Consider the following 108,543-nt stretch of genomic DNA (forward strand, 5'->3'; position numbering starts at 1 on the left):
GCTACTTCGATTGGGCGTACGTCTGTCCGACCCATCCAGGCTATCGCGAGGGCCTGCTCGAAACGATCGCGGACGCCGCCGCGGTCAGCGGGGACATCCGCCTCGACGACGTGGGCTTTCCCCGTCCGGAGTACTGTTTCTGCGATCGGTGCATGGAGCAGTTCGCCGAAAGCTCGTTCGACGACCGGCTCGAATGGCGTCGCCAGCTCATCACCGATTTCGTCGCCGATGCCGCCGAGCGCGTGCCAGGGCGACTGTATCTCACGCTCCATCCCGACCCGTATCCCGGCCATCTCGTCGAGCGTTCGGGTATCGACTTCGACGAGCTCTCCGAGTACGTCGACGAGTTCGTCGTCCCGCTGTACGACATGGCCTACTCGACGACTTACTGGATCGAGATCATCGCCAAGGGCTTTCTCGATGCGCTCAGCACACCGTTCTCGATCGAGCTCTACGCGCCCGATATCGATCTCGACGAGCTGATCCACGCCGCCGAGGTCGCCGACGCCTACGCCAAGGACGTCCTGTTCGGCTACGACGCGAGCACGGCCTGTGGGGCGATCCGGCGGATGAACGCCGAGCGCAACGAGGGCCACTCCTACGGCTGAATCGACTGTCGTCGGTCGTTTGCGCGATGGACTTTTATTTTTGGCCCACTATGTGTGCGTATGTCACGGTCCGATTCGGTCATCGCGGCGATCGCGGGCGAGTCACAGAGCGAGGCCGAAAACGACGTCGTCGCCGTGGTCAAGGGCGGCGTCATCGGTGCGATCGCCGGCGGGGTCGGCCTGCTCGCGATGGCACCGATCCTCTGGGCCGGGATCGCCCTCGGCGTCATCGACAGCGCGGCCTTCTCGGAACTCGCCTATCTCGGCCTCGGACGGCCGGACAACGCGCTGCTCGGCTACGTCATCTTCGCCGGCGGCGGCATGACGACGTGGCCGCTGCTGTTCGCCGTGCTCAACGACTATCTCCCCGGTCGGACGATGGTTCAGAGCGGGTTCGTCTTCGCCACCATCATGTGGACCGGCTTCCTCGTCGCCTTCTACAGCTCACAGGCCGGACTGGCGCTCGTGCTCTACCTCCTGTTGACGCTGCTGGCCCACTGGGCCTACGGGGTCCTGCTCGGACTCGTGTTCTCGGTCGTCGCCCAGCGGACGGAGCTGCTGTTCGTCACGACGGACACGATGAGCGTGAGCAAGGAAACCTGATCGGGCGCGGCGCACGGCCGTTCACGGCGAAACACGGCGCTTTTATCCGCCCGTCCGATAACGCGATCCATGAGCTTCGAGGAAGACGACGAGGTCGTCCTGCACGACGAGCACAGCGAGTACGACGGCGAGACGGGCACCGTGACCCAGGTGATGGAGACGATGTTCGGCGACGCGACCTACACCGTCACCTTCGAGGACGGTCAGGAGGCGGGCGTCCCCGAGGACTCGCTCGAAGCCGAGGAGTAAGGCGTTTGTCGCCCGAGAACGGAGCGAGGGTATGAGCGGCGTTCCGTTCCACTACATCGACCTGCGGACCTTCTGCTATGCGACCGAGGACGAGGCGCGCGTCCAGGGCGCGCTCCGTCAGTTCCTCCCCGACGAGGTCGCGATCGACCGTATCGAAAACGAGGGGTTCAACGGCGATCGCATCATCGTGCTGTCGGCTCGCGTCGAGAACGCCGACGAGATCCGCCACGTGCTCGACGAACTCGCCGCGATCGACCTCGACGCGATCCGCACCGAACTCGAAGAGCGCGTCGATGAGAACTGCTCGCTGTTCCTGCGGCTCGACAAACAGGCGGCCTACGGCGGACGAGTCGAGCGCGGTCCAGGGATCGAACTCCGCGCGAAGGTCGAGGCCTACCCCGCGAAGAAGGCGGCGGCCGTCGAGAACGCCGCCGACGCGCTCGAATCGCGGGCGTAAGATGGACGTATACGAGGCCGTCCGTGCGTATCCCGACGGCGAGAGCACCGCCGCACGGTTCGCGCTGACGGCCGCAGAGTACGATTTCTCGGGTATCGTCGTTCGCAACAGTCCTGCTGCGTTCGACGATGGCCCGGAGAGGGGTGAGATCGCCGACGAGTACGACATCGACGTGGTGGATGCGGTCGAGATCGGCGGCGAGAGTCGATCGGCGGCGAGTGCGCGAGTCAAGGAGCATCGCGAGGAGCACACGCTGGTCGTAGTCGAGGGCTCCGACGCGCTGAACCGCTTCGCCTGCGAGGAGCCCCGCGTCGACGTTCTCGCCCGGCCGATGGCCGACGGCGACGTCAACCACGTGCTCGCACGAGCGGCAAAGCGAAACGGCGTGCGCTTCGAGTTCGACTTCGGGCGTGTTCTCCGGACGAGCGGCGGCCGGCGCGTCCAGGCGCTTGGCGATCTCCGCAAGCTCCGCGAGATCGTCGCCTACTACGACGCACCGTACGTGGTGAGCGCAAGTCCGGAGAGCCATCTCGAACTGCGCGCGCCACGGGAGCTGCTCGCGCTCGGCGACGTCATCGGCTTCGATCGCGAGGCGGTCGCGCGCGGGCTCGCCGAGTGGGGTCGTCTCGCTGCTCGCAATCGCGAGCGCCTAAGCGAGTCGTTCATTGGGCCGGGCGTCCGCAGAGGGAGATATGAAGAAGACGATTGAGGAACACGCCGCACGCTTCGACGAGCATTCCGGGAGCTACGACGAGGACCAGGACAGCGCCGAATACCGCGCCTGTGCGTCGCTGGTCGTCGAACACGCTGCACCCGAGCCCGACGACACCGTGCTCGACCTCGGCACCGGAACGGGGGCCATCGCGCTCGCGCTCGCGGGCGACGCCACGCGGGTCGTCGGCCGGGACATCTCGGACGGGATGATGGACGAAGCCCGGTCGAAGGCGACGGAGGCGGGCATCGAGAACGTCGCGTTCGGCGAGGGGAGCTTTCGCGAACCGGGTGTCGACGAATCGGTCGACGTCGTGGTCTCGAACTTCGCGATGCACCACCTGGACGACGGGGAAAAGCACGAGGCGATCGAGGCGATCGCCGCCCTCGGTCCCCGGAAATTCGTGCTCGGCGACGTGATGTTCTTCGGCGAGCCCGACCCCGACGAACCCTTCTACTCGCCCGACGTCGACGATCCCGCCACGGTCGGCACGCTCGCGGATGCGCTGACGGACGCGGGCTTCTCGCTCACGGCGGTCGAGCGCGTTCACGACCAGGTCGGCGTGCTCGTCGCCGAGCGCGCCGACGGGAGCGCAGCGGCGGACGAGTAAGCGTGAAACACCTGCCGAAACACCTCCGCCCGCGCCGGCGCTATCTCGCGGTCGGGGTCGAGTCGTGGCCCGACGGCGATTTCGGCACACGCGACTTCCAGCGCGAGTGCTGGTACGCCGCCCAGAACCTCCTCGGCGATCCGGGCAGCGCCGATGCCGACCTCAGCGTCATCGATTTCGACGTGGACGATGGATCAGGGCTGGCGGTCGTCCGGGTGCGCCACGGTGAGGTCGAACGGGCACGGGCCGCGATCGCCTGTGTCGACACCGTCGGCGACGCGCCGGTCGGCATCCGAGTGCTCGGCGTGAGCGGAACGATACGCGCCTGTGAGGAAAGGTATAAAGGTCGCGCGGCCCGAGAATCCGCCGAGAGAAACGTCGCGTTCGCGGATGCACGACGGCCCGCGACCGTGCGGGGCGATCGGGTCGAGATCGACTCGGAGAGTGGGTTCGTGGGGGCGACAACACTCGATACCTCGGACTAACCACTAACTATGCAGGGACAATCCCAACAGCAGGCCTACGACCGCGGGATAACGATCTTCTCGCCGGACGGGCGACTCTATCAGGTCGAGTACGCCCGCGAGGCCGTCAAGCGTGGCACCGCGAGCATCGGCGTCAAGACCGACGACGGCGTCGTCTTCGCCGTCGACAAGCGCTTCCGCTCGCCGCTGATGGAGCGCGAGAGCGTCGAGAAGATGCACAAAGCCGACGATCACATCGGCATCGCCAGCGCGGGCCACGTCGCCGACGCCCGCCAGCTCATCGACTTCGCGCGCCGCCAGGCCCAGGTCGAGCAGCTCCGCTACGGCGAGCCGATCGGCGTCGAGACGATCACCAAGGAGGTCACCGACCACATCCAGCAGTACACGCAGGTCGGCGGCGCACGCCCGTTCGGCGTGGCGCTCATCATCGGCGGCATCGAGGACGGCGAGCCGCGGCTGTTCGAGACGGATCCGTCGGGCACGTCGTCGGAGTGGCAGGCGCTCGCGATCGGCTCCGGCCGCAGCGAGATGATCGAGTATCTCGAAGAGAACCATCAGGAGTCGATGGATCTCCAGGGCGGCATCGGCCTCGCCCTCGAAACGCTCGCCGAATCCGTCGACGGCGGCCTCACGCCGGAGGGTATCGGCGTCGCCACGATCGACGTCGAGACCGAGCGCTTCGCGGAGCTCCCCGACGACGAGGTCGACTCCTATCTCGACGAGTACGAACTCTTCGAGAGCGACGACGAGGACACCGACGAGTAACCTCGACGCCGACGGGCCGCGCTTTTTCGCGATGGGAAACGACTTGTAGCTTCGCCCCCCAGAGGGTGGCATGATATCGCTCGACGAGGCGGTGACGGCACGCCTCGAATCGCACGGGGCACGCTTCGAGGTGCTCGTCGATCCCGATGCGGCGCTCTCCATCGACCGCGGCGAGTTCGAGGGCGATCTCGAGGACGTGATCGCCGCCGAAGACGTCTTCGAGGACGCCTCCCACGGGGATCGCCCCGCCGAGGCCGACGTCGAGGAGGTGTTCGGGACGACCGAGCCGCTGGAGATCATCCCCGAAGTGATCCGTGAGGGCGAGATCCAGATCACCGCCGAGCAGCGCCGCGAGATGCAGGCCCAAAAGCGCAAACAGCTCATCAACACCATCGCACGCAACGCCGTCAACCCGCAGATGGACGGCGCACCCCACCCACCCGATCGGATCGAGTCGGCGCTCGAAGAGACCGACTTCCGGATCGACGCGATGGACCCTGTCGAAAGCCAGATCGACGACGCGCTCGACGCGCTGCGCCCCGTGATCCCCATCCGGTTCGAGGAGGTAACGATGGCCGCCCAGATCCCCGCCGAACACGCCGGCAGCGCGCAGGCACAGATCCGCCAGTTCGGCGATCTCGTCAGGGAGGAGTGGCAGAACGACGGCTCCTGGATCGGCGTCGTCGAGTTCCCCGCCGGCCTGCAGAACGACTTCTACGAACTCGTCAGCGAACAGTCGGCGGGCGAAGGCGAGACCAAGAAAGTGCGTGACGAGGAGGACATTCGCACCCGGTGAGCCGGCCACCGAAGGCAGTACGCTCATACCGATGCCGCGTGAGGGAAGTTCATGACGAACGAATCGGGAGCAACGGACAGCGCTGAACCGCCGGTCTACGGCCGACATACTGAGTGATGCGGGGTTCGCGAGTGCGGCTGTTGGCCGTCGTCGCCCTCGGCGCACTTCTCGTGACCAGCGGCTGTCTCACGACCGATCCGGCCGTCGAGCTGAACACGACTGAATCGGCGGTGTTCGCGGAGGCGTCCGCGAGCGGGTCGGTGGCGATCGGGCAGGTGAACGCAAAGCTGAGTCTCGTTCCGAACGCGACGACCGACGAGGGCGTCGATCGACTTCTCGTCGTCGCTCCGAACGGCGAGACGTTCCACCGGACCACGCTCGACAGCGGCCAGTCGAGTGCCGCCGTCCTCCTGCCGCCCGACGGGTCCGCAACCGTCGTCGCCGCCAACACCGTCAACGGTACCGTGGTGGAGACGCGCAACGCGACGATTACCGGCGATTCGCTGCGCTGACTGGAGACGCTCATCATGAACAAACTCTCGAAGTGGATCCTCATCGACGGTAATCGACTGCTCGTTTCCGTTCTGCTCGCCGCCATGGCCTTCCTGATCACGTTCGGAGCGACGCAGCTCGGACTCATCACGTTCCAGCCGGCGAGTGCCGTCTCGTCGATGTTCAGCAGCGGCGTCGTCTCCGGACTGTTCTCGGTCATCACGATCACGCTCACCGTGAACCAGCTGGTGCTCTCGCGGGTGTTCGGGACGGTCGAAGATCTCACCGATCGCCTCGACGGTACGCGCGAGTTCCGGCGATCGGTCGCGGAGCTCACGGGTCGCGCCACGAGTCCGAACGACCCGGCGGCGTTCCTCGCGCTCATCGGCGAGACGCTCGGCGAGCGGGTGGAAGCGTTCGCCGCGAACTACGACGGCGAGACGACCGACGAGATCGAGGAATACCGCTCGGCCATCGACTCCTACGCCGAACGCCTCGAAGGGGTCGCTGGCACCGAGGACACGATGGCGATCGTCTCGACGCTGGTCGGGCCGGCCTACGCACAGCGCCTGACCGAGACGGAGGCCATCCGCCGGACGCACGACGACCGCTCGACCGAGGAGCTCGACGCGGTGACGGAGCTGTTGGAAGCGGTCGCGGTCGCCCGGCAGTTCTTCAAGACGATCGCCATCCAGCAGGACCTCGCGGGGCTTTCTCGACGGCTGGCCACCCTCGGTATCCCCATCCTGCTCGTCGCGTTTTACGCCACGACTATCTATACGACCGTCCCGAGCGCGACGGTCGCACAGCCGCTGTTGCCCGTCGTCGTCAGCGCTGCCATCGCGATCGTGTTGTTGCCGCTCGCGATCCTCCTCAGCTACATGCTCAGGCTCGCCACGATCGCGCGCTATACGGTCTCGGTCGGTCCGTTCGTTCCGCCCGAGGAACAAACCTGACGACGCATCGATCGGCTCGGTCGATGGCGGGCGACGGACGCGACGGATCGGACCCGGGATTGAAAGGGGATGGAGCCATATTTCCGACCGACCGACGCCACGCGTCGAGCCACCACATGAAGGTCATCATCGCAAAGCGGGTCGATTCGGGTAGCGCCGACACGGGTGAGATCGCTGATCTCGCGGCGGCGGCCGGCCACGAGGTCGTCGGCACGCTCACCCAGACCAGGACCGAAGACGCCGCGCTCCATCTCGGCGAGGGGAAGGCCGACGAGCTCGCGGCGCTCGTCCGCGATCGGGACGCGGCGGCGGTGATCTTCGACAACCGGCTCGGCCCGTACCAGATCTACAACCTCGGCCAGCGTCTGCCGGGCGACACCGAAGTGCTGGATCGGTTCCGGCTGATCCTCGAGATCTTCGGCCAGCGCGCGGAGACGAAGAAGGCCCAGCTCCAGGTCGAACTCGCCGAACTCAGATACGAACTCCCGCGCGCGGAGGCGAAGACGAGCCTCGCCAAGCGCGACGAGCGCCCGGGGTTCATGGGGCTCGGCGAGTACGACGAATCGCGCGAGCAGGACATCAAGGCGCAGATCAGCGCGATCCGCGAGGAGCTCGACGGGATCGAGGAGACCGAAGCCCATCGACGCGAACAGCGCCGCGAGTCCGGCTTCGATCTCGTGGCGCTGGCTGGCTACACGAACGCCGGCAAGTCGACGCTGCTGCGCCGGCTCGCTGCCGACGTCGATATCGACGAGAACGAGGGGCTCCATCCGGATCTCGATTCGACCGCCGAATCCGAGAATCGGCTGTTCACGACGCTCGGGACGACCACGCGCCGGGCGGCGATGGATCGCCTGGTGCTCGTGACCGACACGGTGGGGTTCATCTCCGATCTCCCGCACTGGCTGGTCGAATCGTTCAAGTCGACGCTCGATTCGGTCTACCGCGCCGATCTCGTGCTCCTGGTCGTGGACGCGAGCGAGCCGACCGAGACGATGCGCGAGAAGCTCGTCACCGCCCACGACACGCTCTACGAGCGCAACGAGGCCCCGATCGTCACCGTTCTGAACAAGACCGACCGCGTCGACGCCGACGAGCTGGCCGAAAAGCGCGAGGCGCTGTCGGCGCTCGCGCCCAATCCCGTGCCGATCAGCGCCGCCGAGGGCGACGACGTCGGGGCGCTGCTCGAACGCGTCGAAGGCGAACTTCCCGATTACGAACGCGAGCGGCTCGTGTTGCCGATGGGCGACGGAACGATGAGCCTCGTGTCCTGGATCCACGATCACGCCCGCGTCGAGGACGTCTCCTACGGCGAGCAGGTCACGGTCACGTTCGCCGCGCGCCCGGCGGTCGTCGAGCAGAGTCGGGATCGCGCCGCAAACCTCACCGTGCCGGCCGAGTCGGCCTGAGCGCTCGGTCGGTGTCGGGGTCGTCGACCGTCACTGGTCCGAAGGGGTCGTGTGTCCGGTTCGAATCCGGAGACAGCGAGCAGCCGAACGGACGATGATCCCGGTAGCTTCTTGTCACGGACGAAACGTTCGCCGAACGTCACAGATCATGGCGACGGAGACGAGCTACAACCCCGCGTACGACGACTACACGAGCAACGAGTATCCGCCGGATTGGGACGGCCGACGGAAGGCGGTGCTCACCCGCGACGGCTACACGTGTCAGGGCTGTGGTGTCAAGAGCACGCGCGTCGACGACGTCTTCTTCGACATCGACCACATCGTGGCGAAATCCAACGGCGGCGGCCACGAGCTGTCGAACCTCCAGACGCTCTGTCCGACCTGTCACGCCGACAAACACGCCGGCAACGGGAAACTCGAACGACGAGCACGCGACTGGGAGCGCCGGAACACGCGGTCGTTGACGTGGCGCGTGCTCCGCGTGTTGCTCGTCGTTCCCGTATTGTTCAACCTGCTCACCAGCAGTCCCGAGAGCGTCACCGACAAGTACGGCCGGGAGATCGAGCTCACCCCGGTCGGTTCGCTGCCCGCTCTCCCGACCGATCGCGGCGTCAGCACCGACGCACGGGTCGCGACGCTGTGGAACAGTTCCTCGTCGTCGGTCCAGCAGGTCGGGCTGCTCGCGCCGGTCGACAGTAGTCGTGACGACGACGTGACGCTGATCCGGTTCGTCATCTGGGCGGACAACGGGCTCCGCAGAATGCACGAAAACGAACGCTACCGCCTGATCGGCGGGCGCACGAACGAGTACGACGGCGACACACAGCTCGTGCTCGACGGCCAGAGCGAGATCCGGCCGCTCGGCGGAAACTGATCGAGAACGAACTCAGTTTTCGTCGAGCGTCTTCTCCTTTTCGAGCACCCGCACGCCCTCGATTGCCGTCGCGGGATACTGGCCATCCTCGTCCTTCTCGGCGGCTTTCGTCATATCCCAGACGGTGTTGAGTCCCGTCGTCACACCCTGAAGGGCCTCCATCTCGCAGCCCGTCTTCCCAGTGGTCTCGACTGTGACGGTGAGCGTCACGTGGTCGTCATCAAGGGTGAACTCGGTCTCGACGTTCGTGATGGGGATCTGGTGACAGAGCGGGATCGTCTCCCACGTGTGTTTGACGGCGCGGATCGCGCCGATGCGCGCGGTCGCGAGGACGTTCCCCTTCTCGATCCCGTCGTCGGCGACTGCTGCGACCGTCGACTCCCGGAGGTGGATCGTGCCGCGGGCGACCGCCCGGCGTGCGCTGTCGGGTTTCGCGCCCACGTCGACCATCTGTGCGTCGCCTTCGGTCGTGGTGTGGGTCAGGTCGCTCGCATCGCCCGGGTCGTCGCTCATCGGTCCGCCTCCATCGCGTGCGGGATCCCGTCGAGCAGTTCGGAGGCGAGCAGCCCGCTCTCGGAGAACTGCTCGGCCGCCCGGCCGTTGACGTATGGTGCGACGCTGGCCGCCTCGAACGGCTCCCGCGTCGCGAGCAGCGCGGCCGTGATCCCGGCGAGCACGTCGCCGGTCCCGCCGACGGTCATCCCGGGCGTTCCGGTCCGTGAGATCCGCGTCCGCTCGCCGTCGGTGATCACGTCGTCCTTCGCCTTCGCCAGCACGACGTGGCCGAGATCGGCGGCGAAGGACTCGATCTCGTCGACGTGCTCGCTGAGGTCGTCGACGTTGGGGCCGCCCATCGCGGCGAGTTCCTTCCGGTTCGGCGTGCAGACGAGCGTCGCGTCCGTTTCGATCTCGGGGACGACGGCGAGTGCATCGGCATCGACGACCGCCCGGCCGTCGAACTGTCGGAGGAACTCCTCGACGGCCGTGTGGGTCTCGTCGGCGCTGCCGAGTCCCGGCCCGAGCACCACGACGTCGTCGTGATCGGTCGCCGTCTCGACCAACCCATCGACGTGGTCGGGACCGAGCCGATTGGCCTCATAGGGCTGGACGATGAGGTCCTCGGCGTAGCCCGCGATCGGCTCGAACACCCGCTCGGGGGCGGCGACGAAGGCAAGGTCGGCACCCGCCCGGAGCGCGGCCTGCCCCGCGAGTGCCGGCGCGCCGGTGTAGGGACCGCCGCCGACGACGAAGACGCGCCCGGCATCGCCCTTCTCGCCGTGTGGATCGCGCTCGACGGCGAGATCGCCCGGCCCAACGAATCGCTCGGCAGCCCGTGGGATCCCGATGTCGGCGACCCGTATATCCGCGTCGAGCGCGCCGAGTCCGGGTTTCGTGTCGTGGAACGTGACGACGTGGTCGGCATCGACGGCTCCCGCACCTCCCTTGCCGGTGTCGGCATCGACGCCGGAGGGGACGTCGACCGAGAGAACGGTCGCGTCGGAGTCGTTCATCGCGCGCGCGGCCGTGGCCTCGGGCTCGCGGAGTTCGCCGGTGATGCCCGTGCCGAGCATCGCGTCCACGACGACGTCCGGACTTCCGAGATCGAGGCTTCGCGAATCGCGCACTTCGTCGATCTCGTAGCCAGCCTGTTCGAGCGCTGCCCAGTTCTCGCGGGCGGTCTCGGTCGTGACCGTTTCGGCGCGACCGAGCAGCAGCGTTCGCACGTCGTACGTGTCGAGAAAGCGCGCGGCGACGAACGCGTCACCGCCGTTGTTGCCCCGGCCGGCGACGATCGTCACGCGCGCGTCCGGCTCGGCGATGTCCCGGACCGCACTGGCGACGGCGTTACCGCTCGATTCCATCAGCTGTTTCCTGGAGACGCCGAGTGCCGCCGCGTTCTCGTCGACGGCGGCCATCCGGTCGGTGTCGATCATGAGACCAGCATCGACCGCCGGCGAATTAAGCGTGCGGACTACCGCCGAATCTCGAACCCGGACAGTCCTTCCGGGTCGCCATATTCGACGTCGACGCTCTCGACCGCGGCGGCCGGACTGCCGTTGTGGCACCACTCGACCATCCGCTCGACGTCTCCTTCCTTGCCCTCGAAAACCGCCTCGACGCGGCCGTCGTTCAGATTTTGCACCCAGCCATCGACGCCGATCTCGCGGGCGGTGTCGCGGGTGTTCGCGCGATAGGCGACGCCTTGGACGCGACCAGAAACGAACACGTGGGCACGGATCTCGCTCATGGATCGGATCTCTCGGCGACGAGCAAAAGCGGTCCGGCTCCCGGGATGGGGCCCGACGATCACTCGACCCCGCCGCGCAGGTAGTGGAACACGTACGTCTGGACGTAGCCCGCGTAGTCGCCGCCGAAGCGCTCGCGGATCGCCCGCGAGGTCTCGACGTAAGAGCCGCGATCGCAATCGGGGTAATGCTCGGAAATCGCCTGCCGGATCCAGGTGTCGAGCGGGACGGCTTCGAGGTAGTCGAGCGCGAAGAGGAGCACGCAGTCGGCGACCTTGTCCCCGACACCGACGAACTGCTTGAGATACTCGCGAGCCTCCTCGAAGGCCATCCCGCTGGCCGATTCGGGGTGTGCCTCGCCGCTCGCGACGAGTTCGGCCGTCCGCTCGACGTAGGGCGCTCGATAGCCGAGCGAACACTCGCGCAGTTCCGCCTCGCTGGCGTCGGCCAACTGCACGGGCGTCGGGAAGGCGTGGTAGGTTTCACCGTTGAACTCGATCGCCGATCCGAACTCGCGGGCGAGCGTGCGCTGCATCCCGTGGATGCGGGACACGCGCATCTGTGCCGAGCAGATGAACGAGACGAGCGAGACGAACGGCGGATCGCGGACCACTCGCAGCCCCTCGTAGGCGTCGAACGCACGCTCGATCAGCGGTTCGGCCGGCGTCGCCTCGCGGATGGCGTCGAGATCGTCGTCGAGTCGCAGTCGGTGAGTGAGCAGCTCCGTCGCGTCGGTCGTCGCCTCCCAGTCGAGCCGACCGTCGATCTGCCGGGTGCGGATCACCTCGTGCTCGCCGGTGACGGTCGCCGGGAGCACCGTCTCGTACCACGCCGACCCGCCGACGGCCGACGGGCGATCGTACATCCGGCCGTCCGCACGCTGCCACGCGTAGCTCTGGCCGCTTTCGAGCGTGGCCTGCAGATCGAAGTCGCCCGCCACTTCGTCGAGGTCGAGGCTGCCGGTCTCCATCACGATGGTGGACGAACGGGTGGTCGTTGGCCCTTTCGACTTCGGCGACCCAACGTTGATACTATCAGCCGATGAACGGCCGACATGGACTGTCGAGTCGTCGTCGAGGCCGCCGTGCCCGTCTACGATGTCGAGACGCCCGACGAGGCCGTCCGCATCGCCATCTCGAAGACCGGCGGAATGCTCAACCCCGATCTGAGCTACGTCGAGATCGAGATGGGTTCGCGCAGCTCGCCCGCCGGCGAGGAGTTGGAACCGGCCTTCATCGTCGCCGACGAAGCGCTCGTCGCACTCGAACTCGAAATGACCGTCTTCAGCGTCGAACGCGAGGAACACGCCGCCCGCATCGCGCGCAAGGAGATCGGCCAACGCCTCGAAAACATCCCGCTCGACGTCCTCGAAATCGAGGTCCTCGAAAGCGACGACGAAGCCGAGGATGACGACGACATCGCCACTGACGAGGATGACACCAGCGATGAGGACGATGCCAGTGACGAAGACGACGGCGACGAAGATCTACTGCCGGAGTTCGACGAGCTGCTCGAAGAGTGAACCGCGGCGCTACGGAACGTTGCTGACCGGAGAACGCGGTTGTCTGCCGTTCGCTCGTCTCAGTCGGCGGCCGCCGGAACCGTCTCCTCGCTTTCGGTTCGTCGCATATCGGTTGTAATACCGTCAGCGAGCGCGAAAACGGCGGCTTTGTGGTCTGTCTTCGACTGGTGAATCGATGTCGGCCGGACGCCGAGCGATTCGTACGAGTCGTAGTCGGCCGATTTCCCCGTCCGTGCTTCGTGATGCTTACGTACCTCTGCAAGCAGGCCGTGGAGGTGGATAAGCTCCTGCTTTTTCATGGGCACATGTCCCTAGTGACTGGAGGATATTAGTAGTATCCTGACTCTCGTTAACATACGGAGGCGAAAAACGCCGTGAACGGCCGTTTCACGGCGGTGATTGTCATCGATGATAATGCAGTTCCTCACACGGTTCGTCCGACTACTGGAACTGTTTGAACGCGTTGAGATCGCGATCGGTTCGCATGAACTCGCTGATACGATAGCTCGCGTGACAGTTCGGACAGTGGAACGTCGACCCGCCCGCCGGAAGCTCGCGCGGCGTCTCGCGCCAATGTTTCGCACATTCCGGACACAACAGTTGGACGGCTGCTTCGTCCATGTCACCGTTCAACACGCGACGAGTACAAAAAGGTTCGCGTCGATCAGGCGGCCATCACGTCGCCTTCGGCTTCGAGCAGCTCCTTGTACCGGTTTCGGATGGTGACCTCGGAGATGTCGGCGACCTCGCTGACCGCGCCCTGCGTGACCTTCTCGTTGGTGAGCAGCGCGGCGGCGTAGACCGCGGCGGCGGCGAGCCCGACGGGGCTCTTGCCGCTGATGATCCCCTCGTCCTTGGCGGTTTCGAGGAGCTGTCGCGCGCGCCGCTCGGCCTCCTCCGAGAGTTCGAGATCGGAGGCAAACCGCGGCACGTAGCTCGCGGGGTCGGCCGGCTGGATCTCCAGGCCCAGCTCGCGGACCACGTAGCGGTAGGTCCGGGTGAGCTCCATCTTCCCCACTCTGGAGACGGTGGCGATCTCGTCGAGGCTCCGGGGCGTGCCAGCCTGGCGGGCCGCCGCGTAGAGCGCCGAGGTCGAGACACCCTCGATCGAACGCCCGGGCAGGAGGTCCTCGTCGAGCGCACGGCGGTAGATGACCGACGCCGTCTCGCGGACGCTGTCGGGAAGCCCCAGGGCGCTCGCCATGCGGTCGATCTCGCCGAGCGCCTGTTTCAGATTGCGCTCCTTCGAGTCGCGCGTGCGGAAGCGCTCGTTCCAGGTGCGCAGGCGCTGCATCTTCTGGCGCTGGCGCGAGGAGAGCGCGTTGCCGTAGGCGTCCTTGTTCTGCCAGCCGATGTTCGTCGACAGCCCCTTGTCGTGCATCATGTTCGTCGTCGGGGCACCGACCCGCGACTTCTGGTCGCGCTCGGCGGAGTCAAATGCTCGCCACTCGGGACCGCGGTCGATCTCGTCGGCCTCGACGACGAGCCCACAGTTCGTACAGACGGTCTCGCCGTGCTCGCTGTCGGCGGCCAGCCGGCCGCCACACTCGGGACAGACGAGCTCGTCTTCGTCGACTTCCTCTTCCTCGACCTCGCTCTCGTCGGTTCGTTCTCGCTCGTTGACTCGTGTTGTTGAATCGCTCATGGGTTTGTGATTCGGATGCGGTTGGCTGCTGGGGATCGGTCGCGCCCACTCCCAGAACTCGGTATCTGACAATACGTTAGCTCGTAAACTACTTAAAGCTACCGGTTACACACCGTCGAAATCGGTCGCCTCACGCCCTCTCGACGCCGTCTGTGTGGAGGGGGTTAAACTACCGCTTATCGCGGCGCTTTTCCGGGTAGACGTACCGACGACGCTGCTCACGGCAGGGGGTCGTGCGCGAGCAATGATAGCGATGGGCTTGCAGTTCCTTGCGCGTTTTCCGATCGAACACCTTCGACGGCACCGTGCCACATTCAGTCCCACGTGACCCACGTGAGGAAGGCGACGCCGCCGAACTCGAACAGCCGGAGCGCGAGCATCGCTTCCTGGGCGATCAGCGGGACAAGCTCGGGGTTCGTCACCCAGAGGGTGAGCGTGTTGTGGAAGACGAAGAAGTAGATCGCCAGTGCGTTCTCCGCGAGCAGCAAGACTGCGAAGACCAGCAGGCCGAGGGTGTGCTTCGAGCGGAACTGGAGGAAGTTCCGCCCCCAGACGTAGCCCAGTCCGAGGAGCAGCAGCACGTTCAGCGCGCTGAACACGCGCATCGCGTCGATCAGAGCCGCCATCTATCCCAACATACCTCGTTTGCGTGCATATACTCTTTCCCAAATCGGACCATATTCAGTTCACCTCGTCGATGATTTCCTCAATCGTCTCCCAGTGATGGCGCGCCTGCTCGGTCGGGAGATAGATCGCGCCGTAGTCGTCACCGCTGTTTTCGAGGACGTTGTTCTCCTCCAGCACGTCGAGATGATGACGGACGGTTTTGTAGTCGAGATCGAGCTCCTCGGCGAGACGGTTGGCGTTACGTGGCCGTTCGTCGAGCGCTTGGAGAATACGCACGCGGTTCGTGCCACCGCGTGTCCCGGTCAGCACGTACCACAGAACGGCCTCCATCGAAGGAAACTGACACACCCACCCCTTGTAAGCGCACCGACCGCATCTGTTCTCAAACCGTGAAAAGATCACCTTCGTTCGGCACCGAGAACAACCCGATGCGCGCACCGGCGTCGAGCCACGCGTGACCGTAGGAAAACGCCGCGAGCGCGTTCACGGGGTCGTCGCTGGCGCGAAAGTGTCGTCCGTCCTCCAGATACGAGCGCGCCATCTCCTCGTAATCGGCCGCGGACTCGGCCAGCGGCGTCCCCGACGGCGGCGCGATCGTCGCCGCGTCGAGTGCGTCGGCGAGCAGCCGTTCGTATCGGTCGGTCTTCTCCGCGAGATCTGCAGGCATGGCTCGACCGAGGGGGACAGCCCCCTAAACTCCCGCGACAGCACAAGGTAGTTATTCGCGGACCGTCAACCAAATGTATGAACGAGGACGCGGAGCCGGTCCATCGTCGGCTCGTCATCACGGGGTCGGGCATCGCAGGACTGACGGCGGCCATCTACGCTGCACGCGCGAACAACGACCCGCTGGTCCTGGAGGGCGACGAACCGGGCGGTCAGCTCACGCTCACGACCGACGTCGCCAACTACCCTGGATTCCCCGAGGGGATCGGCGGGACGGAGCTCATCAACGAGATGAAAGAACAGGCGAAGCGCTTCGGCACCGAGATCGAACACGGCGTCATCGAATCCATCGACGATGCCGAACGTCCATACGAGCTCACGCTCGCGAGCGGCAAGCGCTACACGGCCGACGCCGTCATCGTCGCCAGCGGCGCGAGCGCGCGCACGCTCGGCGTCCCCGGCGAGGACGAACTCATGGGCTACGGCGTCTCGACCTGTGCCACGTGTGACGGCGCGTTCTTCCGCGGCGAGGAGATGCTCGTCGTCGGCGGCGGCGACGCCGCGATGGAGGAAGCGACCTTCCTCACGAAGTTCGCCTCGAAGGTCCACCTCGTCCACCGGCGCGAGGAATTCCGCGCCGAGGACTACTGGATCGAGCGCCTCGAAGAACACGTCGAGGAGGGCGATATCGAAGTGATGCGGAACACCGAGCTCGCCGAGATCCGTGGCTCGCCCGAGGAGGGTGTCGAGGACGTCTCGCTACTCACCAATCCCGAGGGTCATCCGAGCGAGAAGCGCGACGATCCACAGACCGAGGAGTTCGATTTCGACGTCGGGGCCGTCTTCCTCGCCATCGGTCACACCCCGAACACCGACTACCTCCGCGACACGAGCGTCGAGATGGACGACGCCGGCTATCTCACCACCGCGGGCGGTACGGGCGGCGGCCAGACCCACACTGACGTCCCCGGTATCTTCGGCGCTGGCGACGTGGTCGATCACCACTACCAGCAGGCCGTGACCGCCGCCGGGATGGGGAGCAAGGCCGCCCTCGACGCCGACACGTATCTCGAAACCCATGCGGACGAAGCGCAGACGGCACCGCTGGCCGAATCCGACGACTGATCACTCGACGGCGTAGCGACAGAGCACGCCGTCGTCGACGCGCTCGACGTCTTTGAGGTCGAGAGCCGGAAATTCATCGACGAACCCCATACCATCGGCGAGCGTCGGCGCATCGCGACCACCGATCAGGAGCGAGCCGACGAAGAGCGACAGTTCGTCGACGAGTCCCGCCTCGAACGCCGAAAAGAGGATCTCGCCGCCACCCTCGACGAGCAGTCGGTCGATCCCCTCGGCTTCGAGCGCGGCGAACCCCACCGCAAGATCGACCCGCTCGTCGCCGGCGACGAGGAGTTCCGTACCAGCGTCTCGAAGCACAGTGCGTCGATCTTCGGGTGCCGATTCGCCGACCAGCACGTAGCTCACGGCGGCGTCGTCGAGCACGCGGCCGTCCGGCGGTGTACGAGCACGCGTGTCGACGACCACGCGAGCGGGGTGGGGTGGTTTGCCGGCCTCACGACGCTCCGCGCGCAGGTCGGGATCCTCGACGGTGAGATGGGGATCGTCGGCGCGTACCGTCCCGCCGCCGACGAGCACCGCGTCGCAGGACGCCCGAAGCGCGTCGACGCGCGCGAAATCGTCGGGGCCACTGATGACGACCTGCTCGCGCCGGCGCGAGGAGAGTTTGCCGTCGGCACTCATCGCTGCGTTGGCCACGACGTGCATGGAGACGGTAGCCGACGACCCCGAAAGCCGCTTTCGATGCCATGGGATGTGGACGGGATCGAATCGTGAGCCGTCAGAAGCGTCGAAATCGGCGTCTGCAGCGCGGATGGACGAACGGGAGGAGATAAGTGCGCGCGTGGCGTTCGACTCTACCGAACAGCATGGCAGGGACGACTCGTCGAGCGGTGCTCAAGGCTCTCGGGGTGGTCGGTATCGGTTCCGGTGCGGCATACGGTGCGCTCCAGATGGAACCGAGCGAGAGCGCCGTCAACGGCTCGAACGAAACTCAAGCGACCACGACCGCCGAGCGAACACGGACGAACGCAGCCGCGACGCCGACACCATCGACCTGGCGGCTCGGAGAGGTGGGCCGGTCACAGCTCTCCTCGTCGGTCGGCGGGTTCGCCGAAGGCTCCGTTCGCCCCGACGGGCGCTACGCGGCCGTCGGGACCCGGTTTTCGGGTACCGGAAGCTATCTCGTCGATCTGGAGGACCCGAGCGCGCCCGAGCTCGTTCATCACTTCCCGGCCGACGACGGCGTGCGCTGTCTCGACGTCAAGTTCGGACCTAAGAAGGGGCTATACTGTCGGAGCAACCACCCGGCCGGCGACTCCGGCGTCCAGATCGTCGACTACGGGTTCGCCGAGGGAACGCCGGAATCGCCACAGGTCATCGGCGAACTCAACGCCAGCGGGACGCACAACCTGTTCGTTCGCTCGAACGAATCGGTCGTCTACGCGGTCAACTACGGCGACGATCCGAACATCGGCGGCATCGACGTCTGGGACGTCTCCGATCCACGCTCGCCACAACAGCACGGCACCGCCGGCCCGCCCGGCCTGGCACACGACGTCGTCTACGACGCGAAACGCGAACTGCTCCACTGTGCGTACATGGGCGAGATGGCCGACGGCTACGTGCTGCTCGACGCGAGCGACCCGTTGAAGCCGAACCAGGTGGGTCACTTCGACTACGACAAGCATCCCTCCTACGCCAACAGCGAGGTCGGCGAGGAGGCGTTCGGGAACTGCCACTACGCGCTGCCCGACCCGCACCGCGATCTCGTGGTCGTCGGCGACGAACGTTCCTACGGGACGCCGGGCGGTAAACACGTCTTCGACATCGGCTGGCGCGACGGCTCGATCGAGAACCCGATCCCCATCGGGTTCACCGTCTCGCCGAACGCCGAGCGCATGGAATCGGGCGACGACGGGACGGACGATCAGACAGAACGCTTCGACTGGACCGGCCACCAGTTCGATATCGTTCCGCTGGCGGACGCCACGCTGGTGGTGAGCGGCGACTGGCACGAGGGCACGGTTCTCTACGACATCACCGATCCGACGGACCCGCATCCGATCGACAGCCAGCGCACCGACGCGCCCGCGGTGCCGAATCCGGCAGAGGATCTCCAGGTGTTCGGCGAGCCGCCGATGGCTTACAGCGCCACGTACAACCAAAAGCGCGGGTTCGCGCTGACGAGCGATCTCTTCACCGGGATCTACACCTACCGCATCGACGGCGTCGCCGGCACCGAGACGGCGGCGAGCACGACCGAGAACGACTGACTGCGGGCGCGAACGCTTTAGTTCGTTCCGCTCCGAAGACAGGTGATGACACTCGACGATCATGCCGAGGAGCTCGCCTCCGCCCTCGGTGTCGACAAAGAGGAGGTCAAAGCGGATCTGCAGAACCTGGTGGAGTACAGCGTACCGATGGAGGAGGCCAAGAACAGTCTCCGGCGGAAGTACGGCGACGACACGGATGGTGGAGCCCCTGCGAGCAAGGCCATCGCCGACGTCTCGACGGGCGACGGCTCGGTGACGGTTCGCGGGCGAGTGCTCACGGTCGGCAAGCGCTCGATCCGCTACCAGGGCGACGAGCTCGTGATCTTCGAGGGTGAGCTCGCCGACGAATCAGGAAAGATCTCCTACACGGCCTGGGAAGACTTCGAGCTCGCGCCGGGCGATACGATCGAGGCACACGGGGCCGGCGTCCGCGAGTGGGAGGGTAATCCCGAACTCAACCTCGGCTCGGAGACGACCGTCGCGTTCGCCGACGATCACCTGGATGTTCCCTACGAGATCGGTGGCGAAAGCACGCTCGCGGAGCTCGTGCCGGGCGATCGCGGGCGCACGCTCGCGGTTCGCGTCGCCGAGGTCGAGGAGAAGGTCATCGACGGACGCGACGGCGAGACGGAGATCCTGAGCGGCGTCGTCGCCGACGAGTCGGGACGATTGCCGTTCACCGACTGGAACCCCCACGAAGGAATCGACGAGGGGGCCTCGGTCCGCATCGAGAACGCCTACGTCCGCGAATTTCGTGGCGTTCCCTCGGTGAACGTCGCCGAGTTCTCGACGATCGAGCCGCTCGACGAGACGATCGAGGGCGGCGAGAACGCACCGCGGATGAGCGTCCACGAGGCGATCGCCACCGGCGGGCTGTTCGACGTGACGATCACCGGCAGCCTGCTCGCGGTCCGGGACGGCTCCGGACTCATCCAGCGCTGCCCGGAGTGCGGGCGCGTCATCCAGCGGGGTGAGTGCCGCGCACACGGCGATGTCGACGGCGAGGACGACCTGCGCGTGAAGGCCATCGTCGACGACGGGACGGCGTCGCTCACGGCCGTGCTCGACGCCGACCTCACTGAAGAGGTCTACGGCGGCGATGTCGAGGACGCGCGCGAGGCCGCCCGGGACGCGATGGATCAGGAGGTGGTGGCCGACGAGATACGCGAGTCGATCGTCGGTCACGAGTTCCGCGTGCGGGGCACGCTCTCGATCGACGACTACGGCGCGAACCTGGAAGCGACGGAGTTCGCGCCCCGCGACGACGACCCCGCCGAGCATGCGCGAACGCTGCTCGCCGAGGTCGACGAGGCGGGCGGGGCGGAGGTGGCCGAATGAGCAGCCGGCCGAACCGCGAGACCGCCTATCGGGTCTTCGCGGCCGAGTTCGACGATGCGACCCTCTCGTACGCCGAGAGCGACGAGGAGCGCGCACCGAACTACGTCGTGACGCCGACCGGCGCGCGACTCAACCGCCTGTTCGCCGTGGGTGTCCTCACCGAGATCGAGGCAGTCAACGACGAGCAGCTGCGCGCCCGGGTCGTCGACCCCACGGGTGCGTTCGTCGTCTACGCCGGCCAGTACCAGCCCGAGGCGCTCTCCTTCCTCGAACGCGCCGAGACCCCTGCGTTCGTCGCCGTCGCGGGCAAGGCGCGGACGTTCCAGCCCGAGGACTCCGATCGGGTGTTCACCTCGATCCGACCGGAAAGCCTGAACGAGGTCGACGCCGCCACGCGCGACCGCTTCGCCGTCGATGCCGCCGAACTGACCCTCGAACGCGTCCGGACGATGCGCGCGGCGCGCGACCGCGACGAGCGCGGCGATGCGCTCCGCGATGCGCTCGAAGACGAGGGTATCGAACGAGGGCTGGCCGCCGGGGTCCCGCGCGCGCTCGCTCACTACGACACGACGCCGGCGTATCTCGACGCCGCCCAGGAACTCGCACTCGACGCGGCGCGAGTGGTCGCTGGCGAGCGCGAGGAAGTCGGCCCGCTCGACGTCGCACCGGAAGGCCGATCGACCGGGGGCGATGCAGCGGTCGAACGTTCCGAACCAGCTGATTCGGAAAACGGTAGCGACCCCGACGCGGCGATCGCGACCGGTGATGAAGCCGACGCGGAGCCAGCGATCGGGACGGACGACGAGATTGCGGCCGAGAGCACGGATACGGACGACGGGATCACATCCGGAACGGATTCGACGGGTGATACGGAGCGCGAAACGGGCATCGAAGCCGAACCGGATGCCGAGGGCGAATTCGACGAACCCGAACCCGCCGAAACGACGGAGCAAGCACGATCCGAAGACGAACACGGAGACGAGAGCGGGGACGAAGCCGACGAGCCGTTCGGCGAGATCGGCGGAACCGACGAGGAAATCGCTCCAGAGGCGGATGATGAGGGGGTCATCGAGACGGACGACGAGGAAGCGATCGAGGCCGACGTCGACGATCCGGAGGAGTTCGAGATCGATCCCGACGAGCGCGAGCGGATCGAGGAGGAGTTCGGCACCGACTTCGAGAGCGCCGCCGAGGTGGGTGGGCCGGGCGAAGCCGATATCGAGACGCCGGGACCCGAGGAGATGGACGAAGCGGGTCCCGAATCGACCGATTCCGTTCCCGATACCGAACCTGCGTCAGAGCGCGAGAATGAAGGCGAAAGCGCCGGAGCCGCCGCTGACGACGGAACCGATGGAACCGACGATGTCGGTGAGAACGATGAGTCGGAAGCGGCCGAGGACGATCCCGATCCCGAAGAGGCGGTCGTCGCGGCGATGGCGGCGCTGAACGAGGGCGACGGCGTCGATCGGGAGGCGGTCGTCGAGCATGCCGTCGCGGAGTACGGTCTCACGCCCGAAGCGGCCGACGACGGGATCCAAGAAGCGCTGATGAGCGGCGAGTGCTACGAGCCCGACGACGACAGGCTCAAACCGATCTGATGGGCGGGAAGGGTCGCGTCGAGCCGATTCCGGGCGAACCGGCCGCCGTCGTCGAGTGCGGCGAGCGCGTGCTCTGCATCGCGGACTACCACGCCGGGCTCGAAGCCGCACTCCGGTGGGAGGGTGTCTCGCTACCGAGCCAGGCCGACGAACGCCGCGGGCACGTGCTCTCGCTCGTCGAGACGACGGCACCCGAACGGGTCGTGTTCCTCGGCGATCTCGCCCACTCGATTGGCGGTTCGCGCGGCGATGAGCGCGAGGAGCTCGAAACGCTGCTGTCCGCGCTCGCCGAGCGCGTTCCAGTCACGCTCGTCAAGGGCAACCACGACGGCGAGATCGAGTCGCTCGCCGAGGAGTTCGGCGTGACCGTGACGCCCACCGACGGCATCCGTGTCGGCGGCGTGGGATTCGCCCACGGACACACCTGGCCGAGCGAGCGAGTGCTCGAAGCGGATGTGGTCTGTATCGGCCACGAACACCCGACCGTCCGGCTCGAAGACGAGGGGGGCGGGAGTCGGGCCGAGCGTGCGTGGCTCCGTGGGTCGCTCGCGCCGGAGCAATTCGAGGACCACCACGACACCGAGTTGGCGATCGACGGCGAGCTCGTGGTGTTCCCGTCGTTCAACGATCTCTCCGGTGGGACGTGGGTGAACGTCGAGGGCCAGGAGTTCCTCGCGCCGTTTCTGCCCGACGGGCTCGCGAACGGCGAGGCGTATCTGCTCGACGGGACGCGTCTCGGCGATTACGCGCGACTGTAATCGACGAATCGTCCCACAGTCCCACCCAGGACGAGCACGAATGCGATGGTGACGAGCACGACGCTCGCCGGTTCCACCGTTCCGGTATCGCTGCCGAGCCCCAGTGCGTCGATTCCCACACCGAGCAGAAGCGAGAGACTCCCGACGAGCAGTCCCATACCGAGCCATAGACGACGCCGGACGAGGAGCTCAGCGAGCGACTGGATGAAAATGAGGCTCCCGACACCGAAGAGACAAGCCGGATAGAGGAGTTCGACCTCCATGTTCCCAATACACAGGATGATGTGAAAAATGGTGGGTACGGAGGAATCAGTGTATCGGTGTGTACGGCGTGGAACGGAGTTCTTAATCGGCTCGCACCCATAGAAAATCCAATGGCAGATAGCGAGGCCGCCGCCGATCTGGCGGCCTTCACACATCTCGGCGAGCAGGTCAGGGCAGCGCTCTCCGAGCGCGGGTTCACGACCCCGACCGAGCCACAGCGCAAGGCGATCCCGCCGCTCGCCGACGGGCAGGACGGGCTCGTGATCGCACCGACGGGCACAGGGAAGACCGAGACCGCGATGCTCCCGGTGTTCGACGCGCTCGCGGGCGAGGACCGGTTCGGGATGCAGGCGCTCTACATCACCCCGCTCAGGGCGCTCAACCGCGACATGCGCGACCGGCTCGACTGGTGGGGCGAACAGTTGGAGCTCGACATCGACGTGCGCCACGGCGATACGACCCAGTACCACCGCCAGAAGCAGGCCGAGGACCCGCCGGACGTGCTCGTGACCACGCCCGAGACGCTCCAGGCGATGCTCACGGGGAAGAAGCTCCGCAAAGCGCTCGGGGACGTCTCGCACGTCGTGATCGACGAGGTTCACGAGCTCGCGGCGTCGAAACGCGGCGCGCAGCTCACGATCGGGCTCGAACGCCTCCGCGAGCTCGCGGGGGAGTTCCAGCGCATCGGCCTGTCGGCGACCGTCGGCGATCCCGGCGAGGTCGGGAAGTTCCTCACCGGCGGGCGAGAGTGCGCGCTCATCGAGGTCGACGTCGGCAGCCGGCTCGATGTCCGAGTGCGCAAGCCACGGGTCACCGACGAGGACGAAACGCTGGCGGCGGAGCTCGCGAGCGATCCCGACCTCGCGAGCCACGTTCGGGCGATCCGTGATCTCGTCGCCGACAACGAATCCACACTGATCTTCGTCAACACGCGCCAGACGGCCGAAGCGCTCGGCTCGCGCTGCAACGCGCTCGATCTTCCTATCGGTGTCCATCACGGCTCGCTCTCGAAGGAGGCCCGGATCGAGGTCGAGGACGGCTTCAAAGCCGGCGAACTGGATGGGTTGTTGTGTACCTCGTCAATGGAGCTCGGTATCGACGTGGGCCGCGTCGATCACGTGATCCAGTACCAGAGCCCGCGCGAGGTCGCACGCCTCCTCCAGCGGGTGGGCCGGGCAGGCCATCGCTCGGACCGACTCTCGTCTGGCACCGTGCTGACCACCCGACCAGACGACACGCTCGAAGCGCTCGCCATCTGCCGGCGCGCCCACGAAGGGCTGGTCGAGCCAGCGGAGATCCACCACGGCAGCCTGGATACGGTCGCCAACCAGATCGTCGGGTTCGTCATGGATTTCGGCGAAATCGGCGCACGCCAGGCCTACGAGATCGTCACGCGTGCCTACCCGTTCCGCGATCTCGGCGAGGAGACGTTCCGCGAGATCGTCCGCGAGCTGTCGGGCAACCGGATCCTCTGGCTCGACGAGGAGCAGGATCAGCTCGAAAAGTCCGGCGGGTCGTGGCAGTATTTCTACGCCAACCTCTCGATGATCCCCGACGAGGAGACGTACACGGTCTCGGACGTCGCCTCCGGGCGGACGATCGGCACGCTCGACGAACGGTTCGTCGTCAACTTCGCGGGCCCGGGCGAGACGTTCATCCAGCGCGGCGAGATGTGGCGCATCGCGGAGGTCGACGACGAGGAGAGCGAGGTGAAGGTCAGCCCGATCGAGGACCCCGCCGGCGAGATCCCCTCGTGGACCGGCCAAGAGATCCCGGTACCGCGAGCGGTCGCCGGCGAGGTCGGCGAGATCCGGGGAACGGTCGGCGAGTCGTTCGCCGACGGCGCGTCGCGGGCTGCGGTGGCCGACGATCTCGCTGACCGCTATCCGACCGACGAGTTCACTGCGAGCGAGGCGCTTGACCCGCTCGAAAAGCAGATCGAGGCGGATGGTCCGATGCCCACGGGCGATCGGATCGTCGTCGAATCCGAACCCCGGTCGATCGTCGTGAATGCCTGTTTCGGCCACACGACCAACGAGACCCTCGGGAGGGTTCTGTCGGCGCTGCTCGGCCAGCGAACCGGCTCCTCCGTGGGCATGGAGATCGACCCCTATCGCATCGAACTCGACGTGCCGCGCGCGGTGCGCGGGAGCGATGTCGTCGAGATCCTGAACGAGACAGCACCGGAGCACGTCGCGGGGCTCATCGAACTCAGCCTCAAGAACTCCGACGCGCTGAAGTTCAAACTCGCACAGGTCGCGGCGACGTTCGGCGCGCTCAAATCCTGGCAGAGCGACAGTCGATTCGGCCGCGGACGGCTGCTCGCGGCGCTCCAGGACACGCCGGTCTACGACGAGGCCGTCCGCGAGGTCTTTCACGACGATCTCTCGATCGACGACGCCGGCGACGTGCTCGCGGGTGTTCAGTCCGAGGAGATCGACCTCGTGACCCACAGCGGACACACCCCCGTGGGAATCGACGGGCGCTCGTCGGGCAAGGAGCTGCTCGCGCCCGAGAACGCCGACGCGAGCGTCATCGACACGGTGCGAGAGCGGATCCAGGAGGATCGAATGCGACTGTTCTGTCTGCACTGCCAGGAGTGGGAGCGCACGCAGGAGGTGCGGCGGATCCCCGATCAGCCCGAATGCCCGCTCTGTGGCTCGACGCGCATCGCGGCGCTCAACCCGTGGGCCGAGGAGGTCGTCGAGGCGATCAAAACCGGCGAGAAGGACGACGAACAGGAAAAGCAGACCGAGCGGGCGTACCAGGCCGCGACGCTCGTCCAGAGCCACGGCAAGCAGGCGGTCATCGCGCTCGCCGCCCGCGGCGTCGGTCCGCACAACGCCGCCCGCATCATCGCCAAACTCCGCGAGAACGAGGACGACTTCTACCGGGATATCCTCTCTCAGGAGCGCCAGTATGCACGCACACAGTCTTTTTGGGGGTAGGCCGTCGCTGGGCGGTCTCGTGGGATGGCTCGTCGTGCGGTCGCCGGCAGGCGACCGTTCGCAAGCTCCTACAGCTTCCAGTAGGAGCGACGACTTCTACCGGGGTATCCTCTCGCAGGGGCGTCAGTACGCTCGCACGCAGTCCTGTTGGGGCTGATCTGTGCTTTTGGACCGGTCTATGGCGAAAGATGTACCCCGTGACCGGATTTCCGTAATCGCTATGTGACGGTCCGAACAGGTCCTCTCATGGTCGGGTTGCCGTCCCGTCGCTGGCTCGTCCGGGGGCTGCTCGGGGTTGTCGTGCTCTCGTTGGTGCTCCTCAGCGGCGTGTTGACGCTCTCGTACGACGAACCGACGTTCAAACGCGGCGTCACGAGCACCACGCCCGACAGCGAAACGGTCATTTCGAGTCAGGGCTGGCACGCCCAGGGGATGTCGCTCCAGAGTCGTCCCGCACGGCTCGTCTCGGTCGACGAGAACGGATCGGTGAACTGGACCCACGACGGTCCCGACGACCGGACGAACTGGTTCTACGATGTCGATCCGTTACCGAACGGCAACCTGCTCGTCGTCAACCCCGTCCGGGGGACGACCATCGTCTACGAGTTCGACCCCGATAGTCGGGAACGGGTCTGGACCGAGCGGTTCGACAGTCCGGACATCCACGACGTCGATTTGATCAACGGTGACGAACTGCTCGTCGCAGGCATCAACTACGACACCGGCTCGACGAGCAACGACAGCGTGTTCGTCTACAACCGGACGACCGAGAACGTGACCTGGGAGTGGCAGTTCAAGAACCACTACCCGGCGACCGCCGACGACGGGATCGGGACGAAGGACTGGACGCACGTCAACGATGTCGACGAGTTCCGGGAGGGCGAGTTCCTCGTCTCGGTGCGCAACATGGACCAGGTCATCGCCGTGAATCGCTCGACGAAAGAGATCGATCTGCGCCTCGGCAGCGACGACGATCATGCGGTGATGTTCGAACAGCACAACCCCACCTATCTCGATGGTACGAACGGTACACCGACGATACTGGTGGCCGATTCCGAGAACGATCGGATCGTCGAGTACGTGCGCACGGGCGGCCCACCGGGCAACGGAAGCTGGAAGCGCACGTGGACGCTTTCGGGTGGGCTGAACTGGCCGCGCGACGCCGATCGCCTCCCGAACGGCAACACGCTCGTCGTCGATTCGATGAACCATCGGGTGATCGAGGTCACGCCGGCGGGCGAGATCGTCTGGGAGATGCACGCGCCCTGGGCGACCTACGACGCCGAACGAGTGGCCCACGGCGACGAGCCGAACGGGCCGACGATCCGCGAGCAGAACGCCACCGGGGCCGTGACTCTCCACGGCGGGAGCCGCGAGACGGCCCTCCCCTCAATCCCACGCGTGGTCGACGGCGTGGTGTCCACGACACCGCTCCCGGGCGAACTCACCGAGCTCGCCGTGCGCTGGAAACACGTCGCGCCGTGGCTCAAACCGACGTGGCTGCCGACCTGGGCCTTCACGGTTCTCGGCGTAGGGCTACTTGTTTCGCTCGTCTGGGCCGTCGGCGAGGGCGTCTATCAGCGCCGACGCATCCATCGACGGCTCGCGCGGACGGTCGGCGGCGTTCGTGACGGTCTGAAACGCCAGTGAGCGGAGTGGTCGAGCCGTCCCGGGTATCGAAAAAACACTTATCGTTCCGGTCGCGGTAGGACAGCCATGAGCACACCGGACATCCAGGAGTGCGTCGACTGCGTCGCGCCGGCCGACGCGTTCGCGCTCATCGGGAACGAGACCCGATTGAGCATCCTCGAAGCGCTCTGGCGGGCCGAGGAGGAGCCCGTCCGCTTCTCGACGCTCAACGAGATGGTCGGCATGCGCGACAGCGCGCAGTTCAACTACCATCTCGGAAAACTCACCGATCAGAGCCCGTCTAAGAATTCCGCACTACCCGTCACCCGATATCGCCTGAAGTCACTGCTGTACGATTCGGCAGACCGATCCGTCAGCGTCGACAAAAAGGGAACCGGGCNGAGCCCGTCTAAGAATTCCGCACTACCCGTCACCCGATATCGCCTGAAGTCACTGCTGTACGATTCGGCAGACCGATCCGTCAGCGTCGACAAAAAGGGAACCGGGCTCAGTTACCCGGCGATCGCGTCCGCCACTTCGTGGCCGTCCGGCCCCCGGCCGGACCGCCACAGTTTCAGCAGGTTGTGTGTTGCCGAAAACAACGACCCCTCCGCTTGTGCCCCTGTCTCCCCGCGTAACAGGAATCGGTCGCAGCCGCGGGTGACATGCTGACCGAACACTGCTTCGACGCTTTGGCTGCGCTTGCGGTAGATGCCTCTGCCTCGTTTCGTCCGAAGCTTCCGCTCCATGCGTTCTTTCAGCCCGTACCACTTGGGGATCCGCCCTCGCGGCGGATCCGCCTCCCGAAGCTCNCGTTTCGTCCGAAGCTTCCGCTCCATGCGTTCTTTCAGCCCGTACCACTTGGGGATCCGCCCTCGCGGCGGATCCGCCTCCCGAAGCTCCTTCCGTCGCTTCCAGTCTTTGGTCGTGGCGATGAACAGTTCCGTCTGCTCATCCGCTAACTGCGCGTTCGCTTTGCTCCAGTAGCCAGCGTCGGCAAGCGCCTTCTCCGGGCGCTTGCCGTTCACCTCCTCGCAGTTCTCCAGCATCGGTTCGAGTTGCTGGACGTCGTTTGCGTCAGTAGTGATGTCCTGAGTGACGATGACCTGGGTGTCGCAGTCCACTATTGCTTGGCCGTTGTAGCCCTGTTTCCAGCCGTTGCTGGTTTTGAGNGTGGGCTTCCGGCCTCGTTTCTTTCGACCCATTTCGTCCTCCTCGCGTTCTCTCTGGCGGATTTTCTCGGCTTGTTCCTCCTTGCGTTGCTGTTCTTTGGCGTCGAGTCGGTGCTTGGCTTCCCGCAGTCGATTCAATCGGTCCTCTTGCTCCCGGAGTTCCTCCGGGAGCTCGTCTCCACGCTGGTGCGGGCCGTATTCCTCGTCTTCGACCGCGTCAATCTCGGCGGCTTCGTCGAGGATGTCGTGGATTTCGTCGGTTATCTGCTCACGAGTGCGATTTTGGTCGAGTGCGGCGTCGCCTTGGACGCGACGGCCGTCCAAGGCGACTTCACCCATCTCGGCCATGCCGGCTTCCCGGCAGAGGCGAAGAATCTCAACGAAGAGGTGCTCGAACTCCTCGCGGTGGTTCTTGCGGAAGAGGCTGATCGTGCGGAAGTCAGGGTGTTGATTCGCGGCAAGGTAACGAAAAGCGACGTCGCGTTCGAGGAGGCGGTCGAGTTTGCGGGAGCTGCGGATACCGATACAGTAGCCGAAGACGAGGATTTTGAGCATCATCACGGGATGGAAGGGCGGCCGGCCACGGCCGTCCGCCCGATCGTCGGGATAGAACGGATCGAGTCGGCCCTCGTTGTCGAGATGATCGATGACGTCGGAGACGTAGCGTTCGAGGCTATCCTCTTCGACCCACTCCGCGACGTTCTTCGGCAGGAGGTGTTGCTGATCTTGGTCGTATCGGATGAAATTAGACGTCACGGATGAATCCTTACGCTATACAGGAGTTTCCGCTAGATAAAATCTACGTCATGTGAACTCGGAACCCGCAGAATCTGATTTCCCTGTCGATGTTTCTTGGACANACAGGAGTTTCCGCTAGATAAAATCTACGTCATGTGAACTCGGAACCCGCAGAATCTGATTTCCCTGTCGATGTTTCTTGGACAGGCTCATCAGTACGTGCGAAAGGTCGAGGAGGGGTACGAGCTCCGCACCGCCGGCGCGAAGGTCGTCCGCGCGGTGCTCGCGGGGTCGTTCACCGAACACCCACGGGTCGAGCCGTTCGTGATCGCGGACGGCTGCACCCGGTGTGGCGAACCGCTCGTCGCGAGCTACGAGGAGGAGATGCTCGCGCTCGACTGTCCCGACTGCGGCCGTGCTCACGGCGAGTACTCCTTCCCGCCGGGCGGGCTCAACGACCGCACGAACGAGGAAGTCCTCGAAGCGTTCGACCAGCGGGTGCGCCATCTCCACTGTCTCGCCAAGGACGGCGTCTGTCCCGAGTGTAGCGGACGGATGACCACCACGATATCGGACGAGGGCGAGTGCTGTCTCGGGGTTGGCCTCCGCGCCGATCACGTCTGCGAACAGTGTGATCACAGCCTCTGCTCGGCGATCGGGCTGAGTCTGCTCGATCGCTCGCCGGTCGTCGCCTTCCACCGCGATCACGACGTCGACCTTGGCGCGACGCCCTATTGGAAACTCGACTGGTGCGTGAGCGACGACCTCACTACTGTGCGCTCGACCGATCCCTGGGAGCTCGAACTCGCCATCGACCTCGACGACGAACGACTCCACGCGACCCTCGACGGCGACCTCTCGCTCGTCGAGACCCGCCGCAGCGCGATCTGAACGGCCTCCTCCTGAAATCGATTTCAGTAACGCGCGTTACAAAATGTATTTCAAATTATATTTTTTGCGGGGCGGCCCCTCTCACTACACGTATGAGGGGACGAACGACGCGACACGGCCGGACCGAGCGGAACCGACGACTGAACGCACGAGTTAGTTCCCAAGATGTGGCACTCGTCTACGCGGCGATGGCGCTCGTTCTCGTTCTCCTCTGGCTGCTCACCAACCCGGCGCTCGCTGCGGGTCTCGCACTGCTCGTTGGATCGATGGCCCTGCTGATGCGGCGCGGACGGCGGATCGTTCGGAGCTTCCTGCGGGCGCGACGAGCGGCCTGAACGCGGATTCTCTTACTCGGCTTTTCGATCGGTCACTCGAACGTCGGCGTGATCGACTCGCCAGCATCCTCGAAGTGCTCCGCCGTGATGCGCACCTCGTCGGCGTGTGCGGTGGCGTCTTCTGGACTGTGCTCGCCGGCGACCTCGCGGATGGCGGCCATCGAGGCCGCCCGGCAGAGCGCTTCGATGTCGGCCCCGGAGTATCCCTCTGCGTCGGCGGCCAGTCGATCGATATCGACGTCCTCGGCGACGGGTTTGTCGTCGGTGTGGACGGCGAAGATCGCCCTACGGGCGGCCTCGTCGGGAGCCGGCACCTCGATGTGGGTTTCGATGCGGCCCGGCCGGAGCAGTGCGGGATCGATGGCGTCCATTCGGTTGGTCGCGGCGAGCACCATCAGGTTCGGATTCTCGGCCAGTCCGTCGATCTCGGTCAGGAGTTGTGAGACGACCCGTTCCGTCACCTCGTGATTTTCGCCGCGCCCGCCCGCGACGGCGTCGATCTCGTCGAAGAAGACGATCGCCGGGGCGGCCTGCCGGGCGCGAGCGAACACCTCCCTGACGGCCTTCTCCGACTCGCCGACGTACCGATCGAGCAGTTCCGGCCCGGCCACCGAGATGAAGTTCACGTCGCTCTCGCCGGCGAGCGCGCGGGCGAGCAGCGTCTTCCCCGTTCCGGGCGGCCCGTGGAGGAGCACGCCCGCCGGCGGGTCGGTCGCGGTCGCCTCGAACAGCGCGCTATACGAGAGCGGCCACTCGACGGCCTCGGTGAGCGTGGCTTTCGCGTCATCCAGTCCGCCGACATCGTCGAAGCCCGCATTCGGGCTCTCGGCGACGTACTCGCGCATCGCCGAGGGATCGACGGCCGCCATCGCCGTCTCGAAGTCCGCACGGGTGACGGCGAGCGAATCGCGTTCGGTGCGATGTCTGAGCGCCGCCATCGCCGCCTCGACGGCGAGCGATTCGAGGTCGGCACCGACGAACCCGTGTGTGCGAGCGGCCAGCCGATCGAGATCGACGTCCTCGGCCAGCGGCATCGAGCGGGTGTGCACGTCAAGGACCTCCCGCCGGCCCGCCTCGCCGGGCGCGCCGATCTCGATCTCGCGATCGAACCGTCCGCCCCGGCGGAGTGCCGGGTCGATCGCGTCCACCCGGTTGGTCGCACCGATGACGACGACCTGCCCGCGGCTTTCGAGCCCGTCCATGAGGGTGAGTAGCTGGGCGACGACGCGCGTCTCCATGTCGGCGTCGTCGCCGCGCGCGCTCGCGATCGAGTCGATCTCGTCGATGAACACGACCGAGGGCGCGTTCTCCTCGGCCCGATCGAACGCCTCGCGGAGCTTCTCCTCGGATTCGCCCTTGTATTTCGAGACGATCTCCGGGCCCGAGATCGTCGTGAAGAACGCGTCGACCTCGCCGGCGACCGCCCGCGCGATCAGCGTCTTGCCCGTCCCCGGTGGCCCGTAGAGCAACACGCCGGAGGGCGGCTCGATACCGAGCTCCTGGAACAGTTCGGGTTCGGAAAGTGGGAGTTCGATCATCTCTCTCACCTGGTCGAGTTCATCGTCGAGCCCGCCGATGTCCTCGTAGGTGACCCGAGCCGAGCCATCGCTTGCGTCGGTCGTCCCCGTCGTCGGCGTTGCGTCCGTCGTGGTCGTCGTGTCCGTTTCGAGATCGGCCCCGCCACGGAGCGCGATCATCGTCTCCTGCGTGACGCGGACGGTGCCCTCGGGCGTGGTCGATTCGATCGCGAGCGGTGCCGGCCCGAGCCGTTCGATGCGCAGCTGCTCGCCGGCCTTGATCGGGCGATCGAGCAGCGCACGCGTGACGAGCGCGGTGAGATCGTCGTCCGCATCGAGGGTTTCGGGGACGTCGACGGTCACGCGCGTCGCCTCGGCGACCGTGACGGGCGACACGGTCACGGAGTCGCCGACGGTCACGCCCGCGTTCGTCCGTGTATCGGCGTCGATACGGACTCGATCGCCGGCGAGGTCGCCGCTCGCGGGCCAGACCTTCGCCACCGTGGCGCGCTCGCCGTCGATGACGACCGTGTCGCCGCTCAGCACCCCCAGTGTATGCCGGGCTGCCTCTGGCAGGCGTGCGACGCCCCGGCCCGCATCCCGCTTCTGTGCACCTTCGACAGTAAGTTCGACGCCGTCGACGTCCCCACCGGCCATACACCGACTGACGGACCGACAGCCTTCAGCGTTCCCACTGGGGACAACACCTTTGGTCGTAGATGGTCCACGTCAAGTATGGTGGTCGAAACCGAGCGTGATGGAACCACGTGGCACGAGTGCGAACACTGCGGGCTCATGTTCGACGACGACCAGGAGGCCGAACAGCACGAGGAGGCCTGTGACGCCGAGGAACCGAGCTATCTCCAGTGATCGCTAGTCGCTAATCGCCACCGATATCCGGTGTGTCCTCACCACCGGACGTCTCCGCCGTCGACGCCCCGTCGGCCCACTCGACATCAACGGCAACTTCGTTGGTTCGGAGGAAGGGCGGGGTGGACGGGTCGTTGTACCCGAGATTGAACGGTTCGCCGACGGGTTCGACATCGCTGTCGCCGAGCGAATCCAGGAGCTTCGACGCCTGTCGGCGCGTCCGCCAGTCCGGTCGCCACCACGAGAAGCGCCGTGTCGCAACCGACCGCGGCGACTCGACCGCGAGCGATACTTCCGAACCCGTCGGCCGCGGCGCGGTGTTCGGCGTGTATTTCGCGGGCAAATAGAATCCCATCTGGACGCCGTCGTCGTCCGTGTCAGTACGGACGGGAGCCGTCATCGACACCGATTCGGAATCGGCACCGTTCTCCGTGCGGACGGGCGCGGTCATCTCGATCGATTCGCCTGCCCCCTCGTCCTCACCAGTGTTGTCGGTCCGTACGGGAGCCGTCATCGAGACGTCCGAGCGCGACTCGTTCGCGCCCTGGATGTAATCGAACAGCCGTCCGAACGCCTCGCGCGTCGAGTCGCCGGTGGTCTCGACGCGGACGAGTTCCGGATAGCGCCTGATCTCGGTCCGGTCGTCGATCGTCCGTTCGACGGTGTAGTCGACCCGTTCGGCCGATCGCGAGCGCAGCACTCCGAAGGCGCTCCAGACCGCGAGTGCGCCCCCGGCCGTCGCCACGCCGATGGCCCCGAGTCGTGCTCGATTCATGCACAGACGAAACGGCGACGACTGAAGGCTGTGTCGCTCGTTCCGGCTCGACGATTCCTCCTCCTTCCCCGCTACGGACGGAACGGAAAGCTACGGCCGTTCGTAGTCGGGATCGAACAGTTGTGCCGAGAGCGGAGTCGGATCGCCCTCGGTGCAGTTGTAGCGCTCGAAATCGGTGACGCCAGCCTCGCGGAGCACGTCCTCGTCGTAGACGGCATTGCCGGTGAACTCCTCGTCGCGGTCGAGCAGTTCGAGCACGGTGTCGGCGACGATGACCGGCGAGCGCCAGTCGTCCTCCGTCCCCATGCCGAAGTAACGCGTCGCGCGCGTGTCGATGGCCGTCACGGGCCAGAAACTGTTGGCCGAGATTCCCGTACCCCGGAGTTCGCTCGCGAGCGAGAGCGTCACGAACGTCATCCCCATCTTCGACCACGCGTAGGCCGCCTCGCCGGGCGCGCGATCCATCTTCACCGGGGGTGCGTTCGTCAGGATCTGCCCGCCGCCGATCTCCTTGAGATGTGGGATGAACGCCCGACAGGTGAGATACGTCCCTCGGATGTTCACGTCGGTCAGCAGGTCGAACCGGTTGGCCGGCAGCTCCTCGACGGAGGCCATCTGGATGGCGCTCGCGTTGTTGATCACGATGTCGACCTCGCCGAAGACGTCGATCGCCTCGGCGGCGGCCGCCTCGACCTGCTCCTCGTCGCGCAGATTCAGCTGGATGGCGTGTGCGTCGACGCCGCGCTCCTCGCATTCGGCGGCAGTCTCGTGGATCGTCCCGTCGAGATCACTATCGCTGTCGTCGACGGTCTTGCCCGTCGAGACGACGTTACAACCGGCTTCGGCGAGCGCGAGCGCGATCCGCTTGCCGATGCCCCGCGTCGTGCCGGTGATGAACGCCGTGTGACCGCTCAAGTCCGGAGTCGCCAGTGCCATGCGCTGGCTCTGTGGGGGTCTCCCATAACATTGGCTATGGCCGATCGTTCGTGACAGTTCTCAAAGCCAGCTCGACGCTTATGGTCCCCGCTGGCGGAGGAGGAGCATGGAACTCGAACGGTTCTCGCTCGAAGGGAAGACCGCGCTCGTGACGGGTGCCAGCCGCGGCATCGGCGAGGAGATCGCCGTCGCGATGGCCGATGCCGGGGCAGCAGTAGTCGCGCTCGCACGCTCCGAAGACGATCTCGAAGCGACCGTCGAACGTATCGAGGCGAGCGGGGGCGAGGCCGTCGCCTGCACCGCGGACGTGACCGAGACCGCCCACGTCGAGGCGGCGTTCGATCGAGCCGAGGAGGGGTTCGGTCCGGTCGACGTGCTCGTGAACAACGCCGGTACGAACCCGTATTTCGGCGATGCGCGGGAGCTCGCGATCGAGACATGGGAGGGGATCATGGACGTGAACGCGACCGGGGCCTTCCGCTGTGTGCGTGAGTTCGCTCGTCGCATCGACGAGCGCGATGACGAGGGAAGCGTCGTGAACGTCGCCAGCGTCGGCGGGGTCGTCGGGCTCCCCCATCAGGTCCCCTACACGGCCTCGAAGCACGCGCTGGTCGGCATGACGCGAACCCTCGCCGTCGAGTGGGCACCCGCCATCCGTGTCAACGCGATCGCTCCGGGCTACGTGAAGACCGAATTCACGGCGGGTGTCAGGGGGAACGAATCCATCCACGAGGAGCTCCTCACCGAGATCCCGCAGGATCGGTTCGCCGACCCCGAGGAGATCGCCGGCGCGGCGGTCTATCTCGCGGGCCCGGCGGCCTCGTACGCAACCGGGGAGATCCACGTCGTCGACGGCGGCTACGCGGCCCACTGACCGACTGCTCTCCGGTCGAATGGCGGACCAGTAGTTACAGGACATAATTATATGTGAACTGCTATCGTATGTCTAACATGCGCGGACTCACGTTCGGTCACGTGGCGGAGGCGAACGCGAAACGACACGCCGACGAGGACTGTCTCGTGATGGAGGGCGAGACGGGTTCCGAGTCGCTCACGTTCGCCGATTTCAACGAGCGCGTCGATCGGGTTGCCCATCTGCTCCGCGAGCGCGGCGTCGAGGCGGGCGACCAGATCGCGGTGTACATGCAGAACAACGTCGAAACGCTGGAGGCGTACTACGGCGCGATGAAACTCGGCGCGCTGCCGGTCCCGATCAACCATCGGTTCAAAGACGAGGAGGTCGGCTACGTTCTCCGCGACAGCGGGGCATGCCTCTGTGTGTTCGATAGCGACGCTGCATCGACCATCCACGCCGTTCGGGAGAGCGAGACACCAGTCGAAGAGTATCTCTACGTCGGTGCGGATACACCATCGTTCGCGGACGACTTCCGGGCCGCCCGCGACGCCGCAGCGGACGAGCGAATCGACGTGGTTCCGGATCGCTTGGACGATGCAGCGCTGCTGTACACCAGCGGAACGACGGGGCAGCCGAAAGGCTGTATCCTCACCCACGACAACCTACTCCAGAACTCGGTGAACACGGTGTACAGCGCTGGATTCGAGGAAAGCGCCGACAGATTTCTCATCGTCACGCCGCTGTTCCACATCGCGGCGTTCGGAGTGTTCAACAACACCTTCTATGCCGGCTCCACGACCCATCTCGTCGAGAAGTTCGACCCCGTTCGCACCCTCGAAATCATCGACGAGGCGAACATCACCGGCTCGTTTTTCGTTCCGACGATGAGCCGCGCGATGCTCGCCGTTGATGATTTCGAGAAGTACGACCTCTCGTCGTTCGAGTCGTACATGACCGGTGCGGCCCCCTCAAGCGAGGAGCTCAAACGGACCGTAATGAACGCCTTCGACGCGGATCTCTACGAGGTGTTCGGCCAGACGGAGCTGTCACCGGTGACGACCATTCTCCATCCCGAGGACGCGCTCGAAAAACCCGACAGCATCGGCAAGCCCATCATCAACGTCACGCTCAAAATCGTCGACGACGACGACGGCGCGGAGGTCGAACAGGGAGCGATCGGCCGCGCGGCCTACAAAGGTGCGACCGCGTTCCGCGAGTATCTCGGGATGCCCGAAAAGACCGACGACGTGTTCGATGACGAGGGATATTTCGTCTCCTCGGACCTCGTGCGACGCGACGAGGAGGGGTTCGTCTATTTCGTCGATAGACACGACGACATGATACTTACGGGCGGCGAGAACGTCTACCCCACCGAAATCGAGGCCGCCCTCGAAGACCACGAAGACATCGCCGCGGCGGGCGTCGTCGGTGTTCCCGACGAGACGTGGGGCGAGCGCGTCAAAGCCGTGGTGATTCTCCGTGAGGGGATCTCGATGACCACCGATGAGGTTCGATCGGTCGTCGGGGACCGTCTCGCGGAGTTCAAACTCCCGCGCGAGGTGGAGTTCCGCGAGAGCCTCCCGCGCAATCCCACCGGGAAAGTCATCAAGAGTCAGCTGTCGTAGTTCGATCTCGATCGTCGTCGATTCGTCAGACGGAAAGCCAAGTGCAGCGCGGTCGCGCTGCACTCCACCTCGGTAGGTCTTTGTACGACCATTCCAAACCATTGTTGATGACACGAGCAAGCGTCGTGGGTGCCGACATGACGACGTTCGGCGTCCACGAGAGCACGCTGTCGGAGCTGTTCGCCGAGGCGGCGCTCGGCGCGTACGACGACGCCGGTGTCGGTCCGGACGAGATCGACGCGCTCTACTTCGGCAACGCGATGGGTGGCCAGACCGAAAACGACACGCACCTCGCCCCGGCGGTCGCCTCCCAAGTCGGTCTCGCGGGCGTGCCCTGCCAGCGCTACGAGGACGCGTGTGCGACCTCCGCGAACGCGTTCAAGAACGCCGTCGAGGCCGTCGAGGCGGGGATCCACGACACCGTGCTGGTGGGTGGCGTCGAGCGCTGTACGCCCGAAACGGGCCTCGGCACCGGCGAGATGACGCGCATCTTCGCCTCCGCCTCGGATCGCCACTACGAGCAGCCGACAGGATTGACCTTCCCCGGCGTGTTCGCACTGCTCACCAAACGCCACATGCACGAACACGGCACGACCGAGGAACAGCTCGCCCACGTCGCCGTGAAAAACCACGCAAACGGCACTCGCAACCCGAACGCCCACTTCGGCAAAGAAACGACCGTCGAGGAAGTGCTCGACTCGCCGATCGTCGCCGACCCGTTCCATCTGATGGACTGCTGTCCGTTTTCGGACGGCGCGAGCGCCGTGATCGTCACGAGCGACGACCGCGCCGACTCGTTCGATGATCCCGTCGACGTGAGCGGTGTCGGCCACGCGACGGACGTCGTCCCGTTGAGCGCAAAACCCGTCCCGCACGCGACGCAGGCCGCCCGCGACGCCGCCGCGCAGGCCTACGAGCAGGCCGGAACGAGCGCCGATGAAATGGCCTTCGCCGAAGTCCACGACTGCTTCACCGGGGCCGAGGTGATGGCGAGCGAAGCCATCGGCTTCTTCGAGGACGGCGAGGGTGGCCCCGCAGCCGCGGAGGGTCGGAGTAGCATGGATGGCGATCGACCGATCAACCCCTCGGGCGGGCTGAAGGCGAAGGGCCACCCGATCGGCGCGACCGGGACTGCGCAGATCGTCGAACTCGCAGAACAGCTCCGGGGCGACACTGGCGAACGTCAGATCGATGGCGCGGAGAAGGCCGTGGCGCACAACCTGGGTGGCGACGCCGCGACGACAGTCGTCTCCGTCATGGAGGTGCGCGGATGAGCCTCACGCACGACGACTGGACCACGGCGCTCGAAAACGGCGACCTGCTGGGGGTGCGCTGTTCCGACTGTGGCGCGACCTACGGCACGCCGTTCGCCGTCTGTAACGACTGTGGCGGTCGCGATCTGGAGACGACCGAACTGCCCGAAGAGGGCGAGATCTACACCGAAACGACGGTGCAGGTACCGCCGACGGGCTTCGAAGGTCCCTATCAGGTCGGCACCGTCCAGCTCGATGGCGCGCGCGTGACCGCCCGACTGGAGGGCGATGTCGAGATCGGCGATCGCGTGGTCTTCGACGGCGCTATCGACGAATCAGGGGATATCGCACCGGTCTTTCGCGCCGAGTAGTCTTGGCGAAAAGTCGAGTTGGGGGCGCTCGGCGCTACAGGTTCATGTTGATCGTCTTGGTCTGTGAGTAGTGATCGAGGGTCTCCTCGGCCTGCTCGCGGCCGATGCCCGACTGTTTGAACCCGCCGAAGGGCTGGCCGGCCGGGAAGTCGTTGTACTGGTTGACCCAGATGTTGCCCGCCTTGATGTCACGGGCCGCACGATTGGCCTTCGAGAGGTCGTTCGTGATGATTCCCGCGGCGAGCCCGTACTCGACGTCGTTGGCCCATTCGATCATCTCGTCGTAGTCCGACCACGCGAAGACCTCCTCCACAGGTCCGAAGATCTCCTCTTGCACGGGTTTTGAATCGTGGTCGATATCGTCGATCACCGTGGGGACGACGAAACAGCCGTCCGCGAGTGCGTCGTCTTCCGGTTGGCCGCCACCGGTGACGATCCGCGCGCCGTCCTCCCTGGCCTGCTCGACGTACGAGAGCGTGCGCTCGACCTGCTCCTCGGAGACCTTGGGCCCCAATCGGGTATCCTTCGAGAGTGGATCACCCATCCGAAGCCCCTCGGCGCTCTCGACGAACGCGTCCATGAACTCCTCGTAGATCTCCTCGTGGACGAATAGGCGTGTGCCGGCGGTGCAGCACTCGCCGGTGTTGTAGAACATGGCGAGCATCATCACCCGCACCGCCTGCTGGACGTCGGCGTCAGGAAAGACGACGACGGGGCTCTTCCCGCCGAGTTCGAGCGTCACGTCCGCGACGTTCTCCGCGGCGGCCTTCATGACCTCCTTGCCGACCGCGGTCGATCCCGTAAAGGAGACCTTCCGCACGTCGGAGTGACCCGTCAGCGGCGCGCCCGCCTCCTCGCCGTAGCCCGTCACGATATTGATGACGCCATCGGGCAGCACGTCGTCGATCTCCTCCATGACCCTCAATATCGACAGCGGGGTCTGTTCGGCGGGTTTGAGCACGACGCAGTTGCCGGCGGCGAGCGCCGGCGCGAGCTTCCACGAGGCGATGAGCAACGGGAAATTCCAGGGCACGACCGCGCCGATCACGCCGTATGGCTCGCGAAGCGTCCGGATCGACTTCCCGCTCCCGGAGGGGACGGTCTCGCCGCCGTGGGTGCGGGCCGCGCCCGCGAAGTAACGGAACTGGTCGGCGACGAGCGCGACGTCGGCGCGCGCCTCGCGAATTGGTTTGCCGTTGTCGAGCGTCTCGATCCGCGCGATCTCGCTTCGCTTGTCCTCGATTCGTTCGGCGATCTCGGTGAGCAGGCGCTGTCGTTTCGTCCCGTCGGTGTCGGCCCACTCGCTCTCGTAGGCGTCCCACGCAGCCTCGACCGCGCGATCTATATCGTCGCTGTTGCCGGCCTGTGCTTCCGCGAGCACCTCGCCCGTCGTGGGATCGTGCGTCTCGAAGGTCTCGCCTGAGGCGCTCTCGACCCACTCGCCGCCGATGTAGTGGTCGTACGAGTCGGCGAGCAGTTCGTCACGCGCCTCGCGGTGTCGGTCCTTGATCTCGTCGCGGCTATCGTCGATCTGCTGTGTTTCTGAAGACATCGTAGTGAGTGATTATTCGAACTTCTCGAACGGTTGGTTGCAGTTGTGACAGTAGTGCATCGATCGACAGAGCGATGGTCCTTTCGGATGCTCGCGCTCGGTGTTCGTCGACTCGCAGTACGGGCATTCGGCCCGCTCGTCGTTTCCAGTGGTCTCGACGCTCGGATCGGTGAGTCGACGCATCAGATGCTCAGCCCGAACTCGCGGAGGTCCTCTTTGCCCCGTTCGGTGACCATCTCGACGGTCCACTCGGGCGACCAGACGAGCCGGAGTTCGGCCTCGTCGATGCTCTCGATCGCGGCGACACGCTTGCGAACGGTCTCCTGGAGCATGTCGCGGGCCGGACAGCCGGTGTAGGTGAGTGTCATGTCGACCCGCGCGTGGCCGTCGTCGACCGTGATGCCGTAGATCAGCCCCAGATCGACGATGCTGATCGGCATCTCGGGATCGTCGATCCCATAGAGCGCGTCCCAGACCGCGCGCTCGGTCCCGGTACTTTCCTCGCCGGTCGCGGGCAGCGCTTCGACGGTCTCGCCCGATTCGTAGTCGGTGTACGCGCAGTAGTTCGCGTCCGGATCGAACTCGGGATCGATGCCTGACTCGCTACTCATCGTCGGGATCCTCCATCAGCCGTGCCGCGTGGTCGCGGCCGAGCTCGCGGTAGGTGTTCGTGATCTCGTCGTAGTGGGTCGCCCAGTGATCGGTATGGTCGCCGTCCCGCCCGACGTGATCGGGCAGTTCGCCGGTCAACACCTGTCCGTCTTCGTCGGTTTCGGGCGCACGTGCGTCGATCCCGATCTCGGTCAGCGTCCCGGTGACGGTCTCGATCCATTCTTCGCGCATCGCCGAAAGCGTGCGAGTCCGTAGTCCGAGGTCGTCGATCGCTTCGTCGTCTTCCGTTTCCTCGAACAGCGTCAGCGCGTAGGGGAACAGTTCGTCGACGGCCTCCTGTACGCGTTCACGGCCTTCCTCGCCGCTGACGAGCCGACGCAGCCAGTTCTCGGCGTGCTCGCGGTGGTAGCCCTCCTCGCCCACGATCTTGCCGACGCGGTCGCGGATGCGCGGATACGACGACTCTTCGAGCGCCTCCAGTCTGAGGTGCTCGGCCTCGTCGTAGAAATAACTCCGTACGATGGCGTCGGCCCAGTCACCCTCCGCGAACGGGAGTTCACAGAGCGTGCTGTGCCGGAATGTTTCGGGGTCTCGCTCCCAGATGAGGTCCGGCTCGGAGTGACCGAAGTCCTCCAGCAGATCGTACCAGAGCCGTGCGTGGCCGAGTTCGTCCTGAGCGATGTTGGCGATCGCGATATCTGATTCGACCGTGGGCGCGCGCACCTGCCAGTCGGTGTAGCGGTCGGCGATGACGAACTCGTCGTCGGCCAGTCGGTAGAGCAGGCTTTCGACGGCCGCACGCTCGCGCTCGTCGAGATCGTTCGGGCCGGAGAGGCTCTCGGTGGCCGCCATCAGCGCCGCCCCCGTTCCTTCTCGGCGTCGGCCTGCTCGCTCTCGGAGTCGGCGACCTCCTCGGCGGCGGCCGTGATGTTGTACTGGGTCGCCCAGCGGTAGCCCTTGTCCGTGGTGCCGCCGAAGGTCGTGTCCCCCTCGTCGATCTCGCCGATCTCCTGCTGTGGCGTGACCCAGATGCTGTGGGTCGGCTTGCGCCGGCCGTGCTGGATCTGGGCGAACATCAGCGCCATCTCGCGGTCCGGCGCGTGGACGTTCCCGCAGTGGGTGTGATACTTGCCGGCTCCCTCCTGTCGGAACACTTCCCAGATCATCATTTAGTACTCATCTCAGTCGGCCGCCTGCGGCGCGTGGCCGCTCGTCGTCGTTTCGTACTCGTCGAGCGTGTCGCGGACCCACTCGACCGCGTCGTGGGCGCGCTTGCGCGAGTCGATCTGGCCCCGACCGGGATCGTACTCGTTTTTGGCGATCTGGAAGAACTCCTCCCAGTCGAGTTCGTCCTCGGCGACCCGATAGTTGCCGTCCTCGTCCTGCTCGATCGTCGGCGTGTCCGGGATCTCGAGCCCGTATTTCTCGGCCTTCGGGAGATACTGGTTGAGGAACGACTGCCGGAGCTCGTCGTTGGTCATCTGCTTCAGCCCGACCTCGGCGGAGAAATCGTGATGGGTCGAGTCGTCGTCGGTCGGCCCGAAGAACTGGATAATGCGCGGCCACCAGAGTTCGAAGGCGTCCTGGACCATCTCCTGTTCTTTTTTCGAGCCCGTGGCGAGCTCCTTCAGGATTGACTCGCCGTGTTTGATGTGGAACCCCTCCTCGAAGACGACCTTGTCCATCGCGTGGGCGTACGGCTCCCAACTCGTCCGCTTGAGGGTGGCCTGCCGGCGCATCGCCGCACCGTCGACGAAGAAGGCGATCATCGGCGTCTCGACCCACGACTCCATCGGGTAGTGAAAACAGTTGAGGAACTTGCCCTCCCCGTTGGCGAGCTCGTCGAGCATCTGCTCGCGCGTCTTGATCCCCAGCGACTCGGCCGCCCGATACAACAGCTGGCCGTGGCCGAGCTCGTCCTGCGTCTTCGCCGAGTAGGCCAGTTTGCGATCGAGGCTCGGGGCTTCGCGGATGAACGGGCGCTCCAGATACGCGCCCATGATCTCCGAGTTCGCGTGGAACTGGATCATCCGCGTCGCCGCCTCGCGGTACTTCCGCGGCATGTCGTCGTCCGGGCTGAACTGACGCGGCCCGGCGCGCTCTTTCACTGTGTCGAGATCCATTGGTACACACCCACATTGTCGTCCTACCATCATAGACCTTCACACGTCCATGGACGGGGTTTATACGTGCGCGGCGGCGACGACGGTCGTGATAGACGAGTGTCTCGTCGTCGAGTTCCGCGTGCGCGACGACGACTGCCCGCTGGCCGACGCCACGCGGGCGGCGGGCATCGAGATCGACGCCCAGCCGCCACAGCTGCGCGCCGACGGCAACGCTCTCCTGAGCTTCACCGCCCCCGAATCCGAGCGGTTCGCGACGGCGCTCGACGCGGACGACCGCATCCGCTATCTCCACCTCGCCAGAGTCGACGGCCGACAGAACGGTCGCTGTCTCTCGAAACAGCCCTGCGTGGTCCACGATCTCGTGAGCGCGGGCCTCATCGTCGAATCGCTGCGCTATCGCGAGGGCAGCGCGACCGTCACCGGTGCGGTCGTCGGCCACGACGTGCTCAGGGGCGTGCTGAACACCGCCGGCGAGACCGTCGGCGTCGCGCTCGAACGCGCCTATCCGCTCCAGGCCGACGACGAGGAGGCGATCGCGACGCGCTGGAACGTGACCCCCCGACAGGAAGAAGCGCTCAGGGCGGCCGTCGAGCGTGGCTACTTCACCGTTCCGCGGGGCGCGACCGCCGCGGAGGTCGCCGACGATCTCGGGATCAGCAAGTCGGCGTTCATCGAGCGCCTCCATCGCGGCCAGCACGCGCTGTTCTCGCAGCTGTTCGCCTGATCAGCGGTGATCGAACACCCGCTTCACCTTCCCGACCTCGGTGCGCTCGATCGTCCCGGGCTCGACCACGTCGATGCCGTCGGGCGAGACATCGAGCTCCTCGCCGAGTCGCTCCTCGATCGTCGCACGGAGCTCCGCCGGGGTGGTCGCCGAGCGCTCGTGTGGTTCGACGGTGATCTCCATCGTGTCGAGGCTGTCCTCACGACGGAGATCGATCCGGTAGTGGGGTGCGACGTCGTCGATCCCGACCATGACTGCCTCGATCTGACTCGCGTAGACGTTGACGCCGCGAACGATGAGCAGGTCGTCGGTTCGGCCGGTGACGTTGCCCATCCGCCGTTCGACGCGGCCGCAGTCGCACTCCTCCTCGTAGAGGCGGGTGATGTCACCCGTGCGATAGCGGAGTATCGGCTGGGCCTCCTTCGTGAGCGTCGTCAACACCAGTTCGCCCGTCTCGCCCGGCGGGAGGGTCTCGCCGGTGTCGGGATCGACGATCTCGGGGTAGAACTGGCCCTCCCAGACGTGGAGGCCGTCCTGTGCTTCGGCACACTCGATCGCCACGCCCGGACCGACGATCTCCGAGAGCCCGTAGATGTCGATGGCGGTGACGTCGAGCGCCGCCTCGATCTCATCGCGCATCGGATCGGTGAACGGTTCCGCGCCGATGACCACGGTCTCGAAGGGGAGATCATGCGGGTCGAGACCGCGTTCTTCGGCGCAGTCGGCGAGATAGAGACAGTACGAGGGCGTGCACGCGAGCGCGTCGCTGCCGAGATCCTGGGCCATCGTGAGCTGACGGGCCGTGTCCCCACCACCCATCGGGACGACCGTCGCGCCGAGGCGCTCGGTGCCGTCGTGGAGGCCGAGACCGCCGGTGAAGAGACCGTAGCCGTAGGCGTTCTGCACCGTATCGCCCGGTTCGACCCCGGCGGCGGCGAGCGAGCGCGCCACGACCGCCGCCCAGCGCTCCAGATCCGCGTCGGTGTAACCGACGATCTTCGACTTGCCGGTCGTTCCCGACGAGGCGTGGATCCGGGCGATCTCGTCGTCGCTGACTGCGAACAGTCCGTCTGGATACTCCTCGCGAAAGGCCGTCTTGGTCGTCATCGGTAGTGTTCCGATGTCGTCGATACCGTCGATGTCGTCCGGCGAGACTCCGTGTTCGTCGAGCCGATCGCGGTAGAAGGGAACGTTCTCGTAAGCGTTCGTGACGGTCTCGACGAGGCGTTCGTCCTGTCGATCGGCGAGTTCCGCACGGCTCAACTCCGGTTCGATGGGTACCGTCATCGCCGATCGTCCATCCATCGCCACGCTTGCCCGTTGTGTGCGGTCATTCCATCCTCCGTGCCGGGCGGTAACATACCATTTGATATCGGTGTGAGCGGATATAGATTTCCCCGCACATGGGGCGGGTTTATGACTGCCGACCGCGGTGCGCAAGTTTCAAACGCGGCGTGGGCGAACGCCACGCAACGCGCGACGCACGCAGCGATCCGTCGAACTCCACGATCCGTGGTGAGTCCGTTTGCTATGGCTGAGCGCCGCGCGAGTGACCACCATGAGAGAGCTGCTATCGACGCGACTCGGAACCGATCGTTCGCCGACGGTGCTCGTCATCTTCGCAAGCACGCTCGTCAGCGTAATGGGTGTCTCGCTCATCAGTCCGGCGCTCCCGACGATCCAGGCGGCGTGGAACGTCTCGACCAGCCAGGCGAGCCTGCTTATCTCGGCGTTCACCTTCCCCGGTATCGTTCTCACACCCTTCATCGGACTCGTCTCCGACCGAATCGGGCGCAAGCGCGTGCTCGTCCCCTCGCTGTTCCTGTTCGGCATCAGCGGGTTCGCGGTCGCCTTCGTCGGGGACTTCACGACCGTCCTCGCCCTCCGGGTCGTCCAGGGCACCGCCGGCAGCGCCATCATGAGCCTCACCGTCACCCTGCTCGGCGACATCTTCACCGGCGAGCAGCGAAGCCGGTTCATCGGGCTGAACGCCGCGATCCTCGCGATCGGCGCGGCCGGCTACCCCCTGATCGGCGGTGGGCTCGCGCTCATCTCCTGGACGGTGCCGTTCATCTGCTTCGCGCTGGCCGTCTTCGTCGCGATCGCCGGCTCGGCGATTCTGCCCGATCCCGAGGGTGAGTCGGAATCCGGCGGGCTCTCCTACTTCGTCAAGGCGGCACGGGCGATCCCGACACGAACGGCACTCGTGCTCTATACGGCGATTTTCGGCATCTTCGTCATTCTCTACGGCGCACAGCTCACGGTCATCCCGTTCGTGCTCGACGACTCCTACGGGCTCTCCTCGGGCGCGATCGGCCTCCTGCTCGGACTGCCGGCGGTGGCGATGGGGGTGACCTCCTCGCAGTCCTCGCGTCTGCTCGGCTATTTCTCGCCGCTGCGGCTCATCGCGCTCGGCTTTCTCACGTATGGGGTCGGCCTCAGCGTCGCCGCACTCACCGACTCCATCCTCGTGCTCGCCGGCGCACTCTTCCTGTTCGGCTTCGGTCAGGGTTTCGCCGAACCGATCACCGACACGGCGCTGAACGCGCTCACGCCGGACGCCTTCCGCGGCGGCATCATGAGCATCCGGACGAGCATCCTCCAGCTGGGCACGACCGTCGGCCCGCCGCTGTTCGTCTCCGCCGCCTCGATCGTCGGCTACAGCGAGACGCTGCTCATCGCGGGCGTGGCTGCCTCCGTCGTCGGCGTCGCCGGCATCGGCTATCTCGCGCTGTTCGGCGGCGAACGGGCGACGAACATCTAGAGCATCCAAAAACGACTGTCCTTCCGCAAACGTCCGTAAAACGAATCCGACGGGGCGAGTTACTCGTAGACCCAGGTCGACGCGTCGCGATCCCAATCGAGGAGCTCCTCATCGTCGAAGAAGAGGTCGATCTCGCGCTCGTTCGCGCCCTCGTCCTCGTGATCCGAGCCGTGGATCAGGTTGTGACCGAGATCGTTGCCGAGATCGCCCCGGATCGTTCCTGGCTGTGCGTCGCGCGCGTCGGTCGCGCCCATCAGCCGACGGACCTGCCGGGTGGCGTCGTCGCCCTCCCAGACCATCGCGAAGACGGGGCCGGACGTGATGAACTCGACGAGCCCGTCGAAGAACGGCTTGCCCTCGTGTTCGCCGTAATGTTCGTGGGCGAGTTCCTCGTCGATCCGCATGAACTTGCCCGCGACCAGCTTCAGCCCCTTGCCCTCGATCCGGGAGACGATCTCGCCGATCAGCCCCCGCTGGACGGCGTCGGGTTTGGCCATCACGAAGGTTCGTTCGTCGTGGCTCACGCGAGACACTCCATGTCGAGCGTGAGGTTGTCAGTCGCAGCCGGCGAGTGGAACGAGCCGGAACGTCTGACTGAACTCACTGGTCGTCCTCGCCATCGTCGTCGGTGTCGCGGACCGTCTCCTCGCCGACGTTCGCCTCGGCCTCGCTCTCGTCGACATCGGCCGTGTCCTGGTCCTCTTCGATGTCGGGGTCCGAGCCGCCAGCGCTCCGGCCCTCGACTTCGTCGAGTTCGTCGGTGTCGGCCGTGGCGTCGTCATCGACGCGCTCGTCGGTTGCGGCTGCGGGCTCGCCCGAACGCGAACCGGCGTCGCCGGCCGCTGCCGCGACCGCTTCGGCCTCGCTCTCGCCCGGAACGGTATCCATCTCGTCGGCGACGGTTTCGTCGCCCTCGCTCGACGGTTCGGCGGCGACCTGTTCGACCTCGTCGGGCGTCCCCGCCTGACTATCGGTGCTGCGCCGGCCGTCGGCGGTCCATTCGAGATCGCGGGCGGCACGACCGAGATCGGCGTTGTTCTCGCACTTCGACGAGCAGTAGTGGATGACCTCGCCGTCGACGCGGACGAACATCGTCCCCGTGCCGGGTTCGATCTCCGACCCGCAGTAGTCGCACGGCCGCGTGTCGACCATCAGCGACCCCCTATCGAGTCGGCCTCGCGGGCGGTCTCCCTGAGCTGGAGCACGTCGCCCTCGCGGACCGGACCGAGGCAGTTGCGCGTAATGATCCGTCCTCTGTTCTCGCCTTCCTGGATCCGACAGTTGACCTGCATCGCCTCGCCGTGCATCCCGGTCTTGCCGACGACCTCGATGACCTCGGCGGGCGTGGAGTCAGTTCCTTCGGCGCTCATCGTCCTATCGGAGGTCCTCGACGGTGGTGGTGATGTCCTCGACGTCCTCGTCGGCGTCGCCGGCGTCGACGATGGCCGCGGCGGCCGAGCCGACTTCGAGGCCTGCCGCGTGGCCGACGTCGTCCTGGGTCTCGACGAAGACGAAGGGAATCTCCTTCTCGTCGGCGAGCTCGGGCAGATGCATCACGATCTCTTCCGGGCTGACGTCCTCGGCGATGTAGACGAGCGATGCGTTGCCTCGCTCGACGGCCTTGGTCGTCTCGTTGGTACCTTTCTTTACCGTGCCGGTGTCCCGGGCGACCTCGAGCGCCTCGATGGCGTCGTCTTCGAGGTCCGCCGGAACGTCATAGGTGACATAAACTGACATTGTGTAGTCCTCCTGTGCGCGAGTTCTGTCTCCCCCGCCGTTGTCAAAAGCGAGGCTTTTGACTGCTCGCCGAGGGTTCCTCGGCGGCGACCGAATCCCTGAGGCTGGGAGCTTCACAACCCCGCACAGGCTGTAGCCAGCGGTAGCGTAGCCCTGCATAAAAGCGCTTTCAAAGCATGCACGCCGTGCGAGGCGAGCGCACGGACGAGTTCACACAACGTTTTTGCCGAAACGGATTCGAATGATAATATAGCAATGGCAACCCGATCCAGCGGATCGTCCACGTTCGGGAGCGGTGCCGTCCGACACAGTTTCTTTGTCGTCCTGTGGGCGGTCTGGGCAGTGCTGACCGCCAATGAATTCGTCGGGGATGCGTTCGGATTGTCGTTCTACCTGCTCCTACTGGTCGGTGGCTTCCTGCTCGGCGGTGCGTTTGTCGCATGGACGACGCAAACCGAGCGCGGTCGGATGGCGAAACGGCTCTACGGCGACGCACCGCTCGGCCAACAGTTCGCAATCGGTATCGTGCTGTTGGTCCCGTTGGCTGCTCTGGCCTACGGTCTATCCGTCATAAACGTATCACTCGTAGTGTTGCTCGTGCTCTGGATCAGCGCGATCGTCGGCTACCAGCAGTTGACGTTCGTCACGAATCACGCCGGACCGGAGTGAGATACACGACCGATCGGCATGGATTTTTATCACTCCCCAATATAGCGTATCTATGACTACTCGAACGAACGATCTCCCCGATCATCTCTTCGAACAGGGACCGATACTGGTCGTCGGATTTATCCTCCTCTGGGCGTTCTGGGCGATCTTCTTCGTGTACGAGTACGTCGGAGACGACATCCGACTGTCGGCCTTTTTGCTCGCACTCGTCGTGGGAATGCTCGTCGGCGTCGGTTACGGGCACTGGCATCGACGAACCGAAACGGGGCGGCGTGCGGATCGGTGGTATCGAAACGCATCGCTCGGTCGGAAAGTCGCGTTCGTCCTCGTCACTGCGATAGCGGTGGTCGGCGTGATCTATCTCACAGTGACCGCTGGAATCTCATCGCTGCTGCTTGAGGCAGGTCTCTTCGGCGCAACTCTGACCAACCATCTCGTCGATATCGGCGTGGTCCATTCACACGCGAGAGCACACGGGTCGGTGTAGTCATCGTCGAACGCATCGGCACCGGCAGCGAGCGAGAACGATCGCGAATGGATCTCGAAAAAGGATCGACTCAGACGTTCCGCACCGAGAGGCCGACGACAACCAGACAGATCACTACCGCGAGCGCCGTGATCCCGAGCAGGATCGGCCAGAGGGTTTCGGCCAGCGCGGGGCCGCTCGCGCGGGCGATGGTCGTGGTCCGGTCGATGGCCGACGAGGCGACACTTACGATGGTGCCGCCAAAGGCCGCGCCGACGACGAGTGCGATCTGGAGCAGCGACGTGTACCGTTTCCACGCCGGTTCGTCGGAATCGTCCGCCGATGCCGACTCCGATTCGTCACCGAAACGCTCGCGGAGCTGCTCGAACGCCGACGTGGAATCACCGCGCTCGTCCATCCACTCGGCATTCGTGACGCACGGACTAAGTTTTGTGGGTCGGGGTGAGGCAGCGAACCGACGCACCCATGCCGCCCGATATCCGTCCATCGGTATGATCGCCGACCTCGCGGCCGCGCTCGGCGACGAGGCCCGCCGGGCGAACGAGCGCCGCGCGCTGGTGCTCACAGGCGAGCGCGAGGACTGCTATGCCGGGGCGCGCGAAGCGCTCGACGCGGCCGGGATTTCGAGAACGGCGACGACGCTCGTCGCCGACGAGAACAGCGACGGACTCGACTGCGAGCGAATCACGCCGAAACACGCCGACGAACTCCTCGGTCGAACCCGCGGCGCGGTCGTGCTCGACTGCCACGACGAGTGTCGGCCGAACGTGATCGGGCGCACGGTGGGAGCCGTCGACGGCGGCGGCCTTCTCGTTCTACTTGTGCCGCCGCTCGATTCGTGGCCCGATCGCCGTGACGGCTTCGACGCGACGCTCGCCGTGCCACCCTACGAACCCGCATCGGTGGCCGGCAACTTCCGGCGGCGACTGGTCGACACGCTCCGGGCGCATCGGGGAATCGCCATCGCGAACGTCGATTCGGGAACCGTCGAGTGCGACGGTCTGACCGATCCACCACCACGCGAGCAGCGGTCCGAACCCGCTCCGCCGGACGAACACGGGTTTCCGCGAGCGGCCTACGAGGTCTGTCTGACCCCCGATCAGACGGCTGCCGTCCACGCCTTCGAAAGTCTTCGCGAGCCGGGTGAGGTACTCGTCGTCGAGGCCGATCGTGGGCGGGGAAAATCGAGTGCCGCCGGGTTGGCCGCCGGTGCGCTGGCGGCCGACGGAAAGGACGTCCTCGTGACCGCCCCCGCCTACCGCAGCGCCGCACCGATCTTCGAGCGCGCGCGTGAGCTCCTCTCGACACTCGGCGGGCTCGCCGGCGTGGACCAGGACGAAACCCCCCTCTGTCTCGACGCAGTAGGGGGAGGGGAGGTACGGTTCGCGAAGCCCGCGGTGGCGACCGAGCAGGCCGAACGGGCGGACCTGCTCGTGGTCGACGAGGCTGCCGCACTCCCGGTCGACCGACTTTCGGAGTTCCTCGCCGCACCGGCGGTCGCGTTCGTCACGACCGTCCACGGCTACGAGGGGGCCGGCCGCGGGTTCTCGGTGCGCTTCCGTGATCGCCTCGACGATAGCGAGTTCGCCGTGCACGAGCAGCGCCTCGACGATCCCATCCGATACGCCGCCGGCGATCCGGTCGAGGTCTGGGCCTTCCGCGCGCTCCTGCTCGACGCACGCCCGCCCGTCGTGCCGTTAGTCGAGGGGGCAACACCCGAAACCGTCGATTACGCACGACTGAACTCCGAGGAGTTGCTCGACGACGAACACCGCCTGCGCGAGGCGTTCGGACTGCTCGTCGCCGCCCACTACCGCACGGAGCCGAACGACCTTGCGCGCCTGCTCGACGCGCCGAACGTCTCCGTTCACGCGCTACTCTCCGAGGATCACGTCGTCTCGGTCGCGCTGCTCGCTCGCGAGGGCGGCCTCTCCGAAGATCTGCGTCGCGAAGTGTACGAAGGGAGCCGTCTCAAGGGCCACCTCCTTCCAGACGTGCTCACGAGCCAGCTCCGCGACGAGCGAGCGGGCGTGCCGACCGGCCAGCGCGTGCTCCGCATCGCCACCCATCCGGCCGCCCGCTCGCGCGGGCTCGGCTCGCGACTGCTCGACGAGATACGGGCGACCGCGACGACCGACTGGCTCGGCGTCGGCTACGGCGCGACGCCCGAACTCGTCGAATTCTGGCGACGCAACGGCTTTTCGACCGTCTATCTCGCGACGACGCGCAACGAGCGCAGCGGCGAACACTCCGCGCTGATGCTCACACCGCTGTCGGATGCCGGTCGAGAGCTCCGCGATCGCCACGCACGGCGATTCGTCGAGCGCGTCGGTGCGACGCTGTCCGGCGCGCTCGCCGCTCTCGATCCAGACGTGGTCCGGGCCGCGCTCGGGGCGACCCACGTCACTGCCGAAGTCGATCTCTCCGACCACGAGTGGCGCGTCGCCGCCAGCGCCGCCTACGGTCCCGGACTCGCCGAGATCCATCCGCACGTCTTCCGCGCGCTCGCGCTGTGCCATCTCACGGACGCGGACAGCGACCTCTCGGCACGGGAGGAACGCCTGCTCGTCATGCGCGTGTTGCAGACTCGCCCGACAGAAGCGGTGGCCGACGCGCTCGACTACGTCTCGGCCGGTGCATGCATGCGCGCGCTCGGTGACGCCTACAAGCCGCTCGTCGATCGCTACGGGAATCGCGCGGCCCACGACGAACGTAACCGATACGTCGATGGTGGCGAGTGAACCGACCGGGAGTCAGGCGTTCTTTCGGATGATACCCTCGGTCTCGGTCGTCAACACGGTCTCGCCGTCGCCGTTCTCGCAGACGACATCCGAGACGAACTCGTAGTGGTCGTCACGTTCGACGACAGTTTTGTACGTCGAACGACAGGTTATCGGGTCGCCGGTGTAGACCGGCCGCCGGAAATCGATCTCCATCGTACTGGCCAGCACCTCGCTGTCGCTGCCCATCTTCGTGGGCATCGTCGCCGTCAGCAGTCCCTGTACCATCACGCGCCCGTCCTCGTCCGGTTCGGTGTGGCGAGCCTGATCGTCGCCGGAGAGCTCCCCGAACCGCCGAACGTCCTCGACGGTGAACGTGCGCTCGAAGGTACGTGTCTCGCCCTCGACTGGCTGGTGCATTGCGTACCCGGAGAACCACCTCACGGTCGAAAAACCTGTCGCGAACCGACGTAGTGACGACCGATCCGTTGCACACGGGGAACGGCGACGGAGCCTGTGACGGTCATCCGACCGCGCGAACGGCGAGCCAGGCGATCCCGATCGCCGCGAGCGATCCGGCGAGGTTCGCGAGCGCGTTGGCCGCGGCCCGGCCGATCTCGTCCTCCTCGATCAGGCGCACCGTCTCGAACGAGAACGAGGAGAAGGTCGTGAAGGAGCCACACGCGCCAGTACCGACCATGAGAACGACGGTCTCGCCCGCACCGGCGAACGTCACCAGCCCGAGCGCGAGGCTGCCGAGGACGTTGACCACGAGCGTGCCGACCGGGTACTCGCCCTCGAAGCGCTGGCTCACGTACACTCGGGCAAGCGCACCGAGCGCGCCGCCCGTGCCGACGAGGTGGGCCGGGTCGATCGCGGTCATCGATCGCCTCCACCGACCCGGCGGGCGAGCGTCCGCCCCGCGAGCACGCCACTGAACCCGAGCGCGTAGGTCGCAAGCACGTTCGCGACCATCCACAGCGGGCGGGCGAGCAGCGTCGTCTGGAGCGCGAAGGTACTGTACGTCGTCAACGAGGAGAGGAAGCCGGTGGCGAGGACCAGCCGTGCCCGCTCGGTGAGGATTCCCGTATAGCGCGCCTCGTAGAGAACGAACCCAAGCACGAAACTCCCGACGACGTTGACGAGGAGCGTCCCGCCCGCTCCAGGAAGGAGTCGTGCGACGAGAAAGCGGAGGTTCGCACCGGCGAACCCGCCGATGGCAATCAGGGCGATCGATTCGAGCGTGCGGAGTGGATGGGGTCCCGACATGGCAGTCTCCGGGAGGAGTCATCAGCTGGCTGCCCAGCGGTTGTGAAAGGCGGACCCCATCGCCCGATGGGCGCGGTTCGGTCCGTCCGTATATAACCGCCGGGATCACACGTGGCGCATGGTCGACTGGTTCGTCGTCGGTTCGCTCGCGCTGCTCGTCGTCGGCGTCGTCGGCAGCGTCGTGCCGCTGGTGCCGGGCACGCTGAGTTCGCTCGTCGGCGTCTATCTCTACTGGTGGACGAGCGGCTACACCGATCCCGGGCCGCTGTTGCTCGCCGCGCTGACCGTCGTCGGCGTGCTCGCGCTCGTCGCGGACTACTTCGGCGGAGCGGTGTCGGCGCGCGCCGGCGGTGCGTCGATGGTCACGACGACGCTTGCGGCGATCGTCGGCATCGCTCTCTTCTTCGTCGTCGGGCCGCTCGGTATCGTCCTCGGCGTCGCCGGCACCGTGTTCGTCGTCGAGTTCTACCGCCACCGCGATCCCGAACGCAGCCTGCGCGCGGCGCTCTATGCCGCCGTCGGGGTGCTCGCCTCGACGGTCGTCCAGCTGCTCGTGACGGTGACGATGCTCGTCGCGCTCGTCGCGGTCATCCTTCTCTGAGGACAACCGTTGTATGCACCCGTATCGAACGACAGGTATGGCCGCGTGTGCCGAGGAAGGTTGCGACCGGCCAGCCGCAGTACGACTGTACGTTCCGTGGGCCGCGAACCGCGAGGTCTGTACGGCGCACGGTCGCGCGCTCGTCCAGCAGGACGGTGTCGTCGCCGAACCGCTGGAGGGCGCAAGCGAGAACTGGCAGTGATCAGGGTTCGAGCGCCAGCATCACCTCGTCGATGTACTCGCCGTCGTACGTGTAGTGGTTCTCGCGGACGGCCTCGACCTCTCCGCCGTGTGCCTCGAAGAACTCGACTGCCTCCTCGTTGGTCGAGGGGATCGAGTTGTAGAGCTTTTCGTACCCCTTCTCGTCGGCCCAGTCGAGCCCACGATCGAGCAGGTGGCCGCCGATGCCGTGGCCCTGATACTCCTCCAGGACGCCGAGAGTGAGCTCGGCCGTGTGCGAGAGTTTCTCCAGTTCGGGAGTTTCGAGATGGATCCAGCCCACCACCTCGTCGTTGACGGTGGCGACGAAGAACATCCGCGAGTGGACAGGGGAGTTCTGGACGACCGTCTCCTCGTGATCGATGATGTCGGCGACGCTCTCGGCGACTGTGTAGGTCTTGCCGCCGGCGACCTGTCGGATGACTCCAACCAGCCCGGAGCGGTCGGTCTCGATCGCCGGCCGGATGGTGAACGTCAACCCCTCGGCGTCGAACTGCTCCTCGTCGGTCTCGTCGCTGCCCTCGAACGTCGCCCGGAGCTCGCTCCCCTCCTCGGTGACGAGCCCGTCACGCTTCAGGATGGCGACGTGGTGACGAAAGCCGCTCGGATCGAGGCGGAGCGATTCGCGGACGTCGCCGGCGGCGACGGGATCGTCGCTGTCCTCGATATATTTGTAGATGCTCTTCCTGTCTTCGTGGCTGAAATCAACTGTTTCCGACACTTGCATGGTCGTAGTTAGCACATCACGTCACTTAACTGTTGACCGAGATTTCGCACGAGTGCCATGACCGCCGAATCACAAACGTTCGAAGGGACGCATGCCGAACTCGGCGGCCGCTGGCGAGCACGGACTACCCCGTCGGCCGTGGCGGCACCTGTGTGAGCAACTGCGCCGTCGCCTGAATGTCGTCCGTCTGGATGAGCACCTCGGCGGCCTTTCTGATGGTCGCGTCCGGCTCCATCGCAACGCCGTAACAGCGCGCGTACAGCGCGAGCCAATCGTTGGTCGCCCGATGGAACTGTGCCAGTTCGTCGCCCGAGAACGCAACTCCCTGATCGGCGGTCCGCGCATCGAGATAGAGCACCACGAGCGGGCCGAGCCCTTCGCGGAGGAACGCCATTGCGCGCTCCTCGTCCGGCGGGTTTTCGGGCGGCTCGAACGTCGCACGATCACGGGCGGCCCGCGCAGCAAGCTCGTCGATCCGCTCGCGATACTCCGGTTCCGGGCGAGCCATCAGCCCTCCCGGAACTCGACGCCCTTGCCGCCGCGCGGGTGTTCCCACTGGGTGTCGGCGACGATGGCACAGGTGCCACACTCGACGCAGGGCTGGGTGTCGAGGCTCACGACGCGCTCCTCGTCGCCGTTCGATTGTACTGTCTCCTCACGATAGCAGCCACCGCCGAACCCCTCGGCACTCACCGGACAGGCCGTCACGGCCGCGCCGCTGGCTTCAACGGAGTCGTCTTCCAGAACGATGTGTGGGTTGCCGACGTCGGTGTCGTAGGTCAGCTCGCCGATGCGCTCGCCGAGACTCGGCGGCTCGATGGTGGTGTCGTCCGCGACACGCGTTCCGAGCTCCTCGGCGATGATCGTCGGCAGTGTCACGTAGGGCGTCTTCGTGTCGGGCATCATCGTCGCCAGATACGGCGAGCCGTAGGCCTGCCCGAGCAGCCCGGCCGTGTCGGCGGCGCGCACGCCGGCGCGCCCGAGGGGCGAATCGAGCAGTCGTTCGGCGAGATTAGTGGTAATATCGTTCTCGCCGGCCGCGCTCGCGATCTCGTAGCGCATCGGTCGGAGCTTCGCCATCACGCCCTCGTCGTGGAGGCGCTGCTCGTAGCGCTCGCCGGCAGTATTGGGTTTTCCTCTGGAACGAGCCTCGACGAACGCCTCCGCTGCCAGCGCGCCGGCCGTCACCGCGTGGTTCATCCCCTTGATGATCGGTCCCTGGGCCTGCATCTGGCCGCCCGCATCGCCGACGAGTACGAGCCGTCCCTCGTGGGGCGAGGGATTGGCGGCCTTCTTCGAATCGGGGACGAGTTTGGCCGAATACTCCCGTTCGTTGTACTCCTCGCCGAGCCACTGGGCGAGCAGCGGGTGGGTGAGCAGCGCATCGAGCAGATCCTGGACCTCGGCTTCCTCCGCGACGATGCTGTCGAGATGGAAGACGTTCCCGATACACAGCGAGCTCTCGTTGGTGTAGAGGAAGCCACCGCCGCGGACACCGTCGTAGAGATCGCCCGAGAACAGATGGGCCTCGCCCTCGTCGTCGTCGATCCCGAACCGCTCGTTGATCGCATCGCCGGGCATGTCGACGACGGCCTTCACACCCTGGAACCACTCCTCGGGCTCCTCCCAGTCCATCAGCCCTGCCGCGCGCGCGAGTTCGGAGTTCACGCCGTCGGCGGCGACGATGAAGTCGGCCTCGATCGGGTCGAGCTCCTCGCAGGTGACGCCGACGATCTCGCCGTCTCGCGGGTCGCTTTGCTCCCCGCTCGATGCATCCGAGGGGCGAACGCGCCCCTCGCTATCCTCCCTGAGCAGACCGTTCACCTTCACGCCCGTCAGCAGCCCGCCACCGGTCTCGCGGGTAAGTTCGTGGACTCGCTCGGCCATCCACGAGTCCATCTTTCGGCGGAGGACCGCGTCGGCCCATTCGGTGTCGCGCTCGTGACCCCGGGTGATGTCGAACGTCTTCACCCTCTCGCCGGCGATGTTGTGGATGTAGTAGTCGGTGACGGGCCGTTCGGACGCGTGCTCGCGAAATCCCGGCAGGAGCCCGTCGATCGTGTAGGGGGCGGATTCCTCGGCGTAGATGAGGCCCCCGGTGACGTTTTTCGATCCGGCATCGACGCCGCGTTCGAGAACGACCGTTTCGACACCGTTGCGCGCGAGCGTCGCGGCCGCCGCCGCGCCGCCCGGTCCCGCCCCGACCACCACCGCCTCGTAGTGTTCGTGTTCGTCAGTCATCGTTGTTGCCTCCATCGGCCGCGAGCTCCTGTGGTTCGAGTTCGCCCGATTCGAGCGCCGCCGTGAGCGTCGGCAGTACATCGAAGAGATCGCCCTCGATGAAGTAGTCGGAGAAGTCGCGGATGCGCGCGTCGGGATCGGTGTTCACAGCAATGATGGTCTCGGATTCGTCCATGCCGACCTTGTGCTGGACGGCCCCCGAGATCCCGGCGGCGATGTAGAGATCGGGTTCCACCACCTGCCCGGTCTCGCCAATCTGGCGTTCCTCGGCCGTGTACTCCGTGACGTGGCCCGCAAACTCGTAGGCACCGGTGACGATGCCCCGGGAGACGCCGAGCGCGGCGTCGTCGAAGGCGTCGCGGAGATCGAGCCCGAGCTCCATCCCCTCGGTTGGGCTGTCGCCGATCCCCCGCCCCATCGCCACCACCACGTCGTGACCGGTGAGATCGACACCCTCGTCCAGTCGGTCGTGATTGGTGACCGAAACCCGGAGCCACTCCTCGTCGAGCTCGTCGGCGTGTTCGACGATCTCTCCCTCCCTGTCGTGATCGGGTTCGGGCAGGTCGAAACTCCCCGGGATCACCGACGCGCCCTGTGGGTGGAACTCCCGGGTCGGGTTGTCGAGACAGAGGATGGTCGAATACTCGAACCCCGAGAAATCCGGGCGCTTCATGTGGAGCACGCGCTCGAACTCCTTTTTCGCGCCCGGTCGCCCGGTCTTGGCCGGGTTCGAGATCATCGATTCCTCGATGTAGAGATCCGAACAGTCGGAAGCCAGTCCGGAATCGAGTTCGCCCTGGACGAGCGCCGAGAGATCGCGTCCGTTGTTCGTCGCCGGGAACACCGTATAGCGCGGTTCGTCGTAGTCGCGCCAGCCAGCACCCGTCTCGCGCCCGCGGCTCTCGCCGGGTGTCGCGCCCGCCCGCGCCATATCGCAGAACAGTTCGGTGTAGGGCTTGTGCTGGAACCGCTCCAGCTGATCGTCCTCGTGGTACACGACCACGTCCGCACCGTAGGCGATGACGTCTTCGGCGTGTTTTTCCACATCGCTGCCGACGAGCACCGCCACGACGCGCTCGTCCTCGTCGTACGCGTCGTTGTAGCCGTCCATCAGTTCGCGGGCCTTGCCGAGCATCTCCTTCGAGACGTCGACGAGCTCGCCCGCCTGCGTCTCGCAGTAGACCCACATGTCCCGATAGACACCGTCGTCGAGCGCCTTGACGTACTGTTTGTCCGCCGTCGGATGGTCGAGATCCGGGTGTTTCTCTTCTGGAGGAATGACCTCGATCTCGTCTGGCTCGTCCTCCTCCTGAACCGACGCGATGCGCTTTTCGATGAGATTCGTCGCCGCATCCCGATCCTCGCCGGCCCGTTCGGCGTCGAGGACCGCCTGCAGCCGCTCGACGTCGTCGATCCCCTGGAGGGCGTTGCCGAGCCCGGCCGTCGAGAGTTCGGTGGGATCGATCTCGCCGTCCTCGTCTGCCTCGCTCTCACCCACTTTCTCGATCCGGCTCTCGATCAGCGTCACGACGTTCTCTCGGTCCTCGCCCGCTCGTTCCGCATCGAGGATCGCGTCGAGTTCGTCGATGTCCTCGACGTCCTTGATCGCCGGACCGAACTCGGCGATGTCGTACTCGCCCGGATCGAGCGCGAGGTTCTCGGACTTGTCCACGTCGCCTGCCTCGCTTTCGTCGTCCTCGATCTCGTCGGCCGACTCGCGATACTCGCCCTCGGTTTCGGTATCCTCATCGACCGCTTCGTCCTCGTCGGTGCTCACCGCGCGCATCCGTGCGCGGATCGCCTCCTGGGCCGTCTTTCGCTGTTTGCCGTCTTTTTCGGCGTCGAGCAGCCCTTCGAGCTCGCGCGGGCTGTCGATTTCGTCCAGTTCGTCCTGGAGCTGTTCGACGGTGTGCTCGCCGGGGTCGATCTCGCTCATCGCTCGCCTCCCGCGTGGGCCGCCATCGCGTCGAAGACCTCGTTCATCCCGTCCTCGTCGCCCGGGTTGACCATCGTCGCCTCGCGCTCAGCGGGCGCTTTCGGGATCGGGTCAACTGATGAAACGATCGTCGGCGAGCCGTCCAACCCGATGTAGTCGGGATCGAGATTCAGGTCCGCGTGATCCCAGGTCGTCAGGTGCTCCTCGTGGTTCTTCGCCCGTTCTCTCGTCTCCGCACGGAGGTCCTTCAGCGTGAGTCGATCGCCGGCGGTTCTGTAGGTGGGTTCGAACTCCGGATCGGCGACGACGAACGCCGGCATCGGTGCCTTGACGGTCTCGATCTCCTCGATGTCGCCTTCGACGAGGCGTTTCGCTCGCACCGTTCCCTCATCTTCGTTGACGTCGAGCGCGATCACGTGGGTGATGATCGGCCAGTCGAGACACCAGCAGGCCTGCGGGCCGGTGTGGCCGGTCTCGCCGTCGGCGGTCTTGAACCCCGCGAACACGAGGTCCGGCGTCTCGTCGAGTTTCTGCAACCCGGTGGCGATCGTGATCGCCGTCGCCCACGTGTCGGAGGCCGCAAGCTCGCGATCCGAGAGGAGATAGAGCTCGTCGGCATAGACCGACTCCATCGCCTCGCCGAGCACGTCGCCGTAGCCCGGCGGCCCCATGCTCATCACGCTCAGCCGCCCCCCATGACGGACCTTCGTCTGGAGCGCCGTCCGGAGCGCGTGCTTGTCGTTGGGGTTCATCACCGTCGGGGTGTTGCCCCGTTCGAGATGGCCGTCCTCGTCGAACGATACCTGTCCCTCGCGGAAGTCGGGAACGCCCTTCGTCAGCGTGACTGTGTGCATTGCTAGTCGGTCTCCCGTGTGACTATTCCTAACATACTCACCCGACAACTATTACCGTCCCGGTATTCCGTATAATCTTGCCGCTATCGGGTCAGGTTCGGCCGGCACGGCCCGCGTCGACGTCGATCGCGTCCACGGGACAGACGTCGACACAGAGCATGCAGTCGATACACTGGGCCTCGTGGGTCGGGTCGGCCTTGATCTCGCTCTCGGGGTGATCGGGTGAGTCGACCCACTCGAAGACGTCGACGGGACAGTCCTCCAAGCACGCGCCGTCGGCGATGCAGATGTCGAAGTCGACCGCGACATGCGTACCGTGGATCCCCAACTCCTCGGGCTCGTCGACCGGCCCCCAGACGTCGTGACCCTCGTGTTCGTCCACCGTCTCGCGGTTCTGTTCGAATTCAGGGTCGATAGCCATAACAGACGACACTCACGACAGCCGACTATTTAACTCTTCGACCGAACGGGATCGGTCACGGCGGGGCGAGCAGCGTCGAGATCCGCGCGTTCTCCTTCAGATGGATCCCGCCGGACGGAACCGACAGCGGGACGCGCTCGATCTCGCGGACGAACAGCGTTGGATGGAACGCGCCGCGCTCGCGCAGTTCGTCCCGTGTCTGGAGGACGAGCGGTTCGTCGGCATCGACTTGTTCGTTGAATTCGACGAGATACTGGCCCGCTTCGAGCCGCCACCAGCCGTAGTCGTCCTCGGCGTTTCGCTTCTCCGTTCCACGGGGTGTCGTGCTCGCAGCGTCGAGTTCTCCACCGCCGAAATCCACGCGCCCCGGCGTCTCGATCTCGTGGACGGCCGCGAGCGTCAGATCGAGTCCCACGTCATTGACCTGTGTCTCCTCGTGGACGATCCCCGCGACGTACTCGGTGAGTTCCGCGCCCGTCATGGCGGCGATAGCACGTCCGGGGACGAAAACGTACGGGTCAGAAAGAAAGCCGATGGCTCAGAGAAAGGGAAGCCAACGACTCAGGAGTGGGCGTAGTACGCGACGGTCTCGCCCTCGTTCTGGGCGTCGATGCGCGCGAACCCGATGCGCTCGAACTGGACCATCTCGTCGGGGTCTCGACTGGCGATCCCGGGTTCGGCACGACCCTCGACGTCGCCCTCCATCGTTCGCAAGAGGACCGTGCGGTTGTCGTCGGCCGGCACCCAGTGTACCACGGGGACGTCCTCCTCGCGAACGACGTCGATGTCGGTGCCGACGAACTCGAAGGCGTCGCGCGTGTGGCGCACACAGCCGTAGCCCTTGAGCCAGACGCGCTCGCCGTTAGCTGGGACGTCGTCGGGTTCGATCAACACCGCCCCCTCGACGGGGATCTCACGAACGCCGCGATCCTCGTGATTGGGATGGACCGGCGGTTCACCCGTTTCCGGGCCGCCGACGACAGTCTTCTCGACGCCGTCGCGAACGAGGAAGGCACGGTCGGTCTCCTCGTCGATGCGCTCGCGGTTGGCGGCGTAGATCGCGCTCATCGCCAGATCGACGTTGCTCGTCGAGGTGCCGAGCGAGACCATCGCCTCGGTGATGGCGTCGCCACGGATGCCACGCCGGCGGAGGCTCGCGACCGTGGGCGCGCGCGGGTCGTCCCAGCCGTCGAGGTCGCCCGCCTCGACGAGTCCCTTGATCGTCGAGGTGCTCATCTTCACGTCGTAGGCGTCGATCTGGACGTGGCCCCAGTGGGTCACGTCGGGATACTCCCAGCCGAAGTAGTCGTAGAGGAACCGCTGGCGCTTGGCGGAGTCCTGAAGATCGATGCCCCGGATGATGTGCGTGACCCCGAACAGGTGGTCGTCGATGCCGGATTGGAAATCGAGCAGGGGCCAGCAGCGATGCTCACTGGCTGCCTCGCGGGGGTGTGGCGTGTCGATCATCCGAAAGGCGACCCAGTCGCGGAGCGCCGGGTTCTTGTGCTCGATGTTGGTGCACACCCGGAGGACCATCTCGCCGGCGTCGTACTCGCCAGCGACCATCGCGTCGAACTCCTCGCGCGTCGTCTCTGGCGCTTTTTCCCGATGCGGGCAGGCCTCGCCCGAGTTCTTCAGTTCGGAGAACTCCGCGGCGGGACACGAACAGGTGTACGCGCCGCCGAGATCGATGAGTTCGCGCGCGTGCTCGTAGTAGGTCTCCATCCGGTCGGAGGCCCTGGCCACTTCGTCGGGCTCGAAGCCCAGGTAATCGATCGCGTCGAGAATGGCGTCGTAGGCCGCGAGGTCAGGACGTTTGGTCTCGGGATCGGTATCGTCGAACCGGCAGAGCATCCAGCCGTCGTAGCGATCCTTGTAGGTGCCGATGACGGCGGGCATGCGGGCGCTACCGAGATGCCAGGGTCCGTTCGGGTTGGGTGCCAGCCGCATTCGGACCGCACCCTCCTCGGCGTTCGGCAGGTCGGGCAGCGGATGGTCGTCGCCCTCGTCATCGGCTTCGAGATCGGCGAGCAGGTCGGGCGCGAGCGCTTCGAGGCGCTTCTGTCGGCCCTCCTCGTCGAGTTCGTTCACCCGCGAGACGACGGGAGCGACGACACCCGGTACCTCGTCGCCGTGCTCCTGAAACTCGGGGTTCTCGCCCATCAGCGGGCCGATCACCGCGCCGACGTCGGCCTCCTCACCGTGTTTGACCGCGTTGAGCAGGGCGTGGCGCTCGGCCTCGTGCTCGACGCGCTCGCGAAGATCGTCGTCCATTGGGGATGGCTCAGACGCGGGCGATGAAAACCCGTCGGGTTTCGGTGGCCCGTGGCGGGTGCGGTTGCGGTGCCTGGCGGATGAAGGGCGAGCGACCGAACGAATGTGAGGGAGCGAGGGCTTCTGCGGTGCGGTCGGTGGTTGCGGCGCTGTGCGGTTTGCGGGAAGCGTAGTGTCCGCGCGAATGAAATGAGCGCGGTTCACCGCGAGTGAGCGCGCAGCGCGAACGAGCGGGACCTTTTTAGCGTAGCTTTTTGCAAGGAGTGGTGCGCGAGCCGCAGGCGAGCGCACCCGACGCAGTAAAAAGGTACCTAGGCGACGTTGTAGCCCTTGTCGCGGAGGAAGTCCTCGATGCGGCCGGTGTGATTGCCCTGGAGTTCGATGGCGTCGTCCTCGATGGTGCCGCCACAGGCGAACTTGGATTTCAGGTCCGAGGACAGACTCGACATGTCGACGTCCTGTGGATCGAACCCTTCGACGATCGTTACCTCCTTTCCGTATCTACGCTCGTCGATGCGGATGGTGATCTGCTGGGACTCTCTGGCGACGTCTTCGCAGACGCAGAGTTCCTCGGGCAGGCCGCACGTCGAGCAGACTTCCGACATTACACTGGGAGATATGAGACGGCCATATTAAATACTGTCGGGACCTCGCTCGCGCGAACGCCGAAACCGACCGAGTACGGGGGTGCGCTCGCCGCGGAGCTCCTTGACCAACGCTCGCGCCTCGGTGGCGTCGGCGTCACTCACTGCCTCGCCGTAGTGAGCACGCTCGAAAATTGCGCCGACCCGGCGGGCGCGGTCGTCGGCGTCGATCGCTGCGAGATATTCTCGCGGCGTCTCGCCGTCGCGACGCGAGCGGTGCTCGTCGGCAAGCAGGTATTCGAGGCGCTCGAAGGCCGCCTCGACCGTCGCCGTCGGCGACCCGCTCGGCCAGTAGCGCAGCCAGAGCGCGCGGTAGAGCCGCTCGGCCAGCCCGGTACGATGTGCACCCGCCGCGAGACCGACGAGCGCGACGAGCGCGAACGCCACCTGCTCGCGCGACGGCGAAGGGAGTTCGGGTAGTGGCGACGAGTCCGCGACGAATGTCGTACCACCCGCCGCACCCCCGCCGGCCGGCGTCGCCGAGCCGTTGGCTGCGTCCGCCTGATCCTGTTCGGCGGCGCGCTGGAGGCCGGCCGGGTTGGCCGCGTCGTTGGCAGCCGAATCCTCCGCATCGGCGCTTCCGCCGGCGGGCGTCGCTTCGGGCGTCGGCGTCCATTCACCGTCCTCCGATCGGTTGGTGTCGACGTTCGACTCGTTGCCCGCGCGCGCATTTTCGAGATTGCTACCTTCGACGGCCGAGCGCGGCCCGGCCGGCGTCGGATCGAAGCGCACCCAGCCGGTCTCGGGGAAGTAGACCTCGACCCAGGCGTGGCTGTCGAGCCCGCGGACGACCCACTCGTCGCGCGCGACGCGCTGGCCCGGCGTGTAGCCCGTCACGAACCGTGCTGGGATGTCCTGGGTTCGCAGCATCGTCGCCATCGTCGTCGCGTAGTAGGTGCAGTAGCCGGCGTTCATCTCGAAGAGGTACGAATCGGCGATGGAGCCGTCCGGCCGATCCACGTCAAGCGAGTAGTTCTTCGACCCTTCAAGCCAGCGCTCGATGGTACGGGCGGTGTCGTAGGGGTTGTCGGCGTTGCTCGTGAGGCGGTCGGTCCGGTTGGCGACGCGCTCGGGCGTACTCTCTGGTAGCTGTGTGTATCGGCCCCGGATTCCATCGGGATAGTCATCGCCGGCCGAGCGCAGCTCGTCGGCCGTCCAGTTCGGTCGCTGACTCGTGACCGTGTAGCTCGTGCCGTTCGCCAGCGTCCCGTCGGGCTGGATGCCGGCGAGCGACGTCACACGTGCGTTGTCGGCCGACGCGCCCGAGAGCTCGCTCGGTTTCCACGCCGCCGGCATGATCGAGAGCGACGTCTCGGCCGTGTAGTTCTGCGTGAGCCGTGTCGCGTCGCCCGGCGGACCGGCGAGCGAGCCGTTGTAGGGGCGGTCGTCGCCGGTTCTGACCCATCCCTGGCCCGTGTAGCGGTCGTAGCTCGCTACGCGCCAATACTCTTGACTACTGCTCTCGACGGTGAACCGGACCTTCGGCGAGAGCGAGATCGAGCCCTGGACGTTCACCTCGTCGCCACCCGTGAGCAGGCCGGCTTCGACCGTCTCCAGACCGCCACCACCGGAGGACACCATCGGATCGGCAGCACCGCCGGGAACGACGCTCACGAGCGGCGCAAGCACGATCATCGCCGCGAGCACGGCCACGAGCGTTTCGACCTGGCCGACGCTCCCCCGGTGGCGTTCGAGCTCTCCGAAACCGACGACGCCGGCGGCACCGACGATGCCGACGAGGGCGACGGTCGGTCCCGCATCACCGGTGAGGACGAAGAAACCGAGCGCCACGCCACCGCTGATCGCACTGGCGACGTAGTGTCGCCGCAACGCGAGATACCACGTCAGAAACGTCGGCGCGGGCGCGAAACCGATCGCCCAGACGCCCGCCTCCGCAATGCGAAGGATCGAGAGGCCCGTCAGCAGCGCGATCACGTCCGCGCGCACCGCGTCGAACGACCGGAGAAGCAGCTCGCCGTTCGGCACCGCCTGAACGTAGCCCCAGAGTCCGACAGCGAACAGTCCAGCGGCGAGGATGGGTGCGAACGCCGCCGGCAGGAAGCGCGCCAGCACCGTCGCCGCGAGCAGACTACCGGCGACGAACAGCACCAGCCGGTCGGTACCGCCGGCGACGTCGGTGACGTGCGAGAGAACGGCGAGAAAGGAGCCCATCAGCAGCGCCGTCGCGCCGAGGGCGAGCGCGCGCCGCGCGCCGTCGCCGATCCACGAACGCTCGGTCGCGACACTCACGACTCCGCCCTCCCGGTAGCCACGGCGTTCGCTGCTGTGCCGATCGACTCGAAGGGGAACTCGCGACCATCGACCGTGAGCCGCGTGCCACGATCGTCGGTGAGTACGCGGAGATCGGCCTCGTGCTCGACACGGCCCGTGCCCGCCCTCGCGAGCGCGCCCAGCACCCGCTCGCGCTGTTGCTCGCCACCGGTCCGTTCGACCTCGCCGTCCGGATACTGGAGCGCGACGGCGAAGCCGGCATCGAGCAGCGAGACGGCGACGCTCGCGGCCGCGCTCGCCATCTCGTCGGCGTGGCCGGCGGTCGCCTCGGCGGCGACCGTGAGGGCGGTCAGCTCGCGCGTCCCGTCGAACTCCATCACGACGAGATCGTCGCGTTTCGCGCTCGATTTCCAGTGGACGTCGCGGAGGCTGTCGCCGCGGACGTACTCGCGAAGCCCGTCGAACCGCTCGCGCTTGTCGGCGCGTTCGGCGAACCCGCCGACGACGCCCATATCACCGATGTCGTGAAGTTCGGGATAGACGAGAACGGGCGTGCGCCGCGGATACTCGAAGGTACGGGAGAGCAGGCCGAACGCGTCGGTGACAGTGAGTGTGAGCGGCCCGAGTCGGTGGTCACCGCGCTCTCGAAGCTCGATTTCGTACTCGATCGTCGTCGGTACGCTCAGGGTCGCCCCGTCGAACGTCGATTCCAGCCCGTCGCCGACCTGCTCGGAGAGCCGTGCGGCGAGCGGGTCGTCGGTCTCGATGGCGAGTTCGATACGGCGCGTCTCACCCGGAAAGCCGGCGGCGGGCGGGCGACGCCGGATGGTTGGGCGGTCGGCGAGCAAGAGCTGGACGGCGGCCGCGACGAGCGCGACGAGCGCCGGGACGACGAGCGCGTTCAGCGAGCGCGCGCCGAACGTGATGGCGAGCCAGACGGCCAGTCCAACCAGCGCGACCAGCCCGAGCGCCCGGCGCGTCGGTCTCATTCGACCCGAACCGACGACAGCGCCGCCCGGATCACGTCACGGCCCGTCTCGTCGCTCTCGCCGACCGGCCGGACCCGGTGGGCGAGGGTGACGACCGCCTCGTGCTGGATGTCGTCGGGAACGACGTACTCGCGCCCGTCGAGGGCAGCCCGTGCCTGTGCGGCACGCAGCAGCGATAGCGATCCGCGCGGGCTCACGCCGAGCTGGGCGCGCTCGCGGGTGTGGTTGGCAAGTCGGGTGACGTACTCACGAACGGGCTCGGCGACAGTGATCGCCGCGACCCGCTCGCGGGCGGCCCGGAGCTGATCGAGGCTGGCGATCGGTTCGAGGGTCTCGATCGGATGGGTGCCGACCACGTTCTCCAGCATCGCCGATTCGTCGTCCGGGGTCGGATAGCCGAGTTCGAGCCGTTTCATGAACCGATCGACCTCGGCCAGCGGGAGTTCGTACGTCCGATTGCGCTCGACGGCGTTCTGCGTCGCGATCACCGTGAAGGGATCGGCGAGCGCGTGCGTCGCGCCGTCGACGGTGACCTGCTGTTCTTCCATCGCTTCGAGCAGCGCGCTCTGGGTCTTCGGCGGCGCGCGATTGATCTCGTCGCCGAGGACGACGTTGGCGAAGATGGGGCCGCTACGGAACTCGAACTCCCGCGTCTTCTGGTTGAAGACGTTCACGCCCGTCACGTCGGAGGGGAGCAGATCGGGCGTGAACTGGACGCGGTTGAACGAACTCTCGAACGAGCGCGCGATCGCCCGGGCGAGCATGGTCTTGCCTACACCGGGCACGTCTTCGAGCAGGACGTGGCCGCGCGCGAGCATCGCCGTCACGATATGCTCGATGGCGTCGTGGCTGCCGACGATCACCTCCTCGGTGTTCTCGATGACGGAAGTGGCGAGCTCGCCGGTTTCGGCGATCGAGAGACGGGGTTGGCGGTCGGTCGCGGCGGTCGCGGGCCGCCCGCCATCGGTGTCGGCGTCCGCATCCGTCATGGCTGCGGCGACGTTGGGGCGCTCGGACGGGGGCTGAAACACTCGTACCGACGCATATAGCCGTCTCTGGGACCGGGCGCATGTAACGTTGCTGATTCACAGGAATTGTCACGCACACCAGACCGGCGATGGATCGAAGCCAGCGACGGGATTCCAGAAAGAAGTTATAGCCGCTTTCCATACCGCCGGCCGATGGCCCTCTCCGAGGAGGCACAGGAGCGTCTCGCCGACGTGGTGGCCCTCCAGCCGACGAAGAACGGCGAACTCGAGGAGCACTGGGGGATGGACAGCGGCAGCGAAGTCCACCAGTATCTCGAAGGTGAGCTCAAAGCGTACTACTACCGCGACGAAGACAGCCTGATCCGTGCGACCGCCGACGCCGCCGATCTCGTGGGGGCCGAGACCGAAAACGACGGCCCACGAACGGTGACAGTACCCGCACTCCAGGCACAGGTGTTCGCCGTCGTCGCCGACGAGGACGACCGCGCCGAGAGCGTCGTCTCGGTCCTGCACAGCCTCCGCGACGCCCACGACATCGACCCCGCGCCCGAGGACGTGCGCTCGGCGCTGCGCGGGCTGGCCCGCCGCGGCGTCGTCGACGTCGTCCAGAAGACAGTGCCGACCTTCCGGCTGGCCGTCGAGCGCGAAGACGTGGTCGTTGAATCGCTTGACGAGTGATTATAAGCGAGAGTGGACTTGCGACCAAAACAGATATTTGCGTGCTATAAGATGAACAGGTATGAAAAGTGACCAAACACCAACTGGGTTTGGACTTTACGACCTTTTAACTAAGGTTATCCCAGGCGCATTTCTATTCATCTTTGCAACTTTTAATTCAGGTGATGTATTAGATATTTCTATTGCTATAGACCCAACCATTATATTAATAATATTCTCAACTATTTCGATTATTATTGGGATTGCTATTCAATTGAGCAGAGAACAATTTCGATTGATTCCCCGAGATATAAGGTATATTTGTTACGAACTGTCTGACAACAATGATTTCCTAGGCAAGGGTGACACAATCCGTCGGTATCTACCTCTTGTCCCAAACGAAGGAGTGAGAATAATAACAAACAACAAATATTCTTTTTATTCTATTTTGAATGGTTATGGTTTAAACAATGATCCAGACAATCTCAGAGAGTTATATTTGATGTTACTTAGTGATATAGAATCGGACCTCAGTAGTCGAGCGTATCGAGATAAGATGACGATGGAATTTTGTGCCAATATGGTGTTTTCATCTATTGGTGCGCTTATATTTGCTACGATTGGAGCAATGAATGGGACTGCACCCGACTATTCACTATTTATCTCAGTTATTTTTGCTATACCTAGTTTATTTCTATTCACACCATTCACATTCTCTCTGGAGCGAAGATGGGCGAGTGCGCTGATTAGGGAATCAATGCTAGCTACAGACACGCCAGTAGAATACGGCACCGATAGCGACATTCGTCCTTGTGACGAATGAATGGGGCTGAAGAATCCTCCAACAAATGAGTTAGTTCATCTTGCTACGCAGCCGTTGGCGTTCCCGCCGGTCATCCAACAACCGCCGAATCGCCTTCCCTGGCCCACCTTCTATCGGCCAACCGCGCGAGCGCCACGTGGGTGGTTCGGGCTCGAATTTCGGACAGGAGCCCGCACACTCGGCGGCGCTCTGGTGTTTTCCTTTCGCCGCACACCACGGCAGGGCAGTCCGGCCGGACTCGCGCAGTTCGAAATGCCGACAGTCGGGGCGCATCGTGTCGGCGTACGACCGCCAGCCGCGCTCGTAGGCTCGCTCGGCGATGGCGAGTCGTTTCTCGGCCTTCCAGTCCGAATCAGCGAATTCGACGGTCGCCGCGCTCTCGTCGCCGCTGGCCCGGTCGGTGATCCGCGTGCCCGCTTCGCCGGCGGCGAGCGATCGGGGATGCCAGGCGACGCTTGTGGTGTCTTCGTCGTCCGTGTCGACAACCAGGACGCCCGCTTCGACGGGGAAATCTTCCAGGAGAACGGGTTCGATCGAGTGCTCGGTGCTGGCGGTGGCGACCCAGACCTCGTCACAGAGCGCGAGCGCCACGTCGCGTTCGATCTGTCCGGCGAGGGCGCGCGCGGCGCTCGCGTCGAGATCGGGTTTGTTCTCGATGGCAACGATCCGCTCGACCCAGTTCGGATAAGCCCACTTCCGCCGGAGTTCGATGCGATTGTTCTGCCGGCGAGTTTCGATGATGCCGCGGCCAGCGGCTCGATGGATCGCTTCACGGACGTATCGCCAGGGAAAATCGGGCTCGGGAAGCGCGTCCCGATACCACGTCCACGATTCGGGGGCGTTTCTGACGACACGGAGCAGGTCGCTATCGAGCGCACGGGTGCCGAAGTGAGCGCGCCGGGCGAGTGCATCCCTGTCGGCTTCGATTATCACCGTGTCCCAGCGCCGGTGTTTGGTGCCGAGCTGGCGCGCGACGATCGCCACCGTGTCGGGATCAAGCTCGCCGTCGGGTGGCCAGTTGCGCTCGGCCCAGCCACACACCCCGAGTTCGAAGACGAACTCGCTGTCGGGGCTCACATCCCGTCGGCCGCCGGCCCGTCAGTAGTCCACATCGTCGATGTAGTCGTGGGCCTCCCGGAAGATGTCGCGCGGGCCGTCCTGGGTGATCGTGTTGAGCGCCTGCTCGTAATCGCGCCACTGGTGGTCGCGATGTTCGTGGGAGAGCTCGGCGCTGGCCTCGGCGGACTCGGCGATGAACAGGTGCACCGTCTTGTGGATGGTTTCGCCGCCGGCCTGAAACACGTAGTCGTACTCGCGGCGGAACCCGTCGAGGAGCCTGAAATCGCTGATCCCCGATTCCTCCGTTACCTCTCGAATCGCCGTCTGCTGGAGTTCTTCCTCGCCCTCGACGCCGCCTTTGGGGAACTCCCAGTCCCCGGGGCGGCTCTTGAGCAAGAGATACTCGCGGCGGCCTCTCGTGTCGCGAAAGAGGATAGCCCCCGCGCTCGTCGCTTCGACTGCCATTGAAGTGACTATTCGGGCAGCGTTTAATTGGTTGTTGTTTCACCGGGCGACGCGGCCAACCGGGGCCGTTTTGAGCGGTCGGGGACTCACTACCGAGTATGCCTTTCGTCACGAAGCTCGCCCTCACGAGCGGCGACCGGGGCGCGCTCGATCGCACGGTTACGGAGATCAAAGAGAGCGCCGCCCGCAAGGGCGTCGAGTTCGGCGGCCCGCACGCGAGTCAACCCCGCCAGCAACGCGCCCCGCAGTCGAAACGACTCTCGACATCCGGCGGGCGGTTCACCGACTGGACCTACACGATCTACTCGCGTACGATCGAGATCGTCGGCCACGACGAGTTCGCCCGCAGCGTCGCCGATGGTGGGTTCCCCGCCGGCGTCCACGTCGAGATCGACGTCGAACAGGTCCGCTGAGCATCCAGATTTAAGATTCGGGGCCACGCAGCCGGCGTATGCAGGACGCCCGCCACGCCGATCTCGTCGAACTGCGCCGCGACCTCCACCGCCACCCGGAACCCGCATGGCGGGAGTTCTACACCACGAGCCGCATCGTCGAGGAATGCGAGCGCATCGGCGTCGACGAACTCCACGTCGGCCCGGACGCCCTCGCCGACGGCGATCGCACGGCCGTACCCGACGACGCCGAACTCCAGCAATGGTACGATCGCGCCCGCGAGGCCGGCGCACGTGAGGACCTGCTCGACCAACTGAAGGGTGGCTACACCGGCGCGGTGGCGGTGCTCGAACGTGGCGAGGGTCCCACCGTCGCACTCCGGGTCGACATCGACGGCTTGCCGCGCGAGGAATCGGAAAGCGAGGAACACACACCGGTCAGGGAAGGGTTTCGCTCCGAGACGGGCGCGATGCACGCCTGTGGGCACGACGCGCACGCAACCATCGGCATCGGGGTGCTCGAAACAATTGCCGAAAGTGACTTCCAGGGCACGTTCAAGCTGCTGTTCCAGCCCGGCGAGGAGATGGTCGCCGGCGGGAAGCCGATGGCCGACAGCGGCCATCTCGACGACGTGGACTACCTTTTAGCTGTGCACGTCGGCCTCGACCACCCGACGGGCGAGGTCGTTGCGGGCATCGACGATTTTCTCGCGGTCCATCACTTTCGTGCCGATTTCTCGGGTGCACCCGCTCACGCCGGCAACGAGCCGAATGCGGGCGACAACGCGGTCCAGGCGATGGCGACCGCGGTTCAAAATCTCTACGCGATCCCGCGCCACGGCGACGGCCCCACGAGAGTGAACGCAGGGATGGTCGGCGGCGGCAGCGCGACGAACATCGTCCCCGAAGAGGCGTTCATCGAGGGCGAAGTCAGGGGCCAGAGCACGGAGCTGATGGAGTACACCCGCGAGCACGCCGAACGAATCCTCGACAACGCCGCCGCGATGCACGGCTGTTCGCTCTCGCTCTCGACCGTGGGTGGCGCACCGAGCGCCGAAAGCGACGGCGCGCTCGTCGATATCATTCACGAGATCACTACGGGAATGGCGAGCGTCGAGACGGCGACCGAACGCGACGCGCTCGGTGGCAGCGAGGACGCGACCTATCTCATGCGCGAAGTCCAAGAGAACGGCGGGCTGGCGGCCTACGTCTGCGTCGGCACCGATCATCCAGGTGGCCATCACACCGCGACCTTCGACGTCGACGAGAAATCGATCGCTATCGGTGTCAACACACTTACTGATTCGATCCACGAGATCGCCGAGCGACGACCGTAGCTCCGCGATTTCTGACGATGGCCGGTGTGAACGCCAGCAGTCAGTTCGACTGCGGTCGGGGCTGTACCTGCGGGCGCTCGCTGGACGGTATCGATCGTTCGGCATCGTCCAGAAGCCGACGTTTGGAGTTGTAGACGACGATGAGGCTGCTGACGGCCATCATGAGGGCGGCAAGCAGCGGCGTGATGACGCCCGCGATCGCGAGCGGGATCGCCACCGCGTTGTACGCGCCCGCCCAGAGCAGGTTCTGTTTGATGCGCCCGCGCGTCGCCATCGCCAGCGAGAACAGTTCGGGCACGGCTTCGAGGCGGTCGTCCATCACGACGGCGTCGGCCGCCTCGATGGCGATCTCGGTGCCGCTCGCGACGGCGATGCCGAGATCCGCGCTCGCGAGCGCCGGCGCGTCGTTCGTCCCGTCGCCGACCATCGTCGTCGTCCCGCGCTCGCGCAGGCCGCGGACGATCGCACCCTTCGACTCGGGGCGCACGCCCGAAAACACCTGGTCGACATCGGGATGGCTCGCGAAGGTGCCGGTCATCCGCTCGTCGTCACCGGTCAGCACGACGATCTCGCGGTCGGCCGCCGCGAGGTCCGAAACGACGTCGGCCCAGCCCTCGCGGGGGGTGTCGCGGACCGTCACGAGCCCACGTATCTCTCCATCCCACGCGATCGCGGTCGGATGGGTTCCCGACTCGTAGGCTTCGGTGACGGCCTCCTCGATTTCCTCGGGCATCGTCCACTCGTCGCCGAACGAATCGGGATGGCCGACGACCACACGGGTATCGTCGACGAGTGCTGAGACGGTGCGATCGTCACGCTCGAAGGCGGAGACCGAGCGGGTGGTCGGCGGTGCGGCCGCGTCGATGGCGGCGGCGATCGGATGGCTCGACCGGCGCTCGACGGCGGCGGCCATCGCGAGCACCTCGTCCTCATTTTCGCCAACGACGTCGGCGAGTTCCATCTCTCCCGTGGTGAGCGTGCCAGTTTTATCGAAGACGACGATATCCGAGTCGTCGACGCGTTCGAGCACGGTCTCGTTGAGCACGAGCACGCGGTCGTCGGCGGCGTCGCGGGTGGCCGCCGCGAGCGCGAGCGGCGTGGCGATGCCGAGCGAGCACGGACAGGAGATCACAAGTACCGAAACGCCGGCCAACATGGCCGTGCTCACGTCGTTGCCGAGTGCGAGCCAGCCGACGGCCGTGAGCGCGGCGATCGAGACCACGAGCGGGACGAACACGACCGCGAAACGGTTGACGAGGCGCTGAACGCCCGAATCCGAACTCTTGACGCTCCAGAGCAGTTCGACGAGCCGGTCGATCGTGCTCGTGGCGTCCGGCCCGACTTCGACGACGATCGCGCTGTCGGTGAGCACCGATCCGCCCAGCACGTCGTCGCCGTCGGATTTGCGCTGCGGGACCGACTCGCCGGTGACGAGCGCCTCGTCGATGGCTGCAGTTCCTTCGACGATGGTTCCGTCGACCGGGATGCGCTCGCCGGGCTTGACGAGCAGGTGATCGCCCGGCTCGCAGGCGTCGATGTCGATCGTTTCGGTGGTGTCGCCGACCATTCGGCGTGCCTCGCTCGCGCGCGAATCGGTGAGTTCGGTCCGGTTGCCGAGCGCGGCGCGCTTGACGCGTGATTCGATGTGGTTGCCGATCGTGACGACGACGAGCACCATCACCGCGACGTCGAAGTACGGGTCGCGCCCGCCGGCGAGCAAGGTCACCAGCGAGTAGCCGTAGGCCGCAAGCACGGCGATGGCGATGAGCACGTCCATGTTCGGTCGGCCGACGCGCAGGCTCACGTAGGCCCCGCGGAAGATCGGATAGCCGAGTCCGATCAGGATCAGCGTGCTCCAGACCGCGAGCGGGCCGAACACCATCGTCTCGATGGTTCCTCCGTAGAGGAAGCTCTCGGGGTAGATGCCGAGATAGACGGGATAGATGAACAGGATGTACGGGACCAGCACGGGCATCATCACCACTGCGGCGAGAATGGCTCGATATTTTCCGAATTCGACGCGCGAACGCAGCGAGTCGTCCTCCTCGTCGGGCCCGCTCGCACGATAGCCGAGGCGACTCACCGCCTCCGCGAGCGCGTCGCGGTCGGTTTCGTCGGGATCGTAGACGATCCGCAGCATCTCGGTCGCGTAGCTCGCGCGCGCCTCGTGGACGCCCGACTCCTCCTCGGCGAGCAGTTCGATGAACCCCTCGCAGGTCTGGCAGTGCATCCCGTCGACTGAGAGATAGGCCGTCTCCGCGCCATCGGGAACCGAGAGTTCGGGGTCCTCGTCGGTGGCGCGCTCGCGGATGGCCGTGATCGAGAGCTCGGTCTCCTCGTCTTCGTCGACGAGACGGGCGACTTCGAGACAGCCACGACAGCAAAAGTCGCCGTCAACGTCCGGATCGGTGATCGGCTCCTCGACGGGGAGTTCACAGAGCGTACACGCCGCCATTCAGGCGCTCCCACCCGGTCCGAGCGGCTGGTAATAGGGGATCTCCGGCAGCGGGAGGGTGATGCCGAAACGCATGAAACCCATCGCCAGCAGTACGTAACCGAGCCCGATAAACAGTACGCCGAGCCCGTAGTGGACGACCTGTCGCTGGCGCGCGCTCACCGACTGGATGACCGTCCCGTAAAGAAAGACGCTCGGAATCGTCCCGAGACCGAGCGCGCCGAGCGAGAGGAGTCCGTGAAGGGGCGAGCCCTGTGCGAACGCGTAGAGGAAGGCGGGATAGAGCAGCATGCACGGGAGGAGGCCGTGGAGCGCGCCCAGACCCATGATCCCGACGCCGTTGACCCAGCGGTCGATGCGCGTCGAGATGGCCGTGTAGCTCCGAGCGAACAGCGAACCGATCCCCGTGCCGGCGACGATCCCCTCGACCGTGCCCTGTTGATAGCCCACGAGCCGTGTCGCACCCATCACGACGATCGCACCACCCATCACGATACCGATCGCACCCTGAATCGGGCCGAGAACGCCCGCGAGTTCTACCGTGCCGTAGAGAAGCGCGCCGGCGAGTCCGAAGATCCCGCCGATGAGCGCGTAGCTGATCGTGCGCCCGAGGTTGAACAGTGCGTGCTGGCGCACTTCGTAGAGCGTGAGCGCGCCCGACCAGCGGTCGTCGGTCTCCATGCGCTCGGCGTAGGTCGCGACCAGCGGTCCGCACATCCCGATACAGTGTGCGCCGCCGAACAGTCCGATGAGGAAGAACACCGCCAGCCCGTAACCACCCGTCGCAGTTCCCGAGAGCTGACCGGAAATCCCCGTCCCGACGGCTGCGAGCGGGCTGGCAACCATTGCAGTCGCTACGGCACGGTCGACGTAATGGGTTCTGGTTCGATGCTCGAACCGCAACCGCGAACGTGAGTTTCGGCGACTCCAGCCGCCCGGCAGTGGCCGCGGTGCGGTGGCGGTGCCTGGCGGATGAAGGGCGAGGCGCATGGTGTGAGCGAAGCGAACACCGCGACCGTAGGGAGCGCGTCGAGGGCTTCGGCGGTGCTGTGCGGTACGGTTTGCGGAGGACAAAGTGTCCGCACGAGCGTAGCGAGTGCGGTTCACCGCTCGCGCGGTTTGCGAGCGGGAGTTTTTAGCGTAGCTTTTTGCAAGCGGGGGTCAAGCGAGCGAAGCGAGCGCGACCCCCCGCAGTAAAAAGGTACTACTGGAAGGTGCGACCGACCTCGCGCTCCTCGGTGGCGGGTTCGCCGGTGTCGAAGCGGTCCTCGATCTCCTCGTAGCGCTCCTTGGTTTCGGCGGTGACGCTCGGGGTGACGTCGTCGAGCGCCTGATCGAAGTGCTCGTCCTCGATGCGGACGTTGCCGACGCTGCCGTCGAGATCCTCGGGATCCACAGTCTGGATGAGCTCGCGGGTCGCGGCCATCGCGGCCTCGCGGGTGACGGCTTCGATGTCCGCGCCGACGTAGCCCTCCGTCCGCCGGGCGAGGTCGGCGAGATCAACGTCGTCGGCGAGCGGTTTGTCGCGCGTGTGGACCTCGAAGATCGCCTCGCGGGCGTCCTCGTCGGGCACCGGAACGTGGACGTGTCTGTCGAGCCGACCCGGGCGCAGCAGTGCGCTGTCGATCAGGTCCGGTCGGTTCGAGGTGGCGATCACCACGACGTCCTCCAGTTCTTCGAGCCCGTCGAGCTCCGTGAGGAGCTGGGAGACGACGCGTTCGCCGACGCCGGAGTCGCCCATGTTGCGGCCGCGCTCGCCGGCGATCGCGTCGATTTCGTCGAAGAAGATCACCGTGGGAGCGTTCTCGCGCGCCTTGGAGAACACTTCACGGACGCCCTTCTCCGACTCACCGACGAATTTGTTGAGCAGCTCGGGCCCCTTGATCGAGATGAAGTTCGACTGGGCCTCGTTGGCGATGGCTTTGGCGAGCAGGGTCTTGCCGGTGCCCGGCGGGCCGTACATCATCACGCCCTTGGCGGCGTTCATGTCCATCGCCTCGAACACCTCGGGGTAGTCGAGCGGCCACTGGACGGTTTCGCGGAGGCGCTCTTTGGTATCGTCGAGACCGCCGACGCTCTCCCAGGTGACGTCCGGCACCTCGACGAAGACCTCGCGGAGCGCGCTCGGCTCGATGCCCTTGAGTGCGCTCTTGAGGTCGTCGCGAGTGACCTGCAGCGATTCGAGCACTTCGGCGTCGATCTCCTCTTCGTCCAGATCGAGTTCGGGCCGGATCCGCCGCAGTGCGTTCATCGCCGACTCCTTGGCGAGGCTTTCGATGTCCGAGCCGACGAACCCGTGGGTACTCTCGGCGTAGGTGTCGAGATCGATACCGTCGGCCAGCGGCATCCCGCGCGTGTGAACCTGCAGGATTTCTTTCCTGCCCTCCTTGTCGGGCACGCCGATCTCGATCTCGCGGTCGAAGCGGCCGCCACGGCGCAGCGCGGGGTCGATCGCGTCGACACGGTTGGTCGCGGCGATCACCGTCACCTGGCCGCGCTCTTCGAGCCCGTCCATCAGGCTGAGGAGCTGGGCCACGACGCGGCGCTCGACGTCGCCGGAGGTCTCGTCGCGTTTGGGCGCGATCGAGTCGATCTCGTCGATGAAGACGATCGCCGGCTCGTTCTCCTCGGCGTTGTCGAACATCTCGCGGAGCTGTTCCTCGCTTTCACCGTAGTATTTCGACATGATCTCGGGGCCCGAGATCGTCTCGAAGTGGGCGTCGATCTCGTTGGCGACCGCTTTGGCGATCAGCGTCTTGCCGGTGCCGGGCGGGCCGTGGAGCAGCACGCCCTTCGGCGGTTCGATGCCCAACTGCTGGAACAGCTCGGGGTGGCGCATCGGCAGCTCGATCATCTCGCGGACCTGTTCGAGCTCGCGGTCCAGTCCGCCGATGTCCTCGTAGGTCACCGATGGGGTGGTGGCGCTGTCGCCGCCATCGCCAGCGTCGGAGACGATCTCCTCGGCTGGTTTCTCGCTGATCTCGATGTCGGTGTTCTCGGCGACGATCACCGTGCCGTCGGGGTTCGTTTCGGCGATCCTGAGGGGGATGCGCTGGCCCGAACCACCAGAGAACGGCCCGAAGCCGAGCGAGAACGGGATCGTCTGACCCTGCGTGAGGGCCTGTCCCGAGAGCTTGTCTTGGACGTAGGGACCGATGTTCCCACGGATGCGGAGGTTCTGAGGCAGTGCCACCGTGACCGACTGAGCGGGCTTGACTTCGGCCTTCTCGACGCTCACGCGGTCGTCGATACCGACCTGAGCCTCGCTGCGGAGCTGGCCGTCGATGCGGATCACGCCCTGTCCCTGGTCGTCGGGGTAGCCGGGCCAGACGCGTGCGATGGCGCGACCCTCGCCGCCCTCGATCAGGATGTAGTCGCCGTTTTCGAGGTCGAGTTCGTCCATCGCCGCGCGGTCGACCGCCGCCAGTCCGCGCCCGGCGTCCTTCTGTTTGAGCGGTTTGATCGTGAGGTTCATTGCGTCACCTCGACGGTAAGCACGCCGTTGTTGATGGTTGCTTCGGCCGTTCCTGTCTCCGGGATCTCGAAGTCGGCCTGTTCGTCGCCGCTGACGACCATCACGGTGCCGTCGACGACGTCGACCGTCGCCTCGTCGGAGTCGGAGCCGGAGCCGGAGCCGATGTCGGCCGCGTAGACGACCGACGCGTCGTACTCGTACCGGCTCAACGCATCGCCGTCTCGGTCGTCGAACTGCTGGAGAGTTGGTGTCATCCTAACGCTGAGTTAGGGCTACTACTATATAAGTGTTTCTCGAAGTCGGCACCCCCGTACCGAGAAGGGAGACTGAACGATGGGGTTGCGGTTCAGGGTCGTTTGGGGTTCGGAACGAAAGAGGATATCGGTAGGTGGGATCCTGAAGTGGATCGGTCAGTAGAGAAGTGGCCTCGGTCGTTTTCCTACTGCGGAGCCGCGATACTGTCTCGCAGCCGGTCGCTACGAGATGAACTCGTTGTTGCGCCAGTCGACACCCTTGCTCGCGGCCGGCCCCTCGGTGGGGTCCTCGACGACTTCGAGGGAGGCCGGTCGTTCCTCGCCGTCGACGATGCGGGTGGCGGTGAGATCGCCTTCGCAGGCGGTGATCGCCGTCAGGGTGCCCTTCTCGGCGATCCGGGCGATGTCCCGAAGCACCTCGAACATGGCGTACTGGACGGCGGTGTTCTGGAGGACGGTCTCCCGATCGCCCTTGAAACAGGCGTATTCGACGAGTTCGGAGGGCGGCATCTCGTCTTCCTCGCCGGGACCGCCGCCCCAGCGCGGGCCGCCGGCGGGCGGTTTCTGTTCCTCTGGTGGTTCCTCGTAGACCCGGTTTTCGGACACGCTGGCTTTCAGCTGGGCCGTCGGCGTGTATTTACTGAGTGAGTCGTCCTCGGCGACGGCGCTGACGATGAGCGTGTTGTTCCGACGGGTGAGATCGATCGACTCGAGTTCGTCGGGGAGGGGTGGATCGTCCAGAAACTCGTGCAGGTCTTCGAGGGGCAGTTCGAGCGTCGAGTGGAGTTTGAATACACAGTCCTTCATGGTATCACCGGCAGTCGGGCGTGCTGCCGACGCTGCCCGTTCGTCGGTATATCGGTGGTCCGGACGTATATTCCCTGTCTTTCGTCCATCGCCATCACTCGCCGGCCAGCGCCGGTTCGAGATCGCCCTGCTCGTCGAGTTCGGCCAGCACGTCGCTGCCACCGATGAACTCGCCGTCGACGTAGGTCTGGGGCGTCGTCGTCCAGCCGCTGTGGGCTTCGAGCGCCGTCCGATACTCGTCGATCGATTCGAGCACGTCCACCGTCTCGAACTCGTCGCGATACTGCGAGATCAGTCCGAGCGCGCGATCGGAGTAGCCACATTGGGGCATCAGCTCGTTGCCCTTCATGAACAAGACTACCTCGTTCTCGTCGATCGCCGCATCGACGCGCTCGGTGACGGTCTCCTGCTCCAGTCCGCTGTCGGGTTGGAACGACATGCGCTGTTTAGGGACCATTCAGTCAAATGCATTGTGCCACCGATGTTCCCCCATCCCTCCCCGATCATCCCCATCTATTGACATCTCTGGCAGTCGGGTCAGGGAATCGGTCGGGCTACTCGGCGGCCTCGGTCGCCGGCTCGGTGCGCTCACGCAACGCCTTCTTGTCGGTCTTGCCGATATCCGTCAGCGGAACCTGCTCGACGATTTCGACCGCGGCGGGCACGGCATGCTTTGCGACACGACCCTCTAGAAAGTCGACGATCTCGTCTTCGGTGAGATCACCGTCGTAGTCGGGATCGGGCTCGATATAGACCTTCACGCGCTCACTACCCGGACGCTCCGGATCGGGAACCCCGACCGTCGCCGGACGCTTGACGCCCGGATGGCCGAACAGCTCCTCGTCGACCTCCTCGGAGTAGACCTTCAGTCCGGAGACGTTGATCATGTCCTTCACGCGATCGACGACGTAGAACCGGCCGCTCTCGTCGATCTTGGCCACGTCGCCGGTGCTCACGAACCCCTCGTCGTCGAAGGGCTGTTTGTCGGCATCGAGATAGCCTTGCATGCGCTGTGGACCGTTGAGATACAGCTCGCCCTCGCGCTCGTCATCGATGGCCTCGTCGAGCGGGATCGGTTCGCCGGAGTCAACGTCGACGAGCTTGACCTCGGTGTCGGGCACCGGCACGCCGATCGTCGGCTGGTCGAACCCGCCATCGTCGGAGCTACCGCCGGTCATCATGTCGAGCAAGCCACGCGTGTTAAAATGTGTGATCGGCGACATTTCGGAGAGACCGTAGCCCTGTGAAACGCCCGTGCTCTGCTCGGCGAAGGCGTCCTTCGTCTCGCTCGCGAGCGGTGCCGATCCAGAGATGCCGATGATATCCTGGCCCAGCTCCTCGTCGACGATCTCCATGAACTGGGTGGGCACCCCCATCATGATCACCGGGTCGTGCGTCTCGATGAGATCGCGCATCGTCCCCGTATCGCGCGCATCGGGGACCGTGAGCACGTCGAGCCCGAGTTCGATCAGCGAGTGCAGTACTGAATACCCGTAGGCGTGATAGAGCGGCAGCGCCATCAGCGCCGTCTCGCCGCCGCGCATCAGCTGTGCCATCCGACTCATGTTCGCCGTCGCCTGGAGGGCGTTCGCGGTGACGTTGCGATGGGTGAGCAGACAGCCCTTCGGTCGGCCGGTGGTACCGCCGGTGAACAGCAACGTGTGGACGTCCTCCTCGGGATCGAAGTCGATGGCGGGCGGCGCATCGTCGGCATCTTCGATCACGTCGGGAAGCCACTCGGCGTCCGGGACATCGTCGTGATCGCTCGGCGGATCGTCGGAGTAGTCGGCGATATCGGTAAGAATCAGATGCTCGATGGCGAGGTCGTCACGGAGCGAACACAGCAGCTCGCGGTGGTCGTCCAGCCCGATGAGCACTTCCGGATCGCCCTGTTCGAGACGATAACGCAGGTCGTCGTCGGCGTCGAGAACGTCGTTCGGGATGTGGACGCCGCCGGCCCGCGAGATCGCGTAGTCGGCGAGCACGAACTGGATCGAGGTCGGCAGGATGGTCGCCACGCGATCACCCTTCCCGACGCCGTGATCCGCGAGTGCGCTCGCCAACCCGTCGACCATCTCGGTGAGTTCGGGATAGGTGACTTTCTCGCCGAGCTGGACCAGCCCCTGCTCGGGATGGGCGTCGGCGCTCTCGTACAGAAACGAGTGTGCTGGTTCGTCGGGATACGGTGCGAGGGTCTCTGGGATACCGAACTGTTCGTACTCGTCGAACCACGGCGCGGCGTCGGACATGGTTCGTGACGTCTCCCCGTATGTCTAAACCCGTCTGCGGCTATGCCCGGTGGTTCAAGTCGCCGTCCCGTTCATCGTTGTCGTCGAAGACGGTGTGGAATCATTCTCCGTGGCCGTCGATGTGTCGCTCTGGGCAACCATTTGAGTCGGCGTGTCGGTTGCTGCCTCCGCCGTCGTGGTCGGTTCCTCGGTTCCGGTCGTCTCCTCGATTGTCTCGGTCGCTGTCGGAGTGGTCGAGTCAGTCGTCAGTTCCGCCTCGGTGGTCGACTCGACAGTCGTGCCGGTGGGTGTCACCGTCGGTGTCGCGGTCGAGTCGTTCACATCGATTTCGGTTGACGTGGTTTCAACGGATTGTACACCGAGACTTCCGGCCGACTGATTCTGGGTTGTGGTAGTACCCGCCTCTGCGGTCGTGTTCCACGTTCCAGCCCCGACCGAGACTTCGGCTGTCTCCGTGTCGCTGAATTCGGCGTACGTGGCCCCACCGGTAAAGCCCGCGACGGCGAGGAACACCACCGCGACGATCGCTGTGAGTCGTGTCGTTTGCATCAGTCGTCCTCCGCATCGTTCTTGCCAGTTGGTTCGTCGCCCGTGGCCGTCTCGTCAGGGATCGATCCACCGTCGGGTTCGGCGTCCGCATCGGGTTCGGTCGGTCCATCGTTCGCGTCGCGACTGGTCCGCGCCGCGCGTGCGAGATCGTAGAGTTCGCCGAGAACGAGCAGCCCGAGCGGGAGCGCGACCAGCGCGAGAAATCCCATTTGCGTGCCCGCGAACGCGATGACGTGCCCGATGTACGGTATCGTGAACGCCACGCGGCCGACGAGATCATCAGCCGGAACGAGCTTCCGATCGGCCTCCTCGTTCGCGTCACCCTTCGTCTCGAACTGTAGACCGTCCTCGTTCTGGACGACGTTCACGACGCGATGGGTGACGAGGTTTGCCCCGGCCTGTCCCTGCCGTATCTCGGCCGTCTTTCCCTGCCGGAAGGTGATGATGTCGCCCTCGCTGACCGCAGCGGCCGAAATCCCGTTCACGATGACCGCATCGCCGGCGCTGATCGTCGGACTCATGCTGGAGGAAAGGACGGCGTAGCTGTGTTCCGCGCCGACAACCTGTGGAACGATGAAGACGGCGAACGGGACGAGAACAGCGATCAACACCACTATCCCAACCACTTCGAGCGTTCTGCGTCGGTTCGGTGTATGTTGGTTCATCGTATGAAAAGCGAGTAGTCAGATGTCCTGACTACTGGTCTGGTGGAGCGCGAACGTGATCGTCACCGTGAGCTCGTCTCCTTGGTAGTCGTTGTTCGCTGGATCGTCGGCAAACCGGAACCCCACAGAGAGACTCTTCGTCCCGCCATTTGCGGAGCATGCTGGTGCTAAGTTATCCAGCGCGTCCGCATTTTTAGGGCTACTGAGGTCATCGACGTCGGTTCTTCCGTTTCCGTTTGCGTCGCTGAGGTCATACAGCAGGTCCTCATCGTAGAACAACGTCGTCACCTCGAACTGCTTTGCCATCCCTGTTGCCGAACCCGGTTTCGTGTCACCCTCGTCGCTTCCGCTCGGTCCGTCCGACTCGGTCTCGTCATAGGAGAAGTCCAGTTCTATGTGGTCGGCTTCGACCGACCCTGCGTTCTGGAGTTGAATACTGCCCGAAAACGTCTCGCCGGGCTTCGCGTTCGACAGCGTTAGTTCGCCGGAAACGCTGTCGCCATCCTCGCCGAATCCTTCGTCGCTATCGGAGAGTTGCAGGTCGAAGGTTCCTGACTGCACCGAGACGGTACTCGACTCTTCGTCACGAAAGCGAGCCATCGTGCTCACTCCACCGAGCGCGCCAGCGACACCGATGGTGGTCACTCCACCGAGGAGGCGACGCCGCGTCAGCCGGGTGCCGTCGTGGTCGTCGCTCATCGCTGATTCTCGTTACGGTGAATTGGTCTGCTGTCCGTTCTGGCTCAGAGTGAACACGACATCGAAAGTCACCTCATCGTCCTGAATTTCGTTCCCGACATCACCGGGAATACTCCACTCGACTTTGGCCGTACCCGATTCAGTACCTTTCATCTTCGAATCCAGTTCGTAGGGAGTATGATCTACGGCCTCTTGGAGCGTGAAAGTGGCAGTGGCATAGTCGCCGCCGACCGTGATTTCTATGTTGTCGGCGAGGTCACCGCTGTTATCCCCATCTGCCTCCTGCTCCGGTTCGGGATTGTCGCCTCCCTTCTGGGAGAGGTTGTTGAAATCCACTTCGAGAACGCCAGCGATGCTCCCTGCGTTTTTCAACTTGAGCGATTGAGAACCGGAATCGCCGGGAGCGGCATCGCTGACATCGAGCGAAGCCCCTTGTGGAATATTACCGCCGTTGACTGTGAGGTCAAGCGTGCCTGCGATCACTGAGTTGCCGCTGGCTTCCTCAGTGTCGTTGAACTGTGCCCACGTGCCCGCGCCCACTGCACCAGCCGCACCGATCGTTGCCATGCCGCCGAGCACCCGTCGCCGGGTCAGCGGTGATTTGTCGTTGTCGTCTGCCATTGTCTTGGGTCTNCCAGCCGCACCGATCGTTGCCATGCCGCCGAGCACCCGTCGCCGGGTCAGCGGTGATTTGTCGTTGTCGTCTGCCATTGTCTTGGGTCTCCGTGTTCCGTTCCCCATCAGCGGGGACCATCGTCCGCCGTCGCCGCACGCCCCGCGAACATCGACATCGATGCAGCGTGGCGCGCTACCTGAGGCCATGACTCCCACCTCCATTGTATCACGCCGCCTGAACGAATCGCAGGCACCGTTTGAAGCGACGGTAAAGACGGCCTGAATCGGCATACCGACAGCCATACTGGATCGACACCGCGCACGGAGCGCTGGCGAATGCGGTCGATGGAATCTAGTCAGCTAGAGTGTACATCTAAGTAAAATCGTGTCCCGGATTAGCATATGAGCGCAATCGAGACCATCGAGCTTCTCGCGCGGTCAGAGCATCGCGTGCGAATCCTCGATCTGCTGTGCGAAAACGGGTCGCTCGAAAAACACGTACTCGGAGATCAGGTCGATGCCTCGCGGACGACGATCGGACGGAACCTCGACGTACTCGAAGAGCAGGGCTGGATACGGCGAACGAACGCTCACTGTGAGATCACTCGCCAGGGCGAGCTGGTCGCGGAGAAGTTCCGCACCCTCACGGAAACGGTGGCACTCGGATCGAAACTCGACGCGTTCATGCGGTGGGTTCCCGATGGCTCGCTCGATCTCGATCTCGAACTCCTCACGGACGCCGAAATCATCCTCCCGGAGCCCGGCGATCCCTATGCGATGGTGAACCGCCACGTCGAACTGATCCGCGAAACCGCGAACGACCGCGTCATCCTCCCGGTGACGGGTCTACACGCCTTCGAGGCAGTTCATCAAAAGATCGTCGAGGAGAACGCAACGTCGGAACTCGTCGTCGAGCCGACGATCGAAGAGACGTTTCGGACAAATCCGAGCTACGTCGAGCTGTACAAGGAGATGGTGGCCACCGGGCGATTCGACATTCACGTGTACGACGGCGATATCCCGTACTATCTGGGCGTACTCGATGACACCGTTCAGGTCGGCGTCAGCGAGGACGGGGAGCCACGCGCGATACTGGAGACCGAAAGCGAGGCGGTCGCGGACTGGGCAGCGGGCGTCTATGCGGAGTACAAAGACGAATCCAAGCCGCTGCAGGTGGTTCAGTGATCCGGGGCGTGTGCATCCCCCGCACGCTGTGCACAGGGTAGCCTGATAGAGCGCCCATCCAAGAGGTATGACATGGGGACGAGTACGAGCGATCCGGCACTTGCGAGCGAGACGGGTCCGGAGAAGCCGGGAGTTGAATCGGCAGCGACCGATGTCGACGCTCGGACTCGCGGAGGCTCGGGCGTTTCGCATGACGACCTGTTCGACGTACTGAGCAACCACCGCCGACGGTACGCGCTGCACTCGCTCAAACAGCACGAGCGAACGGCGAACATCGGTGATCTCGCCGAACAGGTCGCCGCGTGGGAGAACAGCGTCCCGCGGGTCGATCTCAGCGCGGCCGAGCGAAAGCGCGTCTACACCGCTCTCCAGCAGTTCCATCTGCCGAAGATGGATGCGGCAGGCGTCATCGAGTTCGACGACGCACGGGGTATCGTCTCGCTCACCGACGCGGCCGACGGTCTCGACGTCTATCTCGACGTCGTCGGCGAGGACGACATCCCCTGGAGTCGGTACTATCTCGGCCTATCGGCGATGGCGCTCGTGGGCGTCGGGGGCGTCTGGCTCACCGGTTTCGAGCTGGTACCCGATCTGACGTGGGCCGCACTCGTCGCCGGCGTCGTCTTCTTCTCGGCGCTCGTCCACACCTACTACGACCGACGGATGCAGCTCGGTGCGGCCGATACGCCACCGGACGCGCCGGATCGCTGATGCACCTCGTTCGAGTGGCGACGATGACCGCCTGCCGCCGAAGAGATACCGACGGCACGGCTCCCGATCGCCCACGCGAATCCGTCGACAACAGCGATTCCGACCGCGATCCGTTAGTGACGGTCGTTCGCGCGATTTCGCGAGTCCCTGGCATCCGGGAGCGAGCGCCGCGCCGGAACGCGCTCGTCGTGCTCGTGTATCTCTTCCTCGCGGCGTTTCTCGCCGGCCTGTTCGGCTGGATCGTCAATAGCGTTCCTCTTACGATGCAGTATGTCCCGGCAACCGGAGCGCCCACCTGAGAATCAGTCGTCGGCCGGTGCGGGCTGGCCGGTCTCCGGCTCGATGCTCGGGGGGTACTTCCCACGGTCGAGCTTCAGATCGGAGAGTGGCCGCGCCATGCAGGTGAGGGCGTACTCCTCGGCTTCGCGCTCGGAGAACCCGCGGGCGGCCGGCTGTGTCACCTCGCCCTCGACGATCTCGGCCGAACAGGCCAGACACATCCCGACCCGACAGGAGTACTCCTGGGCGATCCCCTCTTCGAGACAGCGCGAGAGGATGGTTTCGGTCTCGGCGACGGTGATCGTCTCGCCGGTCGAAACGAACTCGACGGTGTGCTCGGTCATACCCTCCATTCCAGCCGGCCCCGACAAAACCCTTTACCCATGCTGGCCGACGGGATGGCCGCGACGGGTGGGAAGAGTTTTCCACCCGCCCCTCGACCATCGCCCAATGCGAACGCACGAACCCGACGTCACCATCGTCGGCGCGGGGACCGCCGGCTGCTACGCCGCAGCAACCCTCGCGCGAGCGGGCTACGATGTCGTCATCGTCGAGCGCAAAACGGCCGACGAGGCCGGCCACATCGCCTGTGGCGACGCGCTCAAGGGGGCCGACGCCTTCCCCGAGGCGATCCCGAAATCGCACATCGCCCCCTCGTTCACCAACACCGCAGTCGATCACGGGCGCTTCGAGATCCCCCAGGAGGACGCCGTCCTCGACATCCCCGTCCCGGGCGAGCTCGCCGTCATCGACCGACTCGAATACGGCAAGCTCGTCATCGAGGGGGCCGAGCAGGCCGGAACGGAGATCCACTACGACACCGTCGTCAACGACGTTCAGCAGAACGGCGAGCGCGTGACGGGCCTGACGGGCAAGCGACAGGGCGAGCCCGTCGAGTACGAAAGCGAGCTCGTCATCGACGCCGCCGGCGCGCTCTCCGTTCTCCAGGACAAGGCCGATCTCGCGGACGCGACCTTCGACACCAACGTGAACTACTCGCAGTTCTCCTCGGCCTATCGCGAGGTTCTCGAAGTCGACGAGCCCGTCGAGTGGCAGGACGCGCTCGTGCTCAAACCCACCCAGCGCGCGGCCGGCTATCTCTGGTATTTCCCCCGCACGCCGACCGAGATCAACGTCGGACTTGGCTTCCAGATGAGCGAGGAACCGATGGAGCTCGTCGAGGCGTTGCGCCGCGATCTCCGCGAGCGCCCGGAGTTCAAAAACGCCACCGTCAAGGACAAACTCGGTGCCGCGCTCCCGACGCGTCGCCCGTACGACTCGGGCGTTGCCCCCGGCTTCATGGCCATCGGCGATGCCGCTGCCCACGTCAACCCGACCACGGGCGGCGGCATCGCGGGAGCGGCCTACGCCGGTAAGTACGCCGGCGAGGCGGCCATCGACGCCATCGAGGACGGCGACGTGAGCGAGGACGCGCTCTGGGAGTACAACGAGCGGGTGATGGACCACTTCGGCGGGCGCTACGCGGCGCTCGACGTCTACAACATCTTCGTCATGGCGACCGGCCTCAACAACCTCACCGGTCTGCTGGCTGCCCTCCCCGCGGCGAAGCTCTCCGACGCGCTCTACTCGGGCAGCGCAACGATCGATCTCCCGCTCAAGATCAGGACCGCGATCAAGAGCTTCGGCCACTGGAAGACGGTGTTCGATCTCTACGAGACGAAACAGGAGGCCGACCGCCTGCTCGACCACTACGAGGAGTATCCCGACAGTCCGGACGAATTCGAATCCTGGCAAGCCCAGCGTGACGGGCTGATGGACGTCATCTACGCGACGACCGGTGCGAGCGCGAAATACTAATCGAGTCGCTCGGCCGCGTCGCGCTCCAGAAGCGGCGTCACGTTCACGTCGGGGAGCGTCACCACGTCCTCGCTCGCGAGATCGTACGTTCGCTCGTCCGCCCCGAGGATTTCGCCGACATCGCGCGTGATGCGAACGGTCGTTCGCTCCGTTTCTCGTCCTGCATCGGCGTCAGTCGCAGTATCCCCATCCGATTCCGCAATCGTGTCGGCCGTCTCTGACGGAGCCTGTGGGGTTTCAGGTGTGAGTTCGTCCGCCGACTCGCCCGTGGTGTCCGGCGTCTCGCCACCCATCACGTCGGCCGCGCTGACGCCGCCCTCTGCCTCCGGTGGGGATTCTCGTCCACTCGTTCCCTCTGTACCCTCCGGTTCGACGGATTCGGGTGCGGTGGGCGGTTCCGTCGCCGCCGGCGAGGGCGCATCGACACCGTCGTGTGCGTTCTCGTCGGGTGCGGTGTCGGATGCCGTGGCAGCCGATTCGGCCGCCATCGAACGCTCGTCACCGCTCGTCACGCCGGCGGAATCGTTGGCGAGAACGCCGTCGAGGACGTGTTCGCGGTTCGACTCGATCGCGTCGACGAGCGTTCCGAACAGGTCGCCCTCCTCTTCGGTGAGGCCGTCTTTCTCCGCGGGCATGCCGGCGGCGGCGAGGCTGGCGAGTTTGACGAGTTTGCCGACGCGGCGCTCGTAGATCGCTTCGACGGTGTCCTCGGCCGTCTCGATGTCGTCGGTCAGTCGGCGGACCTCGGGCGCGTCGAATGGGTCGTCGGCGGCCTCGGCCGCGCGCTCGCGTTCGGTTCTGAGCTCGGCGACGAACGCGCCCACGTCGCTGTAAAAATCCTCGCGCAGATGCTGGAGGCTGTCCTTCTGGCGCTCCTTGCTCCGGGTCGACTGGAGATCTCCGAGGTTCATTCTTCGCCCTTCTCGGCGCTGCCGCGCGTCATGAGGAACACGCCGACGTACTCCGGAACGTGAGATGTCCCCGCCGGCACCGTAAAGCTATCGCCAGCGAGTTCTGCGGTTGTTTCCTCATCGAGTTCGACGGTGATCTCCTGCCCGCGGAACGTTTCCGGGATCGCGTCGACGAGCGGATCGAACCCTTCGATCTCGTCGCGTGCGAGCCGTTCGACGGAGAGCCCGCTGCCGCCGTGGAGGCTGCCCGGCAGGCGGATCAGTCGGTTCGTATCGGTGGTGACGGGTTCGTCGATCGGCGCGTTGTCCGCCGCGACCACCTCGGGGAACAGTCGCTGGGCGAGCGCGTAGAAGGCCGGATGGACGTCGATGTTCCCCGCCTCGATCTCGTCGCCGTTCGTCCGCGCAGCGCGCAGTGCAGCCGCGGCCTTGCCCTCGCCGATGCCGTCGAACTCCCGAAGGCGAGCGAGCGCGTCGTCCTCGTTCATGGCGAGCAGCTCGTCGACGAAATCGAGGAGGTGGCGGTGTGCGCGCCGGCTCCAGCCACCGGTCGTATCGAGCGTGCGCTTCTGGGCCGGACTGCTTCGCCCGGCCGTGCCGCCGACCGCTTCGTGGGAGATGAGCGCATCGATGTCGAGTCCGATCCCGCGGACGTAGTCGACGATCTCCCGGCGCGCGTCGCTTTCGAGCGGCTGAACGCCTGCGTCGCGGACGTGGACGTGGTAGCCACGTCCGCCCGAGAAGACGATCGTGAGATCGTGGAAGCCGAAGTCGTTTTCCAGGAAGTCGAGCAGGCGCAGCAGTGCAGTCTTGCACTTTGCGAGCATCTGCTTGTACGAGTCCACGCCGAGCTCCACGCTCGGAAGGTGGTCGGCGTCGAGATCGAAGACCAGATCGGAGCCACGCCAGTCCTTCTCGGCCATCGAGCTCGCGCCGGGGTCGTCGTATCGCCCCGCCGAGAAGTAGACGTGACGGGGGCGCTCGCGCGCGAGGAAATCTGGGAGGGAGCCGAGATCGAGCGTCGAATTGTGTCTGACCATCGTGGTTCCGGGACCGGCGGTCCACGGGATGTGGCCCCACTCGCGCGCGTCGGCGTCCGGCGGCAGCGTCGGCTCCGTTCGGCGGTAGTGGTCGCGAAAGCGCCCCCGGAGATACGCGCGCGTGCGCTCTTCCATCGAGCGACTCCTTCGAGAACACTACCCAAAACGTTGCCGTCTCGCCGACGTTGACCGATCTTCCCGTCCGCCATCGGATCAGGCGAGCAGGTGATACTATGTCGAATCCGTCTTGGACGAAGAGCAGTGGGTGGCTCGGTAAAGGGCCTCGTCACACGGGGCTCGGCGGGGGTAACGGTTCGTCATCGCCACCACCGGAGTCAAGCGGGTCGGCAGGCAAAAACGCTTCCACACCGCCGAGTCGGCCGCTGGTCCGGCGTCAGTTATACCGAAGCCAGATGAGCAGTCGCTCGTTCTCGCGGGTCTTCGTCGAGACGTTCCCTGGAACGCTGTGGAACGACTGCAGGCGGCCGAAGGTGACGCGATTGTCGTGGCCCTGCAGCCGCAGCCACGACCGAACCGAGTGTGGCTGGAGCATCGTCACCTTGTGCGCCTGTCCGAGTCGCTGCGGATGGTAGTCGATTTTCGTGGGAACCCCGGCGATGGCAACGGGCGTCCCGGCATTGACCTCGCTCACCGAACGATCGATCTCGGTGAGCGCCGTCCGCGTGACGTCGCTGGTTTCGCCCCAGCCCGAATCGGCGTACAGCAGCGGTGACGCCGCGAGCGACGGGAGCAGGAGGACGAGCACGGCGACGACGACAAGCGCGTCGGTGTCCCGGTCCGAGCGCGCCCGCCAATCGTCCACGCTGGGGAGCGCAGCGTCGAGACAGACAGCGGCCAGCGCGAGCAGCGGAATGGCGAAGAAATACGCGTCGCGGAAGGCGAACTGTTTGGCGAGGAAGAACAGGGGCAGCGGCGAGAGCAGCCAGACGACGAAAAAACCCATCGAGCGGCCAGCGGTGAACGAGCGGGCCGAGGCGACGGCAGCCAATAGCGCGCTCGCGGCGGCAATGGCGAAGACGATCCCGGCGGTGTACCAGCCGGCATGATCGACGGCATCGATCGACGCGAGCGGTGACGCTCCCGGAAACCGAGCAACGACGAGCAGGACGGCGAAGCCAACGATGGCGACGACGAGCGGGAGAGCGCGGCGCGGAGTGATCCGACCGAGCGCGCGATCGCGGGCGAACGAGACGAGCAGCGCCAGCGGGACGGCAGCCACGACGGCGATCACGAGCGGCGTCGAAACGCCGCCGATCGCGGCGAGAACGTCGGCCTGATAGACCAGCGAGAGCACGTACTGCACCGGGAAGAGGAGGGTCCGGGAGAGCGGCGGGTCGTGGGTGTAGCCGCCGATACCGCCGAGCACCGCGAATCGGACGGCGAGATAGCCAACGGCGACGGCCGCCAGCGGGGCCACCGCAACGATGGCGCGGCGATACGTCGAGCGTCGGCGCAGCGAGGGCCCTTCGAGCACCAGCCAGAGAAAAGCGAGCGGGCCGACGACGGCAGCGGTTTCCTTGGAGAACAGCGCGAGTCCGTAGGCCACGGCCGCCCCCACGCGCAGCCGTCGGCTGTCGCGGCGGACGCTCTCGACGAACAGCCAGAGCGCGAGCAACCCGAACAGCGCGAGCAACATGTCCTGACGCCGCGAGATCGCCGGCACGACGTCGGTGCCGAGCGGATGGACCGCGAACAGCGCACCCGTGAGCGCGCCGGTGCGGAGCGAGTCGGTCAGCGAGCGGATCGTGAGTACGACGAGCACGCTGACGAACCCGTGCAGCAGCAGATTCGTGAGGTGGTAGCCGAACGGATCGACGCCCCAGAGCGCGTACTCGGCGGCGTAGACGAGGTTGACGACCGGCCGATAGAACCGCCCGGCGTCGAGGTAGGAGGTGCCGTACAGCAGCGGTTTCGTGAAGATCGTTCGGAGATCGGCGAGCGAGGCGATGCGACTCGTCTCGACGAGCGCGATCGAGTCGTAGGAGGTGAACCAGTAGCCGAGCGACTCGGCGTGTGCCAGCACGGCCAGCGAGAACGCGAGCAGCGCCGCGAGCGCGACGCCGTGTGATCGCTTCATCGGTGGTTACTCGTCGATGACGCGACCGGGGGTACTCCTCTTTGTGGTCGCCTCGCGATCCGAGGCGTTCCGGACCCAGACCAGGGTCGCCCGCTCGCGTGCCTCGGCGTAGAAGGCGAGTTCCGGGAGGTCTGAGACGGTCGCCGGCCGGACGAACCGGACCTGCGTGTCGGCCGTGTCGGTGAGCGAGAGCCACGCCTCGACCGAGTACGGCCGCAGCGGCGTCACCGATTGTGCGTGTGGAGCCGACTGCTCGCCGCCGTCGAACGCGTTCGGGAAGCTCGCGACGTAGATCGGCTCGTCGCCGGGCGCGTCGTCGATCGTGTCGGCGAGGCCCGACAGCGAGCGTTCGTTGAGCGCGCCCGCCGAGCGCCAGTCGTCGCCGGCGTAGAGAAGCGGCGACGCACCGATCACGGGAACGAGCAGGAGGAGAACGACGGCGACACGAACCACGTCGCCGATGGGCGGCGCGACGGTACGGTCTGTTTCGAGCGCGCTGCGGGCGGTGGAGACCACTCGCTGCAGGGCGGGAACCATCAGCAACGCGAGCGCGGCCATCGCGGGCGCGATCGCGAGATAGGCGTTGCGCATCCCGAAGCCGAAGGTGAACGGCTTGCTCGCGACGAACCCCCGCGTGCCGAGCAGGACGATCGGCACGAGAACCCAACAGACGAAAAACGCCAGCTGGCGGCGTTTCGAACCGTCGATGACGATACCGTCCGCGAACAGCGCGGTGGCGAGGCCGGCGAGACAGGCACCGATGAACAGCAAGCCGACGAGGTAGCTCCCGAGGGAAGCGCCGACGGCCGGCAGGGCTACCGAACCGAGCGACTCGCCGGCGAGCACGAGCGGGATGCCCGCGAAGCCGACGACGCTCACGACCGGTGTGAGCGCCCGCAGCGAGCGAAAGCGACCACGATGGAAATAGCCCCGTCGGAGCAGCGTCATCACCGTGATCGCACCGACGACCAGCACGACAGCGACGCCGACGACGAGCGACGGCACCCCGACGGAACGCAACGCCGGCAGCTCGACGGCGACGTTCTGCGGGACGAACAGCCAGAGGAGATACTTCACGCCGAACAGGAGCCGATCGGCGAGCGTGGCGCTCGTCGGGACCGCGTAGCCGCCGAGACCGCCGAGCACGGCGATGCGGACGGCGAGATACAGCGCCGTGACGGCGACGAACGGGCCGATCGTTCCGATGAGGGTTCTGACGATCTGCGTTGGGCGGTCGCTGTCGCGGTCGAGTAGCACCCAGACCGCGGCCAGCACGGGAACGACGAGGGCCGTCTCCTTCGCGCCGATCGCGAGCGCGTAGGCGACCAGCGCGCCCACGAGCCCGCGGTGGCTCGTCCACTCCCACGGGAGTCGCTCGTCCGGCGGGGTCGCACGATACCAGCGGACGAAGAGGGTGAGCGCGGCCAGCAGGAAGATCGTCAGGAGGGTATCCTGTCGCCGTGCTGTCACGGGGATGACCTCGGCCGTGACGGGATGGATCGCGAACAGCGCCCCTGCGAGCGCGCCGACCGCCCGACGGCGCGTGATTCGAGCCGTACAGACGGCGACGAGCGCGGCGGCGATCGTGTGCAGGAGGACGTTCGTGAGATGGTAGCCAACAGGGTTCAGCCCCCAGACGGCGTAATCGATGGCGTAGCTGAGCGTCGAGATCGGCCGGTAGAACAGCGCGGTGGCGGTGAAATCCGATCCGGCCATCAGCGGCTGAGCGAACAGCGAGACGAGTGCGGCAGGATCGGTCGCACGACTCGTCTCGATCAGCGGTAGCGTGTCGCTCGCGACGAACCAGTAGCCGAGCGTTTCGGCATGAGCGAGGAACGCGAGCAATACGACCGGCAGGAGCCACCACCGGCCGGACCACGAGCGCATACGTCGAATGGAACTAGTCGGCGCGCATAAGTGGGTCGAAGTCCGCTTCGGCAAGCGATCAGTCCCCACAGCTCGTTCGAAAGCGGGTTCCGACCCGTGGGGATCGTCGGCTGTCCCGTGGAACCGTGGACAACTGTTTTCATGGCCGTTCTCGAACATCGGCCCCTGGAGCAACAGGAGCCGAGCCACGATGGATGACACTGAACCGGCGTCGTCGCTACGGGGAGCGATCGACGACGCACTCGAACGGGAAGACGGAGAAGAGCTCGCGAAACTCGTCGGGAGCCTTTCGTCAGTTTCCGGCGAGACGTGCAAAACGTGCCTTCGCCGGTTGAAAGCCGCGGTAGCCGACGATCCGAACCTCGTAGGGCCAGCGCTGCCGGCGTGCGAAGCCCTGCTCACCGACGACGAGCGATCGGTGCGACTGACGACTGCCAAGCTGTTCGCTGCGGCCGCCGAAATCGACCCGGATTCCGTCGTTCCGCTGGTGTCGGTGCTCGCCGGTCGGCTGGCCGACGACGAGGAGTTCTACTACGTACGCGCTCGCTCGGCCGAGGCGCTTGGCTACGTCGCGCTCGACCATCCCGACACCGTCGCGACACCCGAGCTGCTGGCCGATCTCAGAATCGGGCTGTCGTTCGACGAACCGGAAGTGAAGGAGAAGCTTGCGAAGGCGCTCGAACACGTCGCGCTGGGCAATCCCGAGCGGCTCGCCCACCACAGCTCTGCCCTCGCCGAGCACTGCGACGACGAAAGCGAACTCGTGCGCTATCACCTCTGTACGGCGCTGGTGATCGTCGGCTGCAAGCAGCCCGAGCGCCTGTCAGACATGACGGACGTGCTACAGAATCGACTGACCGACGAAAATCCGTACGTGCGGGGACGGGCTGCGGAGGGCATCGCCCTGCTCGCACAGTCATCGACGGCGATCGACTCGATGCCCGATCTCGACCGGATCGACTCGGTGGACGACCCACCGTCGTTTCTGGTCGATCGCGTGCGTTTCGCTCGGCGGGCACTGGACGGCGAGCGGCCTGCGACGGCCCCCGGAGCTCTCGGAACCCTCGATTCGGTTCGGGACGGCACGGAGGAGATCGTCGCGGAGATCACGTCGCTCGATGCCGATGGCGAGTGTCCACACTGTGGCCTCGAACTGCCGGAGAGCGGTCCACCGGTCTGTCCGCGCTGTGGAGCGCCCCACTGACCATCGATTTTGGCATGCCTAAAGTTCGGAACGCTTTTGTCGTGTTAGGCGAGCCTAAACCGTATGGCAGACGACGCTCCCGAACGCGAGGTACCGACGCGGCGCGACTACGTGAAATACGGCGGCGCGGTCATCGGCGGCGGGCTGCTCGCCGGCTGCACCGGTGAGAGTAGCCCGTCCGGCAGCGGCGATACGGCAGGATCGAACGGATCGGACGACTCGACGCGGACACGAAGCGGATACACGGCGGCGATCGAACCGGTCGGCGAGGTCGAGTTCGATTCGGTCCCCGAGGAGTGGATCACCCACGAGTTCTCCCTGGATATGGCGGTCGTCTGCGGGACGACCGACGGTATCGTCGAAACCGCCTGGCGACCGGGCGAGTACGTCCTCTCGTTCTACCGAATGCTTCCCGACGTCGACGTGCCGAGCGTCGCCGAGATGAACGGGATCCTGGGCAACGGCGAGTCGATGAACAAGGAGTACATCTACGAAGTCGATCCCGACATGATTGGGGTCGATCCGAACTGGCTGCTCCAGTATTCGTCGGGCAAAGGGAAAGACATCGACGAGATCATCGACAACGTCGCCCCGTTCTGTGGGAGCTACAACCAGCGAAAGCGGGACGACTCCTGGCCGACGTGGCCCGACGGGAAATACCGATACTACGACCTCGCCGCGGTGACGAAATACTGGGGGCAAGTGTTCGACCAACCCGAGCGCGGCAAAGCGATCGCCGAACTGAGTCGATCGATGACCGAACGCGTCAGGTCCCGGGTCCCCGAGACGGACGAAACGATGGGGCTTCTCTGGGCCGGACCGCCGGACAGCGGCGAGATCTACATCTACAAACCGACCCAGGAGACGGAGAAGGTCTACGGCAGGAAACACTTCAGCGATCTCCAGGTGAACGACGCGTTGGCCGGCCAGTACGACGGCAAAACGTCGATCTACGTCGACGCCGAGGTGATCCTGGAGGCCGATCCCGACAGGATAGTGCTCCATCACGGGCTCATGAAGAACCAACTGCCGGCCTCGGACGCGTACAACGGGAACGATACGGACGGCAAAACGATCGCCGAGTACACGCTCGACCTGTACCGGAACGATCCCGTGCTGTCGGAGCTGACCGCCGTCGAGAACGACGAGCTCTACATCGGGACGATGGAAACCACGGGGCCGATACAGGGCCTGTTCAACACCGAAGTGCTCGCCAAACAGCTGTATCCGGGGACGTTCGGCGAGTTCCCGGGGTTCGACGACGACAACACGTACGACGTACCGGAGGGCGAACGGCTGTTCGACCGTCAGCGCGTCGCGGACATCTGCAACGGAAACCTCTGAACATGAGTGACAACGATGGCAATAGCGACATCACGGCTGGGGCACCAACGCGGCGAGATCTCCTCAAAGCGGGCGGCGGAACGGTGATCGGGGCGGGACTGCTCGCCGGCTGCACGGGTGAAAGCAGTTCCGGGGGCGGCGGGGGAGCCGAAGCGACGAACGCTGTGAACGAGACAACGACCGGTGAGAACACGACCAGCGGCGGCGGGAACTCTTACTCGGTGCGAATGGCACCGATGGGGAACGTCGCGTTCGATTCGGTGCCGGAATCAGTCTTCACGCGCCTCACACATCTAGCCGGGATGGCGTTCGCGCTCGGACGGGGAAACGACGTGAACGCGATGCACGCGCCGGACTACTACGACGCACTGTGGAACCAGTTCACGCCCCGTCTCGATGGGGTATCACTCGATTGGGGCGGGCTGTACTCCTCGTGGGAGCCGAGCAAGGAGAAACTGTACGAGCTGAACAGTGATGTCCACCTCGCGGACCCGGCAGGCATGTTCTCGCTGGACGGCTGGAACAGGACGGACATCGGGGAGATCCGGGACAACGTCGCGCCCTGGTTCGGGAACTACTACAGTGATCGCCACGCGGAACCGCCCGCCGAGTGGAAGGACAGCTATCGGTACTACGGTCTGTGGGAGATGTTCGAGAAGGTCGCGAAGGTGTTCCGCGAAAACGAACGGTACGAGGCGCTCGCGGAGATCCATCGCGGACTGCTCGATACCATCGAGGCGAACCGTCCGCCCGCCAACGAGCGGCCGACGGCGGTGATGGCGCTTCCGACGGACTTCGACAAGATATACGTCTACAAGGTGAACAACCCCGGATTTCTGACGGCCCACACGCGGCCGCTCGGAGCGACCGAGGCGTTCGGGGACGGGACCTCCTCTGGCGACGCCGTCGACATGGAGGGGCTGTTGGAGGCGGACCCGGACGTACTGCTTGGACTTGGCGGCATGCATCCCGAAACGGGCATGCAGAAGGTGCGAAAGAAACTGAACGAGAACCCGGTCGGAAAGCAGCTTTCGGCGGTCAAAAACGACCGCGTGTACGCACAGGGCGCACGCTACCAAGGACCGATTCTGAACCTCTTCCAGCTCGAAATGACCGCCAAACAGCTTTATCCCGAGCAGTTCGGCGAGTGGCCGACCTACACCAGCGGGCCGTATCCCGAGATCCACGAAGAAGAGAGACTGTTCGACCGCAAGCGCGTCGCGAACATCATCAAAGGGAAGTTCTGACCATGCCCGACGACACACCGACCGCTCGTCGAACGGTTCCGCAAACCGATGATGGCAGCCGGATCGGACACCCGCTTCCGGATTACCACGTATACAGCGACGACCGACTACGCCAGTGTTGCCGGCGCAACAGTCGTCTCCTCCGCGAGTACGGGCCGGACTGGCGGACGATACGCACGCTGTGTGCGGTCGAGGAGCGGCTTCGTGCCCGCGATATCGATCCGATCGAGATCGTCGCGGAGCTGAACGATGACTGACCCCGACGAAGCGACGGATGTCGATGTCGTCATCGTCGGCGGCGGGCCGGCGGGCTGCTCGGCGGGCGTGTTCACCGCTCGGTACGGCCTCGATACCTCGATTTTCGATCGCGGGCGCTCCTCGATACGGCGGTGTGCCCATCTGGAGAACTACCCTGGCTTCCCCGCCGGCATCGACATCGGGACGTTCCAGGACCTGCTGCACGCCCACGCCACGGAGGCCGGCTGTGAGATCGTGCCGGATATGGTCGAGTCGATCGAGCACGCCGAAGAAGGGTTCGTCGTCAAGCCACAGGAGGGCGACGCCGTCACTGCGGCGCGGGTCGTCGCGGCGACGCGTTACGACGGCGAGTATCTCCGCCCGCTCGACGGCGACGCGATATTCGAGAGTCACGAACACGACGGCGAGGTCCACGAACAGTTCGACCGCTCGCACGCCGCGACGGACGGAACGACACCGATCGACGGGCTCTACGTCGCCTCTCCTTCCGACGAGTCGGATCGACAGGCGATCATCGCCGCCGGGCGTGGCGGACGCGTCGGGCTGGCGGTCGTCGACGAGGTACGCCGCGAGCAGGGGTACTTCGAGGGGTTCGCCGACCACTACGACTGGGTGCGCGACGAGGCCGAACTCATCGGTGAGTGGGCCGAACGCGAGCGCTGGCGCGAGTACGCCGACGCCAGCCGCCCCGACGACCACGACGTGAGCGAGGAGCGGTGGGCCACTCTACGCGAACGGGAGATCGACCGCCGGTTCGCACAGTACATCGATGCCGAGGAGATCGAGCGTCGTGGCGTGGCGGGTCAGCGAGCACTCTTGGAACACATCGACAACGATCTCATCCGTGAGCACGCAGCATCCCTCGATCAACAACCATGACAGCCGAATCGGACTATCACAGCGCGTACAGCGTCGTCATCGTCGGCGGTGGCGTGGCAGGCCTGTCAGCAGGGATCTTCACCGCACGACACGGCCTCGACACGCTCGTCGTCGACGGCGGCGACTCGATCATGCGACGGAACGCCCATCTGGAGAACTATCCGGGCTTTCCCGCCGGCATCAACGCCCGGCTGCTCCTCGAAATGATGGAGAACCAGGCCGACGGAGCCGGCTGTGATCGCCGCTCGACCGAGGCGACCGCCGTCGAGGCGAAATCGAATGGCTTCGTGGTCGAGACGGCCAGCGACGACCGCTATCACGCCGAGTACGTCATCGCCGCGACGAAAAACGCCACCGACTACCTCACGGACGTCGACGGAGTCGGGATCGTCGATCGCGGGAAGAGCTACGTCGAGACGGACGAACGCGGTCGGACGGGCGTCGAGGGGCTCTACGCGGCGGGCCGCCTCGCCGAGAAACCACACCAGGCGATCGTGGCCGCCGGCCACGGGGCCGAAGTCGCCGTCACGCTCCTGGAGGACGACGACCGCCCGTTCTACCATGACTGGGTCGCCCCCGAGGGTTATTTCACCGATCGTGGGCGGGAGCTGCCACCCGGTGTCGAGGAGATCGGCGAGGAGGAACGCCGTCGCCGGGAGGATACGTCACGGGAGACGCTGCGCGAGCACATCGCCGAACCACATCCCGACGACCAGCAGACACATCCGAGTTTGGAGGACTGATCCCGTCGAGCGCCGAGTGACGATTGCGGATCGGCAATCGATGTGAGTGAGTCTCACGGTGGTTTTACATGTCTTTAGGCCGGCCTAAAGTGTATGGTCGATACCACAGTCGCGGTTCCAGCGTGCAGCGGAACGGGCACGGGTGCCAGCACGCTCGTTCGCGATGGGGCGCTCGCGGACTGTGCGAGCCAGGTCGATGCCGGTAGCGCGACGTATGGATCGGAGATGGCGGACGAAGCCACGACGATCGGCGATGGGCGAATTTCCCTTCGAACGATACGAAATCAACCACCGATGACCGAACCCACGCTCGACGATCTCCGCGCTCGAATCGATTCCCTGACGGCCGATGTCGGCCGATACACCATCGTCTGCGCTCGCACCGGCGCGCGTCCGGTGCCGATCGCGGGGCGACAGTTCCCCGATCGGGAAGCGGCTACGCGAGCCGCCCGTGCCGCCCAGCGCTACCGCGCGCGGCTGCGCCGCTACGACCCCCGAGTGGCCTATCACGACCTCATCGTTCGTGAAGCGATGGCCACCAGCGAGGAACGAAACGCGTGCGCGGCGACGAGCCGTGACTGGCAGTGCCGGTTTTGGGCACTCGCCGATCGCGAACTCGCGCGCCTGCGTGCGGCCCACGGGGGCGAGCCATGACTGTCGAGACCCATATTCGACAGGCGATCGATCGCGTACACGAGGAGCAGGCGGCCATCGACGGGAAACAGGCAGCGTACAGGCGCTTCGTCACCGGCGTCGAAGGGGTTGCCGTCGAGACACCGACTGGCCAGCGGGGCGGGCTCCGAACCGGCCCCGCCGCCACGGTGGCTGCAAGCTCGTCGGGCGGATCGAACAGTCGGCAGCAGGTCCGTGAACGGTTCGCCGAGACGGTTCGCCCGCACAGCACTGCGGACGTTGACGATCCCGAAACCCTGCTCGAAACGATCGGGGTCGAACTCTCCGAGCAGGTCGCGATGGCTCTCGCGCCACAGAACATGACGGGATTCACCGCCAACCTCAAGCAGGGCGTGCTCTCCGAGGCGGCACAACGACGCCACGAACTCCGGGCGATGGAGCGTGCGCTCGACCGCGAAGAGGCGTCACTCGTCGCGGCGAACGACGCCATCGACGAACTGCTGGCATGGATCGTCGACGCGAACGAGACGGCGCTCACCGATTGTGGGTTCGAGGTACTTCGGGCGCGACACGAACGGCTGGACGGGTTCCACGACCGATGCGGGACGATCGCTCACGAGCGCCAGTCGCTGCTTCACGCGACCACCAGCGTCGACGCACAGGTCGGGATCACCCAACAAGAGCTCGTGAACTGTCTCTACGACGGGTTCCCGGTGGCGTATCCCGTTCTATCGACGATCGTCCGGGTCAAGCAGATCTGTGACGAGTGTCAACGAGCGATTCGAGCGCATCTGGTGCGACGGGTGTGAACGGACGATCGACAAAACGGCCGCCATCCCCGCGAATCGCACACGTTTCGAGGGAGTCGGTCCATCCGAACTGACACACCGCAGGGGACGATCACGCGATAGATGCATCGTCCTCTTACTCGCCGTCATGTTTTGACGTCGTACCACGTTGAAAACCGTTCGATGCTGCCGTGCGATGACTGATGGCCATCGAGGACGTACTGCGATCGATGGCCGACATCCGAGCGCCGAGCGTTCCCGACGACCGCCTCGACGGCTGGACGATGGTCGAGGAGACGACCGAGACGCTGTTCGCGCTGCCGACGATGCGGGTGCGCGGCCACACGCTCGTCTACGAGGACGGCCCGCTCCGCGAGGCCCTGCGGGCGGCCGACGACGCCCTCGACATGCCGTGGCGATTTTTCTTCGCCACCCGTCTCGCCTTCCGTCCGCCGCTCGCACCCGGGATCGGCACAGCGTCGGTGCTGCCGACCGTCGCAACTGAGCTCCGGCGATCGTTCGCGTCCGATCTCGAAGACAGGGGCTTTCGCTCGGTCGAACGAGGACGGAAGCAGCGCATGCGTACCGACGCCGGCGATCGTGCTCGCCTCACGAAATACACCGCTCGATACGCCGTCGAGCGCAACGGCAGCGATCGCGACGACGACAATCACGACATCGCCGTCGAGGGTTGGGTCGCCGTCTGGACGCGACGGAGCGGATTCCGCATCGCCGGCGGAGCCTACCCGACCCAGGGGTTCGCCGGACTGTGCGAGAGCGCCGGGGTCGACACCGACGATCCGAACGCATACCGCGAGGAGCTGCTCGGGCTGCTCCGCGCCGTCGAGTGAGATGTGTGTTCATCGAAGGCTGCTCGCTGACCAGCATTTTTATCCCCGCGATGGGCGATTGCCCGAGCGCGCATGCGATTCAGGCGCGTTCTCGATGCGGTGCGGACGGCGGCACGGCGGCGGGTGGGCGCGCGACGGCTGCGCGTGCTGCTCGGCCGGCGAGTAGCCGTCTGGCTGACCGTCGCGGTGGCGCTGCTGTCGATCCTCACCGGCGTTGCCGTGCTCGGCTCGCCGGAGACGTTCGGCCCGCTGACTGGAGTTATCGCCAGCGGCGTCCGGCGAACAGCGGGGTTCTCGGCGGTGATCACGGGCTTTCTCCTGCTCATCAGCGCGCTCGATCTGCGAAGCGGGCGGCGCGCAGCGTGGCTCGCGACCGTCGTCCTGCTCTCGGTGACGGTGTTCGAGGCGATCGTCCAGTCGAGCGTCGTCTCGTTTCCGGTCGCCGCCCTCTCGGTGGCGACGCTCGTCGTGCTGGTGCTCACCCGCAACCGCTTCGACAAGGAACTCGATCTCTCGACGACGCAGATCGCGGCGCTCATCGCCGTCAGCGGCGCGCTGCTCTACGGCACCGTCGGCGCGTACACGCTCCGCGAGTCATTCCGCGGCGTCGAGACGCTCACCGACGCCTTCTACTACACGATCATCACCGCGAGCACCGTCGGCTACGGCGACGCGACGCCCGTCACCGGCCAGGCACGGCTGTTCACCGTTTCGGTCATCGTCGTCGGCGTGTCGAGTTTCGGGCTTGCGATCGGTGCACTCGTCTCCCCGGCGATCGAGGACCGCCTCACGCGCGCGCTCGGAACCATGACAGATACACAGCTCGCCGAACGCGACGACCACGTGCTCGTGCTCGGCTACGGCAGCCTGACCGAATCCGTCCTCGACGAACTCGATGTCGACGACCTGGTGCTCGTCGTCTCCGAAGAGAACGAGTCGAAACTCCCGCCGGTCGCCGAGCGCGAGCTCCCCGTCTTCGTCGCCGATCCGACCGACGACGGGGCGCTCGACCGCGCCGGCATCGACCGTGCCCGCGCAGTGATCGTCGCCAGCGACGACGACGCGACCGACGCACTGGCGGTGCTCACCGTCCGTGAACGGAACCCCGAAATCACCGTCGTCGCTGCCGCCACCGAGGGTGAGAACGGCCCGAAGCTCGAACGCGCCGGCGCGGACGCCGTCGTCACTCCCGCCGCCATCGGCGGTCGTCGGCTCGTGGAATCGGCGCTCGGCGGGGAGTGACGACTGAAGCAGTTGCTTCGGGCAGTGCAGTTGTGCTGCGTAAAGACGTACGAGACGCGTATTTTCGCATTCGTTTGCGAGGTATCACCGGGCGGTGTATCGATTCGATCCGACGATCAGCATACCCGCCGCCCCCACGACGAACACTACGAAGACGTACCAAAGAACGCCGTTCCCGATCTCGAAATGGTCCAGTACGCCAGTCAGAATAGTTACGACACCGATGAGTATCGTCAGCGTTCCGGCGAACTCCGCAAGCCCCGATTCGTCGACGACCTCGTCCGAATCGTAGCCAGCGATGAGCCCCACCATGCCACGATACTTGATCAGGTAGCCGATGAGCACGACCGACAGACCGCTTGCACCGACGAGTAGCACACGTCCGAGCGCCATATCCGATCATCCATCCGACGTGGCAAATACCCTCGGCGGAGTGGTGTGGAATATCGTCGTGCCGTCGAACGGCAATTTCTATAGGCGACGCGGCGGTAGTGGGTCGTATGACCGAACACGTCCTCGTCCCCATCGACGGCTCGCCGCGCTCCGAGCGCGCGCTGGAGCACGCACTCGACATGAACGACGTCGAACTCACCGTCATCACCGTCATCAACCCCTTCGACACCGATCCGAACACGGTCGGGTTGCAGTCGCCGACCGGGATCCCCGGCATGCCCGGCTACTCCGAGGAGTGGTACGAGGGCGCGCGGGCGGAGGTCGAGGAGTTGCACGCGGCGGCGAGCGAGCAGGCCGCCGAGGCTGACGTCGAGCTGTCCAGCGAAATCGAGGTCGGCAAGCCCGCACGGCGTATCGTTCGGTATATCGAAAACAACGACATCGATCACGTGGTCGTCGGCAGCCACGATCGGACCGATCTCACGCGGATCCTGCTCGGCAGCGTCGCCGAGCGAGTGGTGCGGCGCTCGCCGGTGCCGGTGACGGTCGTCCGCTGAAAGGTCAGTTGGAGGAGAGATCGAACGCGTCGGCGAGCAGTTCGTGCGAGCGGAGCACGTCGTCGGGATCGGCGAGCTGGCTCTGGACCATGACGCGCTCGACGCCGGCCTGTGCGGCCATCTCTTCGAGGAGTTCGCGTGCAGTTTCGGGACTGCCCGAGATCTGTCGCGGCCACTCGCCCGGTTCGAGCGGTTGCTCGGTCGGTTCCGGAACACCGCCGAGCTCCTCGATCGCCTCCTCGGTCGAACGGATCGGCGGCGCGTCGGCGATGCCGCTCTGGAGTCGCTTGCGAGCGGCTTCGGTCGTCGCGCGCAGCCGTGCGGCCTCCTCGTCGGTCTCCCCGCAGGTGACGTTCACCGCGAGCATTCCCTCGGGGCTGTCGGGACCGGCACCGAACGACGACGGTTGGAACCGTTCGCGATAGGTCTCGAACGCCTCGACGGCGGGGCCAGGCCTGATGAACGACGCGAAACAGTAGGGCAGTCCCAGCTCGCCGGCGATGGCCGCGCTCGACGGGCTCGATCCGAGCACCCACACCTCGGGGACCGACTCCGCCGAGCGGGCGATGTCGAGTTCGCTGAACTGGTGGTCGTCGGGAAAGCCGTCGTGGAGGTGGGCGGCGGTCTCGTTGATCTTCTCGGCGTGGTCGTCGCTACGCCGGCGCTGGCTGCGATCGGGCTGAAGGGCGTAATCGCTCACCGGGTTGCCGGTCGCCCGGCCGAGCCCGAGATCGATGCGATCGGGCGCGAGCGAGTCGAGCACGCCGAAGGTCTCGGCCACCTTGTACGGGCTGTAGTGGTTGAGCAGCACAGTACCGGAGCCGACGCGGATGCTGTCGGTTTTGGCCGCGATATGGGGAATGAGTGCCTCCGGGGTAGTGCTCGCGAGGCGGTCGGGGAAGTCGTGATGCTCGGCCACCCAGAAGCGCGAGTAGCCGAGCTCTTCGGCGTTTCGTGCGCGCTCGACGGTGTTCTCGAACGCCTCGGTCGCCGACCCGTTCTCGGGTACCGGTGCCAGATCGACTATCGATAGTTCCACATGATAGATCGCGTCGGCGGACGAATAAACCGTCCCATCGCCCGAGCAGCTATCGCCGATCGTCGAGGATCGTGTCCGTCAGCCGTGGGCTCGACGATCCGTTCTGGCCAGCATTCGTCGCCGTATCCTCGGAATCCGAGAAGTGGTCGGCGTCCGCGGGGCGGTTGCGGGGGCTATACGGGGCGTTGCGGTCGTCGGAGTGTCGTCCGCCGTCATGGTCGCGGCTGGTGCCGCCGACGAGGCTACCGATGGCTCCGCCGAGGGCGCTGTTCGCCCCGAGGACGACGGCGACGACGATCACGAACAGCGTCGTCCCGAAGCCAGCGAGCAGGCCGCCGGACTGACTCAGGACCCCGATCTCGATGCTCGCGATGGAGATCCCGATACCGAGGGGGAGCGCCAGCAGGAAGCCGCCGAGCGAGCCGGCGAGCAACCCGTGCCAGAGCCCGCCGCCGACGGTGGTATCGGCGCGATAGCCGGCGACGAACCCGCCGACGAGACCGGCGACGAACTGCCCGATCCCCGGAACGATGAGACCGACGATGCCGAGTACGAACTCGACGGTCAGACCCAGCCCGACCGCGCGCCAGTTCGTCATGGTCGAATTCGGAGCTCTCAGAACAAAACGGTCACGGGCGCGCTCGTTCGGAAAGCGATCGGTGAATGGTGGGGGTCCGAAGCAAACGGAGTTCGGTGGCGTCAGCAGGGTTCAGAGGAAGTCGCTAACGTTGATTCCCTCCCCCGTGGTGGCGCTTTCACCACCCGATCCGCCCCCATCGGGGTTGGCCTCTTCGTAGGGCTGGACGATGACGAACCCATCTTGGCCGGCGAACTCCAGTTGGAAACTCTCGCCCGACGAGCGCCCGATGAAGCTCTTGATGTTCAGATCGCGCTTCGCGTTCGGCGAGACGTTCGCGCTCCAGGCGACGGTGGCGTTCGGGTCGGTCCGGACGGGCGTCGGCAGCACCAGCGGCTCGCCATGGGTGGTGATCGCGATGTGGCCCGGCCCCTGCAGATAGACGTTGAACATCCCGCCCGAGGAGACCCCGGCGATGGAACTCATCATCTTGATGTCCCAGTTCACCGATTCCTCGAAGGCGAGCACGTCGTTGCCGTTGACGCTCACCTCGTCGTCGGCATCGAGTTCGAGGATCTGGACCTCCTTGCCGGCGTCGGCGAGGTAGAGGTGGCCAACGCCGCTCGCGCGCATCATCACGCCCCCCTCGCCGGTGACGCGCTTTTTCAGCATGCCCTTCAGCCCGCCGGAGGATTTGCGCTCGAAGGCAACCTCGCCGGTGTAGCCGATCATCGAGCCGGCCTTGGCCATGACGGCACCGTCGAGGGCGACGTCGAGCAGCTTCGAGCTCTCGCGGTCGAACGTCTTCGTGGTCTCGTCTGGTCCGTGCGATCGGACGAAATCGTCGAAATCCATTGGTGTGCTCCGAGCCACACGGTGGCTCGCTCGAAGAGAGGTCGTTTCGAGCGATATAGCCACCGCGTGCTACCATCCCACGGTGTGAAACGATCCCGCAGTGTGCAATGATCCCACACGATGGCTATACCATCTGCACGCGCCTTCGTTCGTCCGTTGGCGGCGTCGCCGCCGGCGCTCGTGCGAACGATCGAACCCACAGGAGACCACAGATGGCAAGCAGCACACAGGACATCGGCATCGACGAGGAATCGACGACAAGCGAAAGCGAATCCGGACTCGACAGCACCACCGCGGGGGCGCTGTCGTATCTGTTCGGCTTCGTCTCGGGACTGCTCTTCTATCTCATTGAGCGCGAGGACCGGTTCGTGCGCTGGCACGCCGCCCAGAGCATGGCCTTCACCGGCGTGCTCGTCGTCGCGTACATCGCGCTCTCCTTTCTCGGAACGGCCGTCTCGATGGCGACGGTGAGCGGGAGTTCGGGCCTGTTCCTCGCCGGAAGTCTCTTCGGACTGATCCTCGGTCTGGTCTGGCTCGTCGTCTCGCTCGGGAGTTTCGTCGCCTGGATCTATCTGATGATCAAGGCCTACCAGGGAAAGGTCGCCAGACTCCCCATCGCCGCGTCGATCGCCGACCGACTCGCGTAATCACGACGCGGCTCTCCCTCTTCTGCACTCACTCACACGACACACGATACGAACGCCCGACCACGGCGTGACACCGGGAGCCGACGGTGAACACGCCGACGAGAACCGACAGCGAACGATGACACCGATCACGACCGAACGAACGCTGAACGCCTACACCGACGAGGAGCACGGCTACCGTCTCGCTCATCCCGCCGACTGGTCGGTCGAGGTCAACGGCGGCGACACGACGTTCGCGGCCCCCGATGGCGACGTCAGCGCCGTCGTCGAGTGGGACGGACGAACGACGGCGGCGTCGACGACCGCCCTGCTCACCGAACTCGACGTCGACGGATACGTCACCGGATTCGAACTGTTCATGGACGGGACCGTTCGGGTGGCGGACGGACAGACCGGCTGCGTGCTCGAATGCACCTACGTCGCCGACGGCGAGCGTTGGCGACTGTGCTATCTGTTCGTCTCCGCGAACGACACCGACTACAGTCTCAGTACCTCACAAAGCGGGTTAGGTGAACGGGCTGCTTGGTCGGTTGATGCAGCCGGACCAAGCAGCCAACGAACTCACAGAAGAGCNCTCAGTACCTCACAAAGCGGGTTAGGTGAACGGGCTGCTTGGTCGGTTGATGCAGCCGGACCAAGCAGCCAACGAACTCACAGAAGAGCAGGTGCTTAACTTTCTCGTCAACACTCTCGATGAGGAGATCGATATCGAACTCGGTGAGAATGCTGATATTGACTCCGAGGACGTCTGGGACGTCCTCGTCGGCGCGACTGCCGACGAGGACTCGGTCAGTCATCTCTGCGAGATCTCAGAAGAATCGCCCCACGCCAACACGATTCTCCACCATCTCCGGACGAAGTTCGAGCTCGAAGAGCTCGAACGAATCGGGAAGACACTCATCCAGCAGGATATCCTCGAACTCCTTCCAGATCGGCCGGTGGAGGTCGTCGCCGACCTCCACCTCCGTCCGTACTACGGCGAGGAGTACGACTCCGAGGAAGAGCTCTACAGTTCACTCGCTAAAGCCGGAACGACGACGTTCCACGGCTATGCCACGCTCTACGCTCGCGTACGTAACAAACGCTACACGCTGGCGGTGCGCCGTCTGACCGACGG

120 protein-coding genes, 2 pseudogenes and 1 riboswitch are annotated in these 108,543 nt (G+C 65.6%); of the genes and pseudogenes, 57 read left to right on the top strand and 65 right to left on the bottom strand.

The window, feature by feature from the left end; all coding sequences use genetic code 11:
• From C448_RS11090 to C448_RS11150, 13 genes are all read left to right on the top strand, one after another.
• A partial coding sequence (locus C448_RS11090) for a hypothetical protein (protein WP_004054853.1) occupies positions 1 to 608 on the top strand: 608 nt, incomplete at its 5' end.
• A gap of 60 nt (positions 609 to 668) precedes the next feature.
• Entirely contained in the window at positions 669 to 1,211 is a 543-nt protein-coding gene (locus C448_RS11095; protein WP_004054855.1) for a DUF6789 family protein, read from the top strand.
• Between the two features lie 69 nt (positions 1,212 to 1,280).
• On the top strand, positions 1,281 to 1,460 hold the full coding sequence (locus C448_RS11100) for a hypothetical protein (RefSeq protein ID WP_004054856.1): 180 nt from the start codon (positions 1,281 to 1,283) through the stop codon (positions 1,458 to 1,460).
• Positions 1,461 to 1,491: 31 nt separating this feature from the next.
• The gene (locus C448_RS11105) at positions 1,492 to 1,917 is read left to right on the top strand and encodes an RNA-binding protein (RefSeq protein WP_004054859.1); all 426 of its coding nucleotides are present in this window, start codon (positions 1,492 to 1,494) and stop codon (positions 1,915 to 1,917) included.
• A gap of 1 nt (position 1,918) precedes the next feature.
• The gene (locus C448_RS11110) at positions 1,919 to 2,626 is read left to right on the top strand and encodes an RNase P subunit p30 family protein (RefSeq protein WP_004054862.1); all 708 of its coding nucleotides are present in this window, start codon (positions 1,919 to 1,921) and stop codon (positions 2,624 to 2,626) included.
• A complete protein-coding gene (locus C448_RS11115; protein WP_004054863.1) occupies positions 2,610 to 3,239 on the top strand; it encodes a class I SAM-dependent methyltransferase in 630 nt (209 codons plus the stop codon). The genes C448_RS11110 and C448_RS11115 overlap by 17 nt, the downstream gene beginning before the upstream one ends.
• A 2-nt stretch (positions 3,240 to 3,241) precedes the next feature.
• Positions 3,242 to 3,724, top strand: coding sequence for an Rpp14/Pop5 family protein (locus C448_RS11120; RefSeq protein WP_004054865.1), 483 nt, complete (start codon positions 3,242 to 3,244; stop codon positions 3,722 to 3,724).
• A 9-nt stretch (positions 3,725 to 3,733) separates the two neighbouring features.
• Positions 3,734 to 4,489: an archaeal proteasome endopeptidase complex subunit alpha gene (gene psmA / locus C448_RS11125; protein ID WP_004054866.1), complete on the top strand. Its 756-nt coding sequence runs from the start codon at positions 3,734 to 3,736 to the stop codon at positions 4,487 to 4,489.
• 70 nt (positions 4,490 to 4,559) lie between these two features.
• Positions 4,560 to 5,285 carry a ribosome assembly factor SBDS gene (locus C448_RS11130; protein WP_004054867.1) on the top strand — a complete coding sequence of 242 codons (726 nt, stop codon included), beginning with the start codon at positions 4,560 to 4,562 and terminating at the stop codon, positions 5,283 to 5,285.
• A 116-nt stretch (positions 5,286 to 5,401) separates the two neighbouring features.
• Positions 5,402 to 5,797 (top strand): hypothetical protein, encoded by a 396-nt coding sequence (locus tag C448_RS11135; RefSeq protein WP_004054868.1) that lies wholly within the window; start codon positions 5,402 to 5,404, stop codon positions 5,795 to 5,797.
• Positions 5,798 to 5,812: 15 nt separating this feature from the next.
• Positions 5,813 to 6,733, top strand: a complete 921-nt coding sequence (locus C448_RS11140; RefSeq protein WP_004054870.1) for a hypothetical protein — start codon at positions 5,813 to 5,815, stop codon at positions 6,731 to 6,733.
• A 116-nt stretch (positions 6,734 to 6,849) separates the two neighbouring features.
• On the top strand, positions 6,850 to 8,142 hold the full coding sequence (hflX, locus tag C448_RS11145; protein ID WP_049916281.1) for a GTPase HflX: 1,293 nt from the start codon (positions 6,850 to 6,852) through the stop codon (positions 8,140 to 8,142).
• Between the two features lie 148 nt (positions 8,143 to 8,290).
• Positions 8,291 to 9,016, top strand: a complete 726-nt coding sequence (locus C448_RS11150) for an HNH endonuclease (protein ID WP_004054874.1) — start codon at positions 8,291 to 8,293, stop codon at positions 9,014 to 9,016.
• 12 nt (positions 9,017 to 9,028) lie between these two features.
• Here the strand turns inward: C448_RS11150 and moaC are convergent, their stop codons facing one another.
• The 4 genes from moaC to C448_RS11170 are packed head-to-tail and all read right to left on the bottom strand — an operon-like array spanning position 9,029 to position 12,232.
• Positions 9,029 to 9,529: a cyclic pyranopterin monophosphate synthase MoaC gene (gene moaC / locus C448_RS11155; protein WP_004054876.1), complete on the bottom strand. Its 501-nt coding sequence runs from the start codon at positions 9,527 to 9,529 to the stop codon at positions 9,029 to 9,031.
• Positions 9,526 to 10,950: a bifunctional ADP-dependent NAD(P)H-hydrate dehydratase/NAD(P)H-hydrate epimerase gene (locus C448_RS11160; RefSeq protein WP_004054878.1), complete on the bottom strand. Its 1,425-nt coding sequence runs from the start codon at positions 10,948 to 10,950 to the stop codon at positions 9,526 to 9,528. The genes moaC and C448_RS11160 overlap by 4 nt, the downstream gene beginning before the upstream one ends.
• A 38-nt stretch (positions 10,951 to 10,988) precedes the next feature.
• The gene (locus C448_RS11165; protein WP_004054880.1) at positions 10,989 to 11,264 is read right to left on the bottom strand and encodes an acylphosphatase; all 276 of its coding nucleotides are present in this window, start codon (positions 11,262 to 11,264) and stop codon (positions 10,989 to 10,991) included.
• Positions 11,265 to 11,323: 59 nt separating this feature from the next.
• Entirely contained in the window at positions 11,324 to 12,232 is a 909-nt protein-coding gene (locus C448_RS11170; RefSeq protein ID WP_004054882.1) for a DNA-3-methyladenine glycosylase family protein, read from the bottom strand.
• 84 nt (positions 12,233 to 12,316) lie between these two features.
• Between C448_RS11170 and C448_RS11175 the strand changes: the two genes are divergently transcribed.
• Positions 12,317 to 12,784, top strand: coding sequence for a DUF555 domain-containing protein (locus C448_RS11175; protein WP_004054884.1), 468 nt, complete (start codon positions 12,317 to 12,319; stop codon positions 12,782 to 12,784).
• Between the two features lie 59 nt (positions 12,785 to 12,843).
• On the opposite strand, the gene C448_RS11180 is transcribed toward C448_RS11175, so the two are convergent.
• From C448_RS11180 to C448_RS11205, 6 genes are all read right to left on the bottom strand, one after another.
• Entirely contained in the window at positions 12,844 to 13,083 is a 240-nt protein-coding gene (locus C448_RS11180) for a UPF0058 family protein (protein WP_004054887.1), read from the bottom strand.
• Between the two features lie 142 nt (positions 13,084 to 13,225).
• Entirely contained in the window at positions 13,226 to 13,405 is a 180-nt protein-coding gene (locus C448_RS11185; protein ID WP_004054889.1) for a DUF7836 family putative zinc-binding protein, read from the bottom strand.
• Between the two features lie 43 nt (positions 13,406 to 13,448).
• Positions 13,449 to 14,429: a transcription initiation factor IIB gene (locus tag C448_RS11190; protein ID WP_004054891.1), complete on the bottom strand. Its 981-nt coding sequence runs from the start codon at positions 14,427 to 14,429 to the stop codon at positions 13,449 to 13,451.
• Positions 14,430 to 14,743: 314 nt separating this feature from the next.
• Positions 14,744 to 15,055 (bottom strand): hypothetical protein, encoded by a 312-nt coding sequence (locus tag C448_RS11195; RefSeq protein WP_004054893.1) that lies wholly within the window; start codon positions 15,053 to 15,055, stop codon positions 14,744 to 14,746.
• A 55-nt stretch (positions 15,056 to 15,110) separates the two neighbouring features.
• Positions 15,111 to 15,386, bottom strand: a complete 276-nt coding sequence (locus C448_RS11200; RefSeq protein WP_004054896.1) for an ArsR/SmtB family transcription factor — start codon at positions 15,384 to 15,386, stop codon at positions 15,111 to 15,113.
• Between the two features lie 52 nt (positions 15,387 to 15,438).
• Positions 15,439 to 15,723, bottom strand: coding sequence for a DUF357 domain-containing protein (locus C448_RS11205; RefSeq protein WP_004054898.1), 285 nt, complete (start codon positions 15,721 to 15,723; stop codon positions 15,439 to 15,441).
• Positions 15,724 to 15,800: 77 nt separating this feature from the next.
• Here C448_RS11205 and C448_RS11210 point away from each other — a divergent pair, with 77 nt between their 5' ends.
• Complete coding sequence (locus tag C448_RS11210) at positions 15,801 to 16,847, top strand: NAD(P)/FAD-dependent oxidoreductase (RefSeq protein ID WP_004054900.1); 1,047 nt, start codon at positions 15,801 to 15,803, stop codon at positions 16,845 to 16,847.
• On the opposite strand, the gene C448_RS11215 is transcribed toward C448_RS11210, so the two are convergent.
• Positions 16,848 to 17,510 (bottom strand): 2,5-diamino-6-(ribosylamino)-4(3H)-pyrimidinone 5'-phosphate reductase, encoded by a 663-nt coding sequence (locus tag C448_RS11215; protein WP_004054902.1) that lies wholly within the window; start codon positions 17,508 to 17,510, stop codon positions 16,848 to 16,850.
• A gap of 161 nt (positions 17,511 to 17,671) precedes the next feature.
• On the opposite strand from C448_RS11215, the gene C448_RS11220 reads away from it, so the two are divergent.
• The 4 genes from C448_RS11220 to C448_RS11235 are packed head-to-tail and all read left to right on the top strand — an operon-like array spanning position 17,672 to position 22,772.
• Positions 17,672 to 19,078 (top strand): LVIVD repeat-containing protein, encoded by a 1,407-nt coding sequence (locus tag C448_RS11220; protein WP_004054904.1) that lies wholly within the window; start codon positions 17,672 to 17,674, stop codon positions 19,076 to 19,078.
• 45 nt (positions 19,079 to 19,123) lie between these two features.
• Positions 19,124 to 20,416: a Single-stranded DNA binding protein gene (locus C448_RS11225; protein ID WP_004054906.1), complete on the top strand. Its 1,293-nt coding sequence runs from the start codon at positions 19,124 to 19,126 to the stop codon at positions 20,414 to 20,416.
• Positions 20,413 to 22,014, top strand: a complete 1,602-nt coding sequence (locus tag C448_RS11230; RefSeq protein WP_004054907.1) for a hypothetical protein — start codon at positions 20,413 to 20,415, stop codon at positions 22,012 to 22,014. The genes C448_RS11225 and C448_RS11230 overlap by 4 nt, the downstream gene beginning before the upstream one ends.
• Positions 22,014 to 22,772: a metallophosphoesterase gene (locus tag C448_RS11235; protein ID WP_004054910.1), complete on the top strand. Its 759-nt coding sequence runs from the start codon at positions 22,014 to 22,016 to the stop codon at positions 22,770 to 22,772. The genes C448_RS11230 and C448_RS11235 overlap by 1 nt, the downstream gene beginning before the upstream one ends.
• Here the strand turns inward: C448_RS11235 and C448_RS11240 are convergent.
• The gene (locus tag C448_RS11240; protein ID WP_004054913.1) at positions 22,757 to 23,035 is read right to left on the bottom strand and encodes a hypothetical protein; all 279 of its coding nucleotides are present in this window, start codon (positions 23,033 to 23,035) and stop codon (positions 22,757 to 22,759) included. The genes C448_RS11235 and C448_RS11240 overlap by 16 nt on opposite strands.
• Positions 23,036 to 23,146: 111 nt before the next feature.
• On the opposite strand from C448_RS11240, the gene C448_RS11245 reads away from it, so the two are divergent.
• The 3 genes and pseudogenes from C448_RS11245 to C448_RS16805 form a co-directional block, all read left to right on the top strand.
• On the top strand, positions 23,147 to 25,984 hold the full coding sequence (locus tag C448_RS11245; RefSeq protein WP_004054916.1) for a DEAD/DEAH box helicase: 2,838 nt from the start codon (positions 23,147 to 23,149) through the stop codon (positions 25,982 to 25,984).
• Between the two features lie 246 nt (positions 25,985 to 26,230).
• Positions 26,231 to 27,634, top strand: a complete 1,404-nt coding sequence (locus tag C448_RS11250; protein WP_004054918.1) for an aryl-sulfate sulfotransferase — start codon at positions 26,231 to 26,233, stop codon at positions 27,632 to 27,634.
• Between the two features lie 66 nt (positions 27,635 to 27,700).
• Positions 27,701 to 27,904 (top strand): annotated as a pseudogene (locus tag C448_RS16805) (DUF7347 domain-containing protein); the annotation flags it as partial.
• 221 nt (positions 27,905 to 28,125) lie between these two features.
• Here C448_RS16805 and C448_RS15605 read toward each other — a convergent pair.
• On the bottom strand, positions 28,126 to 29,541 hold the full coding sequence (locus tag C448_RS15605) for an IS1182 family transposase (RefSeq protein ID WP_152415571.1): 1,416 nt from the start codon (positions 29,539 to 29,541) through the stop codon (positions 28,126 to 28,128).
• 174 nt (positions 29,542 to 29,715) lie between these two features.
• On the opposite strand from C448_RS15605, the gene C448_RS11270 reads away from it, so the two are divergent.
• Positions 29,716 to 30,414, top strand: coding sequence for a DUF7351 domain-containing protein (locus C448_RS11270; RefSeq protein WP_004054926.1), 699 nt, complete (start codon positions 29,716 to 29,718; stop codon positions 30,412 to 30,414).
• Positions 30,415 to 30,581: 167 nt separating this feature from the next.
• Complete coding sequence (locus C448_RS16175; protein WP_160162789.1) at positions 30,582 to 30,749, top strand: hypothetical protein; 168 nt, start codon at positions 30,582 to 30,584, stop codon at positions 30,747 to 30,749.
• A 32-nt stretch (positions 30,750 to 30,781) separates the two neighbouring features.
• Here C448_RS16175 and C448_RS11275 read toward each other — a convergent pair whose 3' ends face one another.
• Positions 30,782 to 32,923 (bottom strand): CDC48 family AAA ATPase, encoded by a 2,142-nt coding sequence (locus C448_RS11275; RefSeq protein WP_004054928.1) that lies wholly within the window; start codon positions 32,921 to 32,923, stop codon positions 30,782 to 30,784.
• 78 nt (positions 32,924 to 33,001) lie between these two features.
• Here C448_RS11275 and C448_RS16930 point away from each other — a divergent pair, with 78 nt between their 5' ends.
• Positions 33,002 to 33,136, top strand: a complete 135-nt coding sequence (locus C448_RS16930) for a DUF7128 family protein (protein WP_004054930.1) — start codon at positions 33,002 to 33,004, stop codon at positions 33,134 to 33,136.
• Positions 33,137 to 33,146: 10 nt separating this feature from the next.
• Here the strand turns inward: C448_RS16930 and C448_RS11285 are convergent, their stop codons facing one another.
• Both C448_RS11285 and C448_RS11290 read right to left on the bottom strand, forming a co-directional pair.
• Positions 33,147 to 33,911, bottom strand: coding sequence for an SOUL family heme-binding protein (locus C448_RS11285; protein ID WP_004054932.1), 765 nt, complete (start codon positions 33,909 to 33,911; stop codon positions 33,147 to 33,149).
• A 90-nt stretch (positions 33,912 to 34,001) separates the two neighbouring features.
• Positions 34,002 to 34,847, bottom strand: coding sequence for an SDR family oxidoreductase (locus C448_RS11290; RefSeq protein ID WP_004054934.1), 846 nt, complete (start codon positions 34,845 to 34,847; stop codon positions 34,002 to 34,004).
• 106 nt (positions 34,848 to 34,953) lie between these two features.
• Here C448_RS11290 and C448_RS11295 point away from each other — a divergent pair, with 106 nt between their 5' ends.
• The 4 genes from C448_RS11295 (at position 34,954) to C448_RS11310 (ending at position 38,952) form a co-directional block, all read left to right on the top strand.
• Entirely contained in the window at positions 34,954 to 35,721 is a 768-nt protein-coding gene (locus tag C448_RS11295; protein WP_004054935.1) for an SDR family NAD(P)-dependent oxidoreductase, read from the top strand.
• Between the two features lie 77 nt (positions 35,722 to 35,798).
• Positions 35,799 to 37,328, top strand: a complete 1,530-nt coding sequence (locus C448_RS11300; RefSeq protein WP_004054936.1) for a class I adenylate-forming enzyme family protein — start codon at positions 35,799 to 35,801, stop codon at positions 37,326 to 37,328.
• A 107-nt stretch (positions 37,329 to 37,435) separates the two neighbouring features.
• Positions 37,436 to 38,602 carry a thiolase C-terminal domain-containing protein gene (locus C448_RS11305; RefSeq protein WP_080503199.1) on the top strand — a complete coding sequence of 389 codons (1,167 nt, stop codon included), beginning with the start codon at positions 37,436 to 37,438 and terminating at the stop codon, positions 38,600 to 38,602.
• Positions 38,599 to 38,952 (top strand): Zn-ribbon domain-containing OB-fold protein, encoded by a 354-nt coding sequence (locus C448_RS11310; RefSeq protein ID WP_004054938.1) that lies wholly within the window; start codon positions 38,599 to 38,601, stop codon positions 38,950 to 38,952. Before C448_RS11305 ends, C448_RS11310 begins: the two co-directional genes overlap by 4 nt.
• A gap of 34 nt (positions 38,953 to 38,986) precedes the next feature.
• Here the strand turns inward: C448_RS11310 and C448_RS11315 are convergent, their stop codons facing one another.
• The 6 genes from C448_RS11315 to paaA are packed head-to-tail and all read right to left on the bottom strand — an operon-like array spanning position 38,987 to position 43,239.
• Positions 38,987 to 40,504 carry an aldehyde dehydrogenase family protein gene (locus C448_RS11315; RefSeq protein ID WP_004054939.1) on the bottom strand — a complete coding sequence of 506 codons (1,518 nt, stop codon included), beginning with the start codon at positions 40,502 to 40,504 and terminating at the stop codon, positions 38,987 to 38,989.
• A gap of 12 nt (positions 40,505 to 40,516) precedes the next feature.
• Entirely contained in the window at positions 40,517 to 40,687 is a 171-nt protein-coding gene (gene paaE / locus C448_RS16345) for a 1,2-phenylacetyl-CoA epoxidase subunit PaaE (RefSeq protein WP_004054940.1), read from the bottom strand.
• Positions 40,687 to 41,115 carry a 1,2-phenylacetyl-CoA epoxidase subunit PaaD gene (gene paaD, locus C448_RS11320; RefSeq protein WP_004054941.1) on the bottom strand — a complete coding sequence of 143 codons (429 nt, stop codon included), beginning with the start codon at positions 41,113 to 41,115 and terminating at the stop codon, positions 40,687 to 40,689. The genes paaE and paaD overlap by 1 nt, the downstream gene beginning before the upstream one ends.
• On the bottom strand, positions 41,108 to 41,968 hold the full coding sequence (gene paaC, locus C448_RS11325) for a 1,2-phenylacetyl-CoA epoxidase subunit PaaC (RefSeq protein WP_004054942.1): 861 nt from the start codon (positions 41,966 to 41,968) through the stop codon (positions 41,108 to 41,110). Before paaC ends, paaD begins: the two co-directional genes overlap by 8 nt.
• Entirely contained in the window at positions 41,968 to 42,282 is a 315-nt protein-coding gene (gene paaB / locus C448_RS11330; protein ID WP_049916283.1) for a 1,2-phenylacetyl-CoA epoxidase subunit PaaB, read from the bottom strand. Before paaB ends, paaC begins: the two co-directional genes overlap by 1 nt.
• Before the next feature lie 15 nt (positions 42,283 to 42,297).
• Positions 42,298 to 43,239 (bottom strand): 1,2-phenylacetyl-CoA epoxidase subunit PaaA, encoded by a 942-nt coding sequence (paaA, locus tag C448_RS11335; protein WP_004054944.1) that lies wholly within the window; start codon positions 43,237 to 43,239, stop codon positions 42,298 to 42,300.
• An 88-nt stretch (positions 43,240 to 43,327) separates the two neighbouring features.
• Here paaA and C448_RS11340 point away from each other — a divergent pair, with 88 nt between their 5' ends.
• Positions 43,328 to 43,966, top strand: coding sequence for a helix-turn-helix domain-containing protein (locus C448_RS11340; protein WP_049916284.1), 639 nt, complete (start codon positions 43,328 to 43,330; stop codon positions 43,964 to 43,966).
• On the opposite strand, the gene paaK is transcribed toward C448_RS11340, so the two are convergent.
• Positions 43,967 to 45,271, bottom strand: a complete 1,305-nt coding sequence (gene paaK / locus C448_RS11345) for a phenylacetate--CoA ligase PaaK (protein ID WP_004054946.1) — start codon at positions 45,269 to 45,271, stop codon at positions 43,967 to 43,969.
• Between the two features lie 253 nt (positions 45,272 to 45,524).
• Here paaK and C448_RS11350 point away from each other — a divergent pair, with 253 nt between their 5' ends.
• A complete protein-coding gene (locus C448_RS11350) occupies positions 45,525 to 46,730 on the top strand; it encodes an MFS transporter (protein ID WP_004054947.1) in 1,206 nt (401 codons plus the stop codon).
• 59 nt (positions 46,731 to 46,789) lie between these two features.
• On the opposite strand, the gene ndk is transcribed toward C448_RS11350, so the two are convergent.
• The 4 genes from ndk to rpl7ae form a co-directional block, all read right to left on the bottom strand.
• Positions 46,790 to 47,254: a nucleoside-diphosphate kinase gene (ndk, locus tag C448_RS11355; RefSeq protein WP_004054948.1), complete on the bottom strand. Its 465-nt coding sequence runs from the start codon at positions 47,252 to 47,254 to the stop codon at positions 46,790 to 46,792.
• Positions 47,255 to 47,330: 76 nt separating this feature from the next.
• Positions 47,331 to 47,882 carry a 50S ribosomal protein L24e gene (locus C448_RS11360; RefSeq protein ID WP_004054949.1) on the bottom strand — a complete coding sequence of 184 codons (552 nt, stop codon included), beginning with the start codon at positions 47,880 to 47,882 and terminating at the stop codon, positions 47,331 to 47,333.
• Positions 47,882 to 48,100, bottom strand: coding sequence for a 30S ribosomal protein S28e (locus C448_RS11365; RefSeq protein WP_004054950.1), 219 nt, complete (start codon positions 48,098 to 48,100; stop codon positions 47,882 to 47,884). Before C448_RS11365 ends, C448_RS11360 begins: the two co-directional genes overlap by 1 nt.
• A gap of 4 nt (positions 48,101 to 48,104) precedes the next feature.
• The gene (gene rpl7ae / locus C448_RS11370; protein ID WP_004054951.1) at positions 48,105 to 48,467 is read right to left on the bottom strand and encodes a 50S ribosomal protein L7Ae; all 363 of its coding nucleotides are present in this window, start codon (positions 48,465 to 48,467) and stop codon (positions 48,105 to 48,107) included.
• 255 nt (positions 48,468 to 48,722) lie between these two features.
• On the opposite strand from rpl7ae, the gene C448_RS11375 reads away from it, so the two are divergent.
• Together C448_RS11375 and C448_RS11380 are read left to right on the top strand one after the other, a co-directional pair.
• Complete coding sequence (locus tag C448_RS11375) at positions 48,723 to 49,136, top strand: hypothetical protein (RefSeq protein WP_004054952.1); 414 nt, start codon at positions 48,723 to 48,725, stop codon at positions 49,134 to 49,136.
• A 52-nt stretch (positions 49,137 to 49,188) separates the two neighbouring features.
• Positions 49,189 to 49,623 (top strand): hypothetical protein, encoded by a 435-nt coding sequence (locus tag C448_RS11380; RefSeq protein WP_004054953.1) that lies wholly within the window; start codon positions 49,189 to 49,191, stop codon positions 49,621 to 49,623.
• 70 nt (positions 49,624 to 49,693) lie between these two features.
• On the opposite strand, the gene C448_RS11385 is transcribed toward C448_RS11380, so the two are convergent.
• Entirely contained in the window at positions 49,694 to 50,020 is a 327-nt protein-coding gene (locus tag C448_RS11385; RefSeq protein ID WP_004054954.1) for a hypothetical protein, read from the bottom strand.
• Positions 50,021 to 50,114: 94 nt separating this feature from the next.
• Here C448_RS11385 and tmcA point away from each other — a divergent pair, with 94 nt between their 5' ends.
• On the top strand, positions 50,115 to 52,364 hold the full coding sequence (gene tmcA / locus C448_RS11390) for a tRNA(Met) cytidine acetyltransferase TmcA (protein WP_004054955.1): 2,250 nt from the start codon (positions 50,115 to 50,117) through the stop codon (positions 52,362 to 52,364).
• Positions 52,365 to 52,376: 12 nt separating this feature from the next.
• Here tmcA and C448_RS11395 read toward each other — a convergent pair whose 3' ends face one another.
• From C448_RS11395 to crcB (C448_RS11405), 3 genes are all read right to left on the bottom strand, one after another.
• Positions 52,377 to 52,763 carry a MaoC family dehydratase gene (locus C448_RS11395; RefSeq protein WP_004054956.1) on the bottom strand — a complete coding sequence of 129 codons (387 nt, stop codon included), beginning with the start codon at positions 52,761 to 52,763 and terminating at the stop codon, positions 52,377 to 52,379.
• A gap of 103 nt (positions 52,764 to 52,866) precedes the next feature.
• Complete coding sequence (gene crcB, locus C448_RS11400) at positions 52,867 to 53,226, bottom strand: fluoride efflux transporter CrcB (RefSeq protein ID WP_004054957.1); 360 nt, start codon at positions 53,224 to 53,226, stop codon at positions 52,867 to 52,869.
• On the bottom strand, positions 53,223 to 53,612 hold the full coding sequence (gene crcB / locus C448_RS11405) for a fluoride efflux transporter CrcB (protein WP_004054958.1): 390 nt from the start codon (positions 53,610 to 53,612) through the stop codon (positions 53,223 to 53,225). Before crcB (C448_RS11405) ends, crcB (C448_RS11400) begins: the two co-directional genes overlap by 4 nt.
• A 5-nt stretch (positions 53,613 to 53,617) precedes the next feature.
• Positions 53,618 to 53,685, bottom strand: a riboswitch (Fluoride riboswitch).
• A 45-nt stretch (positions 53,686 to 53,730) separates the two neighbouring features.
• On the opposite strand from crcB (C448_RS11405), the gene C448_RS11410 reads away from it, so the two are divergent.
• Positions 53,731 to 54,213, top strand: coding sequence for a DUF456 domain-containing protein (locus C448_RS11410; RefSeq protein WP_004054959.1), 483 nt, complete (start codon positions 53,731 to 53,733; stop codon positions 54,211 to 54,213).
• Between the two features lie 37 nt (positions 54,214 to 54,250).
• A complete protein-coding gene (locus C448_RS16350; protein ID WP_004054960.1) occupies positions 54,251 to 54,415 on the top strand; it encodes a hypothetical protein in 165 nt (54 codons plus the stop codon).
• Here C448_RS16350 and C448_RS11415 read toward each other — a convergent pair whose 3' ends face one another.
• The 12 genes from C448_RS11415 to C448_RS11470 form a co-directional block, all read right to left on the bottom strand.
• Positions 54,416 to 55,159: a GNAT family N-acetyltransferase gene (locus C448_RS11415; RefSeq protein WP_004054961.1), complete on the bottom strand. Its 744-nt coding sequence runs from the start codon at positions 55,157 to 55,159 to the stop codon at positions 54,416 to 54,418.
• Between the two features lie 124 nt (positions 55,160 to 55,283).
• Positions 55,284 to 55,667: a hypothetical protein gene (locus C448_RS11420; RefSeq protein ID WP_004054962.1), complete on the bottom strand. Its 384-nt coding sequence runs from the start codon at positions 55,665 to 55,667 to the stop codon at positions 55,284 to 55,286.
• The gene (locus tag C448_RS11425; protein WP_004054963.1) at positions 55,667 to 57,400 is read right to left on the bottom strand and encodes an FAD-dependent monooxygenase; all 1,734 of its coding nucleotides are present in this window, start codon (positions 57,398 to 57,400) and stop codon (positions 55,667 to 55,669) included. The genes C448_RS11420 and C448_RS11425 overlap by 1 nt, the downstream gene beginning before the upstream one ends.
• Entirely contained in the window at positions 57,393 to 59,336 is a 1,944-nt protein-coding gene (locus tag C448_RS11430; protein WP_004054964.1) for an electron transfer flavoprotein subunit alpha/FixB family protein, read from the bottom strand. The genes C448_RS11425 and C448_RS11430 overlap by 8 nt, the downstream gene beginning before the upstream one ends.
• The gene (locus C448_RS11435; RefSeq protein WP_004054965.1) at positions 59,333 to 60,190 is read right to left on the bottom strand and encodes an electron transfer flavoprotein subunit beta/FixA family protein; all 858 of its coding nucleotides are present in this window, start codon (positions 60,188 to 60,190) and stop codon (positions 59,333 to 59,335) included. The genes C448_RS11430 and C448_RS11435 overlap by 4 nt, the downstream gene beginning before the upstream one ends.
• Before the next feature lie 91 nt (positions 60,191 to 60,281).
• The gene (locus tag C448_RS11440; RefSeq protein WP_004054966.1) at positions 60,282 to 60,611 is read right to left on the bottom strand and encodes a 4Fe-4S dicluster domain-containing protein; all 330 of its coding nucleotides are present in this window, start codon (positions 60,609 to 60,611) and stop codon (positions 60,282 to 60,284) included.
• 55 nt (positions 60,612 to 60,666) lie between these two features.
• A complete protein-coding gene (locus tag C448_RS11445) occupies positions 60,667 to 61,092 on the bottom strand; it encodes a dCTP deaminase/dUTPase family protein (protein WP_004054967.1) in 426 nt (141 codons plus the stop codon).
• Between the two features lie 80 nt (positions 61,093 to 61,172).
• Positions 61,173 to 62,885, bottom strand: coding sequence for a glutamate--tRNA ligase (locus C448_RS11450; RefSeq protein WP_004054968.1), 1,713 nt, complete (start codon positions 62,883 to 62,885; stop codon positions 61,173 to 61,175).
• A gap of 311 nt (positions 62,886 to 63,196) precedes the next feature.
• Complete coding sequence (gene yciH, locus C448_RS11455) at positions 63,197 to 63,490, bottom strand: stress response translation initiation inhibitor YciH (RefSeq protein WP_004054969.1); 294 nt, start codon at positions 63,488 to 63,490, stop codon at positions 63,197 to 63,199.
• A gap of 27 nt (positions 63,491 to 63,517) precedes the next feature.
• A complete protein-coding gene (locus C448_RS11460; protein WP_004054970.1) occupies positions 63,518 to 65,779 on the bottom strand; it encodes a transglutaminase TgpA family protein in 2,262 nt (753 codons plus the stop codon).
• Positions 65,776 to 66,750, bottom strand: coding sequence for a DUF58 domain-containing protein (locus C448_RS11465; protein WP_004054971.1), 975 nt, complete (start codon positions 66,748 to 66,750; stop codon positions 65,776 to 65,778). Before C448_RS11465 ends, C448_RS11460 begins: the two co-directional genes overlap by 4 nt.
• Positions 66,747 to 67,739, bottom strand: a complete 993-nt coding sequence (locus C448_RS11470; RefSeq protein ID WP_004054972.1) for an AAA family ATPase — start codon at positions 67,737 to 67,739, stop codon at positions 66,747 to 66,749. The genes C448_RS11465 and C448_RS11470 overlap by 4 nt, the downstream gene beginning before the upstream one ends.
• Before the next feature lie 192 nt (positions 67,740 to 67,931).
• On the opposite strand from C448_RS11470, the gene C448_RS11475 reads away from it, so the two are divergent.
• A complete protein-coding gene (locus tag C448_RS11475) occupies positions 67,932 to 68,417 on the top strand; it encodes a DUF5797 family protein (RefSeq protein ID WP_004054973.1) in 486 nt (161 codons plus the stop codon).
• A gap of 61 nt (positions 68,418 to 68,478) precedes the next feature.
• On the top strand, positions 68,479 to 69,219 hold the full coding sequence (locus C448_RS16005; protein ID WP_152415572.1) for a hypothetical protein: 741 nt from the start codon (positions 68,479 to 68,481) through the stop codon (positions 69,217 to 69,219).
• 30 nt (positions 69,220 to 69,249) lie between these two features.
• Here C448_RS16005 and C448_RS11480 read toward each other — a convergent pair whose 3' ends face one another.
• Together C448_RS11480 and C448_RS11485 are read right to left on the bottom strand one after the other, a co-directional pair.
• Complete coding sequence (locus C448_RS11480) at positions 69,250 to 70,296, bottom strand: DUF5787 family protein (protein WP_004054974.1); 1,047 nt, start codon at positions 70,294 to 70,296, stop codon at positions 69,250 to 69,252.
• A gap of 21 nt (positions 70,297 to 70,317) precedes the next feature.
• Positions 70,318 to 70,743: a bis(5'-nucleosyl)-tetraphosphatase gene (locus tag C448_RS11485; RefSeq protein WP_004054975.1), complete on the bottom strand. Its 426-nt coding sequence runs from the start codon at positions 70,741 to 70,743 to the stop codon at positions 70,318 to 70,320.
• 98 nt (positions 70,744 to 70,841) lie between these two features.
• Here C448_RS11485 and C448_RS11490 point away from each other — a divergent pair, with 98 nt between their 5' ends.
• Positions 70,842 to 71,156, top strand: coding sequence for an uS10/mL48 family ribosomal protein (locus tag C448_RS11490; RefSeq protein WP_004054976.1), 315 nt, complete (start codon positions 70,842 to 70,844; stop codon positions 71,154 to 71,156).
• Between the two features lie 38 nt (positions 71,157 to 71,194).
• Positions 71,195 to 72,472, top strand: coding sequence for an amidohydrolase (locus C448_RS11495; protein WP_004054977.1), 1,278 nt, complete (start codon positions 71,195 to 71,197; stop codon positions 72,470 to 72,472).
• Positions 72,473 to 72,512: 40 nt separating this feature from the next.
• Here C448_RS11495 and C448_RS11500 read toward each other — a convergent pair whose 3' ends face one another.
• The 11 genes from C448_RS11500 to C448_RS11550 all read right to left on the bottom strand — a co-directional run bounded on the left by C448_RS11500 (position 72,513) and on the right by C448_RS11550 (position 84,543).
• Positions 72,513 to 74,927: a heavy metal translocating P-type ATPase gene (locus C448_RS11500; protein WP_004054978.1), complete on the bottom strand. Its 2,415-nt coding sequence runs from the start codon at positions 74,925 to 74,927 to the stop codon at positions 72,513 to 72,515.
• Positions 74,928 to 75,773 carry a sulfite exporter TauE/SafE family protein gene (locus C448_RS11505; protein WP_004054979.1) on the bottom strand — a complete coding sequence of 282 codons (846 nt, stop codon included), beginning with the start codon at positions 75,771 to 75,773 and terminating at the stop codon, positions 74,928 to 74,930.
• A gap of 358 nt (positions 75,774 to 76,131) precedes the next feature.
• Positions 76,132 to 78,402: a CDC48 family AAA ATPase gene (locus tag C448_RS11510; protein ID WP_004054980.1), complete on the bottom strand. Its 2,271-nt coding sequence runs from the start codon at positions 78,400 to 78,402 to the stop codon at positions 76,132 to 76,134.
• Positions 78,399 to 78,656: a DUF7127 family protein gene (locus tag C448_RS11515; protein WP_004054981.1), complete on the bottom strand. Its 258-nt coding sequence runs from the start codon at positions 78,654 to 78,656 to the stop codon at positions 78,399 to 78,401. Before C448_RS11515 ends, C448_RS11510 begins: the two co-directional genes overlap by 4 nt.
• Before the next feature lie 222 nt (positions 78,657 to 78,878).
• The gene (locus tag C448_RS11520) at positions 78,879 to 79,463 is read right to left on the bottom strand and encodes a DUF7110 family protein (protein WP_004054982.1); all 585 of its coding nucleotides are present in this window, start codon (positions 79,461 to 79,463) and stop codon (positions 78,879 to 78,881) included.
• Positions 79,464 to 79,557: 94 nt separating this feature from the next.
• The gene (locus C448_RS11525; protein WP_004054983.1) at positions 79,558 to 79,902 is read right to left on the bottom strand and encodes a glutaredoxin family protein; all 345 of its coding nucleotides are present in this window, start codon (positions 79,900 to 79,902) and stop codon (positions 79,558 to 79,560) included.
• A gap of 115 nt (positions 79,903 to 80,017) precedes the next feature.
• A complete protein-coding gene (locus C448_RS11530; protein ID WP_004054984.1) occupies positions 80,018 to 81,712 on the bottom strand; it encodes an AMP-binding protein in 1,695 nt (564 codons plus the stop codon).
• A gap of 54 nt (positions 81,713 to 81,766) precedes the next feature.
• A complete protein-coding gene (locus tag C448_RS11535; RefSeq protein ID WP_004054985.1) occupies positions 81,767 to 82,261 on the bottom strand; it encodes a SipW-dependent-type signal peptide-containing protein in 495 nt (164 codons plus the stop codon).
• Entirely contained in the window at positions 82,261 to 82,926 is a 666-nt protein-coding gene (locus C448_RS11540) for a signal peptidase I (RefSeq protein WP_049916280.1), read from the bottom strand. Before C448_RS11540 ends, C448_RS11535 begins: the two co-directional genes overlap by 1 nt.
• An 18-nt stretch (positions 82,927 to 82,944) precedes the next feature.
• Positions 82,945 to 83,625, bottom strand: a complete 681-nt coding sequence (locus C448_RS11545) for a TasA family protein (RefSeq protein ID WP_004054987.1) — start codon at positions 83,623 to 83,625, stop codon at positions 82,945 to 82,947.
• Positions 83,626 to 83,637: 12 nt separating this feature from the next.
• Positions 83,638 to 84,543, bottom strand: a complete 906-nt coding sequence (locus tag C448_RS11550; protein ID WP_080503200.1) for a TasA family protein — start codon at positions 84,541 to 84,543, stop codon at positions 83,638 to 83,640.
• 99 nt (positions 84,544 to 84,642) lie between these two features.
• On the opposite strand from C448_RS11550, the gene C448_RS11555 reads away from it, so the two are divergent.
• The 3 genes from C448_RS11555 (at position 84,643) to C448_RS11565 (ending at position 86,435) form a co-directional block, all read left to right on the top strand.
• The gene (locus C448_RS11555; RefSeq protein ID WP_004054989.1) at positions 84,643 to 85,425 is read left to right on the top strand and encodes a helix-turn-helix transcriptional regulator; all 783 of its coding nucleotides are present in this window, start codon (positions 84,643 to 84,645) and stop codon (positions 85,423 to 85,425) included.
• Between the two features lie 72 nt (positions 85,426 to 85,497).
• Complete coding sequence (locus tag C448_RS11560; protein WP_004054990.1) at positions 85,498 to 86,136, top strand: DUF7344 domain-containing protein; 639 nt, start codon at positions 85,498 to 85,500, stop codon at positions 86,134 to 86,136.
• Positions 86,136 to 86,435: a hypothetical protein gene (locus C448_RS11565; RefSeq protein ID WP_004054991.1), complete on the top strand. Its 300-nt coding sequence runs from the start codon at positions 86,136 to 86,138 to the stop codon at positions 86,433 to 86,435. The genes C448_RS11560 and C448_RS11565 overlap by 1 nt, the downstream gene beginning before the upstream one ends.
• Before the next feature lie 3 nt (positions 86,436 to 86,438).
• Here C448_RS11565 and C448_RS11570 read toward each other — a convergent pair whose 3' ends face one another.
• Positions 86,439 to 86,759 (bottom strand): 2Fe-2S iron-sulfur cluster-binding protein, encoded by a 321-nt coding sequence (locus tag C448_RS11570; protein WP_004054992.1) that lies wholly within the window; start codon positions 86,757 to 86,759, stop codon positions 86,439 to 86,441.
• Positions 86,760 to 86,865: 106 nt separating this feature from the next.
• Between C448_RS11570 and C448_RS11575 the strand changes: the two genes are divergently transcribed.
• Positions 86,866 to 88,233: a geranylgeranyl reductase family protein gene (locus C448_RS11575; protein WP_004054993.1), complete on the top strand. Its 1,368-nt coding sequence runs from the start codon at positions 86,866 to 86,868 to the stop codon at positions 88,231 to 88,233.
• On the opposite strand, the gene C448_RS11580 is transcribed toward C448_RS11575, so the two are convergent.
• From C448_RS11580 to C448_RS11595, 4 genes are all read right to left on the bottom strand, one after another.
• Positions 88,230 to 89,144 (bottom strand): hypothetical protein, encoded by a 915-nt coding sequence (locus tag C448_RS11580; RefSeq protein ID WP_004054994.1) that lies wholly within the window; start codon positions 89,142 to 89,144, stop codon positions 88,230 to 88,232. The two genes, C448_RS11575 and C448_RS11580, sit on opposite strands and share 4 nt — an antisense overlap.
• Positions 89,141 to 90,319 carry a DNA primase small subunit PriS gene (gene priS, locus C448_RS11585; RefSeq protein WP_004054995.1) on the bottom strand — a complete coding sequence of 393 codons (1,179 nt, stop codon included), beginning with the start codon at positions 90,317 to 90,319 and terminating at the stop codon, positions 89,141 to 89,143. Before priS ends, C448_RS11580 begins: the two co-directional genes overlap by 4 nt.
• 259 nt (positions 90,320 to 90,578) lie before the next feature.
• A complete protein-coding gene (locus tag C448_RS11590) occupies positions 90,579 to 92,282 on the bottom strand; it encodes a glycosyltransferase family 39 protein (RefSeq protein WP_004054996.1) in 1,704 nt (567 codons plus the stop codon).
• Between the two features lie 6 nt (positions 92,283 to 92,288).
• The gene (locus C448_RS11595; protein ID WP_004054997.1) at positions 92,289 to 94,169 is read right to left on the bottom strand and encodes a phospholipid carrier-dependent glycosyltransferase; all 1,881 of its coding nucleotides are present in this window, start codon (positions 94,167 to 94,169) and stop codon (positions 92,289 to 92,291) included.
• A gap of 190 nt (positions 94,170 to 94,359) precedes the next feature.
• Here C448_RS11595 and C448_RS11600 point away from each other — a divergent pair, with 190 nt between their 5' ends.
• The 10 genes from C448_RS11600 to C448_RS11645 all read left to right on the top strand — a co-directional run bounded on the left by C448_RS11600 (position 94,360) and on the right by C448_RS11645 (position 103,358).
• On the top strand, positions 94,360 to 95,373 hold the full coding sequence (locus tag C448_RS11600) for a HEAT repeat domain-containing protein (RefSeq protein WP_004054998.1): 1,014 nt from the start codon (positions 94,360 to 94,362) through the stop codon (positions 95,371 to 95,373).
• A 63-nt stretch (positions 95,374 to 95,436) separates the two neighbouring features.
• Positions 95,437 to 96,717, top strand: a complete 1,281-nt coding sequence (locus C448_RS11605; RefSeq protein WP_004054999.1) for an ABC transporter substrate-binding protein — start codon at positions 95,437 to 95,439, stop codon at positions 96,715 to 96,717.
• Positions 96,718 to 96,719: 2 nt separating this feature from the next.
• Complete coding sequence (locus C448_RS11610; RefSeq protein WP_004055000.1) at positions 96,720 to 97,964, top strand: ABC transporter substrate-binding protein; 1,245 nt, start codon at positions 96,720 to 96,722, stop codon at positions 97,962 to 97,964.
• Between the two features lie 2 nt (positions 97,965 to 97,966).
• Complete coding sequence (locus tag C448_RS11615; RefSeq protein ID WP_004055001.1) at positions 97,967 to 98,221, top strand: hypothetical protein; 255 nt, start codon at positions 97,967 to 97,969, stop codon at positions 98,219 to 98,221.
• Positions 98,214 to 99,101 carry an NAD(P)/FAD-dependent oxidoreductase gene (locus C448_RS11620; RefSeq protein WP_004055002.1) on the top strand — a complete coding sequence of 296 codons (888 nt, stop codon included), beginning with the start codon at positions 98,214 to 98,216 and terminating at the stop codon, positions 99,099 to 99,101. Before C448_RS11615 ends, C448_RS11620 begins: the two co-directional genes overlap by 8 nt.
• Positions 99,098 to 99,844, top strand: a complete 747-nt coding sequence (locus tag C448_RS11625; RefSeq protein WP_004055003.1) for an FAD-dependent oxidoreductase — start codon at positions 99,098 to 99,100, stop codon at positions 99,842 to 99,844. Before C448_RS11620 ends, C448_RS11625 begins: the two co-directional genes overlap by 4 nt.
• A gap of 93 nt (positions 99,845 to 99,937) precedes the next feature.
• Positions 99,938 to 100,498 carry a DUF7552 domain-containing protein gene (locus tag C448_RS11630; protein WP_004055004.1) on the top strand — a complete coding sequence of 187 codons (561 nt, stop codon included), beginning with the start codon at positions 99,938 to 99,940 and terminating at the stop codon, positions 100,496 to 100,498.
• Positions 100,495 to 101,286: a DUF7260 family protein gene (locus tag C448_RS11635; protein ID WP_004055005.1), complete on the top strand. Its 792-nt coding sequence runs from the start codon at positions 100,495 to 100,497 to the stop codon at positions 101,284 to 101,286. Before C448_RS11630 ends, C448_RS11635 begins: the two co-directional genes overlap by 4 nt.
• A 182-nt stretch (positions 101,287 to 101,468) precedes the next feature.
• Complete coding sequence (locus C448_RS11640; protein ID WP_004055006.1) at positions 101,469 to 102,116, top strand: hypothetical protein; 648 nt, start codon at positions 101,469 to 101,471, stop codon at positions 102,114 to 102,116.
• 72 nt (positions 102,117 to 102,188) lie between these two features.
• Positions 102,189 to 103,358, top strand: a complete 1,170-nt coding sequence (locus tag C448_RS11645) for an NAD-binding protein (protein ID WP_004055007.1) — start codon at positions 102,189 to 102,191, stop codon at positions 103,356 to 103,358.
• A gap of 84 nt (positions 103,359 to 103,442) precedes the next feature.
• Here the strand turns inward: C448_RS11645 and C448_RS11650 are convergent, their stop codons facing one another.
• Positions 103,443 to 103,751 (bottom strand): DUF3784 domain-containing protein, encoded by a 309-nt coding sequence (locus C448_RS11650; protein ID WP_004055008.1) that lies wholly within the window; start codon positions 103,749 to 103,751, stop codon positions 103,443 to 103,445.
• A gap of 107 nt (positions 103,752 to 103,858) precedes the next feature.
• On the opposite strand from C448_RS11650, the gene C448_RS11655 reads away from it, so the two are divergent.
• A complete protein-coding gene (locus tag C448_RS11655) occupies positions 103,859 to 104,308 on the top strand; it encodes a universal stress protein (protein WP_004055009.1) in 450 nt (149 codons plus the stop codon).
• Positions 104,309 to 104,312: 4 nt separating this feature from the next.
• Here C448_RS11655 and C448_RS11660 read toward each other — a convergent pair whose 3' ends face one another.
• The 3 genes from C448_RS11660 to C448_RS11670 all read right to left on the bottom strand — a co-directional run bounded on the left by C448_RS11660 (position 104,313) and on the right by C448_RS11670 (position 106,779).
• On the bottom strand, positions 104,313 to 105,347 hold the full coding sequence (locus C448_RS11660) for an LLM class flavin-dependent oxidoreductase (protein ID WP_004055010.1): 1,035 nt from the start codon (positions 105,345 to 105,347) through the stop codon (positions 104,313 to 104,315).
• A 49-nt stretch (positions 105,348 to 105,396) separates the two neighbouring features.
• Positions 105,397 to 105,945 carry a DUF5518 domain-containing protein gene (locus tag C448_RS11665; protein ID WP_004055011.1) on the bottom strand — a complete coding sequence of 183 codons (549 nt, stop codon included), beginning with the start codon at positions 105,943 to 105,945 and terminating at the stop codon, positions 105,397 to 105,399.
• 111 nt (positions 105,946 to 106,056) lie between these two features.
• On the bottom strand, positions 106,057 to 106,779 hold the full coding sequence (locus C448_RS11670; RefSeq protein WP_004055012.1) for an AIM24 family protein: 723 nt from the start codon (positions 106,777 to 106,779) through the stop codon (positions 106,057 to 106,059).
• A 212-nt stretch (positions 106,780 to 106,991) separates the two neighbouring features.
• Between C448_RS11670 and C448_RS11675 the strand changes: the two genes are divergently transcribed.
• Positions 106,992 to 107,426 carry a DUF4870 domain-containing protein gene (locus C448_RS11675; RefSeq protein ID WP_049916292.1) on the top strand — a complete coding sequence of 145 codons (435 nt, stop codon included), beginning with the start codon at positions 106,992 to 106,994 and terminating at the stop codon, positions 107,424 to 107,426.
• A 620-nt stretch (positions 107,427 to 108,046) separates the two neighbouring features.
• A pseudogene (locus C448_RS11685) lies at positions 108,047 to 108,543 on the top strand (ISH3 family transposase); the annotation flags it as partial.

The sequence above is a fragment of the Halococcus morrhuae DSM 1307 genome (assembly GCF_000336695.1).
Lineage (GTDB): Archaea > Halobacteriota > Halobacteria > Halobacteriales > Halococcaceae > Halococcus > Halococcus morrhuae.

Bases quoted from the DNA above. Each gene is read 5' to 3' on its own strand.
- C448_RS11095 (WP_004054855.1), top strand. From the start codon at position 669: ATGTCACGGTCCGATTCGGTCATCGCGGCGATCGCGGGCGAGTCACAG.
- C448_RS11100 (WP_004054856.1), top strand. From the start codon at position 1,281: ATGAGCTTCGAGGAAGACGACGAGGTCGTCCTGCACGACGAGCACAGC.
- C448_RS11105 (WP_004054859.1), top strand. From the start codon at position 1,492: ATGAGCGGCGTTCCGTTCCACTACATCGACCTGCGGACCTTCTGCTAT.
- C448_RS11110 (WP_004054862.1), top strand. From the start codon at position 1,919: ATGGACGTATACGAGGCCGTCCGTGCGTATCCCGACGGCGAGAGCACC.
- C448_RS11115 (WP_004054863.1), top strand. From the start codon at position 2,610: ATGAAGAAGACGATTGAGGAACACGCCGCACGCTTCGACGAGCATTCC.
- psmA (WP_004054866.1), top strand. From the start codon at position 3,734: ATGCAGGGACAATCCCAACAGCAGGCCTACGACCGCGGGATAACGATC.
- C448_RS11130 (WP_004054867.1), top strand. From the start codon at position 4,560: ATGATATCGCTCGACGAGGCGGTGACGGCACGCCTCGAATCGCACGGG.
- C448_RS11135 (WP_004054868.1), top strand. From the start codon at position 5,402: ATGCGGGGTTCGCGAGTGCGGCTGTTGGCCGTCGTCGCCCTCGGCGCA.
- C448_RS11140 (WP_004054870.1), top strand. From the start codon at position 5,813: ATGAACAAACTCTCGAAGTGGATCCTCATCGACGGTAATCGACTGCTC.
- hflX (WP_049916281.1), top strand. From the start codon at position 6,850: ATGAAGGTCATCATCGCAAAGCGGGTCGATTCGGGTAGCGCCGACACG.
- C448_RS11150 (WP_004054874.1), top strand. From the start codon at position 8,291: ATGGCGACGGAGACGAGCTACAACCCCGCGTACGACGACTACACGAGC.
- moaC (WP_004054876.1), bottom strand. From the start codon at position 9,529: ATGAGCGACGACCCGGGCGATGCGAGCGACCTGACCCACACCACGACC.
- C448_RS11160 (WP_004054878.1), bottom strand. From the start codon at position 10,950: ATGATCGACACCGACCGGATGGCCGCCGTCGACGAGAACGCGGCGGCA.
- C448_RS11165 (WP_004054880.1), bottom strand. From the start codon at position 11,264: ATGAGCGAGATCCGTGCCCACGTGTTCGTTTCTGGTCGCGTCCAAGGC.
- C448_RS11170 (WP_004054882.1), bottom strand. From the start codon at position 12,232: ATGGAGACCGGCAGCCTCGACCTCGACGAAGTGGCGGGCGACTTCGAT.
- C448_RS11175 (WP_004054884.1), top strand. From the start codon at position 12,317: ATGGACTGTCGAGTCGTCGTCGAGGCCGCCGTGCCCGTCTACGATGTC.
- C448_RS11180 (WP_004054887.1), bottom strand. From the start codon at position 13,083: ATGAAAAAGCAGGAGCTTATCCACCTCCACGGCCTGCTTGCAGAGGTA.
- C448_RS11185 (WP_004054889.1), bottom strand. From the start codon at position 13,405: ATGGACGAAGCAGCCGTCCAACTGTTGTGTCCGGAATGTGCGAAACAT.
- C448_RS11190 (WP_004054891.1), bottom strand. From the start codon at position 14,429: ATGAGCGATTCAACAACACGAGTCAACGAGCGAGAACGAACCGACGAG.
- C448_RS11195 (WP_004054893.1), bottom strand. From the start codon at position 15,055: ATGGCGGCTCTGATCGACGCGATGCGCGTGTTCAGCGCGCTGAACGTG.
- C448_RS11200 (WP_004054896.1), bottom strand. From the start codon at position 15,386: ATGGAGGCCGTTCTGTGGTACGTGCTGACCGGGACACGCGGTGGCACG.
- C448_RS11205 (WP_004054898.1), bottom strand. From the start codon at position 15,723: ATGCCTGCAGATCTCGCGGAGAAGACCGACCGATACGAACGGCTGCTC.
- C448_RS11210 (WP_004054900.1), top strand. From the start codon at position 15,801: ATGAACGAGGACGCGGAGCCGGTCCATCGTCGGCTCGTCATCACGGGG.
- C448_RS11215 (WP_004054902.1), bottom strand. From the start codon at position 17,510: ATGCACGTCGTGGCCAACGCAGCGATGAGTGCCGACGGCAAACTCTCC.
- C448_RS11220 (WP_004054904.1), top strand. From the start codon at position 17,672: ATGGCAGGGACGACTCGTCGAGCGGTGCTCAAGGCTCTCGGGGTGGTC.
- C448_RS11225 (WP_004054906.1), top strand. From the start codon at position 19,124: ATGACACTCGACGATCATGCCGAGGAGCTCGCCTCCGCCCTCGGTGTC.
- C448_RS11230 (WP_004054907.1), top strand. From the start codon at position 20,413: ATGAGCAGCCGGCCGAACCGCGAGACCGCCTATCGGGTCTTCGCGGCC.
- C448_RS11235 (WP_004054910.1), top strand. From the start codon at position 22,014: ATGGGCGGGAAGGGTCGCGTCGAGCCGATTCCGGGCGAACCGGCCGCC.
- C448_RS11240 (WP_004054913.1), bottom strand. From the start codon at position 23,035: ATGGAGGTCGAACTCCTCTATCCGGCTTGTCTCTTCGGTGTCGGGAGC.
- C448_RS11245 (WP_004054916.1), top strand. From the start codon at position 23,147: ATGGCAGATAGCGAGGCCGCCGCCGATCTGGCGGCCTTCACACATCTC.
- C448_RS11250 (WP_004054918.1), top strand. From the start codon at position 26,231: ATGGTCGGGTTGCCGTCCCGTCGCTGGCTCGTCCGGGGGCTGCTCGGG.
- C448_RS11270 (WP_004054926.1), top strand. From the start codon at position 29,716: ATGTTTCTTGGACAGGCTCATCAGTACGTGCGAAAGGTCGAGGAGGGG.
- C448_RS11275 (WP_004054928.1), bottom strand. From the start codon at position 32,923: ATGGCCGGTGGGGACGTCGACGGCGTCGAACTTACTGTCGAAGGTGCA.
- C448_RS16930 (WP_004054930.1), top strand. From the start codon at position 33,002: ATGGTGGTCGAAACCGAGCGTGATGGAACCACGTGGCACGAGTGCGAA.
- C448_RS11285 (WP_004054932.1), bottom strand. From the start codon at position 33,911: ATGAATCGAGCACGACTCGGGGCCATCGGCGTGGCGACGGCCGGGGGC.
- C448_RS11290 (WP_004054934.1), bottom strand. From the start codon at position 34,847: ATGGCACTGGCGACTCCGGACTTGAGCGGTCACACGGCGTTCATCACC.
- C448_RS11295 (WP_004054935.1), top strand. From the start codon at position 34,954: ATGGAACTCGAACGGTTCTCGCTCGAAGGGAAGACCGCGCTCGTGACG.
- C448_RS11300 (WP_004054936.1), top strand. From the start codon at position 35,799: ATGCGCGGACTCACGTTCGGTCACGTGGCGGAGGCGAACGCGAAACGA.
- C448_RS11305 (WP_080503199.1), top strand. From the start codon at position 37,436: ATGACACGAGCAAGCGTCGTGGGTGCCGACATGACGACGTTCGGCGTC.
- C448_RS11310 (WP_004054938.1), top strand. From the start codon at position 38,599: ATGAGCCTCACGCACGACGACTGGACCACGGCGCTCGAAAACGGCGAC.
- C448_RS11315 (WP_004054939.1), bottom strand. From the start codon at position 40,504: ATGTCTTCAGAAACACAGCAGATCGACGATAGCCGCGACGAGATCAAG.
- paaE (WP_004054940.1), bottom strand. From the start codon at position 40,687: ATGCGTCGACTCACCGATCCGAGCGTCGAGACCACTGGAAACGACGAG.
- paaD (WP_004054941.1), bottom strand. From the start codon at position 41,115: ATGAGTAGCGAGTCAGGCATCGATCCCGAGTTCGATCCGGACGCGAAC.
- paaC (WP_004054942.1), bottom strand. From the start codon at position 41,968: ATGGCGGCCACCGAGAGCCTCTCCGGCCCGAACGATCTCGACGAGCGC.
- paaB (WP_049916283.1), bottom strand. From the start codon at position 42,282: ATGATCTGGGAAGTGTTCCGACAGGAGGGAGCCGGCAAGTATCACACC.
- paaA (WP_004054944.1), bottom strand. From the start codon at position 43,239: ATGGATCTCGACACAGTGAAAGAGCGCGCCGGGCCGCGTCAGTTCAGC.
- paaK (WP_004054946.1), bottom strand. From the start codon at position 45,271: ATGGATGGACGATCGGCGATGACGGTACCCATCGAACCGGAGTTGAGC.
- C448_RS11350 (WP_004054947.1), top strand. From the start codon at position 45,525: ATGAGAGAGCTGCTATCGACGCGACTCGGAACCGATCGTTCGCCGACG.
- C448_RS11360 (WP_004054949.1), bottom strand. From the start codon at position 47,882: ATGGTCGACACGCGGCCGTGCGACTACTGCGGGTCGGAGATCGAACCC.
- C448_RS11365 (WP_004054950.1), bottom strand. From the start codon at position 48,100: ATGAGCGCCGAAGGAACTGACTCCACGCCCGCCGAGGTCATCGAGGTC.
- rpl7ae (WP_004054951.1), bottom strand. From the start codon at position 48,467: ATGTCAGTTTATGTCACCTATGACGTTCCGGCGGACCTCGAAGACGAC.
- C448_RS11375 (WP_004054952.1), top strand. From the start codon at position 48,723: ATGGCAACCCGATCCAGCGGATCGTCCACGTTCGGGAGCGGTGCCGTC.
- C448_RS11380 (WP_004054953.1), top strand. From the start codon at position 49,189: ATGACTACTCGAACGAACGATCTCCCCGATCATCTCTTCGAACAGGGA.
- C448_RS11385 (WP_004054954.1), bottom strand. From the start codon at position 50,020: ATGGACGAGCGCGGTGATTCCACGTCGGCGTTCGAGCAGCTCCGCGAG.
- tmcA (WP_004054955.1), top strand. From the start codon at position 50,115: ATGATCGCCGACCTCGCGGCCGCGCTCGGCGACGAGGCCCGCCGGGCG.
- C448_RS11395 (WP_004054956.1), bottom strand. From the start codon at position 52,763: ATGCACCAGCCAGTCGAGGGCGAGACACGTACCTTCGAGCGCACGTTC.
- crcB (WP_004054957.1), bottom strand. From the start codon at position 53,226: ATGACCGCGATCGACCCGGCCCACCTCGTCGGCACGGGCGGCGCGCTC.
- crcB (WP_004054958.1), bottom strand. From the start codon at position 53,612: ATGTCGGGACCCCATCCACTCCGCACGCTCGAATCGATCGCCCTGATT.
- C448_RS11410 (WP_004054959.1), top strand. From the start codon at position 53,731: ATGGTCGACTGGTTCGTCGTCGGTTCGCTCGCGCTGCTCGTCGTCGGC.
- C448_RS16350 (WP_004054960.1), top strand. From the start codon at position 54,251: ATGGCCGCGTGTGCCGAGGAAGGTTGCGACCGGCCAGCCGCAGTACGA.
- C448_RS11415 (WP_004054961.1), bottom strand. From the start codon at position 55,159: ATGCAAGTGTCGGAAACAGTTGATTTCAGCCACGAAGACAGGAAGAGC.
- C448_RS11420 (WP_004054962.1), bottom strand. From the start codon at position 55,667: ATGGCTCGCCCGGAACCGGAGTATCGCGAGCGGATCGACGAGCTTGCT.
- C448_RS11425 (WP_004054963.1), bottom strand. From the start codon at position 57,400: ATGACTGACGAACACGAACACTACGAGGCGGTGGTGGTCGGGGCGGGA.
- C448_RS11430 (WP_004054964.1), bottom strand. From the start codon at position 59,336: ATGAGCGAGATCGACCCCGGCGAGCACACCGTCGAACAGCTCCAGGAC.
- C448_RS11435 (WP_004054965.1), bottom strand. From the start codon at position 60,190: ATGCACACAGTCACGCTGACGAAGGGCGTTCCCGACTTCCGCGAGGGA.
- C448_RS11440 (WP_004054966.1), bottom strand. From the start codon at position 60,611: ATGGCTATCGACCCTGAATTCGAACAGAACCGCGAGACGGTGGACGAA.
- C448_RS11445 (WP_004054967.1), bottom strand. From the start codon at position 61,092: ATGACGGGCGCGGAACTCACCGAGTACGTCGCGGGGATCGTCCACGAG.
- C448_RS11450 (WP_004054968.1), bottom strand. From the start codon at position 62,885: ATGGACGACGATCTTCGCGAGCGCGTCGAGCACGAGGCCGAGCGCCAC.
- yciH (WP_004054969.1), bottom strand. From the start codon at position 63,490: ATGTCGGAAGTCTGCTCGACGTGCGGCCTGCCCGAGGAACTCTGCGTC.
- C448_RS11465 (WP_004054971.1), bottom strand. From the start codon at position 66,750: ATGAGACCGACGCGCCGGGCGCTCGGGCTGGTCGCGCTGGTTGGACTG.
- C448_RS11470 (WP_004054972.1), bottom strand. From the start codon at position 67,739: ATGACGGATGCGGACGCCGACACCGATGGCGGGCGGCCCGCGACCGCC.
- C448_RS11475 (WP_004054973.1), top strand. From the start codon at position 67,932: ATGGCCCTCTCCGAGGAGGCACAGGAGCGTCTCGCCGACGTGGTGGCC.
- C448_RS16005 (WP_152415572.1), top strand. From the start codon at position 68,479: ATGAAAAGTGACCAAACACCAACTGGGTTTGGACTTTACGACCTTTTA.
- C448_RS11485 (WP_004054975.1), bottom strand. From the start codon at position 70,743: ATGGCAGTCGAAGCGACGAGCGCGGGGGCTATCCTCTTTCGCGACACG.
- C448_RS11490 (WP_004054976.1), top strand. From the start codon at position 70,842: ATGCCTTTCGTCACGAAGCTCGCCCTCACGAGCGGCGACCGGGGCGCG.
- C448_RS11495 (WP_004054977.1), top strand. From the start codon at position 71,195: ATGCAGGACGCCCGCCACGCCGATCTCGTCGAACTGCGCCGCGACCTC.
- C448_RS11500 (WP_004054978.1), bottom strand. From the start codon at position 74,927: ATGGCGGCGTGTACGCTCTGTGAACTCCCCGTCGAGGAGCCGATCACC.
- C448_RS11505 (WP_004054979.1), bottom strand. From the start codon at position 75,773: ATGGTTGCCAGCCCGCTCGCAGCCGTCGGGACGGGGATTTCCGGTCAG.
- C448_RS11510 (WP_004054980.1), bottom strand. From the start codon at position 78,402: ATGAACCTCACGATCAAACCGCTCAAACAGAAGGACGCCGGGCGCGGA.
- C448_RS11515 (WP_004054981.1), bottom strand. From the start codon at position 78,656: ATGACACCAACTCTCCAGCAGTTCGACGACCGAGACGGCGATGCGTTG.
- C448_RS11520 (WP_004054982.1), bottom strand. From the start codon at position 79,463: ATGAAGGACTGTGTATTCAAACTCCACTCGACGCTCGAACTGCCCCTC.
- C448_RS11525 (WP_004054983.1), bottom strand. From the start codon at position 79,902: ATGTCGTTCCAACCCGACAGCGGACTGGAGCAGGAGACCGTCACCGAG.
- C448_RS11530 (WP_004054984.1), bottom strand. From the start codon at position 81,712: ATGTCCGACGCCGCGCCGTGGTTCGACGAGTACGAACAGTTCGGTATC.
- C448_RS11535 (WP_004054985.1), bottom strand. From the start codon at position 82,261: ATGCAAACGACACGACTCACAGCGATCGTCGCGGTGGTGTTCCTCGCC.
- C448_RS11540 (WP_049916280.1), bottom strand. From the start codon at position 82,926: ATGAACCAACATACACCGAACCGACGCAGAACGCTCGAAGTGGTTGGG.
- C448_RS11545 (WP_004054987.1), bottom strand. From the start codon at position 83,625: ATGAGCGACGACCACGACGGCACCCGGCTGACGCGGCGTCGCCTCCTC.
- C448_RS11555 (WP_004054989.1), top strand. From the start codon at position 84,643: ATGAGCGCAATCGAGACCATCGAGCTTCTCGCGCGGTCAGAGCATCGC.
- C448_RS11560 (WP_004054990.1), top strand. From the start codon at position 85,498: ATGGGGACGAGTACGAGCGATCCGGCACTTGCGAGCGAGACGGGTCCG.
- C448_RS11565 (WP_004054991.1), top strand. From the start codon at position 86,136: ATGCACCTCGTTCGAGTGGCGACGATGACCGCCTGCCGCCGAAGAGAT.
- C448_RS11570 (WP_004054992.1), bottom strand. From the start codon at position 86,759: ATGACCGAGCACACCGTCGAGTTCGTTTCGACCGGCGAGACGATCACC.
- C448_RS11575 (WP_004054993.1), top strand. From the start codon at position 86,866: ATGCGAACGCACGAACCCGACGTCACCATCGTCGGCGCGGGGACCGCC.
- C448_RS11580 (WP_004054994.1), bottom strand. From the start codon at position 89,144: ATGAACCTCGGAGATCTCCAGTCGACCCGGAGCAAGGAGCGCCAGAAG.
- priS (WP_004054995.1), bottom strand. From the start codon at position 90,319: ATGGAAGAGCGCACGCGCGCGTATCTCCGGGGGCGCTTTCGCGACCAC.
- C448_RS11590 (WP_004054996.1), bottom strand. From the start codon at position 92,282: ATGAAGCGATCACACGGCGTCGCGCTCGCGGCGCTGCTCGCGTTCTCG.
- C448_RS11595 (WP_004054997.1), bottom strand. From the start codon at position 94,169: ATGCGCTCGTGGTCCGGCCGGTGGTGGCTCCTGCCGGTCGTATTGCTC.
- C448_RS11600 (WP_004054998.1), top strand. From the start codon at position 94,360: ATGGATGACACTGAACCGGCGTCGTCGCTACGGGGAGCGATCGACGAC.
- C448_RS11605 (WP_004054999.1), top strand. From the start codon at position 95,437: ATGGCAGACGACGCTCCCGAACGCGAGGTACCGACGCGGCGCGACTAC.
- C448_RS11610 (WP_004055000.1), top strand. From the start codon at position 96,720: ATGAGTGACAACGATGGCAATAGCGACATCACGGCTGGGGCACCAACG.
- C448_RS11615 (WP_004055001.1), top strand. From the start codon at position 97,967: ATGCCCGACGACACACCGACCGCTCGTCGAACGGTTCCGCAAACCGAT.
- C448_RS11620 (WP_004055002.1), top strand. From the start codon at position 98,214: ATGACTGACCCCGACGAAGCGACGGATGTCGATGTCGTCATCGTCGGC.
- C448_RS11625 (WP_004055003.1), top strand. From the start codon at position 99,098: ATGACAGCCGAATCGGACTATCACAGCGCGTACAGCGTCGTCATCGTC.
- C448_RS11630 (WP_004055004.1), top strand. From the start codon at position 99,938: ATGGTCGATACCACAGTCGCGGTTCCAGCGTGCAGCGGAACGGGCACG.
- C448_RS11635 (WP_004055005.1), top strand. From the start codon at position 100,495: ATGACTGTCGAGACCCATATTCGACAGGCGATCGATCGCGTACACGAG.
- C448_RS11640 (WP_004055006.1), top strand. From the start codon at position 101,469: ATGGCCATCGAGGACGTACTGCGATCGATGGCCGACATCCGAGCGCCG.
- C448_RS11645 (WP_004055007.1), top strand. From the start codon at position 102,189: ATGCGATTCAGGCGCGTTCTCGATGCGGTGCGGACGGCGGCACGGCGG.
- C448_RS11650 (WP_004055008.1), bottom strand. From the start codon at position 103,751: ATGGCGCTCGGACGTGTGCTACTCGTCGGTGCAAGCGGTCTGTCGGTC.
- C448_RS11655 (WP_004055009.1), top strand. From the start codon at position 103,859: ATGACCGAACACGTCCTCGTCCCCATCGACGGCTCGCCGCGCTCCGAG.
- C448_RS11665 (WP_004055011.1), bottom strand. From the start codon at position 105,945: ATGACGAACTGGCGCGCGGTCGGGCTGGGTCTGACCGTCGAGTTCGTA.
- C448_RS11670 (WP_004055012.1), bottom strand. From the start codon at position 106,779: ATGGATTTCGACGATTTCGTCCGATCGCACGGACCAGACGAGACCACG.
- C448_RS11675 (WP_049916292.1), top strand. From the start codon at position 106,992: ATGGCAAGCAGCACACAGGACATCGGCATCGACGAGGAATCGACGACA.